At 73.0% G+C, this 111,875-nt stretch carries 105 protein-coding genes (1 of these 105 running past the window's edge); 60 read left to right on the top strand and 45 right to left on the bottom strand.

What is annotated here, in order from left to right:
* The 16 genes from AB0C76_RS16655 to AB0C76_RS16580 all read right to left on the bottom strand — a co-directional run.
* Positions 1-1,937 carry the 5' portion of an immune inhibitor A domain-containing protein gene (locus AB0C76_RS16655; protein WP_359965123.1) on the bottom strand. Its footprint begins 415 nt before the window's first position, so the window shows 1,937 of its 2,352 coding nt (coding positions 1-1,937); the start codon lies at positions 1,935-1,937; the stop codon falls past the left edge of the window.
* A 273-nt stretch (positions 1,938-2,210) separates the two neighbouring features.
* A complete protein-coding gene (locus AB0C76_RS16650) occupies positions 2,211-4,730 on the bottom strand; it encodes an ATP-dependent Clp protease ATP-binding subunit (RefSeq protein ID WP_097237352.1) in 2,520 nt (839 codons plus the stop codon).
* 664 nt (positions 4,731-5,394) lie between these two features.
* Positions 5,395-5,745: an Lsr2 family protein gene (locus AB0C76_RS16645; RefSeq protein WP_359965121.1), complete on the bottom strand. Its 351-nt coding sequence runs from the start codon at positions 5,743-5,745 to the stop codon at positions 5,395-5,397.
* 91 nt (positions 5,746-5,836) lie between these two features.
* Positions 5,837-6,373 (bottom strand): amino-acid N-acetyltransferase, encoded by a 537-nt coding sequence (locus AB0C76_RS16640; RefSeq protein WP_359965119.1) that lies wholly within the window; start codon positions 6,371-6,373, stop codon positions 5,837-5,839.
* Between the two features lie 9 nt (positions 6,374-6,382).
* Positions 6,383-6,820 carry a BlaI/MecI/CopY family transcriptional regulator gene (locus tag AB0C76_RS16635; protein ID WP_359965117.1) on the bottom strand — a complete coding sequence of 146 codons (438 nt, stop codon included), beginning with the start codon at positions 6,818-6,820 and terminating at the stop codon, positions 6,383-6,385.
* 275 nt (positions 6,821-7,095) lie between these two features.
* Complete coding sequence (gene lysX / locus AB0C76_RS16630; protein ID WP_359965116.1) at positions 7,096-8,652, bottom strand: bifunctional lysylphosphatidylglycerol synthetase/lysine--tRNA ligase LysX; 1,557 nt, start codon at positions 8,650-8,652, stop codon at positions 7,096-7,098.
* Between the two features lie 167 nt (positions 8,653-8,819).
* A complete protein-coding gene (locus tag AB0C76_RS16625; protein ID WP_359965114.1) occupies positions 8,820-10,508 on the bottom strand; it encodes a hypothetical protein in 1,689 nt (562 codons plus the stop codon).
* Between the two features lie 233 nt (positions 10,509-10,741).
* Positions 10,742-11,488, bottom strand: coding sequence for a hypothetical protein (locus tag AB0C76_RS16620; protein WP_359965112.1), 747 nt, complete (start codon positions 11,486-11,488; stop codon positions 10,742-10,744).
* Between the two features lie 82 nt (positions 11,489-11,570).
* Complete coding sequence (locus AB0C76_RS16615; RefSeq protein WP_359965110.1) at positions 11,571-12,356, bottom strand: type III pantothenate kinase; 786 nt, start codon at positions 12,354-12,356, stop codon at positions 11,571-11,573.
* 48 nt (positions 12,357-12,404) lie between these two features.
* A complete protein-coding gene (nadC, locus tag AB0C76_RS16610) occupies positions 12,405-13,373 on the bottom strand; it encodes a carboxylating nicotinate-nucleotide diphosphorylase (RefSeq protein WP_359965108.1) in 969 nt (322 codons plus the stop codon).
* A 5-nt stretch (positions 13,374-13,378) separates the two neighbouring features.
* Positions 13,379-15,052 (bottom strand): L-aspartate oxidase, encoded by a 1,674-nt coding sequence (locus tag AB0C76_RS16605; protein ID WP_359965106.1) that lies wholly within the window; start codon positions 15,050-15,052, stop codon positions 13,379-13,381.
* A 15-nt stretch (positions 15,053-15,067) separates the two neighbouring features.
* Positions 15,068-15,517 (bottom strand): aspartate 1-decarboxylase, encoded by a 450-nt coding sequence (gene panD, locus AB0C76_RS16600; RefSeq protein ID WP_359965104.1) that lies wholly within the window; start codon positions 15,515-15,517, stop codon positions 15,068-15,070.
* Between the two features lie 42 nt (positions 15,518-15,559).
* On the bottom strand, positions 15,560-16,465 hold the full coding sequence (panC, locus tag AB0C76_RS16595) for a pantoate--beta-alanine ligase (RefSeq protein ID WP_359965102.1): 906 nt from the start codon (positions 16,463-16,465) through the stop codon (positions 15,560-15,562).
* Positions 16,452-17,432, bottom strand: a complete 981-nt coding sequence (locus tag AB0C76_RS16590) for a DUF2520 domain-containing protein (RefSeq protein WP_359965100.1) — start codon at positions 17,430-17,432, stop codon at positions 16,452-16,454. The genes panC and AB0C76_RS16590 overlap by 14 nt, the downstream gene beginning before the upstream one ends.
* Positions 17,433-17,583: 151 nt before the next feature.
* On the bottom strand, positions 17,584-18,273 hold the full coding sequence (locus tag AB0C76_RS16585) for a response regulator transcription factor (RefSeq protein ID WP_359965098.1): 690 nt from the start codon (positions 18,271-18,273) through the stop codon (positions 17,584-17,586).
* Positions 18,274-18,305: 32 nt separating this feature from the next.
* Positions 18,306-19,535 carry a sensor histidine kinase gene (locus tag AB0C76_RS16580; RefSeq protein ID WP_359965097.1) on the bottom strand — a complete coding sequence of 410 codons (1,230 nt, stop codon included), beginning with the start codon at positions 19,533-19,535 and terminating at the stop codon, positions 18,306-18,308.
* Between the two features lie 129 nt (positions 19,536-19,664).
* Here AB0C76_RS16580 and AB0C76_RS16575 point away from each other — a divergent pair, with 129 nt between their 5' ends.
* Positions 19,665-20,648: an SAM-dependent methyltransferase gene (locus tag AB0C76_RS16575; RefSeq protein WP_359965096.1), complete on the top strand. Its 984-nt coding sequence runs from the start codon at positions 19,665-19,667 to the stop codon at positions 20,646-20,648.
* A 46-nt stretch (positions 20,649-20,694) separates the two neighbouring features.
* The gene (locus AB0C76_RS16570) at positions 20,695-21,864 is read left to right on the top strand and encodes an NADH-quinone oxidoreductase subunit D (RefSeq protein ID WP_359965095.1); all 1,170 of its coding nucleotides are present in this window, start codon (positions 20,695-20,697) and stop codon (positions 21,862-21,864) included.
* A 54-nt stretch (positions 21,865-21,918) separates the two neighbouring features.
* Here the strand turns inward: AB0C76_RS16570 and AB0C76_RS16565 are convergent, their stop codons facing one another.
* Positions 21,919-22,728, bottom strand: coding sequence for a hypothetical protein (locus AB0C76_RS16565; RefSeq protein ID WP_359965187.1), 810 nt, complete (start codon positions 22,726-22,728; stop codon positions 21,919-21,921).
* A gap of 214 nt (positions 22,729-22,942) precedes the next feature.
* On the opposite strand from AB0C76_RS16565, the gene AB0C76_RS16560 reads away from it, so the two are divergent.
* The 6 genes from AB0C76_RS16560 (at position 22,943) to AB0C76_RS16535 (ending at position 29,706) form a co-directional block, all read left to right on the top strand.
* Positions 22,943-23,797, top strand: a complete 855-nt coding sequence (locus tag AB0C76_RS16560) for a glycerophosphodiester phosphodiesterase (RefSeq protein ID WP_359965093.1) — start codon at positions 22,943-22,945, stop codon at positions 23,795-23,797.
* Between the two features lie 146 nt (positions 23,798-23,943).
* Positions 23,944-24,906 carry a Ppx/GppA phosphatase family protein gene (locus AB0C76_RS16555; RefSeq protein ID WP_359965091.1) on the top strand — a complete coding sequence of 321 codons (963 nt, stop codon included), beginning with the start codon at positions 23,944-23,946 and terminating at the stop codon, positions 24,904-24,906.
* Between the two features lie 549 nt (positions 24,907-25,455).
* Positions 25,456-26,259, top strand: coding sequence for a sugar phosphate isomerase/epimerase (locus AB0C76_RS16550; protein WP_359965185.1), 804 nt, complete (start codon positions 25,456-25,458; stop codon positions 26,257-26,259).
* A gap of 46 nt (positions 26,260-26,305) precedes the next feature.
* Complete coding sequence (locus AB0C76_RS16545; RefSeq protein ID WP_359965089.1) at positions 26,306-27,076, top strand: methyltransferase domain-containing protein; 771 nt, start codon at positions 26,306-26,308, stop codon at positions 27,074-27,076.
* A 168-nt stretch (positions 27,077-27,244) separates the two neighbouring features.
* Complete coding sequence (gene ilvD / locus AB0C76_RS16540) at positions 27,245-29,089, top strand: dihydroxy-acid dehydratase (RefSeq protein ID WP_359965087.1); 1,845 nt, start codon at positions 27,245-27,247, stop codon at positions 29,087-29,089.
* 89 nt (positions 29,090-29,178) lie between these two features.
* The gene (locus tag AB0C76_RS16535; RefSeq protein WP_359965085.1) at positions 29,179-29,706 is read left to right on the top strand and encodes a hypothetical protein; all 528 of its coding nucleotides are present in this window, start codon (positions 29,179-29,181) and stop codon (positions 29,704-29,706) included.
* 3 nt (positions 29,707-29,709) lie between these two features.
* Here the strand turns inward: AB0C76_RS16535 and AB0C76_RS16530 are convergent, their stop codons facing one another.
* Together AB0C76_RS16530 and AB0C76_RS16525 are read right to left on the bottom strand one after the other, a co-directional pair.
* Positions 29,710-31,083, bottom strand: coding sequence for a hypothetical protein (locus tag AB0C76_RS16530; protein WP_359965083.1), 1,374 nt, complete (start codon positions 31,081-31,083; stop codon positions 29,710-29,712).
* 123 nt (positions 31,084-31,206) lie between these two features.
* Complete coding sequence (locus AB0C76_RS16525) at positions 31,207-31,656, bottom strand: hypothetical protein (protein ID WP_359965081.1); 450 nt, start codon at positions 31,654-31,656, stop codon at positions 31,207-31,209.
* Between the two features lie 142 nt (positions 31,657-31,798).
* Between AB0C76_RS16525 and proC the strand changes: the two genes are divergently transcribed.
* From proC to AB0C76_RS16485, 8 genes are all read left to right on the top strand, one after another.
* Positions 31,799-32,626, top strand: coding sequence for a pyrroline-5-carboxylate reductase (gene proC / locus AB0C76_RS16520; RefSeq protein WP_359965079.1), 828 nt, complete (start codon positions 31,799-31,801; stop codon positions 32,624-32,626).
* Between the two features lie 35 nt (positions 32,627-32,661).
* Positions 32,662-33,315: an HAD family hydrolase gene (locus AB0C76_RS16515; RefSeq protein WP_359965077.1), complete on the top strand. Its 654-nt coding sequence runs from the start codon at positions 32,662-32,664 to the stop codon at positions 33,313-33,315.
* 94 nt (positions 33,316-33,409) lie between these two features.
* A complete protein-coding gene (locus AB0C76_RS16510) occupies positions 33,410-34,618 on the top strand; it encodes an MFS transporter (RefSeq protein WP_359965075.1) in 1,209 nt (402 codons plus the stop codon).
* 264 nt (positions 34,619-34,882) lie between these two features.
* Complete coding sequence (locus AB0C76_RS16505; RefSeq protein ID WP_359965074.1) at positions 34,883-36,079, top strand: acetoin utilization protein AcuC; 1,197 nt, start codon at positions 34,883-34,885, stop codon at positions 36,077-36,079.
* 227 nt (positions 36,080-36,306) lie between these two features.
* Positions 36,307-36,516 carry a helix-turn-helix domain-containing protein gene (locus AB0C76_RS16500; protein WP_148644250.1) on the top strand — a complete coding sequence of 70 codons (210 nt, stop codon included), beginning with the start codon at positions 36,307-36,309 and terminating at the stop codon, positions 36,514-36,516.
* Between the two features lie 192 nt (positions 36,517-36,708).
* Positions 36,709-36,807 carry an AURKAIP1/COX24 domain-containing protein gene (locus AB0C76_RS16495; RefSeq protein ID WP_003948845.1) on the top strand — a complete coding sequence of 33 codons (99 nt, stop codon included), beginning with the start codon at positions 36,709-36,711 and terminating at the stop codon, positions 36,805-36,807.
* A 150-nt stretch (positions 36,808-36,957) separates the two neighbouring features.
* Positions 36,958-38,091, top strand: a complete 1,134-nt coding sequence (locus tag AB0C76_RS16490) for an NAD-dependent epimerase/dehydratase family protein (protein ID WP_359965072.1) — start codon at positions 36,958-36,960, stop codon at positions 38,089-38,091.
* A gap of 7 nt (positions 38,092-38,098) precedes the next feature.
* The gene (locus tag AB0C76_RS16485) at positions 38,099-39,106 is read left to right on the top strand and encodes a lysophospholipid acyltransferase family protein (RefSeq protein ID WP_359965070.1); all 1,008 of its coding nucleotides are present in this window, start codon (positions 38,099-38,101) and stop codon (positions 39,104-39,106) included.
* Positions 39,107-39,239: 133 nt separating this feature from the next.
* On the opposite strand, the gene AB0C76_RS16480 is transcribed toward AB0C76_RS16485, so the two are convergent.
* The 3 genes from AB0C76_RS16480 to AB0C76_RS16470 form a co-directional block, all read right to left on the bottom strand.
* The gene (locus AB0C76_RS16480) at positions 39,240-40,559 is read right to left on the bottom strand and encodes a DUF5667 domain-containing protein (RefSeq protein WP_359965068.1); all 1,320 of its coding nucleotides are present in this window, start codon (positions 40,557-40,559) and stop codon (positions 39,240-39,242) included.
* Positions 40,560-40,860: 301 nt separating this feature from the next.
* The gene (locus AB0C76_RS16475; RefSeq protein ID WP_359965183.1) at positions 40,861-41,634 is read right to left on the bottom strand and encodes an ECF subfamily RNA polymerase sigma factor, BldN family; all 774 of its coding nucleotides are present in this window, start codon (positions 41,632-41,634) and stop codon (positions 40,861-40,863) included.
* A gap of 631 nt (positions 41,635-42,265) precedes the next feature.
* Complete coding sequence (locus AB0C76_RS16470; protein WP_359965066.1) at positions 42,266-43,279, bottom strand: HAD-IB family hydrolase; 1,014 nt, start codon at positions 43,277-43,279, stop codon at positions 42,266-42,268.
* A gap of 118 nt (positions 43,280-43,397) precedes the next feature.
* On the opposite strand from AB0C76_RS16470, the gene AB0C76_RS16465 reads away from it, so the two are divergent.
* The 7 genes from AB0C76_RS16465 to hemB all read left to right on the top strand — a co-directional run bounded on the left by AB0C76_RS16465 (position 43,398) and on the right by hemB (position 50,726).
* Positions 43,398-43,682, top strand: a complete 285-nt coding sequence (locus tag AB0C76_RS16465) for a glutaredoxin family protein (protein WP_359965064.1) — start codon at positions 43,398-43,400, stop codon at positions 43,680-43,682.
* Positions 43,683-43,856: 174 nt separating this feature from the next.
* Entirely contained in the window at positions 43,857-44,618 is a 762-nt protein-coding gene (locus tag AB0C76_RS16460; protein ID WP_359965062.1) for a 3'-5' exonuclease, read from the top strand.
* Between the two features lie 101 nt (positions 44,619-44,719).
* Positions 44,720-45,613 carry a redox-sensing transcriptional repressor Rex gene (locus AB0C76_RS16455; RefSeq protein WP_359965060.1) on the top strand — a complete coding sequence of 298 codons (894 nt, stop codon included), beginning with the start codon at positions 44,720-44,722 and terminating at the stop codon, positions 45,611-45,613.
* Positions 45,614-45,638: 25 nt separating this feature from the next.
* A complete protein-coding gene (locus tag AB0C76_RS16450; RefSeq protein WP_359965059.1) occupies positions 45,639-46,979 on the top strand; it encodes a glutamyl-tRNA reductase in 1,341 nt (446 codons plus the stop codon).
* Between the two features lie 41 nt (positions 46,980-47,020).
* Positions 47,021-48,028, top strand: a complete 1,008-nt coding sequence (gene hemC, locus AB0C76_RS16445) for a hydroxymethylbilane synthase (protein ID WP_359965057.1) — start codon at positions 47,021-47,023, stop codon at positions 48,026-48,028.
* The gene (locus AB0C76_RS16440; RefSeq protein WP_359965055.1) at positions 48,025-49,674 is read left to right on the top strand and encodes a uroporphyrinogen-III synthase; all 1,650 of its coding nucleotides are present in this window, start codon (positions 48,025-48,027) and stop codon (positions 49,672-49,674) included. The genes hemC and AB0C76_RS16440 overlap by 4 nt, the downstream gene beginning before the upstream one ends.
* 71 nt (positions 49,675-49,745) lie before the next feature.
* Positions 49,746-50,726, top strand: a complete 981-nt coding sequence (hemB, locus tag AB0C76_RS16435; RefSeq protein ID WP_359965053.1) for a porphobilinogen synthase — start codon at positions 49,746-49,748, stop codon at positions 50,724-50,726.
* Positions 50,727-50,817: 91 nt separating this feature from the next.
* On the opposite strand, the gene AB0C76_RS16430 is transcribed toward hemB, so the two are convergent.
* The 3 genes from AB0C76_RS16430 to AB0C76_RS16420 form a co-directional block, all read right to left on the bottom strand.
* The gene (locus AB0C76_RS16430) at positions 50,818-51,084 is read right to left on the bottom strand and encodes a hypothetical protein (protein WP_359965052.1); all 267 of its coding nucleotides are present in this window, start codon (positions 51,082-51,084) and stop codon (positions 50,818-50,820) included.
* A gap of 209 nt (positions 51,085-51,293) precedes the next feature.
* Positions 51,294-51,638, bottom strand: coding sequence for a rodlet layer protein (locus tag AB0C76_RS16425; RefSeq protein WP_188309838.1), 345 nt, complete (start codon positions 51,636-51,638; stop codon positions 51,294-51,296).
* 98 nt (positions 51,639-51,736) lie between these two features.
* Entirely contained in the window at positions 51,737-52,081 is a 345-nt protein-coding gene (locus AB0C76_RS16420; protein WP_359965050.1) for a rodlet layer protein, read from the bottom strand.
* Between the two features lie 315 nt (positions 52,082-52,396).
* Here AB0C76_RS16420 and AB0C76_RS16415 point away from each other — a divergent pair, with 315 nt between their 5' ends.
* On the top strand, positions 52,397-53,059 hold the full coding sequence (locus tag AB0C76_RS16415; protein WP_359965048.1) for a hypothetical protein: 663 nt from the start codon (positions 52,397-52,399) through the stop codon (positions 53,057-53,059).
* A gap of 71 nt (positions 53,060-53,130) precedes the next feature.
* On the opposite strand, the gene AB0C76_RS16410 is transcribed toward AB0C76_RS16415, so the two are convergent.
* The 4 genes from AB0C76_RS16410 to AB0C76_RS16395 form a co-directional block, all read right to left on the bottom strand.
* Positions 53,131-53,511: a hypothetical protein gene (locus AB0C76_RS16410; protein ID WP_359965046.1), complete on the bottom strand. Its 381-nt coding sequence runs from the start codon at positions 53,509-53,511 to the stop codon at positions 53,131-53,133.
* Between the two features lie 137 nt (positions 53,512-53,648).
* Positions 53,649-53,921, bottom strand: a complete 273-nt coding sequence (locus AB0C76_RS16405) for a chaplin (protein ID WP_329929033.1) — start codon at positions 53,919-53,921, stop codon at positions 53,649-53,651.
* Between the two features lie 108 nt (positions 53,922-54,029).
* Positions 54,030-54,272 carry a chaplin gene (locus AB0C76_RS16400; RefSeq protein ID WP_329929032.1) on the bottom strand — a complete coding sequence of 81 codons (243 nt, stop codon included), beginning with the start codon at positions 54,270-54,272 and terminating at the stop codon, positions 54,030-54,032.
* 235 nt (positions 54,273-54,507) lie between these two features.
* Positions 54,508-54,759 (bottom strand): chaplin, encoded by a 252-nt coding sequence (locus AB0C76_RS16395; protein ID WP_329929031.1) that lies wholly within the window; start codon positions 54,757-54,759, stop codon positions 54,508-54,510.
* A gap of 228 nt (positions 54,760-54,987) precedes the next feature.
* Here AB0C76_RS16395 and AB0C76_RS16390 point away from each other — a divergent pair, with 228 nt between their 5' ends.
* The 5 genes from AB0C76_RS16390 to AB0C76_RS16370 all read left to right on the top strand — a co-directional run bounded on the left by AB0C76_RS16390 (position 54,988) and on the right by AB0C76_RS16370 (position 60,727).
* On the top strand, positions 54,988-55,227 hold the full coding sequence (locus tag AB0C76_RS16390) for a chaplin (RefSeq protein WP_359965043.1): 240 nt from the start codon (positions 54,988-54,990) through the stop codon (positions 55,225-55,227).
* A gap of 258 nt (positions 55,228-55,485) precedes the next feature.
* Positions 55,486-57,162 (top strand): RICIN domain-containing protein, encoded by a 1,677-nt coding sequence (locus tag AB0C76_RS16385; RefSeq protein WP_359965042.1) that lies wholly within the window; start codon positions 55,486-55,488, stop codon positions 57,160-57,162.
* A gap of 191 nt (positions 57,163-57,353) precedes the next feature.
* Positions 57,354-58,637: a hypothetical protein gene (locus AB0C76_RS16380; protein ID WP_359965040.1), complete on the top strand. Its 1,284-nt coding sequence runs from the start codon at positions 57,354-57,356 to the stop codon at positions 58,635-58,637.
* A 97-nt stretch (positions 58,638-58,734) separates the two neighbouring features.
* Positions 58,735-59,223, top strand: coding sequence for a MarR family transcriptional regulator (locus tag AB0C76_RS16375; protein WP_359965038.1), 489 nt, complete (start codon positions 58,735-58,737; stop codon positions 59,221-59,223).
* Positions 59,224-59,317: 94 nt separating this feature from the next.
* Entirely contained in the window at positions 59,318-60,727 is a 1,410-nt protein-coding gene (locus AB0C76_RS16370; RefSeq protein WP_359965036.1) for a DHA2 family efflux MFS transporter permease subunit, read from the top strand.
* 85 nt (positions 60,728-60,812) lie between these two features.
* On the opposite strand, the gene AB0C76_RS16365 is transcribed toward AB0C76_RS16370, so the two are convergent.
* Positions 60,813-61,301, bottom strand: coding sequence for a hypothetical protein (locus AB0C76_RS16365; RefSeq protein WP_063348869.1), 489 nt, complete (start codon positions 61,299-61,301; stop codon positions 60,813-60,815).
* A gap of 450 nt (positions 61,302-61,751) precedes the next feature.
* Between AB0C76_RS16365 and hemL the strand changes: the two genes are divergently transcribed.
* The 7 genes from hemL to AB0C76_RS16330 all read left to right on the top strand — a co-directional run bounded on the left by hemL (position 61,752) and on the right by AB0C76_RS16330 (position 68,854).
* Positions 61,752-63,080 (top strand): glutamate-1-semialdehyde 2,1-aminomutase, encoded by a 1,329-nt coding sequence (gene hemL, locus AB0C76_RS16360; RefSeq protein WP_359965034.1) that lies wholly within the window; start codon positions 61,752-61,754, stop codon positions 63,078-63,080.
* Positions 63,081-63,109: 29 nt separating this feature from the next.
* On the top strand, positions 63,110-63,793 hold the full coding sequence (locus AB0C76_RS16355) for a histidine phosphatase family protein (RefSeq protein WP_359965032.1): 684 nt from the start codon (positions 63,110-63,112) through the stop codon (positions 63,791-63,793).
* 198 nt (positions 63,794-63,991) lie between these two features.
* The gene (locus tag AB0C76_RS16350; RefSeq protein WP_359965030.1) at positions 63,992-64,609 is read left to right on the top strand and encodes a TlpA disulfide reductase family protein; all 618 of its coding nucleotides are present in this window, start codon (positions 63,992-63,994) and stop codon (positions 64,607-64,609) included.
* A gap of 71 nt (positions 64,610-64,680) precedes the next feature.
* Complete coding sequence (locus AB0C76_RS16345) at positions 64,681-65,394, top strand: cytochrome c biogenesis protein CcdA (protein ID WP_359965181.1); 714 nt, start codon at positions 64,681-64,683, stop codon at positions 65,392-65,394.
* A 2-nt stretch (positions 65,395-65,396) separates the two neighbouring features.
* Positions 65,397-67,124, top strand: coding sequence for a cytochrome c biogenesis protein ResB (locus AB0C76_RS16340; RefSeq protein ID WP_359965028.1), 1,728 nt, complete (start codon positions 65,397-65,399; stop codon positions 67,122-67,124).
* Positions 67,125-67,127: 3 nt separating this feature from the next.
* A complete protein-coding gene (gene ccsB, locus AB0C76_RS16335; RefSeq protein ID WP_359965026.1) occupies positions 67,128-68,324 on the top strand; it encodes a c-type cytochrome biogenesis protein CcsB in 1,197 nt (398 codons plus the stop codon).
* Positions 68,325-68,449: 125 nt separating this feature from the next.
* A complete protein-coding gene (locus AB0C76_RS16330; protein ID WP_329929021.1) occupies positions 68,450-68,854 on the top strand; it encodes a hypothetical protein in 405 nt (134 codons plus the stop codon).
* A gap of 10 nt (positions 68,855-68,864) precedes the next feature.
* Here the strand turns inward: AB0C76_RS16330 and AB0C76_RS16325 are convergent, their stop codons facing one another.
* Complete coding sequence (locus tag AB0C76_RS16325) at positions 68,865-69,938, bottom strand: ScbA/BarX family gamma-butyrolactone biosynthesis protein (protein WP_359965024.1); 1,074 nt, start codon at positions 69,936-69,938, stop codon at positions 68,865-68,867.
* A gap of 354 nt (positions 69,939-70,292) precedes the next feature.
* Here AB0C76_RS16325 and AB0C76_RS16320 point away from each other — a divergent pair, with 354 nt between their 5' ends.
* Positions 70,293-70,919: a ScbR family autoregulator-binding transcription factor gene (locus tag AB0C76_RS16320; RefSeq protein ID WP_359965022.1), complete on the top strand. Its 627-nt coding sequence runs from the start codon at positions 70,293-70,295 to the stop codon at positions 70,917-70,919.
* 39 nt (positions 70,920-70,958) lie between these two features.
* On the opposite strand, the gene AB0C76_RS16315 is transcribed toward AB0C76_RS16320, so the two are convergent.
* The 4 genes from AB0C76_RS16315 to AB0C76_RS16300 all read right to left on the bottom strand — a co-directional run bounded on the left by AB0C76_RS16315 (position 70,959) and on the right by AB0C76_RS16300 (position 74,579).
* Positions 70,959-71,585: a ScbR family autoregulator-binding transcription factor gene (locus AB0C76_RS16315; RefSeq protein ID WP_359965020.1), complete on the bottom strand. Its 627-nt coding sequence runs from the start codon at positions 71,583-71,585 to the stop codon at positions 70,959-70,961.
* Between the two features lie 219 nt (positions 71,586-71,804).
* Positions 71,805-72,014 carry an acyl-CoA carboxylase subunit epsilon gene (locus tag AB0C76_RS16310; protein ID WP_359965018.1) on the bottom strand — a complete coding sequence of 70 codons (210 nt, stop codon included), beginning with the start codon at positions 72,012-72,014 and terminating at the stop codon, positions 71,805-71,807.
* Positions 72,015-72,122: 108 nt separating this feature from the next.
* The gene (locus AB0C76_RS16305; protein ID WP_359965016.1) at positions 72,123-73,724 is read right to left on the bottom strand and encodes an acyl-CoA carboxylase subunit beta; all 1,602 of its coding nucleotides are present in this window, start codon (positions 73,722-73,724) and stop codon (positions 72,123-72,125) included.
* 450 nt (positions 73,725-74,174) lie between these two features.
* Positions 74,175-74,579: a PLD nuclease N-terminal domain-containing protein gene (locus AB0C76_RS16300; RefSeq protein WP_359965014.1), complete on the bottom strand. Its 405-nt coding sequence runs from the start codon at positions 74,577-74,579 to the stop codon at positions 74,175-74,177.
* A gap of 106 nt (positions 74,580-74,685) precedes the next feature.
* Between AB0C76_RS16300 and AB0C76_RS16295 the strand changes: the two genes are divergently transcribed.
* The gene (locus tag AB0C76_RS16295; protein ID WP_359965012.1) at positions 74,686-76,137 is read left to right on the top strand and encodes a menaquinone biosynthesis decarboxylase; all 1,452 of its coding nucleotides are present in this window, start codon (positions 74,686-74,688) and stop codon (positions 76,135-76,137) included.
* Complete coding sequence (gene mqnP, locus AB0C76_RS16290; protein WP_359965011.1) at positions 76,134-77,063, top strand: menaquinone biosynthesis prenyltransferase MqnP; 930 nt, start codon at positions 76,134-76,136, stop codon at positions 77,061-77,063. The genes AB0C76_RS16295 and mqnP overlap by 4 nt, the downstream gene beginning before the upstream one ends.
* A gap of 22 nt (positions 77,064-77,085) precedes the next feature.
* Here the strand turns inward: mqnP and AB0C76_RS16285 are convergent, their stop codons facing one another.
* Positions 77,086-77,952, bottom strand: a complete 867-nt coding sequence (locus AB0C76_RS16285; protein WP_359965009.1) for an NAD(P)H-binding protein — start codon at positions 77,950-77,952, stop codon at positions 77,086-77,088.
* A 383-nt stretch (positions 77,953-78,335) separates the two neighbouring features.
* Here AB0C76_RS16285 and AB0C76_RS16280 point away from each other — a divergent pair, with 383 nt between their 5' ends.
* Positions 78,336-78,704 carry a VOC family protein gene (locus tag AB0C76_RS16280; RefSeq protein WP_359965007.1) on the top strand — a complete coding sequence of 123 codons (369 nt, stop codon included), beginning with the start codon at positions 78,336-78,338 and terminating at the stop codon, positions 78,702-78,704.
* A gap of 43 nt (positions 78,705-78,747) precedes the next feature.
* On the opposite strand, the gene AB0C76_RS16275 is transcribed toward AB0C76_RS16280, so the two are convergent.
* Together AB0C76_RS16275 and AB0C76_RS16270 are read right to left on the bottom strand one after the other, a co-directional pair.
* Complete coding sequence (locus AB0C76_RS16275) at positions 78,748-79,464, bottom strand: MOSC N-terminal beta barrel domain-containing protein (RefSeq protein ID WP_359965005.1); 717 nt, start codon at positions 79,462-79,464, stop codon at positions 78,748-78,750.
* Between the two features lie 129 nt (positions 79,465-79,593).
* Positions 79,594-80,337 (bottom strand): cyclase family protein, encoded by a 744-nt coding sequence (locus AB0C76_RS16270; RefSeq protein WP_359965004.1) that lies wholly within the window; start codon positions 80,335-80,337, stop codon positions 79,594-79,596.
* A gap of 66 nt (positions 80,338-80,403) precedes the next feature.
* On the opposite strand from AB0C76_RS16270, the gene AB0C76_RS16265 reads away from it, so the two are divergent.
* The 6 genes from AB0C76_RS16265 to AB0C76_RS16240 all read left to right on the top strand — a co-directional run bounded on the left by AB0C76_RS16265 (position 80,404) and on the right by AB0C76_RS16240 (position 86,323).
* Positions 80,404-81,078: a UbiX family flavin prenyltransferase gene (locus AB0C76_RS16265; protein WP_359965002.1), complete on the top strand. Its 675-nt coding sequence runs from the start codon at positions 80,404-80,406 to the stop codon at positions 81,076-81,078.
* Positions 81,079-81,197: 119 nt separating this feature from the next.
* Positions 81,198-81,656, top strand: a complete 459-nt coding sequence (locus tag AB0C76_RS16260; protein ID WP_329930404.1) for an Lrp/AsnC family transcriptional regulator — start codon at positions 81,198-81,200, stop codon at positions 81,654-81,656.
* 4 nt (positions 81,657-81,660) lie between these two features.
* The gene (locus tag AB0C76_RS16255) at positions 81,661-82,623 is read left to right on the top strand and encodes a threonine/serine dehydratase (RefSeq protein ID WP_359965000.1); all 963 of its coding nucleotides are present in this window, start codon (positions 81,661-81,663) and stop codon (positions 82,621-82,623) included.
* Between the two features lie 51 nt (positions 82,624-82,674).
* Entirely contained in the window at positions 82,675-83,838 is a 1,164-nt protein-coding gene (mqnE, locus tag AB0C76_RS16250) for an aminofutalosine synthase MqnE (protein WP_359964998.1), read from the top strand.
* Positions 83,839-83,975: 137 nt separating this feature from the next.
* Positions 83,976-85,235, top strand: a complete 1,260-nt coding sequence (locus tag AB0C76_RS16245; RefSeq protein ID WP_359964996.1) for a L,D-transpeptidase family protein — start codon at positions 83,976-83,978, stop codon at positions 85,233-85,235.
* Between the two features lie 143 nt (positions 85,236-85,378).
* The gene (locus AB0C76_RS16240; RefSeq protein ID WP_359964994.1) at positions 85,379-86,323 is read left to right on the top strand and encodes a beta-ketoacyl-ACP synthase III; all 945 of its coding nucleotides are present in this window, start codon (positions 85,379-85,381) and stop codon (positions 86,321-86,323) included.
* Between the two features lie 207 nt (positions 86,324-86,530).
* Here the strand turns inward: AB0C76_RS16240 and AB0C76_RS16235 are convergent, their stop codons facing one another.
* Complete coding sequence (locus AB0C76_RS16235; RefSeq protein WP_359964992.1) at positions 86,531-87,178, bottom strand: TetR family transcriptional regulator; 648 nt, start codon at positions 87,176-87,178, stop codon at positions 86,531-86,533.
* Between the two features lie 425 nt (positions 87,179-87,603).
* Between AB0C76_RS16235 and AB0C76_RS16230 the strand changes: the two genes are divergently transcribed.
* Positions 87,604-90,039 carry a PQQ-binding-like beta-propeller repeat protein gene (locus AB0C76_RS16230; RefSeq protein ID WP_359964990.1) on the top strand — a complete coding sequence of 812 codons (2,436 nt, stop codon included), beginning with the start codon at positions 87,604-87,606 and terminating at the stop codon, positions 90,037-90,039.
* Here AB0C76_RS16230 and galE read toward each other — a convergent pair.
* Complete coding sequence (galE, locus tag AB0C76_RS16225) at positions 90,036-91,055, bottom strand: UDP-glucose 4-epimerase GalE (RefSeq protein WP_359964988.1); 1,020 nt, start codon at positions 91,053-91,055, stop codon at positions 90,036-90,038. The two genes, AB0C76_RS16230 and galE, sit on opposite strands and share 4 nt — an antisense overlap.
* A gap of 210 nt (positions 91,056-91,265) precedes the next feature.
* Between galE and AB0C76_RS16220 the strand changes: the two genes are divergently transcribed.
* Positions 91,266-92,384: a trypsin-like peptidase domain-containing protein gene (locus AB0C76_RS16220; protein WP_359965179.1), complete on the top strand. Its 1,119-nt coding sequence runs from the start codon at positions 91,266-91,268 to the stop codon at positions 92,382-92,384.
* A 150-nt stretch (positions 92,385-92,534) separates the two neighbouring features.
* Here the strand turns inward: AB0C76_RS16220 and AB0C76_RS16215 are convergent, their stop codons facing one another.
* Complete coding sequence (locus tag AB0C76_RS16215) at positions 92,535-93,674, bottom strand: sensor domain-containing protein (protein ID WP_359965177.1); 1,140 nt, start codon at positions 93,672-93,674, stop codon at positions 92,535-92,537.
* Between the two features lie 420 nt (positions 93,675-94,094).
* Here AB0C76_RS16215 and AB0C76_RS16210 point away from each other — a divergent pair, with 420 nt between their 5' ends.
* From AB0C76_RS16210 to htpX, 11 genes are all read left to right on the top strand, one after another.
* The gene (locus AB0C76_RS16210; protein ID WP_359964986.1) at positions 94,095-94,511 is read left to right on the top strand and encodes an NADH-quinone oxidoreductase subunit A; all 417 of its coding nucleotides are present in this window, start codon (positions 94,095-94,097) and stop codon (positions 94,509-94,511) included.
* The gene (locus AB0C76_RS16205) at positions 94,502-95,155 is read left to right on the top strand and encodes an NADH-quinone oxidoreductase subunit B family protein (RefSeq protein ID WP_359964984.1); all 654 of its coding nucleotides are present in this window, start codon (positions 94,502-94,504) and stop codon (positions 95,153-95,155) included. The genes AB0C76_RS16210 and AB0C76_RS16205 overlap by 10 nt, the downstream gene beginning before the upstream one ends.
* Complete coding sequence (locus tag AB0C76_RS16200; protein WP_359964982.1) at positions 95,152-96,120, top strand: NADH-quinone oxidoreductase subunit C; 969 nt, start codon at positions 95,152-95,154, stop codon at positions 96,118-96,120. The genes AB0C76_RS16205 and AB0C76_RS16200 overlap by 4 nt, the downstream gene beginning before the upstream one ends.
* 2 nt (positions 96,121-96,122) lie before the next feature.
* Complete coding sequence (gene nuoH / locus AB0C76_RS16195; protein WP_359965176.1) at positions 96,123-97,076, top strand: NADH-quinone oxidoreductase subunit NuoH; 954 nt, start codon at positions 96,123-96,125, stop codon at positions 97,074-97,076.
* Positions 97,077-97,149: 73 nt separating this feature from the next.
* On the top strand, positions 97,150-97,713 hold the full coding sequence (locus AB0C76_RS16190) for an NADH-quinone oxidoreductase subunit I (protein WP_359964980.1): 564 nt from the start codon (positions 97,150-97,152) through the stop codon (positions 97,711-97,713).
* On the top strand, positions 97,710-98,402 hold the full coding sequence (locus AB0C76_RS16185; protein WP_359964978.1) for an NADH-quinone oxidoreductase subunit J: 693 nt from the start codon (positions 97,710-97,712) through the stop codon (positions 98,400-98,402). The genes AB0C76_RS16190 and AB0C76_RS16185 overlap by 4 nt, the downstream gene beginning before the upstream one ends.
* Positions 98,402-98,773: an NADH-quinone oxidoreductase subunit NuoK gene (nuoK, locus tag AB0C76_RS16180; RefSeq protein ID WP_329930390.1), complete on the top strand. Its 372-nt coding sequence runs from the start codon at positions 98,402-98,404 to the stop codon at positions 98,771-98,773. The genes AB0C76_RS16185 and nuoK overlap by 1 nt, the downstream gene beginning before the upstream one ends.
* Complete coding sequence (locus tag AB0C76_RS16175) at positions 98,770-100,836, top strand: NADH-quinone oxidoreductase subunit L (protein WP_359964976.1); 2,067 nt, start codon at positions 98,770-98,772, stop codon at positions 100,834-100,836. Before nuoK ends, AB0C76_RS16175 begins: the two co-directional genes overlap by 4 nt.
* 56 nt (positions 100,837-100,892) lie before the next feature.
* Positions 100,893-102,497, top strand: coding sequence for an NADH-quinone oxidoreductase subunit M (locus AB0C76_RS16170; RefSeq protein WP_359964974.1), 1,605 nt, complete (start codon positions 100,893-100,895; stop codon positions 102,495-102,497).
* A gap of 1 nt (position 102,498) precedes the next feature.
* Positions 102,499-104,124 carry an NADH-quinone oxidoreductase subunit N gene (locus AB0C76_RS16165; protein WP_359964972.1) on the top strand — a complete coding sequence of 542 codons (1,626 nt, stop codon included), beginning with the start codon at positions 102,499-102,501 and terminating at the stop codon, positions 104,122-104,124.
* A gap of 149 nt (positions 104,125-104,273) precedes the next feature.
* Positions 104,274-105,137 (top strand): zinc metalloprotease HtpX, encoded by an 864-nt coding sequence (gene htpX / locus AB0C76_RS16160; protein WP_359964970.1) that lies wholly within the window; start codon positions 104,274-104,276, stop codon positions 105,135-105,137.
* A 475-nt stretch (positions 105,138-105,612) separates the two neighbouring features.
* On the opposite strand, the gene AB0C76_RS16155 is transcribed toward htpX, so the two are convergent.
* From AB0C76_RS16155 to AB0C76_RS16140, 4 genes are read right to left on the bottom strand one after another with little or no spacing between them, the layout of a single operon-like run.
* Positions 105,613-106,728 carry a MerR family transcriptional regulator gene (locus AB0C76_RS16155; protein WP_359964968.1) on the bottom strand — a complete coding sequence of 372 codons (1,116 nt, stop codon included), beginning with the start codon at positions 106,726-106,728 and terminating at the stop codon, positions 105,613-105,615.
* Positions 106,729-106,762: 34 nt separating this feature from the next.
* Positions 106,763-107,647: an RNA polymerase sigma-70 factor gene (locus AB0C76_RS16150; protein ID WP_359964966.1), complete on the bottom strand. Its 885-nt coding sequence runs from the start codon at positions 107,645-107,647 to the stop codon at positions 106,763-106,765.
* Positions 107,648-107,667: 20 nt separating this feature from the next.
* Positions 107,668-107,853: a hypothetical protein gene (locus AB0C76_RS16145; RefSeq protein ID WP_359964964.1), complete on the bottom strand. Its 186-nt coding sequence runs from the start codon at positions 107,851-107,853 to the stop codon at positions 107,668-107,670.
* Entirely contained in the window at positions 107,850-110,987 is a 3,138-nt protein-coding gene (locus AB0C76_RS16140; protein ID WP_359964962.1) for an SNF2-related protein, read from the bottom strand. Before AB0C76_RS16140 ends, AB0C76_RS16145 begins: the two co-directional genes overlap by 4 nt.
* Before the next feature lie 173 nt (positions 110,988-111,160).
* Between AB0C76_RS16140 and AB0C76_RS16135 the strand changes: the two genes are divergently transcribed.
* Positions 111,161-111,775 (top strand): YceI family protein, encoded by a 615-nt coding sequence (locus AB0C76_RS16135; RefSeq protein WP_359964960.1) that lies wholly within the window; start codon positions 111,161-111,163, stop codon positions 111,773-111,775.
* Positions 111,776-111,875: the final 100 nt, after the last annotated feature.

Genomic DNA, 111,875 nt, shown 5'->3' with positions numbered 1-111,875 from the left:
CCCGGCTTGTCGGCGAAGCCGAAGTTGTACGGGCCGGTCTTCAGCGTCTGGTCGAACGACACGTACTGCTTGTTCTCCGCGATGTAGTACTGCGCGTAGTCCTTGGTGTACGAGCCGCCGAAGCGGGTGAAGCCGGCGGCGGTCCAGCCGTTGTCGCCGTTCTCCGCGTCGTCGCTGAACACGGTGGCGCCGTCGGCGGTCACCGAGATGTTGTCCACCGCGAAGCCCCGGTAGTGCAGGCCGCCGTCGGTGGTGTTGTGGTAGCGGAACTGGATCTTCTTCCCGGCGTAGGCGTCCAGGTTGAAGGACAGGTCGCCCCAGGTGGCGGCGAGGCCGCTGAGGGCCGGACGGCCGTTCTCCTTCGGGAGCGCGGCGCCGTTCCAGGTGCCGTCCACGACGGTCCAGGTCTTGCCGCCGTCGGCGGAGACCTCGCCGAAGGCGTAGTCGAAGTCCTGCTCCAGCTCGTACCAGGCCTTGGCGTTGATGCCGGCCTTGGCCTTGCCGGTCAGGTCGATGTCACGGGTGAGCGTGACGTTCAGGTTGTCGGCGCTGCCGCTCCACCACTCGGACTGGCCGCCGAACGGCTTGTTGATCTCCGTGGTGATCGACTTCTTCGGCAGGTCGACGATGAGCGCCTGCGGCAGGTTGGTGTTGTACTCCACCGGGCCGATGTGGTGCGTCGACTCGGTGCCCGCCTTGGCGCGGTCGGCCTTCAGCCAGCCGAGCTGGTACTTGCTCCAGGCGTCGAGGTCGTTCGGCATGTCGCCGATGCTGTCCTTGCCCTCGCCGAGCCAGGAGCCGGAGGACATCAGGGACCAGAAGCCGACCGAGTTGTCGATGCCCTTGCCCGCGGTGTCGTAGAGGTCCGGCAGACCGAGGTCGTGGCCGTACTCGTGGGCGAAGACGCCGAGGCCGCCGTTCTCCGGCTGCATCGTGTAGTCGCCGATCCAGAGGCCGGTGTTGCCGACCTGGACGCCGCCGAGCTTGTTGCCGTCGGGGCCGGCCTGGCCCGTCAGGTTGCCGTAGACGTAGGAGCGGTGGGCCCACAGGGCCTTGCTGCCCTGCTTGCCGCCGCCGGCCGACTTGTCCTCACCGGCGTGCACGATCTGGAAGTGGTCGATGTACCCGTCGGGCTGGTTGAAGTTGCCGTCGTGGTGCGAGCCGTAACGGTCCCACTGGTCGTACTGGGCCAGGGTCGCCTTGATCTGCTCGGGGGTCTGACCCTTCGCCACCTGGTCCTTGTACCAGATGTCGACGGCGTCCCGGATCAGGTCCTGGGCGCTGGCGCAGACGTTGGAGCCGCAGTAGTCCGAGCCGTAGCGGGCCTCGTTCCACGGCACCCGCACCCAGTCCGAGACCACGCCGTCGACCGAGTAGCGGCCCGAGGACTGCTTCTCGTAGAAGGTCTTCAGCGAGGGCTTGTCCTTGGAGAAGTACAGGTCCTGGTAGTGCTGCTGGTTGTAGTCGGCCTGCCAGGCGGTCGAGTTGTTGGTGGCGCGGTCCGGCGCGGCTATCTCGTTGTGCTTGGGACCGGGCTCGCCACCGTACTTGACCTTGCCGTCGGCGGTCTTGGTGGTGTTGTCGACCTGGTCGCCGAAGTCGACGAGGATCGTGAAGATCTTGTCCGTGCGCTCACGGGCGAGCTCGACGTACTTGTCCCTGCCGAGCTTCACGCTGGTGCTGCCGTTGTGCTGCTCGACCTGCGCGGTGCCGTTGAGCAGCTGCTCGGTGGCGGCCTTGCGCTCGGCGTCGACCTTCTCGGTCAGCGGGCCCGGAATGTTGTGCTCGGTGTTCACGGACTGGACGGCGTCGGCCGGGTCCTTCGGCGTGGGAGCCGAACCGGCCGCGACGGCGCTGCTCGGGAACAGACCCGCGCCGAGCGTGACGATGACCGCCGCAGCCGTGGTGGCCGCAGCGGTTCTCCTGGTGGTCTTCAACGTTGTGACGTCCTCCCCGGCCGAGCCGACTCTTGGCCAAGGCTCGGTAAACCAATATGAAAGACAGGTGGACGTACTTTGACCGAAGCGGGGACGGAAAAGATAGACCTTGACCCTGACATGGCGACAGCGCTATGCTCGCCGACTTTCCGTCAGCTGATGGATCGTGGGAAAAGCCCAGGTCAGCGCGGTGCGAGGGGCATGCGAAGCGGGCTGAGCCCCCGGCGCGAACGCCGGGGGCTCAGCCCGCTTGCTGTTATCTGTTAAATGTTGCTACTTCGTCAGGTCCGGACCCGAGGAAGCAACGGCGGCCGGGGTGTCCGCGACGGCGGACTTCTCCTCGCCGCGGAAGGTGAACTTGGCGTCCTTGCCCTCGCCCTCGACGTCGACGACGACGATGTGGCCGGCCCGCAGCTCGCCGAAGAGGATCTTCTCGGAGAGGTGGTCCTCGATCTCGCGCTGGATGGTGCGGCGCAGCGGACGGGCACCCAGGATCGGGTCGTAACCGCGCTTGGCCAGCAGCTTCTTGGCCTCGACGCTGAGCTCCAGGCCCATGTCCTTGTCCTTGAGCCGCTCGTCCACCTTGGCGATCATGAGGTCGACGATCTGGATGATGTCGTCCTCGGACAGCTGGTGGAACACCACGATGTCGTCGACGCGGTTCAGGAACTCGGGGCGGAAGTGCTGCTTGAGCTCCTCGCCGACCTTCGCCTTCATCCGCTCGTACCCGGTCTGGGTGTCGCCCGTGGCCGCGAAGCCGAGGTTGAAGCCCTTGGAGATGTCCCGGGTGCCGAGGTTGGTCGTCATGATGATGACGGTGTTCTTGAAGTCGACCACCCGGCCCTGGGAGTCGGTCAGGCGACCGTCCTCCAGGATCTGCAGCAGCGAGTTGAAGATGTCCGGGTGGGCCTTCTCGACCTCGTCGAAGAGGACGACCGAGAACGGCTTGCGGCGGACCTTCTCGGTCAGCTGGCCGCCCTCCTCGTAGCCCACGTACCCGGGCGGGGAGCCGAAGAGCCGGGAGACGGTGTGCTTCTCCGAGAACTCGGACATGTCGAGCGCGATCAGCGCGTCCTCGTCGCCGAAGAGGAACTCCGCCAGCGTCTTGGACAGCTCGGTCTTACCGACGCCGGACGGGCCGGCGAAGATGAACGAGCCGCCGGGACGCTTCGGGTCCTTGAGGCCGGCACGGGTGCGCCGGATGGCCTGGGAGAGCGCCTTGATGGCGTCCTTCTGGCCGATGACGCGCTTGTGCAGCTCGTCCTCCATGCGCAGGAGGCGCGAGGTCTCCTCCTCGGTCAGCTTGAAGACCGGGATGCCGGTGGCGGTGGCCAGGACCTCGGCGATGAGCTCCTCGTTGACCTCCGCGACGACGTCCATGTCGCCGGCCTTCCACTCCTTCTCGCGCTTGGCCTTGGCCTGCAGGAGCTGCTTCTCGTCGTCGCGCAGGGACGCGGCCTTCTCGAAGTCCTGCGCGTCGATCGCGCTCTCCTTCTCGCGGCGCACGTCGGCGATCTTCTCGTCGAACTCGCGCAGGTCCGGCGGCGCGGTCATCCGGCGGATGCGCATCCGGGAGCCGGCCTCGTCGATCAGGTCGATCGCCTTGTCCGGCAGGAAGCGGTCCGAGATGTACCGGTCGGCCAGGGTGGCGGCGGCGACCAGGGCGGCGTCCGTGATGGAGACCCGGTGGTGGGCCTCGTAGCGGTCGCGCAGGCCCTTGAGGATCTCGATGGTGTGCGGCAGCGACGGCTCGGCGACCTGGATCGGCTGGAAGCGGCGCTCCAGCGCGGCGTCCTTCTCCAGGTGCTTGCGGTACTCGTCCAGGGTGGTGGCACCGATGGTCTGCAGCTCGCCGCGGGCCAGCATCGGCTTGAGGATGCTGGCGGCGTCGATGGCGCCCTCGGCGGCGCCCGCGCCGACCAGGGTGTGCAGCTCGTCGATGAACAGGATGATGTCGCCGCGGGTGCGGATCTCCTTGAGGACCTTCTTCAGGCGCTCCTCGAAGTCACCGCGGTAGCGCGAGCCGGCCACCAGGGCGCCCAGGTCCAGCGTGTAGAGCTGCTTGTCCTTGAGCGTCTCCGGGACCTCGCCCTTGACGATCGCCTGGGCCAGACCCTCGACCACGGCGGTCTTGCCGACGCCGGGCTCACCGATCAGGACCGGGTTGTTCTTGGTGCGGCGGGACAGCACCTGCATGACCCGCTCGATCTCCTTCTCGCGCCCGATGACCGGGTCGAGCTTGGCCTCGCGGGCGGCCTGGGTGAGGTTGCGGCCGAACTGGTCCAGGACCAGCGAGGTCGACGGGGTGCCCTCGGCGGGCCCGCCGGCCGTGGCCGACTCCTTGCCGCCACCGGTCTGGTAGCCGGACAGCAGCTGGATGACCTGCTGGCGCACCCGGTTCAGGTCGGCACCCAGCTTGACCAGGACCTGGGCGGCGACGCCCTCGCCCTCGCGGATCAGGCCGAGCAGGATGTGCTCGGTGCCGATGTAGTTGTGGCCGAGCTGCAGGGCCTCCCGGAGCGACAGCTCCAGGACCTTCTTCGCCCGGGGGGTGAAGGGGATGTGGCCGGACGGGGCCTGCTGCCCCTGGCCGATGATCTCCTCGACCTGCTGGCGTACGGCCTCAAGAGAAATCCCGAGGCTCTCCAGGGCCTTAGCGGCGACGCCCTCGCCCTCGTGGATCAGACCCAGGAGGATGTGCTCGGTGCCGATGTAGTTGTGGTTGAGCATCCGGGCTTCTTCCTGAGCCAGGACGACAACCCGCCGCGCGCGGTCGGTGAACCTCTCGAACATCGTTTATCGCTCCTCAGAGCGGTCGGGCAGTTCGGGGTCGGTCCCCGCCCTGTCCTTCCGCATGCTAGTCCCGCTCAGCGGCGCGGCCCACGGATTCACTCCCCGGTACGGGAGCGAGATGCTGCGCGACCAGCCGACACCAATCCCAACCTGATGCTGGGAATCGGTGTTCCCACAGGCGGGCCGGATGCACCGGAAACCGCTACGCCATCGGCGAACAAGAACCGCCGGGGTGCAGCCGGATCCGTCTGCGGCCGGTCACGCATACTGCCCCTGGACGGGTCGAAGAACCCGTCCACCTGCATTCATACCCGGTATCGGGGCGGTTCTCGCGCAGTTTCCGCGGTGGCGGTGTTCGCCTGGCGAGAAGTCGGGCCGGGACGGGGCCGCGGTGACGGTGGCTCAGCGGGGGCCACCGTGGCCGGTACGCCATCCCGGTGGTGTCCGCGTTACCGCTTCGCCCCTACAGCGTTGCACAGCTCGTGATTGTTCCGCCGCCCGAGCCCGGCCCGCGGCCGTCCCGTCCGGCCCCCGGCGGCGGTGCGGCCGGTCCGGCGCGCGCCGCGGGGCGCGGAGGAGCTTCCTCCGCGCCCCGCGCGTGTGCCGTCGACGCCGTCCGCGGCCGCCGGGGCCCCGCACCCGCTCCGGTGGTCCGGGGGCGGGGTCAGGCCACGTTGGCCTTGTCGTAGGCGTCGCGGACCACGCTGGGAACGCGGCCGCGGTCGTTGACCTCCAGGCCCTGCTCCTTGGCCCACGCGCGGATCTTGGCGGTGTCCGGAGCGCTGCCGGACGGGCGGGAGGCGGTGCCGCGGCCCGGCCGGCGCGGACCGGCGAGCCGGCCGCTCTGCTTGCGGCCCTTCTCCACGTACGGCGCCAGCAGACCGCGCAGCTTGTCCGCGTTCGCGCTCTTCAGATCGATCTCGTAGGCAACGCCGTCGAGCGCGAACGTCACCGTCTCGTCCGCCGAACCGCCGTCGAGATCGTCTTCAAGAATGACCTGCACCCTCTGTGCCACGGGCTTCCCTTTCCGCTAAACGACCCATTGCCTAAGGAAAGGAAAGCGCCTTTCACCGGAAAACACAAACCCCTGACCGGTGCGGAGCCGCTCAGAGGTGCAGCAGCATGCGCGAGTTGCCCAGTGTGTTGGGCTTCACCCGCTCCAGGTCGAGGAACTCCGCGACACCTTCATCGTACGAGCGGAGAAGTTCTTCATAGACATCCGTAGCGATCGCCGCCGGGTCTGTCGTACCATCATCGGTTTCCTGGAGCTCGCCGATCTCGACGAAACCGTGTTTCGCGAAGAAGGGCACCTCGAACGTCAAGCAGAAAATCCGACGGACGCCGAGCCAGCGGGCCGTCTGCAGCAGCTTCTCCAGCAGCAGATGCCCGACCCCGTACCCCCGGCAGGCCGGATCCACCGCGAGCGTGCGGACCTCGGCGAGATCCTCCCACATCACGTGCAGCGCGCCGCAGGCCACCACGGTGGCGTCGTCGTCGCGTTCCGCGACCCAGAACTCCTGCACGGATTCGAACAGGGTGACGGTGGGCTTGTCGAGCAGAATGCCGTCCCGCGAGTAGGCGTCGATGAGCCTGCGTACTGCCCGCACGTCCGTGGTCCGTGCGCGGCGGATGGTGACCTCCATGGCGGGACGTTATCGCGCCGCCCCGGGTGAGGTCCCCCCGGTATCCGTCCCGCCGTCCGGGGATTCCGGCCCGGCCGGATCGGACGGGAACAGAGCGGCCACCCGCAAGGCGTCCCGCAGCGCCTCCCGTTGCTCGGGCGACATGAGGCCGAAGAAGTGCACCAGGGCCGCCGCGGGATTGTCACTCGTGGCCCACGCGTCGTTCATGAGTGCCGCGGTGTACGCCTCGCGGGACGAGACCGGTTCATATCGATAGGCCCGGCCGGCGCGCTCGCGGCGCAGCCAGCCCTTTCTGTGCAGCTTGTCCAGGACCGTCATCACCGTGGTGTAGGCGATTTCGCGTTCCGACTGCAGATCCTGGAGAACCTCGCGAACCGTCACCGGTCGGTTCCACCGCCACACCCTGGTCATGATGGCGTTCTCAAGTTCGCCGAGTTGCCGGACCATAGTGCGGCCAGGATAGGGAGTGAATGGGGCAAATCTTGTGAAGTGCACCAAACCGGCGCGCCGCCACCCCCGGAAACGGGAATGGCGGCGCGGGGCGTGCGGGCGGTGGCCGGCCGCGGACGCGGGTGCGCCCGGGACCGGCCGCCGAGGATCAGTCGAGGTCTTCCTTGGCCTTCTGGGCCCCGCCCTGGCTGCGGACGATGGCCCGTACCAGGAAGCCGAAGCCGATCGCCATGACCAGCGGCGGGACGATCGCGCTGACGTAGTCCATCAGGTCACTCCTCCTCGGTCTTCTCCGCCGCGGCGGCGGAGGCCTTCGGCTCCGGCTTCACCAGCGGGAAGAGCACGGTCTCCCGGATGTTCTTGCCGGTCAGCAGCATGATCAGGCGGTCCACGCCGAGGCCGAGGCCGCCGGTGGGCGGCATCGCGTACTCCAGGGCCCGCAGGAAGTCCTCGTCGACCTGCATGGCCTCGACGTCGCCGCCGGCCGCGAGCAGGGACTGCGCGGTCAGGCGGGCGCGCTGCTCGACCGGGTCGACGAGCTCGGAGTAGGCGGTGCCGATCTCGGTGCCGAAGATGACCAGGTCCCACTTCTCGGCCACGCCCGCGATCGAGCGGTGCTGGCGGGTGAGCGGGGAGACCTCGGTCGGGTAGTCCTTGATGAAGGTCGGCCGGACGGCGTTCTCCTCCAGCAGGCGCTCGACCATCTCCAGCACGATCTGGCCGTGGCCCCAGCTCTTCTCGAACGGGATGTCGTGGTCGAAGGCCAGCTTGCGCAGCTCCTCGACGCTGGTCTCCGGGGTGACCTCGACGCCGAGGTGGGCGGAGATGCCCGGGTAGACGCTGACCTCCTCCCACGGCTCGGCCAGGTCGATCTCGTGCTCGACGCCGTGCGGGTCCACGCCCTTGATCACGGTGGTGCCGAGCGCGTCCCGGGCCGCGTTGACGATCGTCTCGCGGATCAGCTCGGCCTGGGTGTCGTAGTCGCCGTACGCCTCGTACGACTCCAGCGAGGTGAACTCCGGGTTGTGGGTGGAGTCCGCGCCCTCGTTGCGGAAGTTGCGGTTGATCTCGAAGACCTTCTCGGCGCCGCCGACCACGAGCCGCTTGAGGTACAGCTCGGGCGCGATGCGCATGTAGAGGTCGATGTCGTACGCGTTGATGTGGGTCTTGAACGGACGCGCGTTGGCGCCGCCGTGGACCGGCTGCAGCATCGGGGTCTCGACCTCGATGTAGCCGCGGTCCTCGTAGGTGCGGCGGATCGAGCGGACGACCTTGCTGCGCAGGTGCAGGATCTCGCGCGCCTCGGGGTTCACGATCAGGTCGACGTAGCGCTGGCGGACCCGGGCCTCCGGGTCGGTCAGGCCCTTGTGCTTGTCCGGCAGCGGGCGCAGGCACTTGGCGGTGAGCTCCCAGCGGTCCACCATGACGGACAGTTCGCCGCGCTTGGAGGTGATCACCTCGCCCTCGACGCCGACCTGGTCGCCGAGGTCGATGTCCGCCTTCCAGGCCGCCAGCCGCTCCGGGCCGAGCTTGTCCAGGGAGAACATCACCTGGAGGTCGCCGCTGCCGTCGCGCAGGGTGGCGAAGCAGAGCTTGCCGCCGGTGCGGGAGAGGATCACCCGGCCGGTGACGCCGGCGCGCTCGCCCGTCGCGGTGTCGGGCTCCAGGTCCGGGTGCTTGGCACGCAGGTCCGCGATGGTGGTGGTGCGGGGGAAGCCGACCGGGTACGGGTCGACACCGGCGGCCCGGAGCCGGTCGAGCTTCTCGCGCCGGACGCGCATCTGCTCGGGAAGGTCGTCGGTCGCGGGAATAAGACTCTGATCGCTCACCCCACAAGGGTAGCCAGCCGCACACCGTGCTCCGCCACGGGATATCCGCACTGGGCCGGTCTCCGGACGTGCGTCGTTCGCCCGAGCGGCGCGCGGCAGACGGGAGCCCGATGACGGGCCCCAGGGGGAGGGCACAACGGGCGCCCTCCCCCTGGGGTGCGGGCGGCTCAGCCGTTCCGGCGGGCCCGGAGCCGGCGCGAGCCGATCAGAGCGGCGGTGCCGAGGGCGACGGCGGCCGCGCTCGCGCCGGCCAGCGGCAGGGTGGCGGAGCTGCCGGTGTCGGCCAGGGCGCCTCCGGCAGCCGCGTTCGCGGCGGCGGACGGCGTGGCGGTGGCGCCCGTGGCGGGCTCCGGAGCGGCCGCCGTCGTGCGGTCGGACACCGGCGTGCCGGTGCCGCCGCCGGCGGGCGCCGCGGGCCGCAGGGTGACCTTCAGGAGGTCGTTGGCCGGGTTGCGGTCCCACGGCATGACGGCGCTCGGGTGGCCGTCCTCGTACGAGCTCTGCTCGTTCTGCAGCGAGACCGTCGCCACCAGTTCCCCGGTGCCCGCCGGGAGCCGCAGGCCCAGTTTGTGGGTGATGCTCGCGCCGGCGGGCATGAAGGAGGTGCCCACGCCGTCGCACGCGAACTTGTTCAGCGGCTTGTCCGACTTCTTGCCGCGGACGTAGTCGTTCGCCACGCAGGTGGGGGGAAGGGACGTGACGGTGACGCCCTCGGGAAGCTGCACGACGACGTTCGGGGCCCCCTCGCCGCCGCTGCGGTCGTAGATCGAGGCCGGGCCGTTGTCGCTCATCCCGGTGGTGAGGGTGCCCGCCGCGCCGGAGGCGTCGGGGGCCCAGCCGCCGGCCACCTGGAAGTCCGCGGAGTTGTCCGCCAGGACCTCCTGCTCGGTGCTGTAGCCGTTCGTGTCGTTGCCGGCCGGTATCCCGTCGCCCGCGCTCTTGGCCAGGGTGGCGGGCGCGCCCGTCCCGGGCTTGAAGGTGAGCCGCTTGCGCAGGTCGTCCAGCCAGCCGGTGCCGTAGGCGTCGGCGGTGGCGAAGACGCCGTAGTCGACCGTGGTGTAGTAGGCGTCCGGGCCGACGGTGATGTCGAGGCCGTTCAGCTTGACGGCCTGGCCGGGGGCGATCTCGCCGTCGATGGTGCAGATGCCGTGCACGGTGGGCATCGGCGCGTCCTTGCCCCACGACTGGCCCTTGTCGACCGCGTACTCGCAGTTGGAGGGCCAGGTGTCCACCGTCAGGCCGGCCGACAGGTCGGCGTGGACGATCGCCCGCTTGGCGGGCAGCTCCCCGTGGTTGGCGAACTCCAGGTCGGAGGGGAGCTTGCTGCCGACCTTGGCGTCGCCCTTGCTCGTGGGCTTGTGGGTGCGGAACGTGGCCGTGCCGACGTCCACCCGGAAGTCCGCCGTGCCGGTCTCGGCACCGGGGGCGCTGAGGGTCGCCCGGACCGTGCCGCTGGAGCCCGGCTTCGCACCGGGGACGGCGCTCAGCCACAGGTTGGTGGTGATGTTGATGTTGTCCTGGTCCAGCCGGCCGACGGTGCAGGTGATGACCTTGCCGGCGGTGGTGCAGCCCGGGGCTTCGAGCGTGGCCAGACCGTCGAGGCCGGAGACGTCGAGGGCGAGCTTGACGTCCGAGACGGCGCCCGTGCCGGTGCGGCCGATGCGCAGGAAGACGTTCTCGCCGGAGCGCGGCGGCGCGACCGGCTGGCTCGGGATCTGCAACGAGCCGGACGCCGGGAAGACCTTGAGCTGGTGGTCGGCGGCGTGGGCCGGTACGGCCGCGGTGCCGACGGACAGGGCGGCGACGAGCGTGGCCGCGCCCGCGCCGAGCGTCCGGCGCGTGCGAGTCGGGTTCACGTGATTCCCCCGGATCGAGTGAGTATGACTCCGCGACTTTTGGGTACGGCCCCCCGGCCGTCAACCGGGCCGATGTCGCATCAATGCACGCAGGACCGGACCGAATGCCCCGCCGTGCGGCGTGAAGGTTATGAAGATGTGACCGCATTTCAGTGGAGAAATTGCCGGAAAGTCGACACATGGACAAGGGAGGCCGCCCGGTGCGACCTCCCTTTCGCCCCGTCCGGCCCGGATCAGCCGGTGCCGGTGGCGAGTTCGACGTCCTCCGGGCCGGGCGCCGGCGTCGCGGGCGGGGCCGGGCGGGCGGGCGGCTTGGGGCGGCGGCCGAAGAGCTCGGCCGGCGTGGGCATCCGGTGCGGGCGGGGCGGGTCCTGCGGGGCTGCGGGCCGCTCGGCGGGGGAGTCGGTGCTGCTCATCGTGATCCGTCCTCCAACAGGGGTGGGGAGACTGCTCGGTGGTGCGGCGGGGTTCGGTACGGCCACGAGGTGGCGCGGCTGGCCGACGGTGCGGGCGAGCCGCTCGCGGACGGCGGCCTCGGCGAGCGCGTGACAGCGCCCGGCCAGTCGGGAGCGGCGGGAGCGCTCCAGGTGGCCGCAGGGCTGCCGGGTGAGCCCGCGCAGCGCGGTGAGGTCCTCGGGGCCGGGCAGGTAGCCGTCGGTCACGGCCTCCTCCAGGCGTTCCAGGTAGCCGCTGGCGCTGCCGGGCAGCGCGGCCCGGTAGCGCCCGAGGTCGGCGAGCAGGAAGGCGCGCAGTCGGCCGCCCTCCTGGACGGCCTCGTCGATCGCCTCGGTCAGACGCAGCGCGTCCTGGACGTCCTCGGCCCACAGCTCGGCCCCCGGGTCGGCGCAGGCCGTCCGTTCGAGGGCCGGGAAGTGGACGGGGACGGCGGGGTGCAGGGCTTGGGCGAGGGCGCGGCGCAGCACGCGGACTTCGTCGGCGCTGAAGGCCATGCCGCCGCGCGATCCGTGTGGCGTAGGCATGGGCTGACACTACGTGAGGAATATCCGATTTGTCGGTAACGTCGCGCCGATGCCCCACGTTCGGCCCGACGGAACGGCCCGGTCAGCTCGGGCGGTTGCGCTCCCAGACGAGCCGCAGGCCGATCAGGGTGAGCCAGGGCTCGTGGACGTCGATGCTTCCGGCCTCGCCGAGGACGAGCGGGGCGAGGCCGCCGGTGGCGATCACCTGGACGTCGTCCGGGTCCTTGGCGAGCTCCTTGGCCATCCGGTCGACCAGGCCGTCGACCTGGCCCGCGAAGCCGTAGAGGATGCCGGACTGCATGCCCTCGACGGTGTTCTTGCCGATCACGTTGCGCGGCCGGGCCAGCTCGATCTTGCGCAGCTGGGCGCCGCGGACGCCGAGCGCCTCGACCGAGATCTCGATGCCCGGGGCGATCGCGCCGCCCACGTAGTCGCCGCGGGCGTTGACCGCGTCGAAGGTGGTGGCGGTGCCGAAGTCGACCACGATGCACGGCCCGCCGTACAGGTGGTTGGCGGCCAGCGCGTTGACGATCCGGTCGGCGCCGACCTCCTTCGGATTGTCCATCAGGACGTGCACACCGGTCTTCACGCCCGGCTCCACGATCACCGCGGGGACGTCGCCGTAGTAACGGCGCGTCACCTCGCGGAGCTCGTGGAGCACGGCGGGAACGGACGAGCAGATCGCCAGGCCCTCCACCGCGGCCTCGCGGGCCGCGGTGTGGCTGCCCATCAAGCCCTGCAGCAGCACCGCCAGTTCGTCGGCCGTGCGGCGCGGATCGGTGGAGATCCGCCAGTGTTCCACCACGTCCTCGCCGTCGAACAGGCCGAGCGTGGTCTGGGTGTTGCCGACGTCGATGGTGAGGAGCATGGGGCGCTTTCTGCGAGTCGGGACGGGCCTGGCGTCTTCTCCTGACGGTCAGGCGCGCAGGTCCAGGCCGATGTCCAGGATCGGCGAGGAGTGCGTGAGCGCGCCCACGGCCAGGTAGTCGACACCAGTCTGGGCGACCTCGCGCGCGGTGGCCAGGGTGAGACCGCCGGAGGCCTCCAGCCGGGCCCGGCCGGCCACCAGCGCGACGGCCTCCTTGAGCTGCCCGACGGTGAAGTTGTCCAGCAGGATCAGGTCCGCCCCGGCCTCCAGCACCGGCGGGATCTGCTCCAGGGTGTCCACCTCGACCTCGACCGGCAGCTCGGGGTAGGCGGCCCGGACGGCCCGGAAGGCCTCGGCCACGCCGCCGGCCGCGACGACGTGGTTGTCCTTGACCAGCGCGGCGTCGGACAGCGCCATCCGGTGGTTGGCGCCGCCGCCGCAGCGGACCGCGAACTTCTCCATCGCGCGCAGGCCGGGGGTGGTCTTGCGGGTGTCCCGCACGACGGCGCCGGTGCCCTCCAGGGCGTCGGCCCAGGCGCGGGTCGCGGTGGCGATGCCGGACAGGTGGCAGAGCAGGTTGAGCGCGCTGCGCTCGGCCGTCAGCAGGTCCCGGGTGCGGGAGCGGATCGACAGCAGCACCTGGCCGGCCTCGACCCGGTCGCCGTCCTCGACGTGCCGCTCGACCTCGAACTCCTCCTCGCAGACCAGCGAGACGACGGCCTCGGCGATCCGCAGGCCCGCGACCACGCCGGCCGAGCGGGCGGTGAAGTCGGCGGTGGCGACGGCGTCGGCGGGCACGGTGGCCACGGAGGTGACGTCCTCGCCGCCGGCCAGGTCCTCGGCCAGCGCCAGGGTGGCGACGTCCTCGACCTCGATCGGGTCCAGCCCGGCCTGCTCCAGCAGCTCGGCCAGCTGCGGGTCCAGCCCGGTCTCGTAGCCCTCGCCGTCCCCGCAGGCGCAGCCGTCGCCGCAGCCGCCCTGGTCGGCCAGGGGGAGTTCCTCGTGCGAGTGGGACATGGTTCTCAACGCTCCTCGGGGGTGCTGACGGGGTCGCCGGAGGCGGTCAGGTGGGTGATCAGGTGGCGCCGCCAGTGGGCGTCGTCCCGCTCGGGGAAGTCCTCGCGCCAGTGGCAGCCGCGGGTCTCCTCCCGCTGCGCGGCGGCGGCGACCAGGGCGGTGGCGACCAGCAACAGGTTGGCCGCCTCCCAGGTCTCCACCCGCGGGTCGGCGGGCTTCTCCTCGGCGACGTGCGCGTAGGCCTGCTCGGCGAGCAGGGCCAGGCCGGCCGCGGTGCCGGCCATCGACGCGGCCGAACGCAGCACGCCCGCGCCGCGCGACATCAGCCGCTGGACCTCGGCGCGCGCCTCGGACGGCGGCAGCGGCACCGGCTGCGCCGCGCGCGCGGCGGCGACGTCCACCGAGCGCTCGGGCAGGTCGTCGGCGCGGTGCCGGCCGGCCAGGTCGGCGGCGATCCGCTCGGCGAAGACCAGGCCCTCCAGCAGCGAGTTGGACGCCAGCCGGTTGGCGCCGTGCACCCCGGTGCAGGCGACCTCGCCGCAGGCGTACAGGCCGGGGACGGTGGTGCGGCCGTGCCGGTCGGTGCGGATGCCGCCGGAGGCGTAGTGCGCGGCCGGGGCGACCGGGATCGGTTCGGTGACCGGGTCGATGCCGTGCGCGCGGCACGAGGCGAGGATGGTCGGGAAGCGCTGCTCCCACATCGCGGCGCCGAAGTGCCGCCCGTCCAGGTACATGTGCTCGGCGCCCTGCTCCTGCATGCGCCGGGTGATCGCCTTGGCGACGATGTCGCGCGGGGCCAGTTCGGCCAGCTCGTGCTGCCCGACCATGAACCGGACACCGTCCGCGTCGACCAGGTGGGCGCCCTCGCCGCGGACCGCCTCGGAGACCAGCGGCTGCTGGCCCTCGGCCTCGGGGCCGAGCCAGAGCACGGTCGGGTGGAACTGGACGAACTCCAGGTCGGTGACGGCGGCGCCGGCCCGCAGCGCGAGCGCCACGCCGTCGCCGGTGGAGACCGCCGGGTTGGTGGTCGCCGAGAAGACCTGGCCCATGCCGCCGGTGGCGAGCACCACGGCGCGGGCCCGGATGGCGCCGACGCCGTCGCGCTGGCCCTCGCCCATGACGTGCAGGGTCAGGCCGGCGGCGTGCCCGTTCGCGTCGGTGAGCAGGTCGAGGACGAGCGCGTGCTCGATCAGCTCGATGCCGGGGTCGCTGCGGACGGCGGAGACCAGCGCGCGCGATATCTCGGCGCCGGTGGCGTCCCCGCCGGCGTGCGCGATCCGGCGGCGGTGGTGGCCGCCCTCGCGGGTGAGGAGGATCTCGCCGTCCTCGCTGCGGTCGAAGGCGGCACCGGTGGCGATCAGCCGGCGGACGGCGTCCGGGCCCTCGGTGACGAGGGTGCGCACGGCCTCCTCGTCGCAGAGCCCGGCGCCGGCCACCAGGGTGTCGTCGAGGTGCTGCCCGGGGGTGTCCCCCTCGCCCAGGGCTGCGGCGATGCCGCCCTGGGCCCAGCGGGTGGAGCCGTCGTCCAGCATCGCCTTGGTGACCACCATGGCCCGCAGGCCGGCCTTGCGGACGTTGAGGGCGACGGTGAGACCGGCCACCCCCGAGCCGACCACGACCACGTCGGTGGTGGTCGTCCAGCCGGGGGCGGGGGCGGTGAGGCGGTGCTTAACGGGCATGGCTCAGTTGCTCCTTCAGCGCGTGGCCGTCGTGGCCGCGCCGTCGGCGCCACGGTACGCCGTGTCGCCGCGCAGCAGACCGCTGCCCTCCGGGGCGTCCGCGGGGTCGCCGCCGAGGCCGGAGATCCGGTTGTGCTCGTCCACGAAGACGATCTTCGGCTCGTAGCCCTTGGCCTCGGCCGTGTCCATCTGCCCGTAGGCGATGAGTATGACGAGGTCGCCCGGGTGGACCAGGCGGGCGGCGGCGCCGTTGATGCCGATCACGCCGGTGCCGCGCGGGCCGGCGATGGTGTACGTCTCCAGCCGGGCGCCGTTGTTGATGTCGACGATGTGGACCAGCTCGCCGGGGAGCAGGTCGGCGGCGTCGAGCAGGTCCTCGTCCACCGTGACCGAGCCGACGTAGTGCAGGTCGGCCTGGGTCACGGTGGCTCGGTGGATCTTGGACTTGAGCATGGTGCGGAGCATGTGGTCACGCCTCCTGTGAGTGCATGCCTGAGGGAAGAGCTCTTATCGGACGATGATGCGGACGTTGTCGATCAGGCGGGTGGAGCCCACCTTCGCGGCGACGGCCAGCACCGCCTCGCCCTGGAAGTCGTCCGCCGCCTCGGTGAAGTCGTGCGGGTCGATCAGGGCGAGGTAGTCAAGGGTGACACCTTCCGCGGTGTCCAGGACGGCCGCGGCGGCCTCGCGCACGGCCTTCGGGCCCTGGGCGGCGACGTCCCGGCCCGCGAACAGGGCCTTCGAGAGGACGAGGGCGCGCTCGCGCTCCTCCTCGGAGAGGTAGCGGTTGCGCGAGGACAGCGCCAGGCCGTCCTCCTCGCGGACGGTCGGCACGCCGACGACCTCGACGTCGAAGTCCAGGTCGGCGACCATGCGCTGGATGACCGCCAGCTGCTGGGCGTCCTTCTCACCGAAGAAGGCGAAGTCCGGGTCGGTGATGTGCAGCAGCTTGGCGACCACGGTGAGCACGCCGTCGAAGTGGCCGGGGCGGGTGGTGCCCTCGAAGCGCTCGCCCATCGGGCCGGCCGCCAGGCGCACCTGCGGCTCGCCGTTCGGGTAGACCTCGTCGACGGAGGGCGCGAAGACGACGTCGGCGCCGTTCTCCTCGGCCAGCCGCACGTCGTCGTCGAGGGTGCGCGGGTAGCGCTCCAGGTCCTCGCCGGCGCCGAACTGGAGCGGGTTGACGAAGACCGTCACCGCGACCCGGCCCCCCGGGCCGACCTGCTTGCGGGCGGCCCGGATCAGCGCGGCGTGGCCCTGGTGCAGGGCGCCCATGGTCATCACGACGGCGTTGTCGACCGGCCGCTCGTCCGGCCAGAACGCGGCCTCGAAGTCGTCCACGGTGCGGGTGACGACGGCCCGGTGGACCTTCGGCGTCCGCTGGGGCTTGTTCGGCTGCTTACCGCGTGCCATCTGCCTTCTCCTCGTTCAGTACGTCCAGCAGCGCCGCCGCCGACGGTTCGTCGATCGTCCCGTTGGCGAGTGCCCGCTGCGCCGTGGCGCGGGCCATCGCCCGGTAGGCCACCGGGATGTCCGGGGACACCGTACTGAGCTGCGCCAGGTGGCGCCGAACGGTGCCCGCGTCGCCCCGGGCGACGGGGCCGGTGAGGGCCGCGTCGCCGGAGCGCAGGCTGTTGTCCAGGGCCGCGCCCAGCAGCGGGCCGAGCAGCCGGCCGGGCTCGGCGACGCCCGCCGTGCGCAGCAGGTCCATCGCCTGCGCGACCAGTGTGACCAGGTGGTTCGCGCCGTGGGCGAGGGCCGTGTGGTAGAGCGGGCGGACCTCCTCGGGCACCCACTCGGGCTCGCCGCCCATCTCCACCACGAGCGCCTCGGCGACGGGCCGCAGCTCCGCGGGCGCCGTCACGCCGAAGGGGCAGCCGGCCAGCCGGTCCAGGTCGACGGAGGTGCCGGTGAAGGTCATCGCCGGGTGCAGCGCGAGCGGCAGCGCCCCGGCCCGGGTGGCGGGCTCCAGGATGCCGACGCCGTGCGCGCCGGAGGTGTGCACGACGAGCTGACCGGGGCGGATCGCGCCGGTCGAGGCGAGGCCCGCGACCAGGTCGGCCAGGGCGTCGTCGGGGACGGTCAGCAGGACGAGGTCGGCGGCGGCGAGCACCTGGGGCGGGGTGACGATCCGCACGCCCGGCAGCAGCGATTCGGCGCGGCGGCGCGAGGTGGCGGAGACGCCGGAGGCGGCGACCACGGTGTGCCCGGCGAGTTGCAGGGCGGCGCCGAGGGCGGGGCCGACCCGGCCGGTGCCGACCACGCCGACGGCCAGCCGGGCCGGGCGGTTGCCGGGGTCGCGGGGGTCGCCGAAACCGTCGTCGAGCGGGGCGAACTCGCCGTGCTCACCGAAGCCGAAGCCGCTTTCGTGGGTGCTCATGCGCCCACCTCGCTCCGCTCGGCAGGGGCATTCGCCATTGCGCACCTTCCGATGGTGAGCTCGCTGCGCTCGCTCACAGGCCCACCTTGTCCCTGATCTCCGTTCCGGTCCACCTCGGGTACCGGACGTACCGCCCCAGTGTACGGGCGCGTCAGTCCCCGGCCCCGGCCCGGATGAGCCCGGCCTCGTACGCGAGGACCACGGCCTGGACCCGGTCGCGCAGGCCGAGCTTGGCCAGGATCCGGCCGACGTGGGTCTTCACGGTGGCCTCGGAGAGCACCAGCCGGGCGGCGATCTCGCCGTTCGACAGGCCCTGGGCGACCAGCAGGAACACCTCCCGCTCGCGGTCGGTGAGCGGGCCGAGGGCGTCCGAGCCGGGCGCGCTCCGCGGGGTGGGGAGCACCTCGGCGAAGCGGTCGATCATGCGGCGGGTGGTGGTCGGCGCGACCACGGCGTCGCCGCCGTGCACGGCGCGGATCGCGGCCACCAGCTCGGTCGGCGGCACGTCCTTGAGCAGGAAGCCGCTGGCACCGGCCTTGAGCGCGGCGAAGGCGTACTCGTCGAGGTCGAAGGTGGTGAGGATGAGGACGTGCGGGGCGTCCGGCAGCGGGCTGCCGTCCTCGGCGAGGCAGATCCGGCGGGTGGTCTGCACCCCGTCCAGGCGGGGCATCCGGACGTCCATGAGGATCACGTCGACCGGCGTGTGCTTCAGCTTCTCCAGGGCCTGGGCGCCGTCGCCGGCCTCGGCGGCGATCTCGATGTCGCCCTGGGACTGCAGGATCATCCGGAAGCCGGTGCGCAGCAGCTCCTGGTCGTCGACGAGCATCACGCGGATGGTCAAAGGGGGCTCCTAGGGGGTGAGCGGCGGGCGGGCTAGTGGGCCGTCTTCAGGGGGAGGACGGCCCGGATCCGGAAGCCGCCGCCGGGGCGGGGGCCCACGTCGAGGCTGCCGCTGACCATTCCGACCCGCTCGCGCATGCCGATCAGGCCGTGGCCGAGGCCGTCCGTGCCGCCGGAGGCGAGCTGCTCGTCGGTGGTGCCGCGGCCGTCGTCCTCGACCAGGACGGCGAGCTCGCGCTCCCCGAAGTCGACCGCGACCCGGGCGTGCACGTCGGGGCCGCCGTGCTTGCGCACGTTGGTGAGCGCCTCCTGGACGATCCGGTAGACCGTGAGCTCGACGCCGCGCGGCAGTTCGCGCGGGTGGCCCGAGGTCGCGTAGTCGACCCGCAGGCCGGCCGTGCGGACCTGCTCCAGCAGCTCGGGCAGCTCCTCGACGCCCGGCTGCGGCACGTACTCCTCGGCGGTGTCGGCGGTGCGCAGCACGCCGAGCAGCCGGCGCATCTCGACCAGTGCCTGGCGGCCGGTGGACGCGATCGTGCCGAGCGCCTCCTTCGCCTGCTGGGGCGAGTTGTCGAGGACGTAGGCGGCGCCGTCGGCCTGGACGATCATGACGGAGACGTTGTGCGCGACGACGTCGTGCAGCTCGCGGGCGATCCGCGCCCGCTCTGCGGCGACGGCGACCTTGGACTGGGCGTCGCGCTCGCGCTCCAGCCGGGCGGCGCGGTCCTCCAGCTCGGTCAGGTAGGCGCGGCGGACCCGGGTCAGCCGGCCCCAGGCCCAGCAGAGGATGAACGGGGTGCTCATCAGCAGCATGATGAGCAGCGCCTCGCCGACGCTGTACGGCGTGCGGACGGCGGTGACGCCGTCCTCCGCGAAGTGCGTCTTGGCGGGGTTCATCCGCCAGTAGGCGAGCGGCCCGGCGGCCAGCCCGGCGGCCAGGGCCAGCCGGGAGGTCCAGGTGCGGCCGAAGGCGGCGCCGGTGTAGGCGAACACGAGGTAGGCGATGGAGGAGGCGGCCGGGTCGATGTCGAGGGCGACCTGGCCGAGGGCGATCGCGGTGGCCGCGGCCACCGTGACGTCGGGCAGGCGGCGGCGGAAGACCATGAGTGCGGGCAGCGCCACCGCGGTGGCGATCTGCGCGTCGAACCGCCAGCCACCGGAGACGGTGTCGTTCGGCAGGAGGCCGAGGAGGAGCACGATCGCCGCCCAGGCGGCGTCGACCACCATGGGGTGACGGCGGAGCCAGGCGTTGAGTCGATGCACGTCTCAAGCGTAGGCAGTCGCACGACCCGTCCAGGTCCGCCGGTAGGGCGATCCGCCCTACTCCGTAGGTCGGAGAAGCCCCGGCTCCGGTTGGGGAGCGGCCCGGGGCGGCCGGTAGCGTCGCGCCCCATGACGTGGATGCGGTGGGCGCCCGCCATGGAACGGGCCCTGTACGACCAGGAGGCGGGTTTCTACCGCAGGCCGGAGGGCCCGGCGGGGCACTTCCGCACCTCGGTGCACGCCTCGGCGGAGTTCGCCCGTGCGGTGGCCCGGCTGCTGCTGGAGGTTGACGCGGCCCTCGGCCGTCCGGAGGAGCTGGCCTTCGTCGACGTCGGGGCCGGGCGGGGGGAGCTGCTGACCGGGGTGCTCGGCGCCGTCCCGGAGGACGTGCGCGCGCGGCTGCGCCCGTACGGCGTGGAGATCGCGGACCGGCCGGCCGGACTTCCGTCCACAGCCCTGTGGACGGGCGAGGTGCCGCGGGGCGTCACCGGGCTGCTGTTCGCCAACGAGTGGCTCGACAACGTGCCGCTGGACGCCGGCGAGGTGGACGAGGACGGGGTGCTCCGGTACGTCGAGGTGGAGACGGAGTCCGGCCGGGAGCGGCTCGGCGAGCCCGTCTCGGAGGCCGACGCCGCCTGGGCCGCCCGCTGGTGGCCGGTCGGACACCCCGGGGACTTCGTGGAGTTCGGCGGCCCCCGGGACGCCGCCTGGGCGCACGCCGTGGCCGGGCTGGAGCGCGGTCTGGCCGTCGCCGTCGACTACGGGCACACCGCAGCCCGCCGTCCGCTCTTCGGCACCCGCGCCGGGTTCCGGGACGGTCGCGAGGTGGCCCCCGTGCCGGACGGCTCGTGCGACGTCACCGCGCACGTCGCGCTCGACTCGATCGCCGTCCCCGGCGTCCACAGCCTGTGGACGACGCAGCGCGAGGCCCTGCGCGCCCTCGGCGTCAGCGGCGGGCGCCCGCCGCTCGCCCTCGCCTCCAGCGACCCGGCGGCCTACCTGCGGGCGCTCGGCGGTGCCGGGGAGGCGGCCGAACTCACCGACCCGGCCGGGCTGGGCGCCTTCGGCTGGGTCTTGGAGAGCGTCCGCATGCCGCCCCTTGAGATTTGGTAGGGGCAGGGACCAGGGAACCCCTGGTGGGATGGCAGACTCTGAACCCATGAGGGAGACCACGGTCGGCATCGGGGCGGGAGCCGAGAACGTCACGGGCGAGGCGGGCACCACCGACATGGTGCTCAACATCGGCCCGCAGCACCCCGCGACGCACGGTGTACTGCGGCTGCGGCTGGTGCTCGACGGCGAGCGCATCGTCACCGCGGAGCCGGTCATCGGCTACATGCACCGGGGCGCGGAGAAGCTGTTCGAGGCCCGCGACTACCGGCAGATCATCATGCTGGCGAACCGGCACGACTGGCTCTCCGCCTTCTCCAACGAACTCGGCGTCGTGCTCGGCGTCGAGCGGATGCTCGGCATGGAGGTGCCCGAGCGGGCGGTGTGGATCCGCACCCTGCTCGCCGAGCTCAACCGGGTGCTCAACCACCTGATGTTCCTCGGCTCCTACCCGCTGGAGCTCGGCGGGATCACCCCGATCTTCCACTCCTTCCACGGCCGTGAGGACCTCCAGCACGTGCTGGAGGAGGCCTCCGGCGGCCGGATGCACTACATGTTCAACCGGGTCGGCGGCCTCAAGGAGGACCTCCCGGCCGGCTGGCTCGGCCGCGTCCGCACCGCCGTCGCCACCGTCCGCTCGCAGATGCCGGTCTTCGAGGACCTCGTCCTCGGCAACGAGATCTTCCGCGCCCGAACCGCCGGCGTCGGCGTCCTCACCCGGGCGCAGGCCGAGGCGTACGGCGTCAGCGGTCCGATCGCGCGGGCCAGCGGCCTCGACTTCGACCTGCGCCGCGACGAGCCCTACCTCGCGTACGGCTCCGAGGAACTGCGGCAGGTGCTCACCGTCGTCACCCGCGAGGAGGGGGACTGCCTGGCCCGCTTCGAGTGCCTGCTGGAGCAGACGCTCAACGCGCTGGACCTGGCCGACGCCTGCCTCGACAAGCTCGCCGCCCTGCCGGCCGGCCCGGTCAACCTGCGGCTGCCCAAGGTGCTCAAGGCCCCCGAGGGCAGCACCTACGCGTGGACCGAGAACCCGCTCGGGATCAACGGCTACTACCTGGTCTCGCGCGGCGACAAGACGCCGTGGCGGCTCAAGCTGCGCTCGGCGTCCTTCAACAACATCCAGGCGCTGACCGAGCTGCTGCCCGGGACCCTGGTCGCCGACATGGTCGCGATCCTCGGGTCGATGTTCTTCGTCGTCGGCGACATCGACAAGTAGGGCGACGAGCGGAGAACGAACGGGCCCGGGGGCGGACGGTCCCCGGCCCGGACCTCAGTCCTTCTTCTTCGCCTTGCCGACCGGATCCGCCGGGTGCGGTGCCACCTTGCGGTCGCCCTTCGTGGCGATCCGCTCCTCGCACAGCCCGGCCAGCACGTCGTAGCCCGCCCTGCCCATCAGTTCGGTGAGCTCGGGGCGGTAGCTGACGTACACCGGGTCCGGGCCGCCGTGCGCCTCCGGGCTGCCGGTGCACCACCAGTGCAGGTCGTGGCCGCCCGGGCCCCAGCCGCGGCGGTCGTACTCGCCGATCGTCACCTGGAGGTAGCGGGTGTCGTCCGGCCGGTCGATCCAGTCGTAGGTGCGGCGGATCGGCAGCTGCCAGCAGACGTCCGGCTTGGTCTCCAGCGGCTCGCGGCCCTCCTTGAGCGCCAGCGCGTGCAGCGCGCACCCCGCCCCGCCCGCGAAGCCGGGGCTGTTCACGAAGATGCACGCGCCGCCCACTCGGCGGGTCTGACGGTCACCGTCCTCGTCGAGCATGGTGATGCCGCCGTCGGCCTTGATCCGGCCCTTGCCGTCGGTGCCGTGCGCGAAGTTCTCCCAGATGTCCGGCGTCAGCCGGGCGGCGTGGCCGGCGACGCGCTTCTCGTCGTCCTCGTCCGAGTAGTGCGCGCCCAGCGTGCAGCAGCCGTCCGAGGCGCCGCGGCCCTCGCGGATGCCGTGGCAGCCGCGGCCGAACACGCACGACCACCGGGAGGTCAGCCAGGTGAGGTCGCAGCGGAACACCTGCTCCTCGTCGGCGGGGTCGGCGAACTCGACCCACGCGCGGGGGAAGTCGAGCGGGACCTCGGCGCGCAGGGTCGGCATGGCCAGGTCGACCGGGGCCGGAGCGGCCGGGACCTTCGCCTTGGACTTCTTCTTGGACGTTTCTGCTGGTGCCACCCGGCAAGGGTAGAGCCTCCGCGGGAACCACCGGCCGTGTCGGGCAGTCCGTTCGGTTTGATGATTCCGAGCCGTTGCGTGTTGGATGCCCCGTGCGTCCGTGCCCGCGGCGCCCGACGCCCGACTGGAGCCCCGAGCCGTGACCGCCTCGCCCCGCGCCGTCCGGACCGCCGTCCTCGCCTCGCTCGCCGTCCTGGCCTCCGGCTGCGCCTCCGGACCCGCGCTGCGGGCCCGGGCGGAGAGCGCGCCGCCGCCGTGCACCGGACCCGTGGTGATCGGCCACCGCGGCGCGCCGCAGAACGCCCCCGAGAACACCATGGCCTCCTTCGACACGGCGCTGCGCCAGGGCGCCGACTGGGTGGAGACCGACGTCCAGACCACCCGCGACGGTGTCCCGGTGCTGATGCACGACCCGAGCGTGGACCGCACCACCGACGGCAAGGGCGCGATCGGCGACCTGACCGCCGCTCAGATAGCCGCCCTGCGGGTGACCGTCGGACCGGGCCCGGCCGAGCCCGTCCCCACCCTGGAACAGCTGCTCGAACGGATGGCCGGCACCAACGCCACCCTGCTCATGGAGATCAAGTGGCAGCGCCGGACCGAGGACGTCGTCCGGATCGCCAGGCTCGCGGCGGCCAGCGGCGCCCGGGTCATCATGTACTCGTTCTCGGCCGACCACCTGCGGGTGGCCCACGCGACCGCGCCCGAACTGCCCATCGTCCTCATCCAGGGCGCCTCCATCGCCGAGAACCCCGGCAACCTGCCGCTGAGCGGCATCGCCCTGGACACCACCCTGGCCAGCGCCTCCCGGATCGCCGCCGAGCGCCGGGCCGGGCGCGAGGTGTACGTGTGGACCGTCGACGACGAGGAGTCCTGGCAGCTGATGACCGGGCGCGACGCCGACGGCCTGATCACCGACACCCCCGGGCCGGCCCGCCGCTGGCTGGACGCCAACTGCCCCACCGGCCGCCCGGCGGGACCGCGCAGGAACTGAGGGAGCCGGCCACCCGGGCCCGGCCCCGCCCGTCGGCGTCCGCCGACCCCCTCGCACCTGTGACCAGCACCAGTGCCGCGGCGGCGCCGGGGCAGTACCGCCGCGACCGGTCACCCGCGCGGCCGGATCGCGTAGCGTGGAGAGTTATGCGACTCGGTGTGCTCGACGTAGGTTCCAACACGGTCCACTTCCTCGTGGTGGACGCCCATCCGGGCGCCGCCCCCGTGCCCGCGTACTCGCACAAGGCCGAACTGCGCCTCGCCGAGCTGCTCGACGAGCGCGGCGCGATAAGCGAGGCCGGTGTCGAGCGGCTGGTCGGCCACATCGCCTCCTCGCTGCGCGTCGCCGAGGACAAGGGGGTCGTCGACATCCTGCCCTTCGCCACCTCCGCCGTCCGCGAGGCCGCCAACGGGGAGGACGTGCTGCGCCGCGTCGCCGCCGAGACCGGCGTCGAACTACGGGTCCTGTCCGGCCAGGACGAGGCCCGGCTCACCTTCCTCGCCGTGCGCCGCTGGTTCGGCTGGTCCTCCGGCCGGCTGCTCAACCTGGACATCGGCGGCGGCTCGCTGGAGATCGCCTGCGGCCTGGACGAACAGCCCGACGTCGCCTGCTCGCTGCCGCTCGGCGCCGGCCGGCTGACCGCCCGCTGGCTGCCCGGCGACATCGCCGACCCGGACGGGCTGCGCGAGCTCAGACGCCACGTCCGCGCCGAGATGGCCACCGTCGTCGGCGAGATCTCCCGGCTCGGCGCCCCGCAGCACGCCGTCGCCACCTCCAAGACCTTCAAGCAGCTCGCCCGGATGACCGGCGCCGCCCCCGCCGACGCCGGCCCGTACGCCGACCGCCGGCTCACCCGCACCGGCCTGTCCGCCTGGCTGCCCCGGCTGTCCACCATGACCGTCGCCGAGCGGGCGCAGATCCCCGGCGTCTCCGAGGGCCGGGCCAAGCAGCTGCTGGCCGGCGCGCTGGTCGCGGACGCCGCGATGGACCTCTTCGGTCTCCAGGAGCTCGACGTCTGTCCGTGGGCCCTGCGCGAGGGCATCATCCTGCGCCGCCTGGACGCCATGGACAGCCCCGCCGACCGCCGCCGGCCCGTGCTGACCACCTGAGCCGCAGGCCGCGCCGAAGAGGGCGGCCGTCACCGGGGTCCTCACCGGGGTCCTCACCGGGTCGGTGGTCGGGGACGTCTGAGAGCCGTGTCTCGTTCGCCCGGAGTTCGGTGCCGTTCGCGAGCCGGTCCGCTTACGCTGTCTCCCGTGGTGCAACCAGCGGGCGACGACGGGACGCGGGAGGGCCGCGCCCCCGGCGACGGGCAGCCGCGGCCGGACGGCCCGCGCCGCAAGCTGGGCAGGACCGTCAAGGGCGCCACCGCCGCACAGGCCGCCAAGGCCGTGAAGGCGGCGCAGCGCACCGCGCAGGGCGCCAAGAAGGCCACGGCCAAGAAGACGACGGCCAAGAAGGCCGCGGCGGGGGCGGGGAAGGCCGCCCCGAAGGCCACCGCGGCCCCGGCGCGCAAGGAGACCCGCACCGCCCGCGCCACCGGCGCCGCCAAGGCCGCCGTCCAGTCCGTGAAGTCGGTCAAGGCCGCCAAGCGCGAGGCCACCCGGGCGCCCCTCCTGCGCACCACCGACCGGCTCGTGCTGCCCCCGCACCCGGCCCTGCACATCCCGGACACCAAGGTCGCCCTCTCCACCGCCTCGGTGTACCCGGCGAGCACCGCCGTCGCCTTCGAACTCGCCGCCAAGCTCGGCTACGACGGCGTCGAGGTGATGGTCTGGAACGACCCGGTCAGCCAGGACATCGAGGCGCTGCGCCGCCTCTCCGACCACCACCGGCTGCCGATCCTCGCCGTGCACGCGCCCTGCCTGCTGATCACCCAGCGGGTCTGGACCACCGACCCGTGGACCAAGCTGGTCCGCGCCCGGGCGGCGGCCGAGAAGCTCGGCGCGAGCACCGTCGTCGTCCACCCGCCGTTCCGCTGGCAGCGCCAGTACGCCCGGGAGTTCGTCGAGGGCATCAACCGCATGGCGGGCGAGACCGACGTCCGGTTCGCGGTCGAGAACATGTACCCGTGGCGCTACCGCGACCGCGAGATGCTCGCCTACGCCCCCGGCTGGGACGTCACCGAGGAGGCGTACCGGCACTACACCATCGACCTCTCGCACGTCTCCACCTCCCGGATCGACGCGTTCGAGATGGTCGAGCGGATGGGCGACCGGCTCGCCCACATCCACCTCGCCGACGGCAGCGGCTCCGGCAAGGACGAGCACCTCATCCCCGGCCGCGGCAACCAGCCCTGCGCCGAACTGCTGGAACACCTCGCCCGCACCGGCTTCGACGGCCACGTGGTGCTGGAGGTCAACACGCGGCGCTCCGCGTCCCCCGCCGAACGCGAGGCCGACCTCGCCGAGGCGCTCGCCTTCACCCGCTTGCACCTGGCCACCCCCTCGCGCGTACGCTGAACCCACGTGCCCCACCGGGCACCAACTGCCGCACGTAGGGGGAGACATGACGGAGGCGAAGAACTTCCGGGAGCTCGCTCAGAGTTTCGGCGGGGTCGCCGCCGAGTACGACCGCGGCCGCCCGACCTACCCCGACGGACTCTTCGACGCCCTGGAACGGCTCTCCGGCCGCGCCCTCAAGGGCGCCCGCGTCCTGGACGTCGGCGCCGGCACCGGCATCGCCACCCGGCTGCTCGCCGCCCGTGGCGCCGACGTCGTCGCGGTCGAACCCAACGGCGGCATGGCCGCCCAGTTCCTCACCTCCTCGCCCGGCCTGCCGCTGGTCCGGGCCTCCGGGGACGACCTGCCCTTCCACGACCGCTCCGCCGACCTGATCACCTACGCCCAGGCCTTCCACTGGACCCGCCCCGAGCTGGCCGTCCCCGAGGCGATCCGGGTGCTGCGCCCCGGCGGCGCGCTCGCCACCTGGTGGAACGTCCACGACGAGACCGTCCCGTGGGTCCGGGCCCGGGCCGAGCGGATGGCCGCCGCGCTGCCCGAGCGCTACCACGGCTACGGCGGGATCAGCGAGCACACCAGCCACTTCGCCCCGGCCGGCCTCGCGGTCGAGCGCACGGTGCTGCGCTGGGAGCGCCGGGTCACCGTCGATCACGTGATCACCGACCTCACCTCCCGCTCGTACCTGGCCTCGCTCGACCCGGACGAGCGCGCTCCGGTCCTCGCCGCCGAGCGCGAGGCCACGCTCGCGGAGTTCCCCGGGGGCTGGGTGGTCGAGCCGTTCACCCTGGAGCTGGTGGTCGCGGTCACGCCGTCGTGACCCCCGTGCACCCGTGCACCCGTACGGTCCGTGCGCCCGCCACCGCCTGACCGCATCGCGGACGGACCGTCCGCCGCCCGGACGGCGGGCGTAGGCTCGGTAGCCACAGCGGTCCCCGCACCCTCCCACCCGCGGGGCCGCGCGCGAGCCCCGAAGGAGTGGAGCACAGTGCCCGAGCTGAGGTCCCGTACGGTCACCCACGGTCGCAACATGGCAGGCGCCCGGGCGCTTCTCCGGGCCGCCGGCGTAGCCCGCGAGGACTTCGGCAAGCCGATCATCGCGGTCGCCAACTCCTTCACCGAGTTCGTCCCCGGCCACACCCACCTCCAGCCGGTGGGCCGGATCGTCTCCGAGGCGATCAAGCAGGCCGGCGGCATCCCGCGCGAGTTCAACACCATCGCCGTCGACGACGGCATCGCGATGGGCCACGGCGGCATGCTCTACTCGCTGCCCTCGCGCGACCTGATCGCCGACTCGGTCGAGTACATGGTGAACGCGCACTGCGCCGACGCCCTGATCTGCATCTCCAACTGCGACAAGATCACCCCGGGCATGCTGATGGCCGCGCTGCGGCTCAACATCCCGACCGTCTTCGTCTCCGGCGGCCCGATGGAGGCCGGCAAGGCGACCCTCGTCGACGGCACCGTGCGCAAGCTCGACCTCGTCGACGCGATCTCCCAGGCCGTCAACGAGAACGTCTCCGACGAGGACATCGCGATCATCGAGGAGAACGCCTGTCCGACCTGCGGCTCGTGCTCCGGCATGTTCACCGCCAACTCGATGAACTGCCTCACCGAGGCGATCGGCCTCTCGCTGCCCGGCAACGGCTCCGTCCTCGCCACCCACACCGCCCGCCGCGCCCTGTACGAGAACGCCGGCCGGACGGTCGTCGAGATCGCGAACCGCCACTACGGCCAGGACGACGCCTCCGTCCTGCCCCGCGCGATCGCCACCCGCGCCGCGTTCGAGAACGCGATGGCCCTCGACATCGCCATGGGCGGCTCGACCAACACCATCCTGCACCTGCTCGCCGCCGCCCAGGAGGCCGAGCTGGACTTCGGCCAGCGGGACATCGACGCGATCTCCCGCAAGGTGCCCTGCCTGTCCAAGGTCGCGCCCAACGGCTCGTACTACATGGAGGACGTCCACCGGGCCGGCGGCATCCCCGCCATCCTCGGCGAGCTGTACCGCGCCGGGCTGCTCAACGAGGACGTCCACACCGTGCACGCCGACTCGCTCGCCGAGTGGCTCAAGACCTGGGACGTGCGCGGCGGTTCGCCCTCCGCCGAGGCCGTCGAGCTGTGGCACGCCGCCCCCGGCTGCGTCCGCTCCGCCGAGGCCTTCTCGCAGTCCGAGCGCTGGGAGTCGCTGGACACCGACGCCGCCAGGGGCTGCATCCGCAGCGTCGAGCACGCCTACTCCGTCGAGGGCGGCCTCGCCGTGCTGTACGGCAACCTCGCCGAGGACGGCTGCATCGTGAAGACCGCCGGCGTCGACGAGTCGATCTGGACCTTCAGCGGCCCGGCCGTCGTCGTCGAGTCCCAGGAGGACGCGGTCGAGGCGATCCTCGCCAAGCGCGTCAAGGAGGGCGACGTCGTCGTCATCCGCTACGAGGGCCCCAAGGGCGGCCCCGGCATGCAGGAGATGCTCTACCCGACCTCCTTCCTCAAGGGCCGCGGCCTCGGCAAGGCCTGCGCGCTCGTCACCGACGGCCGCTTCTCCGGCGGCACCTCGGGCCTGTCCATCGGCCACGCCTCCCCGGAGGCCGCCTCCGGGGGCACCATCGCCCTCGTCGAGGACGGCGACACCATCGCCATCGACATCCCCGGCCGCACGATCTCCCTGGAGGTCCCGGACGAGGTGCTCGCCGAGCGCCGCCGGGCACTGGAGGCCGCGGGCGGCTACCGCCCGAAGAACCGCGAGCGCCAGGTCAGCCAGGCCCTGCGGGCCTACGCCGCGATGGCCACCTCCGCCGACAAGGGCGCCGTGCGCGACGTCACCAAGCTCGGCTGAGCCGCACCCACCGCACGCGCGAGGAGGAGCCGCCCCGGACCACGGGACGGCTCCTCCGCCGCGTCCGGGGCCGGGGGATAATCGGCGGCGTGAGCGAGCAGCCCCCCACCCCCGTCCCGGACCCCGCCGGCGCCCCGGACCCCGCCGCCCCGCAGCCGGAGCCGATCCGCTGGTTCGGCACCAGCTGGGTGCACCGCGACCACGGCTACTGGCCGCGCCGCGTCGCCGTGTCCGCCGGCTCGCTGGTCGTCGCCGCGGCGGCCGCGTTCGTGCTGCGCCTCGCCGTCGAGGGGGTCGCGCTCTCCGCCCAGGGCGGGTTCCTGAACACCCTGCTGGTGCTGGCCGTCGCGCTCTGCTCGCTGCTGGCCGCGCTGCGGACCTGGAAGGTGCTCGCCGAGGGCAGGGACCGGCTCACCGGCTGGATGACCGAGGACCGCTCGCTCGGCGCGGTCTGGATGATCGGCGGGGTCGGCTCCCTGCTGGCCTACTTCGTCCGCAGCCTCACCGAGGCCCCGGGCGAGGGCGTCCGGCGCGCGCGGTACGAGCGGGCCGTCGAGCAGTACGAGAAGCGCCGGACCGGCCGCAGCGGGCGGCCCGGCGGGAAGCGCAAGCGCTGACGGTCAGTTGCGGCTGACCGTGCCGCACTGGTCGCTCGGGACGAGGTCCTTGCTGCGGTCGTACGGGTCGGTCGCGGGGCCGGTCGGCCGGGAGCCAGGGGTGTCCTGCCGGATCGGTTCGAACTGGGCGAACTGCGGGTGGTAGAAGCCGTCGTAGACGTCGCAGGCCGAGTTGGCCGAGTCCGAGCCGCCACCGTCGCCGAACGCGATCTTCTTCGGGTTGACCTGGTAGCGGGCCGGGTCGTAGAAGCGGAAGTTCTCGACCCGCCGCACGACCGTCCGGGTGGTCCAGGTGTCCCCGGCCACGTCGGCCGCGGGCAGCACCAGGCCCACCGGCCTGGCCGCCGGGTCCTGGGTCTGGGGCGCGGCTGGCTTCGTCGGCTTCGGGCCGCCGCTCGCCGACGGTGCGGGCGACATGGCCCGCTTGGCGGCGTCCGGGCCCGGACGCACCGCGTACACGTAGCTGAAGTCGGCGTGCACCAGGACGCCCTTGTCACCGTCGCCCTCGAAGCCGATCCGGCCCTGGACCTTGACCACGCCGCCGACCTGAACGGCCTCGCGCGGGTCGAAGCGGCTGAACCAGTTGGTGGGGTCGTTCTCCTTGGACGGGGTCGCCAGGGCGGCGGCCGCCTGGTCGTGCTCGGCCCGGTCCAGCAGCGCGAGCGCGGCCTCGGGGCGACCGCCCGCGATGACCTGCGGGTCCAGGTTGGCGGCGGTCAGGTAGTCCTTGACCAGCTGGAGCTGGGCGGCGACCTGGTCGGCGGAGAAGACGCCGGTGGCCTTGGCCTCGGGGAGCACGAAGGCGTCCGCGCCGTTCGGCCAGCCCTCGGCGGGGGAGCCGGCCCACGGGTGGTCGACCGTCGGCTGGTCGGCGTCGATCGTCGGCGGCGCCGTCGTCGGCCTGGCCGTCTCCGGGGCGACGCTGGGCGCGGGGGCGTGGGACGCCGAGGAGCCGGCGGAACCGCCCCGGTACCAGTTCCGCAGCCCCTCGATGTTGAGCGCCGCCATCAGCACCACGACGGTCAGGACGACGAAGAGCGGCGTGCGCCACTCCAGGGTGCGGCGCTCGGGCGGGCGCGGGTTGCCCCAGGGGTCGACGACCTGGAGCTTCGGCTTGCGGCCGAACCGGCGCTTCGGTGCCGCCGGGCCGTCGTTGACCGAACGGCGGCCGCCCGGGTCGACCGGCGGGGTGTGCTTCCACCGGGCGGCCAGCATCCGGGTGCGGCCGGACTGCTCCTTGACGGCGGCACCCCTGACGAACTCCTCGTCGAGGACGAGGCCCGCGAACGGGTCCTTCCCTCCCGCTCCGGACGGGTCGGACCCGCCCGGCTCACCGCCCTCCGAGGGGCGCGGTTCTGGATCTTCGGCGATCGGCATCGCGCCAGTATGCCGACGGGGTGTGACGATCGGTCGATCGGGGGCACGCCTTGTGGCGAACTCGTGCGCAGAGTGCGGACGTTTGCCCCGTTTGCCCAGGTCGGAGGGGTGCCGGGGGGAGGATCAGCCCTTGCCGCGGGCCTGCTTCACCGACCCCACCACGCCGGCGATCGCCAGCAGGATCCCGGCCGGGATGAGCGACTCGAAGAACGCGGCGAACACGCCCGCGTCGCCGAGGAACAGCTGCGCCAGCGTGTTCAGGAGCAGCAGTCCGCCGGCCGCCGGGAGCGCCGCCTGCCACGGGTGCGCGTCGGCCCACCGTCGCAGCCGCCGGTCGCCGGTGTCGCGCCGCAACTGGCCGCCCAGCGTGCCGACGAGGAAGAAGAAGAACAGACCCCAGCCGGCCGGTCCGGCCAGGATGCTCAGCGACCAGTGCCCGGTGATCGCGTCGATCCCCAGGGCTGTCGCCCCCACCACCGCACCGACCCCCGCGGCCGTCCGCCACGGACCCATCGTCGCCGAGGCGACGGCGAGTTGCCGGTTCTCACGTCGGGACATCTCGTCGTGTGCCATACCCCCACGGTGCTCCTGCGGTCGCCCCGGGGCCATAGGGGAAACCCCCGAGTTTCTCCGTAAGGGACCACGGACCGGACGGTCCCGCCGGGGGCTGCCGCGCGGTGCGAGGATGGCAGCAGTACCGAGGTTAGGAGCGGCCATGGGCGGCAGCGCAGCGCACGGACAGAAGATCGCCTTCCTGGGCACCGGCAAGATCGGGGAGGCCCTGCTCTCCGGTCTGCTGCGGGCGGGGAAGAACCCGGCGGACGTCCTGGTGACCGCCCGCCGTCCCGAGCGCGCCGCCGAACTGGCCGACCGCTACGGCGTCGTGGCCGCCTCCAACACCGAGGCCGCCAAGCTCGCCGACACCCTGATCCTCGCCGTCAAGCCGCAGGACATGGGCACCCTGCTGGAGGAGCTCGCGCCGCACGTCAGTCCGGACCGGCTGGTCATCTCGGCCGCGGCCGGCGTGCCCACCGCGTGGTTCGAGGAGAGGCTGGCGGCCGGCACCCCGGTGGTCCGGGTGATGCCCAACACGCCCGTCCTGGTGGACGAGGGGATGAGCGTCATCTCCGGCGGCTCGCACGCCACCGAGGAGCACCTGGTGCGCGCCGAGGAGATCTTCAGCTCGGTCGGCAAGGCGCTGCGCCTGCCGGAGAGCCAGCAGGACGCGGCCACCGCGCTCTCCGGCTCCGGCCCGGCCTACTTCTACTTCCTCGTGGAGGCGATGACGGACGCCGGCATCCTGCTCGGCCTGCCCCGGCAGGTGGCGCACGACCTGATCGTCCAGTCCGCGATCGGCGCCTCGGTGATGCTGCGCGACTCCGGCGAGCACCCGGTGAAGCTGCGCGAGGCCGTCACGTCCCCGGCCGGCACCACCATCGCGGCCATCCGCGAGCTGGAGAACCACGGCGTGCGGGCCGCGCTGCTGGGCGCCCTGGAGGCGGCCCGGGACCGCTCGCGCGAGCTGGCCTCCGGGGGGAAGTAACCGCCTCGAACGTCCGTCCGGTTAGGCTCGGCGGCATGGCCTACGACCTGGTGATCTTCGACAACGACGGCGTCCTGGTGGACAGCGAACCGCTCTCCAACCGGGTGCTGGCCGAGTACCTGACCGAACTCGGCCACCCGACGACGATCGAGGAGTCCTACCGGGACTTCATGGGCTGTGCCGCCCACCGCATCCACGACGTGATCGCCGAGCGGTACGACGGCGCGACGCTGCCCGAGGGTTTCGACGACCTCTTCCACGGTCGGGTCTTCGACGCGTTCGGCGCCGAACTCACCGCCGTCCGGGGAGCGGAGGTGCTGCTGAAGCAGCTCCGGCAGCGCGCCGTCCCGTACTGCCTGGCCTCCTCCGCGCACCACACGTGGATCCGCACCGCGCTCGACGTCACCGGCCTGCGCGGGCACTTCGCCGAGGAGCGGATCTTCAGCGCGCAGGACGTCGGCATCGGCAAGCCCGCGCCCGACCTGTTCCTGCACGCCGCCCGCACCCTCGGCGTCGACCCCTCGCGCTGCCTGGTGCTGGAGGACAGTCCGAACGGCGTGCTGGCCGCCCGCGCCGCCGGCATGGACGTGTACGGCTACACCGCGCTCACCGATCCGGCCAGGCTGACGGCCGCCGGGGCCACCGGGCTGATCGCCGACCTCGCCGAGGTGCCCGCGCTGCTGGGCTGAGCGCGGAAAGCGCTGCGCACCCTCTCCCCAAAGTCCCCCCGGGCACCTACGCTCTCGCCAACATCGTCGTACCGGCCGGTAGCGAGGTTCCCGCATGAGTCCTGCGTTCCCGTCGAGTGCCGAGGTCCCGTCCCGCCTGCGGGCCGGCCGCGCCGCCCTGGCCCTGAGCTTCCTGCTCCAGGGCACGACGTTCGCGCTGCTGGTCACCTGCATCCCGGAGATCCAGCACCGGTACGGGCTGAGCGACGGGCTGCTGCCGGTGTTCCTGGCCGCCGTGCCGATCCTCGCGGGCGTCGGCTCGATCACCTCCGAGCAGCTGGTGAAGCGCACCGGCGCGCGGGCCGTCCTGCGGGTCGTCCAGCCGGGCGTCTGCCTCAGCCTCGCGGGCGTCGGACTCGGCGACGAGCTGTGGCAACTCGCCATCGCGCTGGGGGCGTTCGGACTGCTGGTGGGGGCGCTGGACGCCAGCATGAACATGCTCGGGGTGGGGCTCCAGCACCGCTACGGCCGCTCGATCATGATCGGCTTCCACGCCGCGTTCAGCCTCGGCGGCATCCTCGGTGCGGCCGTCGCCGGCCTCGGCTCGCACGACGACCTCGGTCTGCCCCTGCTGTTCGGCGGCGCGGCCGCGGTGATCGCCCCGCTCGCCCTGCTGGTCGGCACCCGCTTCGCCGGGCCCGCCGAGCTCGGCGACGCCGTCCGGGAGGCCGCCGAGGCCGCCGCCCGCTCGATCCCGTGGCGGCCGCTGCTGCCGCTGTGCCTGGCGATGGCCTTCGCGTACATCGCCGACGCCTCGGTCTCCAACTACAGCGTCAAGTACCTGACCGACGGGCTGGGCAGCCCCGAGGACGTCGCCAAGCTGTCCTACCTGGGCTACATGGTGGCGATGCTGCTCGGCCGCGCCCTCGGCGACCGCGCGGTGCAGCGCTGGGGCGCCGTCCCGGTGGTCCGCGGTGGCGCGGCGCTGGCGGCGCTCGGCTTCGCGGCCGCCGCCGCGGCGCCCGCGGCGTGGGCGGGCATCGCCGGGTTCACGCTGCTCGGCTTCGGCATCTGCGCGATCATCCCGCAGGTGTTCGCGGCCGGTGGGCGGCTGTTCCCGGCCGACTCGGACGCCGCGGTGGCCCGGCTCAACCTCTTCAACTACGTGGGCTTCCTGATCGGTTCGCCACTGGTCGGTGCCATCGCGGACGGCAGCTCGTACCGCTGGGCACTGCTCGCCCCGATGGTGCTGGTGCTCGCCGTCCTCCCGCTGGCCGACCGCTTCGCCCCGGCGCCCGCCGGCCTGACGCCCGTCGAGGCGTAGGGCCCCGTCCCGTGTCTCACTCGGCGCGGATCTGCGCGAGCGCGATCATCCGGTCCATCGCGTGGAGCGCCTGTTCGGGCGATGCCTGGGGCGCGGCTTGCCCTTCACCCGCGCCCGGGGCCACCACCGCCGCGGCCCCGGCCGGCGAGCGCTCCTGACGTTCTGCTTCAAGCCGCCTTTCCCGTAGGGGTTTGAACCCCGGGCTCCGGGACTCGCCCCGGCCCGGCAGCCGCCCGCGGACCGCCACCCACTACGGTGGAGGTCATGCCCGAAGCCGAGCGTGACCTCCCCTGCGGCCTGCACCTCTTCTGGGACGAGGCCGTCACCGCCTACGACTTCGGCCCCGGCCACCCGATGGACCCGACCCGGCTGGCCCTCACCATGCGCCTCGTCGAGGCCCTCGGGCTCGCCACCGCGCCCGGCGTGACCGTCAGGGCCGCGCCCCCGGCCGGGGACTCGACGCTCCAGCTGGTGCACACCCGCGAATACGTCGAGGCCGTCAAGCAGGCCGCCGCCGACCCCGACCGGCACGACGTCCGGCACGGGCTCGGCACCGACGACAACTGGGCCTTCCCGGCGATCCATTCGGCCTCCGCCCTGATCGCGGGCCAGTCCGTCGCCGCCGCCGAGGCCGTCTGGCGCGGCGACGCCCCGCACGCCGTCAACTTCGCCGGCGGACTGCATCACGCCATGCCCGCCAAGGCCTCCGGCTTCTGCATCTACAACGACCCGGCGCTCGCCATCGCCCGCCTGCTCGAACTCGGCGCCGAGCGCGTCGCGTACGTCGACGTCGACGTCCACCACGGCGACGGCGTCCAGCAGGCCTTCTGGAACGACCCCCGGGTGCTCACGATCTCCCTCCACGAGCACCCCGCCACGCTCTTCCCGCAGACCGGCTTCCCGAGCGAGACCGGCGGCCCCGACGCCCCCGGCGGCGCCGCCAACCTGCCGCTCCCGGCCGGCACCGGCGACGCCGGCTGGCTGCGCGCCTTCCACGCCCTGGTGCCCGAACTCCTCGCGGCCTTCCGCCCGGACGTCCTGGTCACCCAGCACGGCGCGGACACCCATCTGGAGGACCCGCTCGCCCACCTGGCCGTCACCGTCGACGCCCAGCGGCTGATCGCCGAGGACCTGCACGACCTCGCCCACCGCTACGCCGGCGGCCGCTGGGTCGCCACCGGCGGGGGCGGCTACGCCGTCGTGGACGTCGTCCCGCGGACCTGGACCCACCTCGTCGCCACCGCCGCCGGCCACCCCGTCGACCCGGCCACCGAGACCCCCGAACCGTGGCGCGCCGAGGTCTACCGCCGCACCCGCCTCCCCGCCCCGCTGCGCATGACCGACGGAGCCCGCCCGGTGTGGCGCGACTTCGACGCGGGATACGATCCGGCCGACCGCCTGGACCAGGCGATCCTCGCCAGCCGTCGCGCCGTCTTCCCCCACCACGGCCTGCTGGCCTGAAACCGGCGCCCCGGACGTCCCGCGCGGCGGCGGTGCGCACGCCCACTGCTACGAACCGCCGAGTGACTACGTACTGCAACAGGACTATCTCTCACCGTACGAGGACTGCGCTTCCCCCTCTTCCCACTGGTACCACCCATAACTACTCTGGGGATACACGTGTGCCGGTGGAGTCACCGGAGGGGAAGCCGGTGCCTTGCACACGGGTTAAGGGTCGGGTGATGGTCATGAGTTCCGGCGAACGCCCCCTGCAGGAAGTCGTCTTCCTGACCGTGGCGGAGGTTGCCGCGGTCATGCGGGTGTCCAAGATGACGGTGTACCGCCTGGTGCACAGCGGAGAGCTGCCGGCCATCCGGGTCGGACGGTCCTTCCGGGTGCCCCAGCAGGCGGTGCACGAGTACCTCAAGGAGTCCTACGTGCGGCTCGAAAGCGCGTAGGACGGGGCGCGCGGGTGCGGGGCTCACCACTGTGGGCTCCGCACCCGTTTGCCACGGATTTCCCGCGTGTTCCCCGGCCGACGGGGGCGCGATTTACAGCCCCGGGCAACCGGACGGTAGGCTAGGCCCTCACGTCAGTCGTATGGACTCCGTCTCTCACGGACGAGAGTCTCAGTGAGCGAGGGTTGTTCCGTGGGCTCTGTCATCAAGAAGCGTCGCAAGCGTATGGCCAAGAAGAAGCACCGCAAGCTTCTGAAGAGGACCCGCGTTCAGCGTCGCAACAAGAAGTAAGCGCCCCCGGACGCGCCCTGCGCGCCGCGCGCTTCCACCGCCCGCCCGGGCCCCTCGTGGGCTGGGCGGGCGGTGTCGTTTCACGGCCCGTCGCGGCGGCGCGGTACGGTGCACGCAGGCCGCTCGGGTCGAGGATTGGGGTGGAGCACTGTGGGCGTCGTCGTGCTCGTCACGGGTGTGGCCCGGCAGCTCGGGGCCCGCTTCGTCGCCGAGGTCCGCCGCCGGCCCGACGTCGACCTGGTGGTCGGCGTCGACGTGCAGCCGCCCGGGCGCCCGGTCGAGGATCCGGACGGTCCGGCCGCGCCGTACCGCTTCCACCAGCTCGACCTGCGCCGCCCGGCGGTCTCCCGGGTGATCGCCGAGCACGGGGTCGACACCGTCGTGCACCTCAGCGTCTCCGCCACCGGGCTGGGCTCCACCAACCGCTCCGCGGTGAAGGAGTCCAACGTGATCGGCACCATGCAGCTGCTGGGCGCCTGCCAGAAGGCACCGGGCGTGCGGCGACTGGTGGTGAAGTCGACCACCGGCGTCTACGGCTCCGCCCCGCGCGACCCGGCCGTGTTCACCGAGCGGATCCAGCCGAAGAACCCGCCCGGCGGGGGCTTCGCCAAGGACGCCGCCGAGGTCGAGGGCTACGTCCGCGGCTTCGCCCGCCGCCGGCCCGACGTCGCGGTGACGGTGCTGCGCTTCGCCAACATCGTCGGCCCCGCCGCCGACACCCCGCTGAGCGAGTACTTCGCGCTGCCGGTGCTGCCGACCGTCCTGGGCTACGACCCCCGGCTCCAGTTCGTGCACGAGGACGACGCCGTCGCCGTGCTCTGCCGGGCCGCCGGCGAGCCCGCGCCGGGCACCGTCAACACCGGTACCTTCAACGTGGCGGGGGAGGGCGTCCTGCTGCTCTCCCAGTGCGCCCGCCGGCTCGGCCGGCCCACGCTGCCGCTGCTGCTGCCCGCGGTCAGCTGGATGGCCGGCCTGGCCCGCCAGACCCGACTGGTGGACGTCTCGCCCGAGCAGCTGCGGCTGCTCACCCACGGGCGCGTCGTGGACACCACCCGGCTGCGGGAGACCTTCGGCTACCGTCCGGCCTTCACCACCCCGGAGGCCTTCGCCGACTTCGCCGCCGCCCAGGGCCCGGGCCTCCTGCCGCCCGGGCGGCTCGCCGCCGTCACCGACCGGCTGGCCGGGCTGCTCGGACCCGAACCGGCCCCCGCCGACCGCGACCGCACCGACCGCGACCGCACCGACCGCGACCGCACCGACCGCCCCACCCGACCGAGGAGCTGAACCCGCCATGAGTGCCGCAGCCGAGAACGCGCCGGGCGAGGCCAAGGTCATCCCGATCGAGTCCGCCCCCAGCTGGACCTCCCCGGACCGCCCGGCCCTCGCCGACCGGCTCGCCGGAGCCGTCGGGGGAGCGCTGTCCGGGCAGCTCGGCCCGGCCGCGACCCGGCTGTTCGGCAAGGGCTGGGAGGGCCGGGCCGCCGAGCGGCTGGCCTTCCTGCGCCGCCGCCTCACCGGCGACTACGAGGTGGACGAGTTCGGCTTCGACCAGGAGCTCACCGAGGAGGTCCTGCTCGGGCTGCTGCGCCCGCTGGCCGAGAAGTACTTCCGGATCGAGGTGCGCGGCGTCGAGCACATCCCGGCCGAGGGCGGCGCGCTGATCGTCGCCAACCACTCCGGGACGCTCCCGCTGGACGCCCTGATGACCCAGGTCGCCATCCACGACCACCACCCGAACCACCGCCACCTGCGGATGCTCGCCGCGGACCTGGTGTTCGTGCTGCCGGGCGTCAACGAGCTGGCCCGCAAGGCCGGCCACACGCTGGCCTGCAACGAGGACGCCCAGGCGTTGCTGGAGCGCGGCGAGGTCGTCGGGGTGTGGCCGGAGGGCTTCAAGGGCATCGGCAAGCCGTTCGCCGAGCGGTACAAGCTCCAGCGCTTCGGGCGCGGCGGGTTCGTCTCCTCGGCGCTGCGGGCGGGGGTGCCGATCGTGCCGTGCTCGATCGTCGGGGCGGAGGAGACGTACCCGATGATCGGCAACCTGAAGACGCTGGCCCGGCTGCTGGGCCTGCCGTACGTGCCGATCACGCCGACGTTCCCGTGGCTGGGCCCGCTCGGCGCGGTGCCGCTGCCGACGAAGTGGACGATCCAGTTCGGCGAGCCGATCGCGACCGACGGGTACCCGGCGGAGGCGGCGGACGATCCGATGCTGGTCTTCGACCTGGCGGACGAGGTGCGGGAGACCATCCAGCACACGCTCTACAAGCTGCTGGTGCAGCGGCGCTCGGTGTTCTTCTAGCTCTGGCCGTCCGGCTCTGGTCTTCCAGCTCCGTGGGTCTTCTGACGTCGTTCTTCCGGCGCCTGGCCGACGGCCGAGGGCCCGGCGGGTTCGCCCCGCCGGGCCCTCGGCCGTCGTGTGCCGGGCCGGTGCGTCAGCCGCCGAGGATCCGCAGCCCGGGCAGCAGCCCGGGGATGAGCGGGGGCACGTCGACGCCCTGCTGCTGGCCGCCGGTGGCGGCGCTGGGCGTGGCGGTCGGCTGCTGCTGCGACTGGCCGCCGGGCGTCGCGTCGGTGCTGGGCGAGGGCTGCTGCTTGCCGCCGGTGAGCCCGTTGGTGAGGTTGCCCACCAGCCCGTTGACGGCGTCGGGGGCGCTGCTGGGCAGGTTCCCGGTCAGGCCGTCGCCCTTGGTGCCGGTGCCGCCGGGCAGGAGCGCCCCGGCGCCGGCCGAGGGGCGCTCGGTGCCGCCGGGCCGGTTGCCGCCGGCCGTGCCGGTGCTGCCGCCCTGGGCGGGTGTGCCCGGTGCGGTGCCGGGGCCGCCGGACGGCGCCGGACCGGTGCCACCGGGGTTCGGGCCGGCGGTGTCGCCGCCCGCTCCCGCGTCGGCCGGTGCACCGCCGGGGGCGGTGGGCTGGGCCAGGCGCAGGGGCGCGACGTCCTCGCTTATGTCGTCGAAGAGCTGGTTCACCAGGTGGGCCTGCGGGGTGAGTTGGGAGGGCAGTCGCCCCTCCAGCTCGGTCCAGCGGCCGTCCTCGTCGTGGGCGAAGCCGGCCAGGGTGCGCATCGGGTCGAGCGAGCCGTTGCTCCGGTAGACCGAGCGCAGCAGGTCGCGGCCCTTGATGGCGTCGGCGTGCATGTCGTCCAGTGCGCGGCGGACCTGGTCGACGGTGCCCGGGCTGAGTGCGCCGGCCCCGTCGGTGCGGCCCACCAGGCTCTTGGCCTCCTTGAGTCGGGTCGCGGCGTTGTCGAGGAGCAGTTCGCCGCGCTCGGAGTCGGAGCCCGCCAGGTCGAGCCGGAGTCCTTCGAGGCCGCGCTTCATGCCGTACAGCGTGTCCCCCGGGAGGGCGCTGGTGCTGGCGGTGGCGGCGCCCGCGAGGCTGCCGACGGCGAGGCCGGCGACGAGGCCGCCGATCGCGAAGCGGCGGCTCCAGCGGCCACGCGGGGCCGTTCGGACCGCGCGGTGCCGGCGCTGGCGGGGTACCGCCGCGCCCGGTCCGCCGGCGAAGGCCTGCTCGAACGCGGCCATCAGCTGGGCGCGTTGGACGGTCCGTACCTCCGGGTCGAGTGCCGGGCCGGGCAGTGTGCCCAACGCGCCCGCCAGGCCGACCAGTTCGGCCACCGTAGCGGAACTCTGGCCAGTGGTAGCGGTGTTGGCCGATTCGGCGTCGGCCGTGCCGCGTTGCTCTGCCTGGTGGGCCTCCAGCGCCTCGGCGAAGGCCTTCGCCCGTCGGTGCTCCAGCACGTTTGCCGTCACGGGCCACACCTCCCTTCGTCGTTGTCGACACCCCGGCCTGCCGGACGGTTGCCCCGGCGGGCCAAAGCCACTCCATCGGGTGACGGGTCGCAATTCGGCTTGACCGTACGCCTGGTGGCGGCTTGCACGTTGGCCAACGAGCGGCGCGGGTGGTCGGTTACGCACGACTGATCATCGGACCGACCGTTCACCCGGACGTGTCGGTCCGCCACCGGTGGTGACGGACGGTCGGCTCGGGCCGGGCGGGGTATCTCCCCGTCGGCTCCGCACGCGGCCGCCGCTGCCCGCACGGCCGTGCGCCTCATCGCGCGTCGGGCGGGAGCAGGCGGGCCAGGGTGCGGACGGCCCGGTACTGCAGCGTCTTGATGGCGCCCTCGTTCTTGCCCATGATCCGCGCCGTCTCGGCCACCGAGAGCCCTTGCAGGAAGCGGAGCGTGACGCACTCCTGCTGCTGCGGGTTGAGCCGGCGCACCGCGTCGAGCAGGGCCGCGTTGGAGAGCGACTCCAGGACCGACTCCTCCGGGCTGCGCTCGCACTCGTTGGAGTCGAGCATCTCGCCGGTGGTGACCTCCAGCCGGAACCGGCTGGACTTGAAGTGGTCGGCGACCAGGTTGCGGGCGATCGTCACGAGCCAGGCGCCGAAGTCGCGGCCCTGCCAGGTGAAGGTGCCGATCCGGCGCAGGGCGCGCAGGAACGTCTCGCTGGTGAGGTCCTCGGCGGTGGCCCGGCTGCCGACCCGGTAGTAGATGTACCGGTAGACGGTGTCCGAGTAGTGGTCGTAGAGCCGCCCGAAGGCCTCGCTCTCGCCGGCCTGGGCCCGCTCGACCAGCTCCATGATCGGGTTGTGCTCGGTCTCGTAGCCCGGGGTGGGCGCGGTGCGCGTCCGGCTGCGGCCGACGCCGGTGGTGCCGGTGCGGCCGCGGGAGCCGGTGCCGGCCGAGCCGGCCGCGGTGGTGCGCAGCGCCAGTCCGGGGGCCGGCTGGGGCCCGAGCGGTGCCCCGGCCGGGACGAGCTGGGGTGAGACGGCGAGCTGGCTGAGGAGCAGGCTGCGCAGCAGGTCGAGGCCGGTGGAGATCTGCCGGGTGGTGACCGGGCGACCGCGGAGGCCGGTGCGGGGGCGCAGGGGCGCGGACGACGGGCGGGAGGGTGCAGGCGCGTCGTTCCGGACGGGTGGGTACACGGGACTCCCAGAGGCAGAACTGTGGACGGATCACCTCCGCCTGCGCGGAGAGCACGCCACCATGGCCCGTTCGGACGGGGCGGTCGGGTGACGCGCATCCAGGAGAGAATAACGCTTTGTGCAATGACAGCTACACCGTGTGGTCGAAGTGGTCGCTTGGGATCCATTTCGCGTGCATATTCGGCTGACACTGAACGATCGTGTCGCCGTTCATCCGGCCCAACGTGACCGAACAGGCGCTCAGGGTGACCAATTCGACGGTCCGGCGGGCGGTTTCCCTGCCTTGGGGCTCGGTAATCGCCGACTTTCCCGGTCTGGCGAACGATCAGAACCGGTCAGCGGGTATCAGGTTCTGGCAGCGAGGCCGGACGGCCCTGCGACGGACCGGAGTTCGCCCGTACGAGGGGCCAGGTCAGCGGCCCTGTTGACGTCTGGTCACCCGTGAAGGGGAGGGCCGTGCGGGGGAGTTCGGAGCGGCTCCGACGGCAACCCGCGCGCGTCGAAGAGCGGCGGAACGTGCGCGGGATCACGCGCAGCGGCGCCGCCGGTGCAGTGCGACCCCGGCGGCCGTCGCGCCCGCGAGCACGCCGAGCGCGGCCGCGGCCGGCAGCCCGATCCTGGCCGCCTTCCGCCCGGTGCGGAAGTCCCGCACCCGCCAGCCCTGGGCGCGCGCGTGCCGGCGCAGCGCGCCGTCCGGGTTCACCACGTACGGGTGGCCGACCAGGGAGAGCATCGGGATGTCGTTGGCCGAGTCGCTGTACGCGGCGCAACGGTCGAGGTCGAGCCGCTCGCGTCTGGCGAGGGCGGAGACCGCGGCGGCCTTGGCGGGGCCGTGCAGCAGCTCGCCGACCAGCCGGCCGGTGTAGAGCCCGTCACGGGCCTCGGCGACGGTGCCGAGCGCGCCGGTCATGCCGAGCCGCCGGGCGATCACCCGGGCCACCTCCTGGGGGGCGGCGGTGACCAGCCAGACCCGCTGGCCGGCGTCGAGGTGCATCTGGACCAGGGCGCGGGTGCCGGGCCAGATCTTGTCGGCGACGACGCCCTCGAAGACCTCCTCGCAGAGCGCCTCCAGCTCGGCGGTGGCCTTGCCGGCGACGAGGCCGAGCGCGGTGTGCTGGGCGTCCGAGATGTGGTCCGGGTCCTCGGCGCCGTGCAGCCGGAACCAGGCCTGCTGCCAGGCGAAGCGGGCGATGTCGCGGCGGGTGAGGAAGCCGTGGCGGTAGAGGCCGACGCCGAGGTAGAAGATCGCGGCGCCGCGCAGGATGGTGTTGTCGCAGTCGAAGAAGGCGGCGGCGTGCGCGTCCCCGGGCTCGGGGGTGTGGTTGCCGACGGGTGCCTTGGGGGCCTTCCCGGGCTTGCCGGAGGCCGCGTCGGGAGCCGTGGCGGGTGCGCCGGAGGCGTCGGCGTCCGCGAGGGCTCCGGCCGGCTCGGGCTCGGCGCGCAGGGCGGCCTCCGCCGCCTCGGCCGCGGCCTCGCCGGCGAGGGCGGTCCGCTCGGTGGTGGGGCGCCTTGCGTGGGTGAGCCTTCGGAGCACGGCCATGTCCTCGAGCATATCCAGCCGGGCGCGCAGCGGCCGTGACGGCGGCGTGCCCGTGCGGTGAACAGCGCGCTGCGCGGCCGGGCGCGGGGTCGCTGCCGGCGGGGCGGACAATGGCCGGGTGAGCCCACTGCTGCGACGTGACAAGAGCCCGAAGCCGTCCCCGGCGGACCGTACCGTGACCCTGGTCGGCAAGCCCGGGTGCCACCTGTGCGACGACGCCCGGGAGGTGATCGCCCGGGTGACGGGGGAGCTGGGCGCGGCCTTCGAGGAGAAGGACATCACCCAGGACGAGGAGCTGTACCGGCTGTACTGGGAGCAGATCCCCGTGACGCTGATCGACGGCCGCCAGCACGACTTCTGGCGGGTGGACGAGCGCCGTCTGCGCGCCGCTCTGGGAGGCTGACCCCCTCCGCCGCCTTCCGCGGGCTCCGGCCGTCCCCCCCCCGCCGACCGGCGGGGGCGAGTCGCCGAATCGTTGCCAAACCCACTCCGAACCGGCGGTGTCGGAGCGTGTTCGTCGGCTTACGATCGAACTCGTTTGCGCCCGTGGGGGGCTGAGCACACGAGGAGTGCCGCCATGCTTCCCGGTCCCACCCCCGCGCCGTCCGAAGCCCCGGACGGTGCCCGGGGCTTCGCCGTGGTGGACGTGGAGGCGACCGGCCGCAGCCCGTGGCGGCACCGGGTGGTCGAGATCGCGGTGGTCCTGCTGGACGGCGACCTGCGCCCGGAGGGCGAGTTCGCGACCCTGCTCGACCCGCTGGGTCCGGTCGGCCCGACCCACGTGCACCGCATAAGCCAGGCGGACGTCGAGGGCGCCCCGCGCTTCCGGGAGATCGCGCCGCGGCTGCTGGAGCTGCTGGCCGGCCGGGTGCTGGTGGGGCACCACGTGAGCTGCGACCATGCCTTCCTGGACCGCGAGTTCGCCCGCATCGGCGTGCCGCTGCCGCCCGTCCCGCTGCTGTGCACGATGCGGCTGGCCCGCGCGCTCCTGCCGGAGGCCCGCGGCCACGGCCTGGCGGCCTGCGTGGAGGCGGCCGGCCTCGGCTGGTACCCGGCGCACACCGCGCTCGGCGACGCCCGGGTGACCGCCGAGCTCCTGCGCCACTGCGTGGGCGTGCCGGGCGGCCCGCCGGACGACCTGGCGCCGGACGACCTGGCGGGGGCGCTGCGCGAGGCGGCTCTGGTGCCGTGGCCGCGGCTGGGCCGGGCCCGTTCCCGCCCGTCCGGGGCGGCCGTCCCGCTGCTGCGCCGGGAGGCGCCGTACGGCCCGTGGCTGCCCGGGGTACCGGCCCCGGCCGTGGTCCTGACGGACTGCGGTGCTATGGGTTCGACGGCGTGATGCGCATCACTGTGCGGGGACAAATCGGACACCATCTTTGTGCACACGTTCACAAACGCATAGCCTGGCTGCCAAAGCCCAGCTTCACCCACAGGAGCACCGTGGCAATCGGCCGATCACCACAGAGCAGTTCGCAGACGCCCGACCAGGGCGCCGCGCGCCGACCCTCGCGTGCCCGGGGCATCCCGGAGGCGACCGTCGCCCGCCTTCCCCTCTACCTGCGGGCCCTCACCGCGCTCTCCGAGCGCTCGGTGCCGACCGTCTCCTCCGAGGAGCTGGCCGCCGCGGCCGGGGTCAACTCCGCCAAGCTGCGCAAGGACTTCTCCTACCTCGGCTCCTACGGCACCCGCGGTGTCGGCTACGACGTCGAGTACCTCGTCTACCAGATCTCCCGCGAGCTCGGCCTGACCCAGGACTGGCCGGTCGTCATCGTCGGCATCGGGAACCTCGGCCACGCCCTCGCGAACTACGGCGGCTTCGCCTCCCGCGGTTTCCGGGTCGCCGCCCTGTTGGACGCGGACCCGAACGTCGTCGGTTCCACGGCGGCCGGGCTGCCGGTGCGCCACATGGACGAGCTGGAGTCGATCGTCGAGAGCCAGCACGTCTCGATCGGCGTCATCACCACCCCGCCCGGTGCCGCCCAGCAGGTCTGCGACCGCCTGGTCGAGGCCGGCGTCACCAGCATCCTCAACTTCGCCCCGACCGTGCTGACCGTCCCGGACGGCGTGGACGTGCGCAAGGTGGACCTCTCCATCGAGCTGCAGATCCTGGCCTTCCACGAGCAGCGCAAGGCCGGCGAGGAGCCCGACCGCACCGAGTCGGTGCTGGACCGAGCCCCGGGCCCGGTCCGCGCCGCGGCCGCCAAGCTGCGCCGCGCGGCCGGCGGCAGCGGCAAGGGCCGCGCGGAGACCACCGCCAAGGACCAGGCCGAGCAGGCCAAGGGCAAGCCGGCCAAGGGCGGCGAGGGCGACCTGTCCGCGGTGATGCCCGCATGAACACGAAGATCTGTGGGGGGCGGGCGTGAGTCTTCTCGTCGTAGGACTGAGCCACCGGACGGCCCCGGTCGGCGTGCTGGAGCGCGCCGCGCTGACCGGTGACGCGCCGACCCGACTGCTGCACGACGCCGCGGCCACCGCGACCGTCGCCGAGGCCGCGCTGCTCAACACCTGCAACCGGATCGAGCTGTACGCGGACGTCGACAAGTTCCACGCCGGCGTCGCCGAGCTGTCCCTGCTCCTGGCCCACCACAGCGGGGTGGACCTGGAGGAGCTGACCCCCCATCTCTACGTCCACTACGAGGACCGTGCCGTCCACCACCTCTTCTCGGTGGCCTGCGGCCTGGACTCGATGGTCGTCGGCGAGGGCCAGATCCTCGGCCAGCTGCGCGACGCGCTCGCCAAGGCCCAGGAGGAGCACACCGCCGGGCGGGACCTGAACGAGCTGTTCCAGCAGGCGCTGCGGGTCGGCAAGCGGGCGCACAGCGAGACCGGCATCGACAAGGCCGGCCAGTCGCTGGTGACCTTCGGCCTGGAGCAGGTCGCGGCCGGCGCGGGCGAGATCGCCGGCAAGCGGGCCCTGGTGGTCGGCGCCGGTTCGATGAGCTCGCTGGCCGCCGCGACCCTGGTCCGCGCCGGCGTCACCGACCTGCTGGTCGCCAACCGGACGCCCGCGCGCGCCGAGCGCCTGGTCGAGATCCTCGGCCCGGGCGTCGCCCGGACCCTCGACCTGGCCAAGGTGCCGCAGGCGCTGGCCGACGTCGACCTGGTGATCTCCTGCACCGGCGCGGCCGGCGTGGTGGTCCGCGCCGAGGACGTCGCCGCCGCGGTCGCCCTGCGCCGGGCCGAGCAGCCGCTCGCCCTGCTCGACCTCGCGATGCCGCGCGACGTCGACCACGCGGTGCACGAGCTGCCCGGCGCCCTGCTGGTCGACCTGGAGAGCCTCTCGCACGCGCACGCCGCCAGCCCCGGCGCGGGCGACGTGGACGCCGTCACCAGGATCGTCGCGGACGAGGTCACCGCGTTCGGCGCCGCCCAGCGGGCCGCCCGGATCGCGCCGACCGTCGTCGCGCTGCGGTCGATGGCCTCCGACGTCGTCGCCGCCGAGCTCGGCCGGCTGGACTCCCGGCTGCCCGACCTGGACGAGCGCTCGCGCGCCGAGATCACCCAGACCGTCCGGCGGGTCGTCGACAAGCTCCTGCACGCACCCACCGTGCGGGTCAAGCAGCTCGCCGCCGAGCCCGGCGGCGCCTCCTACGCGGACGCCCTGCGCGAACTGTTCGACCTCGACCCGGCGGCCGTGCACGCCGTGTCGGGCACGCCCGTCGGCGGCCGGCCCCAGCCCTCGGGCGGGATCGCCGGATGAACCGTCAGCCATCCCACGAGTACCACCGGGACGATCACCTCATGAATGGTCAACCGATCACGGAGCAGGCTCCGGCCGCCCCCGCCCTGCGGCTGGGCACCCGGCGCAGCGCGCTCGCCATGGCCCAGTCGGGCATGGTCGCCCGCGAGGTGACCAGGCTCACCGGGCGTGCCGTCGAGCTGGTCGAGATCACCACCTACGGCGACACCTCGCGCGAGGCGCTGGCCCAGATCGGCGGCACCGGCGTGTTCGTCTCCGCGCTGCGCGACGCGCTGCTGGAGGGCCGGATCGACTTCGCCGTGCACTCGCTGAAGGACCTGCCCACCGCCGCCCCCGAGGGCCTGGTGCTGGCCGCCGTCCCCGAGCGCGAGGACGTCCGTGACGCCCTGGTCGCCCACGAGGGCCTGGGCCTGGACGAGTTGGTGGAGAAGCTGGCCGGCGCCGGCCGCCCGGCCCGGATCGGCACCGGCTCCCCGCGCCGGATGGCCCAGCTGAACGCCTGGGCCGCCGCCCGCGGCGCCGCCCTGGAGACCGTCGCGATCCGGGGCAACGTGGACACCCGGATCGGCTACGTCGCCAAGGGCGAGCTGGACGCCGTGGTGCTCGCCACCGCGGGCCTGAACCGGCTCGGCCGCAGTGCCGAGATCTCCCAGCACCTCGACCCCGAGCTGATGATCCCGGCCCCCGGCCAGGGCGCGCTCGCCATCGAGTGCACCAGCGCCGACACCGACCTCGCCGCCGCGCTCGCCGCCCTCGACCACGCCCCCACGCGGGTCGAGGTGGCGGCCGAGCGGGCGCTGCTGGCCGCCCTGGAGGCCGGCTGCTCGGCGCCGGTGGCCGGGCTGGCCACCTGGGGCCGGCCGAACGAACTGCGGCTGGAGGGCGTGGTCGGCACCACCGACGGCGCCACCCTGCTGAAGATGTCCGCCAACGGTCCGATCGTCCTCGACGAGACCGCCGAGCAGCAGGCGACGGCCCTCGGCCGCGCGCTGGCCGCCCGGCTGCTCGACGCGGGCGCGGCCGCCCTGATGGGGGAGCGAGCCCGATGAGCCCCACCGCCGCCACCGACACCCCGTTCCCGGGTGGCCAGCCCGCCACCGGACGGTGCACCTTCCTGGGCGCGGGCCCCGGGGACCCGGGGCTGCTGACCCTGCGCGCGGTCGAGGTGCTGTCCTCGGCCGACGTCCTGGTCGCCGACCCGCTGACCGCCGCCGCCGTGCGCAGCCACTGCCCGGCCGGCGTGCAGGTGCACACCCCCGGCGCCGAGGGCGTCGAGCTCGACCTGGCCAAGCTGGTCGCCGAGGCCGTGCGGGCCGGCAAGCACGTGGTCCGCACCGTCGACGGCGACCCGGGCCTGGACGGCTGCGCCGCCGAGGAGATGCTCAGCTGCGCGGGCGACGGGATCGCCTTCGAGGTGATCCCGGGCGTCGCCCAGTCGGTCGGTGTGCCGGCCTACGCGGGCGTCCCGCTGCGCGGCTCCGCCGGTGCCGACGTCCGCTTCGTCGACGGCGCGGCGCTGCTGGCAGGCGGCCCGGTCGACCTGGGCGCGCCGGAGACCACCCTGGTGGTCCGCACGACGCTGGGCCAGCTGCCCGCGACCGCCGCCGCGCTGGTCTCCAACGGCCGCAAGCCGGAGGCGGCGCTGAGCGCGACGCTGTCCGGCACCACCACGCGCCAGCGCACCTTCACCTCGACCCTGTCCGGCATCGCGGCCGACCTGAAGGCCGCCCGGGTGCTGCCCTCGCCGGTCTCCGCCCCGGTCGACCCGGCCACCTCGGTGATAGCCGTGGTGGGCGAGCAGGTCGCCCACCGCGCCTCGCACTCGTGGTTCGAGACCAAGCCGCTGTTCGGCTGGAACGTCCTCGTGCCGCGCACCAAGGAGCAGGCCCACGGCCTGTCCGAGCAACTGCGCTCGTACGGCGCGGTGCCGCAGGAGGTGCCGACCATCGCGGTCGAGCCGCCGCGCACCCCGCAGCAGATGGAACGGGCCATCAAGGGCCTGGTGACCGGCCGCTACGAGTGGATCGCCTTCACCTCGGTGAACGCCGTCCGCGCGGTCCGGGAGAAGTTCGAGGAGTACGGCCTGGACGCCCGCGCGTTCGCCGGCATCAAGGTCGCGGCGGTCGGCGAGACCACCGCGCAGGCCCTGGTGGACTTCGGCGTGAAGCCGGACCTGGTGCCCTCCGGCGAGCAGTCCGCGGCCGGTCTGCTGGAGGACTGGCCGCCCTACGACCCGGTGTTCGACCCGATCGACCGGGTGCTGCTGCCGCGCGCCGACATCGCCACCGAGACCCTGGTGGCCGGCCTGGTCGAGCTCGGCTGGGAGGTCGACGACGTGACGGCGTACCGCACGGTGCGCGCCTCGCCGCCGCCGGCCGAGACCCGCGAGGCGATCAAGGGCGGCGGCTTCGACGCGGTGCTCTTCACCTCGTCCTCGACCGTGCGCAACCTGGTCGGCATCGCCGGCAAGCCGCACAACGTCACCGTCATCGCCTGCATCGGCCCGGCCACCGCGAAGACCGCGGAGGAGCACGGCCTGCGGGTCGACGTGATGGCCCCGGCCCCGTCGGCGGCCGCGCTGGCCCAGGCGCTGGCAGACTTCGGGGCCAAGCGCCGCGACACCGCGACCGCCGCCGGTGAGCCGGTCTACCGGCCCAGCGAGCGCCGCCCGGGCTCGCGCCGCAAGGCCCGCTGACCCCTGTCCGGGACCCGGGGGCGGCGATCCCGTCGCCCCCGGAGCTGCACCACCGTTCGGAGAGAGAAGCCGTGTCCGCTGAATTCCCGTTCGTTCGCCCCCGCCGGCTGCGCCAGAGCCCGGCGATGCGCCGTCTGGTCGCCGAGACCCGGCTGCACCCGGCGGAGCTGATCCTGCCGCTGTTCGTCCGCGAGGGCGTCAGCGAGCCCGTCCCGGTCGGTTCGATGCCGGGCGTCGTGCAGCACTCCCGGGACACCCTGCGCAAGGCCGTGGTCGAGGCCGCCGAGGCCGGTCTGGGCGGCGTCATGCTGTTCGGCGTGCCCGCGGTGCAGGACGCCGTCGGCAGCGAGGGCACCAACCCGGACGGCATCCTCCAGCAGGCGATCCGGGACGTCGTCTCGGAGGTCGGCGACGCCCTGGTGGTCATGTCCGACCTGTGCCTGGACGAGTACACCGACCACGGCCACTGCGGCGTGCTGGCCGCCGACGGCAGCGTGGACAACGACGCCACCCTGGAGCGGTACGCCGAGATGGCCCGGGTCCAGGCCGACGCCGGCGTCCACCTGGTGGGCCCGTCCGGGATGATGGACGGCCAGATCGCGGTGGTCCGCCGGGCGCTGGACGAGGCCGGGCACCAGGACACGGGCATCCTCGCCTACACCGCGAAGTACGCCTCGGCGTTCTACGGTCCCTTCCGCGAGGCCGTCGGTTCCTCGCTCAAGGGCGACCGCAAGAGCTACCAGCAGGACCCGGCCAACGCCCGCGAGTCGCTGCGCGAGCTCCAGCAGGACGTCGCCGAGGGCGCCGACCTGGTGATGGTCAAGCCCGCCATGGCCTACCTGGACGTCCTGCGCCAGGTCGCCGACGCCTCGCCGGTGCCGGTCGCCGCGTACCAGGTGTCCGGGGAGTACGCGATGGTCGAGGCCGCGGCGGCGAACGGCTGGATCGACCGGGAGCGGATGATCATGGAGACGCTCACCTCGATCCGCCGGGCCGGCGCCGAGCAGATCCTCACCTACTGGGCGGTCGAGGCCGCCGCGATGCTCACGTAGGAGCCGTCGTGCGCCCGCTCGCCTCGCGGGCGGGGACGGCGGAAGGCCGGGCCCCTCCCGCGAGGAGGGGCCCGGCCTTCCGCCGTACGGCCTACCGGAAGTCGTGGATGTGGGCGAAGCCCTCCACGCCGCCGGCCACGTCCTTGGCGGTGGCGGCGCCCCAGCCCTCGCCGCCGGTGACGATGTGCGAGGTGTGGGCGATGGCGGCCCACTGGTCGGCCGCGAACACCGGGTCGGCGGAGCCGACGAACTCGCCGCCCCCAGCCAGGCCGACGTGCGCGAACGCCGGGGTGGCGGCACCCGCGAGCGCGAGCGCGGCGGTGGCGGTCAGCGCGACCTTGGCCAGCTTGCTCTTCATGGTTCTGCCCTCTCTTCGGGAGCGCCTCGGCCGGCGCTCTGCCTGTGACACGTGATCACTACCGGCCGCCCGGCCCGCCGCCCCACGCGCCGGACCGGACGGTCGTTCACCCGGCCGGGCGCACGCCCGCCGGACACCTCGTCCGTACAGCCCGGAGGGCCCGGGGAGACCATCCTCCCCGGGCCCTCCGTCCGTGCCGTGCCCCGTGATCAGCCGATCAGGTGCGAGACACCCGCGTCGCCCGAGGACTGGGTGTTCTGGCCGACGTTGCAGATCTGCTTCGGGGTGCTGTTCAGGACCGGCACCTCGACCGGAACCGCGACGCCGACGACGGCGACGGCGATGTTGTGGACCTCCGGCAGGCAGATGTTGGCGTTGTCCAGGGTGTGGAAGTTCGGGCTGCCGTTGCCGTGGGTGCCGGTCTGGTTGGTGCCACCGTTGCCCTGGACCGAGGTGGCGGCGCCGTCCGAGTCGACGATGGCGGAGGCCGAGCCGGCGGACATCGCGATGGCGGCGGCGGCCAGGCCGGCGGCGGCGAGGGACTTCTTGATCATTTCCGGTTTTCCTCTCGAGGGGTGAATCGGGGAGCGATTCGAAGGATGGTTCAGGAGGCCTGCCCGGGAGCTGCAGGCGGTACGGCTCGGACGGTTCGTCAGCCGACCAGGTGGGAGACGCCGGCGTCGCCGTGGCTCTGGGTGCCCTGGCCCTGGGTGCAGTACTGCTTGCCACCGCTGTTGGCGATCGGGACCTCGACGGGGACGGCCACACCGAGAACGCCGACGGCGATGTTGTGGATCTCGGGGAGGCAGACGTTCGCGTTGTCCAGGAAGTGGAAGTTCGGGCTGTTGTTCCCGACGGTGCCGGTGAAGTTGGTGCCGCCGTTGCCCTCGATGGAGGCGGCGGCGCCGTCCGCGTCACCGATGGCGGCGGCCGGCGCGGCGGCGGCGGCCAGCGCGGCGACGGCCAGGCCGGCGGCGGCGAAGGACTTCTGGATCATGGGGAGATCCCTCTCTGAAAAGCTCTTTGGTTTCCGTGCGTACAACGCGTAGAACGCTCAGACCCGGTCTGCAGTCACTGACGTCCAGATCAAAGAATGACGGCACGGAAGGTTACGGGGATTTTTGAAAAGAGTCCGGGAGGCGCGTCCGGGAGTGGTTTCCGGTCGGATTATTAGGCCGAATCGGTTAACCGCCGCAATCGGTACTCCCGCTCACTCGTTGAGACAGATTGCTTTACGGCTGCGGTACTCGGGTAGCGCGGCCGTACCCCCCTCAGAAGATCTCCAGTACGGACAGGCAGAACGGTGAAAAGCATGAAGTTCTCCAAGCGGGCCGGCGCGATGCTGCTGGCGGTCGGTGCGGGCGTGCTCGCCTCCCAGGGGTCGGCCTCCGCCGCCCCGATGAGCCCCGACCAGGTCGGAGCGCTGGAGGACAAGCTGGCCACCCAGCAGGTCCCCGCGGACATCCCGCTCGCCCCGCTGGACAGCCACCTCACCGCGGGCATCCCCACCTCGCTGGTCATGCCGCCGGCGCCTGGGCGGACCACCAGCACCAGCACCGAGCTGCTCCCCGACCGCCTCGTCCCCGAGCTGCGCACCGGCAAGGTGGGCCCGAGCGCCAAGGCCGAGCTGCCCGTCCCGCTGGTGGACCGGAGCACCGACCTCGGCAAGGTGCTGCTGGACGCCCCCGCGGCGCCGCTGCGCGCCGACACCCCGGGCCTCGCCCTCGGCAAGCCGCTCTCGCTCGCCCAGGACGGCACCGGCCAGCTGGCCGGCGGCCATCTGAAGGTCGACGAGGTGGACCCGCGGCTGGTCACCGGCGCCGTCCAGGCCGTGCCGGGCGCCACGGCGACCCTCGGCGACGAGGACCACCGCCTCTCGGTCACCGACGAGGTGAACGACCTGGCCACGACCACCACGGCCACCACGACCGGCGTCGTGCAGGAGACCGGGCTGACGGACCTCGCGCAGCTCTGAGCCCTCCGCGCACGCGAGAGCCCGGCACCCGTACGAGGCGGGGGTGCCGGGCTCTCGCGTGCGCGCGGGCCTCAGCCCGGCAGGACGCCGGTCAGTCCGCCGACCAGCGGGAGGTCCTTGGCACCGCCCCCGGCGCTCAGCGGACCGGTCAGCGTGCCGGTGCCGACCGGGGCGAGGCCCTGGTCGGGCTGCACGGTCGCGCCGTTGTTGAGCAGGTCGGCCGAGGAGTTCGCCCACGGGTCCAGGCGCAGGCTCTTGATCGGCGCGATGCCGTAGCCGAGCCCGGAGGTCGTCCCGTTCAGTGCCTGGCCGACGTCCGTCTTCGTCAGCGTGGCCGGGCCGGCCTCCGGGGCCGGGTGGGGGGCGGTGGCGGCCTGCGCGGAGCCCGCGCCGAGCAGTACCGCGGCGCCGACGGCGGCGGCCAGCCCGGCCCCGCCCTTCTTCGAAACCATGCGGATCACCCTTCGGTGGATCGGGATCCGGTCGGCCGGCGGCCGACCGGGAGCAGAGGGCCGTCCGGAGACGCCGAACTGCCCCCCGGCCGGTCGGTCGGGGGGCAGTTCGGCCGGAACGCGTGCCGACCGGAGGATCAGCAGTCGTCCGCGTCGTGGTGCGGGTGCATGTCCACGTTGGCGCAGCTGTTGCCGAAGGCCGGGTTCAGCAGGCCGATGACGTTGATGGAGTTGCCGCACAGGTTGATCGGCACGTGCACCGGGACCTGGATCTGGTTGCCGGAACCGACGCCGGGGGAGCCGGCGGCCACGCCCTCGGCGCCGGAGCTGGCGGCGGCGGAGCCGGCCGCGCCGAGCACCAGGCCGGCGGCGGCGGCGGAGAGGACGGCGACCTTCTTCACGTTCTGCATGGGGGTTGATCTCCTCGATCACACACGGGTGGAGCGTGCCGCGCCCCGTCGCGCGGGGCGCGGCACGGACTCGGTGAATCAGCTGTCGCCGGGGCGGCGACCGCGGGTTCAGCCGACGTTGGCGCAGCTGTTGCCGAAGGCCGGGTTCAGCAGGCCGATGACGTTGACGGTGTTGCCGCAGACGTTCAGCGGGATGTGGATCGGCACCTGGATCTGGTTGCCGGAGAGCACGCCGGGGGAGCCGGCGGCCACGCCCTGGGCGCCGGAGCTGGCGAACGCGCCGCCGGCCGCACCGAGGACCAGGCCGGTGGTGGCCAGCGTCAGGACGGCGGCCTTCTTGAGGTTGCGCATGGTATTTCCTCCGTTTTCTGCCCGACGGATCGCGAATGTCGGGAGCCGGGCGTGCAGGAATGCTCGCCCGCTGGCTTCTGGGACTGCCGTGGTTTGTCACTCCGTCGGCGCACACCGGCGTGTTCCGCCCATGGCTCGGGCGTGGCCGCGGTGGCCGCTTCTCGGCGCCTCGCGGACGGTTTCCCGCACGGCCGGGAAAGGTCCGGGGCAAGGCGCGACCAGGAGGAATTCCCGGTCAGGCGTTGAGGCAGTGATTGCCGAACGCCGGGTTCAGGAGGCCCACCACGTCGACCGAGTTGCCGCACACGTCGAGCGGGATGTGCACGGGGACCTCCACCGAGTTGCCCGAGACCACGCCGGCGGAGCCGGCCGCGACACCCTCGGCGGTCGCGCCGTGCAGGTGGTGGGCGGACGCGACGCCGGCACCGGCGGCGAGCAGGGCGGCCGTGGCCGCGGTGCCGGCGACGCCGTGGGCAAGCTTGCGCATGGGCGGTACTCGATTCGTGTAGGGGCCTGAGTGGAGCGTGTTCCGCCAGGGAGAACGAGGCAGGGCGCGAGGGGAAACGGTCCGGTCCGGTGATCACCCGAATGCCGGGCACCTCCGCCGTTGCGCCACTCGGGTGACATGGCGCGTGCACTCGCAACCGCTCCCGACGGGCCTCGTTCTAGTTGTCGCACTCCCCGTGCATCTCTGTTGAACAGTCAGGAGGCTCGTATGAGCATCAAGAAGACGGCTGCCGTCGGTGCCGCCGTGGTGGGTATCGTCGCCGCGGGCGCGGGCTCCGCGATGGCCAGCTCGGGCGCCGAGGGCGTCGCCGCGGGTTCCCCCGGTGTCATCTCCGGCAACCAGATCCAGATCCCGGTGCACATCCCGGTCAACCTGTGCGGCAACTCGGTCGACGTCGTGGGTGCGCTGAACCCTGCGTTCGGCAACCACTGCGCCAACCTGGGCTGATCCGGCACCCGGTTCGGCCGGGTGTCGAGCCGCCGTCCCGCGCTTCCCTCCTGGGGTGCGGGCGGCGGCTCTTTCGCGTGTCCGGGGGCGTCGCGACGGCCTGCGGAGCGTCGACTTCCGCTGCTGTCAAAAGCCTTGTTGCGTTACTTGTCAGTACCTAGAATGTGAGACCTGCTCACCTTTTCTGCTCCGCTTTCTTGCTCCGCGCCGCTCGGCGCCTCCGGCCGGGCGGTCCCCACCCCCCGCAAGGAGTCGCGTGTGATCAGGTCACGACTGTCGGCGGCGCGCAGAACCCGGACGGTTGCGCGCCGCTCCCCGTACGGCGCACTTCTCGCCGTGAGCGCCCTCGTCGCCACCCTCGGCCTGGCCGGCGCACCCGCCGCCCTCGCCGACCAGACCCCCGCGGCCGACGGCGCCCGCCCGGCCGCGATCGTCGCCCTCGGCGACAGCGCCATCTCCGGGGAGGGCGCCGGCACCGACACCGGCGACGGTTACTTCCCGGACACCGACACCCCCACCAACTACTGCCACCGGCACCCGAAGTCGGAGATATTCGTCACCGACATCCCCGGCGTGACCCCGATCGACCTCGCCTGCTCCGGCGCCCAGACCGGTGACCTGGTCAGCGACCCGGAGCTGGCCAAGATCACCGGCGGCGGCAGCGGCGACTTCGGCGAGCCCAAACAGGACGTCAAACTCGCCGACGCGGCGAGCAAGTACGACGTCAAGATGGTCGTCGTCACGATCGGCGCCAACGACGACTTCGACTTCAGCGGGATCATGATGCACTGCCTCGCGCAGTACTTCCCGATCCCGAAGAGCCAGGGCTGCCGCGACACCATCGGCAGCGCCGACATCGCCCAGCAGGCCAAGCGCGTCCAGCCCAAGGTCGTCGCCGCGCTGCAGAACATCCGTCAGACCATGCGCCGGGCCGGCTACGCGGACTCCTCGTACCAGCTGGTCTACCAGTCGTACTTCAACCCGATCACGCCGGACATCCGGCGCAACGACTACCTCGGAAAGATCGCCGACGGCTGCCCGGCCTTCCCCGAGGACCTGGCCTGGGGTCACAACTGGGTGGTGCCGACGTTCAGCGACGCGCTCCGCTCGGCGGCCGAACAGGTGCCCGGCGTGCGGTACCTGGACCAGCGGCGGGTCGCCTTCGGGCACGAGGTCTGCGCCGAGTGGACCAGCTCCCCGTACGAGTACAGCAACGGGGACGTCATCAACCTCTCCGAGTGGGCGCGCAACGGCTGCGACTCTCAGATCGGCATCCCCGGCCTGTGCATGAACATGGTCCGCCAGTCGTACCACCTGCGGGTCGCCGGCTACCGCGGCGAGGGCGTCTGCCTCGGCCAGTTCTTCGCCCGGCCCGACCAGACGGAGGCCTACTGCACGCTCAACCAGCAGAACACCACGGCCATCCAGCCGCTCACCCCCGGGCAGCCCTTCGGTGACGGCCCCGAGGACGGTGCCTGGTACCAGCTGACCAACGCGGCCACCGGCAACGCGCTCGACCTCACCGGCGGCGGCACCTACGGCGACGCGACCAACGGCCGCGCCGCGATCAGCTACCCGGCCACGGGCGGGCTCAACCAGTCGTTCGTCCTGGAGGCGAAGGCGGGCGGCAGCTACGAGCTCGACTTCAGCGGCAACCGGGGCATGTGCCTGGACGCCAACGCCGCGTCCGTCGCCGTCGGCACCCGGATCCAGCAGTGGGGCTGCAACGGCGGCGGCAACCAGCACTGGGTGTTCAAACCGGCCGGCGGCGGCCGGTACACGGTCGCCGACTCCCAGGACCAGGGCAAGGTGCTCACCGCGGGCGGCGGCCACGACGCGCAGGGCAACCCTCTCGTCGTGCTCGCGGCCGACACCGGCGCCGCCGACCAGCTCTGGCAGCTCACCAAGCTCGGCATCGTCTACCTCCACGGCTGACACCGCCGCGCCCCCGGGCCCGCCGCCGTCCGTCCTCGTGACGGGCGGCGGCGGACCCGCCGTTGCGGTGGTGCCCGCGCGGTTGCGCCCCCGCCGCCCCGGGCCGGGCGGGGCCGGTGTCGTAGGCTCACTCGACGTCGCCGCGTTCGCCGGCGCGCCGACCACGAGCCGGGCGGGGAGAGCCACAGCAGATGAGCACGGCATCGAGCACCGAGTCGTCCAGCGCCGAACCCGGCGCCCCGACGCCTTTGGTGACGACGGACGAACGGCCGGAGCGGGAGCGCACCGCCCCGGGCCGCTTCGGCGCCCTGATGGACCGCTTCGCACCCGCGCTCGGCGCGTACGCCGTGGTCAAGGCCACCGGCCTGACCGTCTTCATGATGCTGCTGGCCCACACCGGGGACTACCTCAAGAAGGACCCGGGCCGCGGCGGCGGCGCCCAGCCCTGGGACGTGCTCGGCACCTGGGACGGCATCTGGTACCAGCGGATCGCCGAGAACGGCTACGACCCGCAACTGCTCCCGCTGCACGGCTTCCCGCTGGCGAGCTACTACGAGAACTCGGCGGCCTTCTTCCCGCTCTACCCGTGGCTGATGCGGCTGGTCGGCGCGGTCACCGGACTCGGTCCGTACGGCTCCGGCATCGTCGTGTCGGTGCTCGCCTCGTTCGTCGCGGCGGCCGGCATCTTCGCGGTCGCCGAGCGGCTCGGCGGCTGGCGGGCGGGCGTGATCGCCGCGGTGCTCTGGGGCCTGTTCCCGGGCTCCGGCGTCGAGTGGGCGGTCTACTCGGACTCGCTGTTCGTCGCCCTGTCCGCCTGGGCCTGCTACTGCGTGATGACCCGCCGCTGGGTCGCAGCCGGGCTGCTGACCCTGGCCGCCGGCCTCAACCGCCCGACCGCCGCCGCCCTGATCGCCGCCGTCTCGGTCGCCGCCCTGGTCGCGCTCGTCCGGCGCACCGACGGCGTCCGCCGCCCGCTCTTCGCGATGCTGATCACGCCGTGGGGCCTGATCTGGTACGTCGCCTGGGTCGGCTACCGGATGGGGGACTGGGGCGGCTACTTCAAGCTCCAGCGCGGCGCCTGGAACCGCTACTTCGACTGGGGCGCCTCCACCTTCCGCACGGTCCTGGACGTGGTCACCGGGCACTGGAACTTCTGGCAGTCCAACCCGGCCCCCGACCTGATCGCGATCGCGCTGCTGATCGCCCTGCCCGGCCTGCTGGTGCTGCTGCTGCGGCTGCGCCCGCCGCTGGTCCTGGTGATCTACACGCTGCTGACCATCTTCACCGCGCTGAGCAGCAACCAGATCTTCGACAACATCTCGCGCTACCTGCTGCCGGCCTTCCCGCTCTGCATCGGCCTCGCGGTCGCGCTGCGCCGGGTGCGGACGCCCTCGCTGATCGGGCTGTTCGCGATGCCCGCGGTCGCGGCGGGCTGGTACGCCGGGTACGCGTTGTTCGAGCTCGGCATCCCGTAGACCGTCCCGCGCCGGGCCGGTTCGTGTGCGACGGCACGCCGGTTGGTTGGCTACGGGATCATCTGCCGACGGACGGCACGTTGCTAACCTCGGACGCATGACGACGACCCCGCCCGTGCGGCAGATCCGCGACATCTCCGGCCTGCTGGACCACGCGAGCCACGTCCTGGCGACCCGGATGGCGTCGGCCTTCACCGAGCTCGGGATCACCCCCCGCGCGTACTGCGTGCTGTTCCACGCGCAGGAGGCGGAGCGCACCCAGATCCAGCTCGCCGAGCTGGCCGACCTGGACAAGACGACCATGGTGGTCACCGTCGACGAGCTGGAGAAGGCGGGCCTGGCCGAGCGCCGCCCGTCCGCCACCGACCGCCGGGCCCGGATCATCTCGGTCACCGAGGCGGGCGAGCGCGCCGTCGAGCAGGGCACGGAGATCGCCGACCGGGTGCACCGCGAGGTCCTGGACGCGCTGCCGGAGCCCGAGCGCGGGGTCTTCGTGTCGGCGCTGACGCGCCTGGTGGACGGCCACTTGGCGGAGCCCGTGGAGAGCGAGCGGACGGTCCGCCGTGCCCGCCGCGCCCGGAGCTGAGAGGCCCGCCGAGAGCTGCTCCCGAGATAGATAGTCCCGAACAAAACAATCTGCTAGCGTCTTACCCGGCACTCGACGAACCGGGAGACCCGCCATGTCCACGCACGCCCCGACCGCGCCCGCTCCGGCGCCCGCGGCCCCCGTCCGTTCCCGCGCACTCGCCCTCGCGGTGCTCTGCGCGGGGATGCTGATGATCGTCCTGGACGGCTCGATCGTCACCGTGGCGCTGCCCGCCATCCGGGACGACCTGCACTTCTCGCCCGCCGGCCTGACCTGGACGGTCAACGCCTACCTGATCGCCTTCGGCGGCCTGCTCCTGCTCGCCGGCCGCCTGGGCGACCTCGTCGGCCGCAAGCGCGTCTTCGTCGCCGGGCTCACCGTCTTCACCGCCGCGTCGCTGCTCTGCGCCCTCGCCCCCGGCCAGGGCGCGCTGGTCGCCGCCCGCTTCCTCCAGGGCGTCGGCGGCGCGATGGCCTCGGCCGTCAGCCTCGGCATGATCGTCACGCTCTTCCCCGAGCCCCGCGAACGCGGCCGGGCCATCGGCGCGTTCAGCTTCGTCGGCGCGGCCGGCGCCTCCATCGGCCAGGTGCTCGGCGGCGTGCTCACCCAGGCGCTCAGCTGGCACTGGATCTTCCTGATCAACCTGCCGCTCGGCCTGGCCGCCGCCCTGCTCGCCGTCCGCGTGCTGGCGGCCGACGGCGGCCCCGGCCTGCGGGCCGGCGCCGACGGGCTCGGCGCCGCGCTGATCACCGCCGCCCTGATGCTCGGCATCTACGCCATCGTCGGCACCGGTGAGCACGGCTGGGCCTCCGCCCGCACCCTCGGCCTCGGCGCGCTCTCGCTCGCCCTGCTGGCCGGCTTCCTGCTCCGCCAGTCCCGTGCCGCCCAACCCCTGCTGCCGCTGCGGACGTTCCGTTCGCGGAACGTCTCCGGCGCCAACGCCGTCCAACTGCTCATGGTCTCCGGACTGTTCGGCTTCCAGATCCTGATCGCGCTCTACCTGCAGAACGTCCGCGGCTACGGCGCCGCCGCCACCGGCCTCGCGATGCTCCCCGCCGCACTCGCCATCGGCACCGTCTCGCTGGCGCTCTCCGCCCGTCTCAACGCCCGCTACGGCGAACGCCCGGTGCTGCTGACCGGTCTCGTCCTGCTGCTCGCCGCCCTCGCGCTGCTCACCCGGCTGCCCGCCGACGCGGACTACGTCCTCGACCTGCTCCCGACGATGCTGCTCGCGGCCGGCTTCGGCCTCGCGATCTCGGCCCTCACCGTGCTGGGGATGTCCGGCGCCGGGCCGGCCGACGCGGGCACCGCCTCCGGGCTCTTCAACACCACCCAGCAGGTCGGCGGCGCACTCGGCGTCGCCGTCCTCACCACCCTCGCCGGGCGCCCCTCGGACTCACCCGTCGGGGGCTTCCACGTCGCCTTCGCGGTGGCCGCCGGCCTGCTGGCGCTCGCCACGCTGCTCGCCGCACTGGTGTTCCGCCCCGCCGGGGCGGAGCGGTGACGATCCGTCAAACACCTTCGCCCCGAGGCCGGTTCGGCCGTCGGGGCGTTCGGTCCGGCGGATCTGCCGGTCCGTCCGGTCGTGGTTACGGCCAGACCAGGCAGTACAGCTGGTGGCCGGCCTCGTGCAGGCGGTTGGCGAAGTCCTGCCACTCGTGCAGCATGCTGTAGATCACGAAGGCGTCGCGCGGGCCCCGGCGGTCGGGCACGGTGGACCAGATGAAGGCCGCCGCGCCGAGCTCGGTCTCGTCGGCCTTGCGCAGCGGTTCGACGACGTTCTGCGGGAGCTGGACGACGGCGTAGTCGGGGTGCAGCACGACGAGTTCCAGCGGCGGGACCTGGTGCAGCGGGACGCCCTGGATGCCGGTGAGGACCATGGCGCTCATGGTCTCCGGCTTGATCTTGGTGGAGAGGTGCCCGTTGGGGGATCCGCTGGTCTCCATCAGGTCGCCGAGGCGCCCCAGCGAGCCCAGCTCGCCCGCGTCCAGGCCGAGTCCGCCCGGGCCGAGCGCGGTGGGGACTCTGGCGGCGGTCGCGCGGTCGGGTGCGCCGAAGTACTTGTACGTCACCCCCACGCGTCCCTCACCCCGCCTCTCGCCGCCGCGGCGACCGCGTCCCGTCCCCGCTCCCGTACCCCCGCGTGCGGCCTCGGCGGGCCTGCGGGAACCCCCCGCGGCCTCGTCGTAGCCGTCCTGCGCCTCGGACACTCGGACCATCCTCACCGGAATTCGCCGGAATCGACAGACCCCCGCACGCCCGGCGTCCCTCCGGACGTGCTCCTTACCCGTCATGCGCCGCCGTACCCACTCGCGGGCCCTACCCACTCGCGGAAGGCGGCAGTCCTCTCCACACCCCTGCACACAACCGGAGCGCCTGCGCACTCTGAGTGCACAGTCTGACTGGTCCGCACCGCGGAGCAGTCAGCGGCCCCGTCTCTACGGACAACCGTACAGACAACGGTGCCCGGATCATCGTTCCAGATGATCGGGTCCGACATGCAGAGGTCAAGGACACGATTTGAGACCATGTCTCCCGTGAGCTACCCCTACGAAGCCCCCCAGTCCCAGTCGCTGTTCGACCGCGCGTCGGTCGTCACGCCCGGCGGCGTCAACTCCCCGGTGCGCGCCTTCCGCGCGGTCGGCGGCACGCCGCGCTTCATGGTGTCCGGAACCGGCCCCTACCTCACCGACGCCGACGGCCGCGAGTACGTCGACCTGGTGTGCTCGTGGGGCCCGATGATCCTCGGCCACGCGCACCCCGCGGTGATCGACGCCGTGCAGGCGGCGGTCACCCGCGGCACGTCCTTCGGCACGCCCGGCCAGGGCGAGGTCGAGCTCGCCGAGGAGATCGTCGCGCGGATCGCCCCGGTCGAGCAGGTCCGGCTGGTCTCCTCGGGCACCGAGGCCACCATGTCCGCGATCCGGCTGGCCCGAGGCTTCACCGGCCGGGCGAAGGTCGTGAAGTTCGCGGGCTGCTACCACGGTCACGTGGACGCGCTGCTGGCCGCCGCCGGTTCCGGCGTCGCCACCTTCGGTCTGCCGGACACGCCGGGCGTCACCGGCGCCCAGGCCGGCGACACCATCGTGCTGCCCTACAACGACCTCGCCGCGGTCGAGCAGGCCTTCGCCGCGCACCCGGGCGAGATCGCCTGCGTGATCACCGAGGCCTCGCCCGGCAACATGGGCGTCGTCCCGCCGCTGCCCGGCTTCAACGCCGGCCTGGCCCGCCTCTGCCGCGACAACGGCGCGCTGTTCATCTCCGACGAGGTGATGACCGGCTTCCGCGTCTCCAAGGCCGGCTGGTACGGCCTGGAGGCCGCGCACGAGGGCTGGGCGCCGGACCTGCTCACCTTCGGCAAGGTCATGGGCGGCGGCTTCCCGGCCGCGGCCTTCGGAGGCCGCGCCGACGTGATGGCGCACCTGGCCCCGGCCGGCCCGGTCTACCAGGCCGGCACCCTCTCCGGTAACCCGGTCGCCACCGCCGCCGGCCTCGCCCAGCTGCGCGGCTGCACCGACGAGGTCTACGCGACGGTGGACCGGGTCGCCGCCGAGGTCTCCGGCCTGGTCACCGAGGCGCTCGCCAAGGAGGGCGTGGCGCACCGGCTGCAGACCGCCGGGAACATGTTCTCGGTGTTCTTCACCGAGGCGGCGGTCACCAACTACGACGAGGCCAGGACCCAGGAGGCGTACCGTTTCACCGCTTTCTTCCACGCGATGCTCGCCGAGGGCGTCTACCTGCCGCCGTCCGCCTTCGAGTCCTGGTTCGTCTCGGCGTCCCACGACGAGCGGGCGATCGAGCGGATCGCCGCCGCCCTGCCGGCCGCCGCGCGCGCGGCCGCCGCGGCCACGGCCTAGTCCATCCCGAGCCCCAGGAGTCTTGAGAAGTGAGTGCCGAAGAGATCACCGTCGTCCACCTGATGCGGCACGGTGAGGTGCACAACCCGGAGGGCGTCCTGTACGGCCGCCTGCCGGACTACCACCTGTCCGAGCTGGGCCGGCGGATGGCCGACCGGGTCGCCGAGGACCTGGCCGGACGGGACATCACCCACGTGGTGGCGTCCCCGCTGGAGCGGGCGCAGGAGACCGCCGAGCCGATCGCCAAGGCGCACGGCCTGGAGGTCGCGGCGGACGCGCGGCTGATCGAGGCGGAGAACATCTTCGAGGGCAAGACCTTCGGCGTCGGTGACGGCTCGCTGCGCAACCCGGGCTACTGGAAGTACCTCACCAACCCGTTCAAGCCCTCCTGGGGCGAGCCGTACCTCGACCAGGTCGTGCGGATGATGGGCGCGCTCGGCGCCGCCCGGGACGCCGCCCGCGGGCACGAGGCGGTCTGCGTCAGCCACCAGCTGCCGATCTGGATCGTCCGCTCCTTCGTCGAGCGCCGCCGGCTCTGGCACGACCCGCGCAACCGGCAGTGCTCGCTGGCCTCGCTGACCAGCTTCACCTTCGAGGGCGACAAGATCGTCTCGGTCGGCTACCGCGAGCCGGCTCGCGACCTGCTGCCCGCGCACCTGGTGGGCAAGGGACGCAAGGGCGACAAGCCGGTGGGCAAGAGCTTCGGCGCCTGAGGCCCCGGGGCCCCGAGGACGACGCGCCCGAGGGCCCGTTCGAGACTCGCCCGAACGTCCTGTAAGCGGGGAGTAAGTAGGGGGCCCGGCCGCCCCAAGATCACTGGGCGACCGGGCCTCGCCGCAGGTCAGAGGGGGTGCGACGCGCAAGGCAGGACCCCCCCGAACCTGCCCGGGACTCCATGCGAAACTTTTCACATGTCTGCCATGGCGCGCCCCCGTCCCCGTGTCGCCGCAGCCGCCGCCGCTACCGCCGCCGCCGCTGCGCTCGTCCTCACCGGCTGCTCCTCGTCGGGTTCGTCGAGCAGCGGTGACGGGCAGCTCGGGTTCGTGACCGTCAAGGGCACCAACATCTCCAAGGCGGAGGCCGGCCACCGCGAGGACGCGCCGGACATCGCGGGGGAGACCCTGGAGGGCAACCAGGTCAAGCTCTCGGACTACCGCGGCAAGGTCGTCGTGCTGAACGTCTGGGGCTCCTGGTGCGGGCCGTGCCGGGGCGAGGCGGACGACCTGGAGCGGGTCTGGCAGAAGTACAAGGACCAGGGGGTCCAGTTCCTCGGCGTCAACACGCGCGACACCGAGAAGGCCAACGCCGTCCGCTTCGAGCAGGAGAAGGGCGTCACCTACCCGAGCATCTTCGACCCGGCCGGCACCCAGCTGCTCAAGTTCCCCAAGGGCAGCCTCAACCCGCAGTCGATCCCGACCACGCTGATCATCGACCGGGACGGCAGGCTCGCCGCCCGCGCCGTCGGCGGCACGGTCGACGACGCCCTCGAGTCGATGCTCCAGCCGGTGGTCGCGGAGCCGAAGCAGTGAGCGCGGAGGCCGCTGGCACCGTCCTGCGGCTCGCCGACAACACAGGGACGCTCCAGAGCGGGGCGCTCCTGATGGCCGCGCCGATCGCGCTGGTGGCGGGGCTGGTCTCGTTCTTCTCGCCGTGCGTGCTGCCGCTCGTCCCCGGCTACCTCTCGTACGTCACCGGCTTCTCGGCCGCCGACCTCGCGGACGCCCGCGGCGCACGGCGCGGCCGGATGCTGCTGGGCGCGACGCTGTTCATCCTCGGTTTCACCGCGGTCTTCGTCTCCGGAGGCGCGCTGTTCGGCCAGTTCGGCGACACCCTGCAGAACCACAAGCGGGTCATCTCGATCGTGCTCGGGGTGCTGACGATCGTGATGGGCCTCGCCTTCATGGGCCTCGTCCCCGGCCTGAGCATGCGCGAGGTGCGTTCGCACCGCCGCCCGGCGGTCGGCCTGCTGGGTGCCCCGATGCTGGGCGTGGTTTTCGGCGTCGGCTGGACGCCCTGCCTCGGCCCGACCCTGGCGACCGTCCAGAACCTGGCCCTGAACCAGGCCGACGCGGCGCGTGGCGCCCTGCTGATGACGTTCTACTGCCTGGGCCTCGGCGTACCGTTCGTCGTGGCCGCAGTGGCCTTCCGACGGGCACTGGGCGCCTTCGGCTGGGTCAAGCGGCACTATCCACTGGTCATGCGGATCGGCGGCGGCATGCTCGTCGCGGTCGGTCTGCTGCTCGTCACCGGGGTCTGGGACTCGTGGGTGACCGAACTGCAGTACCGCACCGCCGACTTCTCGATCGGAATCTGACCGTGAGCAACACCACGACCGACACCGAGCAGCCGCCCCCGGCGCCGGCCGACGCGGAGGCCGAGCGGCTCAGCACCGCCCCGGTCGAGTCCGACGGCCCGGCCGGCATAGGGGTGCTCGGCTGGCTGCGCTGGATGTGGCGCCAGCTGACCTCGATGCGGGTCGCCCTGATCCTGCTCTTCCTGCTGTCGCTGGCCGCCATCCCGGGCTCGCTGATCCCGCAGAACGGCCAGAACCAGTTCAAGGTCGAGACGTGGAAGACGCACCACACCACGGTCGCCCCGATCTACGAGAAGCTCCAGCTGTTCGACGTCTACAGCTCGGTCTGGTTCTCGGCGATCTACATTCTGCTGTTCGTCTCGCTGGCCGGCTGCATCGTGCCGCGCACCTGGCAGTTCGTCGGCGTGCTGCGGGCCCAGCCGCCGGCGGCGCCGCGCAACCTGACCCGGATGCCGGTGTACGCGGCCTGGCGCACCGGGGCGGACGCCGACGTCGTCAGCGCCGCCGCGCACCGCCTGCTGCGCCGGCGCCGGTTCCGGGCGCACCTCGCCGGCGGCGCGGTGGCCGCCGAGAAGGGCTACCTCCGCGAGGTCGGCAACCTGCTGTTCCACCTGTCGCTGTTCGCGCTGCTCGGCGGCTTCGCCTGGGCGAGCCTGGCCAGTGGCACCGGCGGCAAGCTGATGGTCGAGGGCGACGGTTACTCCAACACCATCACCCAGCTCGACGACTTCACCGGCTCGGCCTTCTACACCAGTGACGACCTGGACCCCTTCTTCCTCAAGCTGAAGGGCTTCACGGCCAAGTTCCAGGACCAGGGCGACCAGATCGGCGCGGCACGGCAGTTCACCGCGAACGTCGAGTACTACGCGGGCGACGACGCCACGAAGCTCAAGCAGGGCACGATCGAGGTCAACCACCCGCTGGAGATCGGCGGTTCGAAGGTCTACCTGATCGGCCACGGCTACGCCCCGGTCATCACCGTGCGCAACGCCAAGGGCGAGGTCGTCTACACGGGCGCGACGGCGTTCCTGCCGCAGGACGCCAACATGACGTCGACCGGCGTCGTGAAGGTCTCCGACTACGGCGCGGGCCCCGACGGCCGGAAGACCCAGCTGGGCTTCTCCGGCTTCTTCCTGCCGACCGCCCCGCTGAGCTTCGAGGGCACCGGCCCGATCTCGCTCTTCCCCGGTGACGCCGCGCCGGAGCTGGTCCTGAACGCCTTCCGCGGCGACCTGGGCACCGACTCGGGCCTGCCCCAGAACGTGTACGAGCTGAACACCAAGAACATGAAGCAGCTGATGCTCGACGACCAGCCGGCCAAGGCGCTGCTGAAGCCCGGCCAGGGCTGGACCCTCCCGGACGGCTACGGCAGCGTCACGTTCGAGGGCTACAAGCAGTGGGCCAGCTTCAACGTCTCGCACCGCCCGGGCAACTCGATCGCCCTGACCGGCGCGGTCCTGGCGATCCTCGGCCTGATCGGCTCGCTGTTCGTGCAGCGCCGCCGGATCTGGGTGCGGGCGGTCGCCCTGCCGGAGGGCGGCACCCTGGTCGAGCTGGCCGGCCTGGCCCGCAGCGAGTCGGCGAAGATCGCCGAGGAGCTGGCCGAACTCGCGGTGGACCTCCAGGACGACGCCCCGGCGTCCGAGGAGGACGAGGACGACGAACCCGACCGGGAACCGGAAGCACCCGCGGACCCCACAGCCCCTGCCGACCAGAACTCCAAGGAGTAGACGGTGCATCTCGCCTCGGGGGTCGACCCACAGCTGGCCGACCTCTCCAACAAGCTGATCTATTCGGCGATGGCGGTCTACACGATCGCCATGTTCGCCCACATGTTCGAGTGGACGTTCGGCAGCAAGGGTGCCGTCGCCGTCCGCTCGAAGGAGCAGTCGGGCAGCCTGGCCGAGACCGTCGCCGCGGCGGGGAACCAGACGGCCAAGGCCGCGAAGAAGGTCACCGTCACCGTGGCCGGCGCGGGCGGCGGCACCACCACGCTCACCCGCACCGCCCTGGCGGGCGAGGGCGCCACGGTGGTCACCAGCGGCCGCGGCGACGACGAGGTGGACGGCCCCGGCGCGGCCGGCAGCAGCGAGAAGGCCGACATGGCCGGCCGCATCGCGGTCTCGCTGACCGTCCTGGCGGCGCTGCTGCACGTGGGCGGCGTGGTCACCCGCGGCCTGTCGGTGTCCCGCTGGCCGTGGGGCAACATGTACGAGTTCTCCTGCGCGTTCGCGCTGGCCATGACGGCCGCGTACCTGGTCCTGCTGGCGGCGAAGAGGAACGTGCGCTGGCTCGGCCTGCCGGTCACCGTCGCGGTGCTGCTGACGCTCGGCATCGCCACCACCGTGCTCTACACGGACTCCGAGCAGCTCGTCCCCGCGCTGCACTCGTACTGGCTGGCGATCCACGTCTCCACCGCGATCTTCTGCGGCGGTGCCTTCTACGCGGCCTTCATCGCCACGCTGCTGTACCTGTTCCAGGACTCCTACCACCGCCGGGTCGAGGCCGGGCTGTACGAGTACCTGAAGCCGGGCGCCGCCCGCACGGCCGGCAAGCAGCAGAGCGACGTCCGCACCGGCCTGGCCCGCGTCCGGGTCTCGGTCTGCAACCGCCTGCCCGCCGCGTCGACGCTCGACAAGCTGTCGTACCGGATCAACGCCCTGGTCTTCCCGCTGTGGACCTTCACCATCATCGCGGGCGCGATCTGGGCCGAGGCGGCCTGGGGCAAGTACTGGGAGTGGGACCCGAAGGAGACCTGGTCGTTCATCACGTGGGTGGCCTACGCCTGCTACCTGCACGCCCGTGCGACGGCCGGCTGGAAGGGCCGCAAGGCGGCCTACCTGGCGCTGGCGGCCTTCGCCTGCTGGCTCTTCAACTACTACGGCGTGAACATCTTCGTCACCGGCAAGCACTCGTACGCGGGTATCTGACCGGAGCGGAACACACCCACCGGCCCGGCGCTCCACGGTTGGAAGCCGGGCCGAGGTGCGACAGGGGTAGTTCGTGCCGGCCGCCCAGTGCCGGTACGGGGAGGAACTGAGGAGGAAATCGCGCAATGGAGTGCGACGAGGTCATGCTGACCGTCCGAATCACCGCCGCAGAGCGCACACTGCTCCGTCGGCTCGCCCAGGGACACCGCAGCGACGTGTCCGAAGTGGTCGCCGACGGGCTGCTGGACATCATCCCCACGATCAGCTCGCCGTCCGACGCCTACCGGCTGCTGGGCGCCCTCACGGCGCCCGCGCCGTGCGCGCTGACGGTCTGGCTGCCGACCGCGCTGGCCGACCTGCTGGTGCCGGGCGCGGCGAGACTGGCCCAGGTGACGGGCATCCGGGTCGAGTCGGCCAGTGCCATGCTGGGCGCCGCACTGCGGCTCTGGCTGGCCCAGGACCCGGTCCGGCTGGCCGCCAACCTGAGCGTGATGCACGCCGGCCGCCCGTCCGCGCTCGTCGCGGCGTAGGGCGGCGGGCTCAGCAGGCCAGCGGCAGCCCGGTGCCGCCGAGGTCCGGCGCGGTGGGGCGGCCGTCGAAGCCGTCCCGCCGGGCCGAGGGGACGCACGGGCCGTCCGCCGGGCCGCTCAGCGGGCCGTCCAGCGGCTCGGTGAGCAGCCGGCAGTCCGCCGCCGTCCGGCCGTCCTGGATCAGCAGGACCCGGACGGGCACCCGGCGGCCGTCCGGCGCCCCCTCGCGGACGGCGCGGACGAGGCAGGGCCGGTCCAGCTCGATGTAGCGGTCGAACGAGGACACCAGCTCGACCGGGGCGACCGGTTCGGGGTGCCGGAGCCGCTGGGCGGCCTGCCGGGCGGCCTCCAGCACCAGCATCCCGGGCACGTGGTCGAGCGTGTGGTCGAACAGCACCGGGTGCGCGGCGTCCGTCCGCAGCACCCAGCTGTCGGGCAGCAGGGTCGGGCTGAGCACGACGTCGGAGGGGTGCGAGCGGCCGACCAGTTCGGGAGTGGTGGGCGGGCCGGGGCGGACGGGCGCGACGCCGCGCCGCGCCGGGCCGCGCAGCCGCGCGTAGGAGGCGGGGGAGATCACCCGCAGCTGCCCCGAGCCGCGCCCGACCGTCCGGCCGCCCCGGGTGATCTCGGCGTGCATCCGCAGGGAGGCGAGCCGGCCGCCGCGCATCCGGACGTCCTCGCAGACGGCGTCGAGCATCAGCGAGGCGGGTTCGGCGGTGACGGCGAGGCCGGCCAGCCCGGCCGCGCCGAGCGAGTAGTCGAGGTCGTCCATCGCGAAGTGGTGGCCCTTGGGCACGCCGAAGCCCACGTGCCCGATCAGCAGCCCGGCCTGCCGGACGGTCTCGGCCATCAGCACCGGGTCGTGGTGGCGGTCGCCGAGCAGCCGGTAGAAGCCGTGCATCCGGGGCCACTGGGCGCCGATCCGGAACTCGTACGGGCCGGCCGCCTGCCAGCCGGTGAGGAACACCTCGGACACCGAGGTGCGGTGGACGAGGTGGCGGGAGACGGTCCGTTCGTGGAAGTCGTAGCCGGTGGCGGGGTGGGCGTAGGGGTCGCGGGCATCCGGCTCTACGATCAGTGGCATGACGGTCCCCACTCCAGGGTGTCGGTCGAGCGGCCGGTGCGGACGCTTGGCAAGCAAAACATACAGACCACCCGGTTTGTGAGTCGCGTTCGGGGTCGCCCCCGTCGGGCGGCCCGACGGGGCCACGCTACCGGGCCTCTGGACTGCGGTAATGCCTGGCGTCCGGCACCCAGGACCTTGGGCGGGGGTGCCTCCCCGCTGGACGGCGGGGTTGGCCGAGGCGGTAGATTAGATACCAACCATGCGGTTTAGGTCACGTCCGTCCGCATGCGAGGCGTCGCACCCCACCTCGGCGGCGCCCTGACACCAGCCGGGCGGCGGGGGCCGCGGCCGGTCTAGTCCGGAGGGGCCTCAGTGGTCAAGCAGGAACGCGCGGGGCGGACCAGGCAGGCCGTGCTGCTCGCCGCGGCGAGCACGTTCGCGGACGTGGGCTTCGAGTCGGCGAGCCTGGTCGACATCAGCCGCCGGGCCGGCGTCAGCAAGGGCGCCCTGTACTTCCACTTCGTCTCCAAGCAGGCCCTCGCCGACGGCGTGCGCGCCGCGGCGGGCCGGGAGATCGGCTCGGCCGCGCTGCGCGCCCTGCGCGCCGGCGGGCCCGCCGTCCAGGACCTCGTCGACCTCTCGCACGAACTCGCCCGGTTGCTGCGCGAGGACGTGGTGGTCCGGGCCGGCGTCCAGCTCGGCCGGGCCGGTCACGGTCCGCGCCGGGAGCACGGCGACCCGTCCGGCTCGGGCGCGGCCTGGCGCAGCTTCACCGCCGTCGTCCACCGCCTGCTCGGCCGCGCCGCCGAGGCCGGCGAACTGCGCCCCGGCATCGACCGCTGGGCCGCCGCCGAACTGCTCACGACGCTCGCGGCCGGCCTGGTCCTGCTCGCCGCCGAGGACACCGCCCGGCTCGGCCCGGAGGCCGTCCGCGGGACCTGGGCGGCCGCGCTGCCCGCCCTGGTGGACGCCGGCCGCTGCGCCGCCTACCGGCTCTGACACCGGCCGGCCTCGGGGCCCGGCGGGCCTCCGGACGCGTCAGGAAACGGCCGGGACGCGCTCGACGACGCTCAGCCTGGCCAGCGCGTGCGGCTGGACGAGACCGGGCAGCAGCAGCGTCCAGAGGTCGGCGATCCGTTCGATGAGGTCCTGCCGGTCGGTCAGCACCTGGGAGCTCAGCTGGATGCCGGTGACGGCCCCCTGCATCACCAGGGCCGCGCCGCGCAGGTCGATCCCCGGGTGCAGCTCCCCGGCCTCCTGCGCGCGCTCCAGCAACTCCCGCGTCGCGTCCGACCAGCCCTGGTAGGCCGCGACCTGGGGCTGGGTGAAGCTGCCGTGCTCGATCGTCAGACGGATGCTGCCGCGCACCAGGACGTCGTCCTGGAGGGCGCGGGCGAACGCGTACGACAGGTCGATCACGGTCTGCATCGGGCTGTCGGAGGACGGCTCCCAGGTGGCCAGCCACGCACTCTGGCCCTCCAGGATGACGGCGAGCGCCAGCTCCTCCTTGGAGCGGAAGTGGAAGTACAGCGCGCCCTTGGTGACGCCGGCCCGCTCCAGGATGTCCGACATCGTGGCGGCGGCGTAGCCGCGCTCGTCGAACACCTCGGCCGCCGCGAGGAGTACCGCCTGGCGGGTCGCCAGTGCGCGGGCCTGCCTGGCCATCGCAGCCTCCCTGGATAGTTCTGGTACCTCGGCAGCGGCCGATCCTATGGGGGCCGACGGGCGGGCGGGCCGCATACCGTCCAGTAGGTATCCTACCGAGCCGCTCGCGGCCCGGTCCGGGGCTGCCTCGGGGCCGCCCGGTCGGGCGGGTGCGAACGGCGGAACCGCGACGGCCGGCCACCCGGTGGGGTGGCCGGCCGTCGGAGGATTCCCGGGCCGTCAGGCGGCCTGCTGCCAGCTGACCGGCGAGTAGTAGGCCGGGCGGCGCTCCAGGCGCTGCCAGTTGGCGATCGGCTCGACCGGCGCGGCGGCGGCGGCCTGCTGAGCGGCGGCGGCGCGCGCCATCAGGACGGCCGTGAGGGCGGCCAGCTCCTCGTCGGAGAGGGAGCCGCGGACGATGCGGACGAGGGGTTCGGCGGAAGCGGTCATGGTGTGTGGTTTCTCCCCCGGGCTGTGGTGTGTGGTCTCGCTCGGTGCCGTGTGCCGCGGGGGCGCACGGTCTTCCGGGTGCTGCTGCGACGCGGTGGCCCGCGACCGCTACATCGGCGGGTTGCCGTGCTTGCGGCTGGGCAGGTCGGCGTGCTTGGTGCGGAGCATGGCGAGCGCCGAGGCGAGCACCTCACGGGTCTCGGCGGGGTCGATGACGTCGTCCACGAGGCCGCGCTCGGCCGCGTAGTACGGGTGCATCAGCTCGTTCTTGTATTCCTTGATCTTCTGGGCGCGCATGGCGTCCGGGTCCTCGGCGCCGTTGATGTCGCGGCGGAAGATCACGTTGGCGGCGCCCTCGGCGCCCATGACGGCGATCTCGTTGGTCGGCCAGGCGTAGGTGAGGTCGGCGCCGATGGACTGGGAGTCCATCACGATGTAGGCGCCGCCGTACGCCTTGCGCAGGATCAGCGAGATCCGCGGGACGGTGGCGTTGCAGTAGGCGTACAGCAGCTTGGCGCCGTGGCGGATGATGCCGCCGTGCTCCTGGTCGACGCCGGGCAGGAAGCCCGGGACGTCCAGCAGGGTGACCAGAGGGATGTTGAACGCGTCGCACATCTGGACGAAGCGCGCGGCCTTCTCGCTGGCGTTGATGTCGAGGACGCCGGCCAGCGACTGCGGCTGGTTGGCGATGATGCCGACCACGTGGCCGTCGACCCGGGCCAGGACGCACAGGACGTTGGTCGCCCAGCGCTCGTGGACCTCCAGGTACTCGCCGTGGTCGACGATCTCCTCGATGACCTTGCGCATGTCGTACGGGCGGTTGCCGTCCGCCGGCACCAGGTCGAGCAGGCTGTCGTTGCGGCGCGCGACCGGGTCCTCGCTGAGGACGGACGGCGGCATCTCGCGGTTGTTCTGCGGCAGCAGCGACAGGAGGTAGCGGACCTCCTCGATGCACGACTGCTCGTCGTCGTAGATGAAGTGCGCCACGCCGGACACGCCCGCGTGGACGTCGGCGCCGCCGAGGCCGTTCTGGCTGATCTTCTCGCCGGTCACGGCCTGGACGACGTCCGGGCCGGTGATGAACATCTGCGAGGTCTCGCGGACCATGAAGACGAAGTCGGTCAGTGCGGGCGAGTACGCGGCGCCGCCGGCGCACGGGCCGAGCATGACGGAGATCTGCGGGATGACGCCCGAGGCCTTGGTGTTGCGCTGGAAGATGCCGCCGTAGCCGGCGAGGGCGGTGACGCCCTCCTGGATGCGGGCGCCGGCGCCGTCGTTCAGGGAGACCAGGGGCGCGCCGGCCGCGATGGCCATGTCCATGATCTTGTGGATCTTCTGCGCGTGGGCCTCGCCCAGGGCGCCGCCGAAGATCCGGAAGTCGTGCGCGTAGGTGAAGACCGTCCGGCCGTGGACGGTGCCCCAGCCGACCACGACGCCGTCGGTGTGCGGCTTCTTGGCCTCCAGGCCGAAGCCGGAGGCGCGGTGCCGGCGCAGCGGCTCCACCTCGTGGAAGGAGCCCTCGTCCAGGAGCAGGTCGATGCGCTCGCGGGCGGTCAGCTTGCCCTTCGCGTGCTGGGCCTCGGTGGCCTTCTCGCTCGGGCCGCGCCGGACCTTCTCGCGCAGTTCGTGCAGCTCGGCGACCCGACCTCGGGCGTCGGCCGGAATCTCCGGGGTCTCGCCGCCGACCGGCGCCTCATGCACAACCGTCATCTCGAACCACTCCAAGGGTGAGGGAACTGTCCGACAGCCAACGTCTGCTGTGCCCCCGGCTGCGAATCACTTTCTTCACTTATGACTGTACGAGGGGCCGTGCGCTGGTTTCGGCGTCGATTCCGTACAAGGTCGGGAGCGTTTGGCTGTCAGGCCTGCACAGAAGCGACCTGGCCTCACCCGCTGCGCTCGGTGTCCGTTCGAATACCAGGGGTTGTCGGACAGGTGATGGTCCGATGATCTGAGCATGAAGGAAAGCGCAGGTCAGGGCCGTCACCCAGGAGCGTAGGCGAGCCGACTGGGGCCCCGCTCAAGCGCCGCTAAAGTCTGGTGGGGCGACCGGGGGAAGTCATGGTAGGGGGGCCGAAGTCGTAGGGAAGCGCCAAAAACGCCACAGCCCACCCGACGCGTGCCGGGTGGGCTGTCCGAGCGATCCCGGAACGGGCCGGGTCAGCCCTTGGAACCGTCCTCCGGTTCGTCCTTTCCGCGCAGCTCCCGCTCGCGGCGGCGCAGGTCCGCCTCCCACTGCCTGAGCATGTCCTCGTGCCCCCTGTCGTCCTTCTTCAAGGATGCGAGGAACTCCGGGTCGTCGTCCGGCGCGAGCGGACGGCCGCCGCGCGGGCCCGCGTGCTCCGGACGGCCGGAGGCCGGCCAGCCGCCGGCGATCCGCGCGCCGCCGCGCTGCTTGCCCGCCACGAGCCAGGCGATCGAGCCGACCAGCGGGAACAGCAGCACGATGATCACCCACACCACCTTCGGCAGGTGCTTCACCTCGTCCTCGGGCGTGGTCAGGCAGTCGATGAAGGCCCACACCCACAGTGCGAGCGGAACGACGAAGGTCAGGATCCTGAGCACGGCGGTGATCTCCCCCGGCGACGGCGACTGTGGCGGGCTGCGTCCTGGTGCCCTCCCCGGGGGCCCTTGACGAAGCCAGGCTATCGGGTGGCGGATACTGACTGGCATGGCATACGACGATCTCCGCTCGTTTCTCCGGGCCCTCGACCGCGAGGGCGACCTCAAGCGCATCAAGGCGGAGGTGGACCCGCACCTGGAGATCGGCGAGATCGTCGACCGTGTGCAGAAGGCCAAGGGCCCGGCGCTGCTGTTCGAGAACGTCAAGGGCTCGTCGATGCCGCTCGCGATGAACGTCTTCGGCACCGAGCGGCGCCTGGCCAAGGCGCTCGGCCTCAAGGGTCCGGACGACATCTCCGAGAAGATCGCCGGCCTGCTCAAGCCCGAACTGCCGCAGGGCTTCACCGGCTTCCGGGACGCCTTCGGCAAGCTCGCCTCGATGGCGCACGTCCCGCCGCGGCACGTGAAGGACGCCCCGGTGCAGGAGGTCGTGCTCACCGGCGACGACGTCAACCTGGACGAGCTGCCCGCGCTCTTCACCTGGCCGATGGACGGCGGTTCCTTCTTCAACCTGGGCCTCACCCACACCAAGGACCCGGACACCGGCATCCGCAACCTCGGCCTCTACCGGCTCCAGCGGCACGACCGCCGGACGATCGGCATGCACTGGCAGATCCACAAGGACAGCCGCAACCACTACGCGGTGGCCGCCAAGCGCGGCGAGCGGCTGCCGGTCGCGATCGCCTTCGGCTGTCCGCCGGCCGTCACCTACGCGGCCACCGCGCCGCTGCCGGGGGACATCGACGAGTACCTGTTCGCCGGGTTCGTCGCCGGTGAGCGCGTGCGGATGGTCGACTGCAAGACCGTCCCGCTCCAGGTGCCGGCCGACGCCGAGGTCGTGCTGGAGGGCTGGCTGGAGCCCGGCGAGATGCTCCCCGAGGGGCCGTTCGGCGACCACACCGGCTTCTACACGCCGCAGGAGCCGTTCCCGGCGCTGACGATCGACTGCGTGACGATGCGCCGCCGACCGGTCCTGCAGTCCATCGTGGTCGGCCGCCCGCCGACCGAGGACGGCCCGCTGGGCAAGTTCACCGAGCGGTTCTTCCTGCCGCTGCTGAAGATCATCATCCCGGACATCGTCGACTACGACCTGCCCGAGGCCGGCGGCTTCCACAACTGCGTGATCGTCTCGATCGACAAGAAGTACCCCAAGCACGCCCAGAAGACGATGCACGCGATCTGGGGCGCGCACATGATGTCGCTGACCAAGCTGATCATCGTGGTGGACGCGGACTGCGACGTGCACGACTACCAGGAGGTCGCCTGGCGGGCCTTCGGGAACGTCGACTACAGCCGCGACCTGACGGTCGTCGAGGGCCCGGTCGACCACCTCGACCACGCCTCCTACCAGCAGTTCTGGGGCGGCAAGGCGGGCATCGACGCGACCCGCAAGCTCCCCGAGGAGGGCTACACCCGCGACGGCGGCTGGCCGGAGATGGTCTCCTCGGACCCGGCCACGGCCGCCCTGGTGTCGCGTCGGTGGAAGGAGTACGGGCTGTGAGCACGGGAGTCGGTGCGCTCGGCAACGGAGGGCAGGGCGAATCCCCCCGCACCCGCGGGGGCGTGTCGGCCTTCCTGCGTCTCGTGATGATCGAGCACTCGGTCTTCGCTCTCCCCTTCGCCTACATCGCCGCGCTGACGGCCATGTTCCTCGCCGACAAGCGGGTGCACTGGGGCCAGCTGTTCGTCGTCACGGTCTGCATGGTCGGCCTGCGGACCTTCGCGATGGCCGCCAACCGGATCATCGACCGCGAGATCGACGCCCGGAACCCGCGCACCGCGGGGCGCGAACTCGTCACCGGTGCCGTCTCCTTGAAGACGGCGTACACCGGCTCGGCGGTCGCCCTGGTGGTGTTCCTGGGCGCGGCGGCCATGCTGAACCCCCTGTGCCTGGCGCTCGCGCCGGTGGCCGTCGTGCCGATGGTCGTCTACCCGTACGGCAAGCGGTTCACCGACTTCCCGCAGGCGATCCTCGGACTGGCGCAGGCGATGGGCCCGGTGGGCGCCTGGCTCGCGGTGACCGGCAGCTGGTCCTGGGAGGCCGTCGTGCTCGGCACGGCGGTCGGGATCTGGATCGGCGGGTTCGACCTCATCTACGCCTGCCAGGACGTGCAGTCCGACCGGCACGGCGGCGTGCGCTCGGTGCCGGCCCGCTTCGGCATCCCCGCGGCCATCCGGGGCGCCCGCGCCTGCCACCTCGTCACCACGGCCCTGCTGGCCTGGTTCGGCGTCCTCACCGGCGCCGGCGTCGCGTTCTGGATCGGCCTGCTCGTCGTGGCCGGCGCGTTCGTCTACGAGCACACCATCGTGCGGCCGAACGACCTGTCCAAGCTCAACCGAGCGTTCTTCCAGACCAACGGCTTCGTCGGCATCTCGCTGTTCTTCTTCGCCCTGATGGACCTGATCCTCCGGGGCCTCGGGGTCTGATGCCGCGGCCCCGCCGGGCCGCTCAGCGGAACAGGGCCGCGTGGTCGGCGGCCCAGCTGCGCAGGCTGCGCGGCGGGCGGCCGGTGATGTCCTCGACCGTGCTGGTGACCGGCTCGGGGTCGCCGACGCGGGCGTGGATGAAGTCGAGGGCGCGGTCGACGACGGTCGGGGGCCAGCCGGCGGTGAGCATCCGCAGGCGGGCGGTGTCGCGGGGGAGCTCCTCCCAGCGGGCCGGGAGGCCGACCGCCTCGCCGATGATCCGGACCTGCTCCTCCTGGCTGGGGGATTCCGGGCCGGTGAGCACGTACCTGGCGCCCTCGTGGCCGTCCTCGGTGAGGGCCCGCACCGCGACGGCCGCGATGTCCCGTTCGTCGACCAGGTTGAGCCCGGCCCCGCCGCCGAAGCCGCGGACGGCGGCGTCGGTGCGGATCTCCTCGGCCCAGCGCAGGGTGTTGGCGGTGAAGCCGTGCGGGCGCAGGAAGGTGTACCGGACGCCGCTGCCGGCGATCAGCGCCTCGATCGCGGCGTCCGGACGGCCCGGCGACTCGGGCCCTCGGCCGGGCACGTCCCGGACGGCGGCGGAGGAGAGGAAGACCATCCGGCGGACGTGCCGCGCCATCGCCGAGACGGCGGCCGCGGCGCCGTCGGCCGTCGGGTGGGGCCAGATCAGGAAGGCGGCGCCGGCGCCGGTGGCGGCGGCTTCGAGACTGTCCGGGTCGAGCAGGTCGCCCTGGACGTACCTGGGCTGCCGGGCCAGGTCCGGGTGGCGGGTGAGTGCGCGGACACGCACTCCGGAGGCGAGCAGCTGCAGGGTGACGTGCCGGCCGACGGTTCCGGTGGCGCCCACGACGAGTATTTCCGGCGCTCCGTCGATTCGCTCCTGTGTCATGCCCCGACGGTATGCGGCGAAGATGGGGCGCCCCATGCGCGCGGATCTCCGGTTCATGCGCGATCGTCTACCGCCGTGCGCCCTTCGGACCGGCGCCCCGGGCACGGCCGCGGCCGTGCCCGCGCCTCTCGCGTATGGACGCGTGGTGACGCACGGCGTCCGGCGCGCGCCTCCCGTGCGACTTCGAGCCCCTCGGCGCCGCCTCCGTCGGCCGGCCGGTCAGGCCGGCGCCCGGCCCGCGGCCCGACCTGGAGGCCCTCGCGGCGATCCGCCGGAGCAGCTCGCGGACACCGTGCGGGCGGTCGCGCCGCCCCGAGCTCCGAACCGCCCGTCCGGCGGCGAGGATCGGCCCCGGACGCAAGGACCGGAGGACGGAGAAGGGCGTGATCGGCAAACTGCAGTGCCTGGTGCTCGACCGCCCGGAGCCGGCCGCGCTGGCCCGCTTCTACACGGGCCTGCTGGGCGGCGAGGTCGACCGGCCGGATCCGCGCTGGGCGCTCGGCGACGACTGGTCCACGCTGCACCTGGACGGCGGTGCGGTGCTCTGCTTCCAGCGCGCCGCCGACCACCGCCCGCCTCGCCGGCCGGATCCGGAGCACCCCCAGCAGGCGCACCTGGACGTCGACGTCGAGGACCTGGACGCCGCCGAGCGCGCGGTGCTCGTACTCGGTGCCGTCCGTCTGCGCGACGCCGGCGGCTGGCGGATCTTCGCGGACCCGGCAGGACATCCGGTGTGCCTGGTCCGCAGTTGATGCACCGTCAAGGGCTCTGACCTGTGAGGTCCTTTGCGATGGATCAGGCGAGCGTCAGCCGGTCGCCCACGCGCAGCCGGCCCGGCGCGGCGACCTCCGCGAGGGCGTCGAGCCGGCCGTCGTGGGCGGCCACGACGGCCTTGAGCAGCTCCGGCGCGTGCGGGAGCCCCGGCTGGGCGGCGGAGGTCATGGCGCAGCGCTCGCTGGAGCGGACGAAGGCGAGCCGGGCGCCGTCCGGGGCTTCGGTGCGGCCTTCGCGGCCGAACCAGGTGTCCTCGACGAACGGCGGGGTGCCCGGCGGGGTGCGCAGCACGACGTTGGGCCGGAACCGGCGTTCGTCGACGACGGTGAGCGGGGCGGCCTCGCGGGCCCAGTCGAGGGTGGCGGTGGTGACCACGCTCACCGGCAGCTGGTCGAAGTGCGAAACGCCGTCCTCCCGGGCGAGTTCGACGTCCTCGCGCTGGAGGTAGGCGCGCAGGAAGGCGGTCGGGTCGGCGACCGGGCGGCCGAGCGGGTCGAACAGCTCGGGGCCGTCGAGCCGGTGGCCGAGTCTGGCGGAGAGCCGGAGCAGGCCGTCCATCCGCCGGAAACGGCGGGTGTTCTTGCCCGAGCCGAACCGGCCGGCCGCGTCGCGGACGGCGTAGAGGCGGTCGCCGGCCAGGCCGCGCCGCTCCACCCCGACGGAGTCGAGCCGCTCGCCGCCGGTGGACTTCACGGGGTAGCGCCAGAGTCGCTCGATCACTCCGATGATCTCTGCCATGGGCGGACAGCGTACCGGCGGGCCCGGGGGATGGTCTAGACCAAGTGTGGCGGGGCGGTCGGCCGGAACCGGACGCTCCCGGATCGGCCCGGAGAACGGGCGGGCACGACCGTTCCCGCCCCGCCGGGATCACCCGAGCCGAGCCACCGCCCGGACCGGGGCGCCGTCCGCCGCGACCAGCCGCAGCGGGAACAGCGAGACCTCCACCGGCAGTCCGGCCTCCTGGGCGTCCAGGAGGGCCCGCAGGTCGGTCAGGTTCTCCGCGATCACCCCACCCCCGGGCGCCCCCAGCAGCACCCGGTGCGCGGCCAGGGTCGGCTCGTCGGCGGCCGGGTGGTCGTGCTCGTCGGTGAGGTCGGCGAGCAGCGCGGCGACCGCCGGGTCGCCCGGCCCGGGGTCGGGGGTGGGGTCGACGCTCAGCGCGTCCACGCCGACCGTGCGGACCCCGGCCGCGACGATCGCCCCGGCCGCGTCGGGGGTCAGGCTCGGGTGCGCGAAGTACGCGTCGGTGGCCCAGTGCCGCGCCCAGCCGGTGGCCAGCAGCAGGACGGTCCCCTCGCCCGCCCGCTCCAGCGCGGGCGCGAGCAGCTCGGGCGTGACGGGCGTCCGGGGCTCCAGCCCGCGCAGGTCGGCGACCACCGCGGGGCCCGTGAAGCGCTCCAACGGGAGCCCGTCGAGCGTCGGCCAGGTCACGTCCACGTGGTACGGGGCGTCCACGTGCGTACCGGACTGCGAGCCGAGGTGCAGGGCCAGCACGTTCACCCCGGCGGTCGCGGTGGTGAGCGCGGGCTCCAGGACGACGGCCGGATCGCCGGGGTAGACCGGCATCGCGGTGGTCACCTGGTGGGTGAGGTCGACGAGGGTCGCTGCCATGGCCTCATCCTCGCAGGGGGACGCGCGGATGCGGCCACGTCGGGTGGGGCCGGATAGAAATGGCCCATGGGAACAGTGAAGCGTCAACCGTGGGTGGTCGGGGTCTCGGGTGCCTCCGGGACGCCGTACGCCGCGTCCGTGATCCGTGCGCTGCTCGCGGCCGGGGAGTCCGTCGACCTGATCGTCAGCCGGGCCGCCCGGCTCACCATCCTGGACGAGACCGGCATCTCCTTCCGGGACGCCCACTGGCGCACCGACCTCGCCGAGTGGCTGGGCGGGGACGAGGGCCTGGACGACGTCCGCTTCTGGTCCGCGGGGGACTTCGCGGCCGGGCCGTCCAGCGGCTCGTACCCGGCCAAGGGCATGCTGGTCGTCCCCGCGACCACCGGCGCGGTGGCCGGGATCGCGCTCGGCCTGAGCAAGGACCTGCTCCAGCGGGTGGCGAGCGTCACCCTCAAGGAGCGCCGCCCGCTGGTCGTGTGCGTACGCGAGACGCCACTCAACGGGGTGACGTTGAAGCACCTGGTGGAACTGGACGCGCAGGGTGCGGTCGTGCTCCCCGCGTCGCCCGGTTTCTACGCGGGCGGCTCCACCGTGCGCGAACTCGTCGATTTCGTCGCCGGCCGGGTGCTGGACGCCGTCGGCGTGCCGCATTCCCTGTACCTGCGCTGGGAAGGGGAGTTGGGCGCGGCGGCGCGTCAGAGCGGCGGCGGCGCACCGGCGGTGGCTGAGGGGGAGTGAGGAAGCCGGAGCCGGGAGAGTATGTTCTCTGCGATATCCGGGTTGGTCCCTGCACGGCGCCTTTGAATCCGGATAATGATCTGTGGGTCTGGTGAGGTTCGGAAGGACGCGGACGGTATATGGACACGGTGGACAGACAGCTCATCCAGGCGCTCCGGGAGAACGGCCGTGCGTCCTACGCCGAGCTGGGCCGGCTGGTCGGACTCTCCGGCCCGAGCGTCACGGACCGCATCAACCGCCTGGAGCAGGCCGGTGTCATCACCGGCTACCGCGCGACGGTCAACCCGGCCTCGCTCGGCTTCGGCGTCACGGCCCTGATCGGTCTCCAGCTGACCGACGCGGCCGACCACGAGGACGTCGCGTTCCGGCTGAAGGACCTCAACGAGGTCGAGGACTGCTGGTTCATCGCGGGTGACGACTCCTACATGCTCAAGGTCCGGGTGGCCGACGTGGCCGGCCTGGAGTCGGTGGTGAAGCGGATCTCGGGCACGAAGGGCGTGGCCCGCACCCGCACCACCGTCGTACTCTCCACCAAGTGGGAGAACCGGGTGAGCGATCTCCCTCCCGAAGGAGAGTGACGTCATGGCACTGGTCGGTCTGGAGGAGCTGCGCGCGGCCCGGGAGCGGATCGCGGGGGTCGCGGTGCGCACCCCGCTGGTCCCCGCCCCGTGGGCGGCCGAGGGCGAGCGCCGCCTCTGGCTGAAGCCGGAGAACCTCCAGCCGACCGGTGCCTTCAAGACCCGCGGCGCCTACAACCGGCTGGCCGCGCTCACCGGCGACGAGCGGGCCCGCGGGGTGGTCGCGCAGTCGAGCGGCAACCACGCGCAGGCGGTCGCGTACGCGGCCGGTCTGCTGGGGATCAAGGCCGTCATCGTCATGCCGGACACCTCGCCCGCCGTCAAGGTGGAGGCAACCCGGGGGTACGGCGCCGAGGTGATCCTCGTGTCGCCGGGGGAGCGGGACACCCTGCCCGGCGAACTGGCCGAGCGGCACGGCTACGTGTGGGTGCCGCCGTACGACGACCCGTACATCATCGCGGGCCAGGGCACGGTCGGCCTGGAGATCGCCGAGGACGCCCCGGCCGGGCTGGACACGGTCCTGGTGCCGGTCAGCGGCGGCGGCCTGATCGGCGGGACGGCGGCCGCGCTCAAGCTCACCCGTCCGGAGATCCGGGTGATCGGTGTCGAGCCGGAGCTCGCGGCGGACGCGCGGGAGAGCCTGCGCTCCGGCCGCCGGGTCGAGTGGCCGGTCGCCGACACCTACCGCACCGTCGCGGACGGCCTGCGCACCCCGTCCGTCGGGGTGCTCCCGTACGAGCACCTGACCGCCTACGTGGACGACATCGTGACCGTCACGGAGGACGAGATCCGGGCCACCGTCGCGCTGCTCGCCCGCCGCGGCCGCCTCGTCGCCGAGCCCTCCGGCGCGGTCGCCCCGGCCGCGTACTTCCACCGCGCCGGGCAGACCGGCGGCCGGTCGGTCGCAGCCGTCGTGAGCGGCGGGAACATCGAACCGGCACTGCTCGCGGAGCTGCTCTCGGCATAGGCGTACGCTCGTTCCGGCAAGGAATCGAAGTCGGAGGAGGCGGGTCACCGCATGGACGCAGGGCTCAAGCGCGAGCTGGAGGCGAAGGTCTACGCGGGTGAGCGGCTGACCCGCGAGGACGGGATCGCGCTCTACGAGAGCGACGACCTGGCCTGGCTGGGCGGCCTGGCGCACCACGTGCGGACGCGGAAGAACGGCGACGTGGTCCACTTCAACGTCAACCGCCACCTCAACATGACCAACGTGTGCAGCGCGTCCTGCGCCTACTGCTCGTTCCAGCGCAAGCCGGGCGAGAAGGACGCGTACACGATGCGCATCGAGGAGGCCGTCCGCCTCGCCAAGGCGATGGAGGTCGAGTCCCTCACCGAGCTGCACATCGTCAACGGCCTGCACCCGACCCTGCCCTGGCGCTACTACCCGCGCTCGCTGCGGGAGCTGAAGGCGGCCCTGCCGAACGTCTCGCTGAAGGCCTTCACCGCCACCGAGATCCACTGGTTCGAGAAGATCAGCGGCCTGTCCGCGGACGAGATCCTCGACGAGCTGATCGACGCCGGCCTGGAGTCGCTGACCGGCGGCGGCGCGGAGATCTTCGACTGGGAGGTCCGCCAGCACATCGTCGACCACGACACCCACTGGGAGGACTGGTCGCGGATCCACCGGCTGGCGCACGCCAAGGGCCTCAAGACGCCCTGCACCATGCTGTACGGCCACATCGAGGAGCCCCGCCACCGCGTCGACCACGTGCTGCGGCTGCGCGAGCTGCAGGACGAGACCGGCGGGTTCCAGGTCTTCATCCCGCTGCGCTACCAGCACGACTTCCACGACTCCAAGGACGGCGTCGTGCGCAACCGCCTGATGGCGCGCACCGAGATGGCCACCGGCGCCGAGGCGCTGAAGACCTTCGCCGTGTCCCGGCTGCTCTTCGACAACGTCCCGCACGTCAAGGTCTTCTGGGTCATGCACGGCGTCACCACCGCCCAGCTGGCGCTCAGCCACGGCGCGGACGACATGGACGGCTCGGTGGTCGAGTACAAGATCACCCACGACGCGGACAACTTCGGCACGCCGAACAAGCTCGGCCGCGACGACCTGCTCGGCCTGATCCGCGACGCCGGCTTCCGCCCGGTCGAGCGCAACACCCGCTACGAGGTCATCCGCGAGTACGAGGGCCCCGATCTGACGCGCCGAGAGACCCCGCAGGCGATGCGCCTCTGAGCCGCGTCCGCCGCGGTCCCACCTGCACGTTCCCGTCCCCCGGGCCGCACCGCCGGCCCGGGGGACGGGCGTCTTCACGGCTCCCGTACAACGCCCCGGGTTTACCAACGGGTACGCCGTTTGGCAGGATCGGCCCCATGTCCGGTTCACATCGCGTCACCGCGTACCCGTCGTACGAGCCGATGCAGGAGCCGGCGCACGGCGTGCCGCAGCAGCCGCACGAGCCGTCGTACGGCTCCTACGAGCCGTACCGGGAGCCGGTCCACGAGGCCCCCTACGGCCAGTACCAGCCGTACGCGCAGCCCGCTGACGGGTACTCCGCCGCGTACGGCGAATCGTTCCAGCCGTACGCGCAGGCACCGGAGGCCTTCGGGGCTCCCGAGCCGCTGTACGAGCCCGAGCCGTTGTACGAGCCCGAGCCGTTGTACGAGCCGGAGCCGTTGTACGAGCCGGAGTCGCTGTACGAGCCCGAGCCGGTCTACCTGTCCGAGCACGCGCCGCAGGCCGCCGCCACCCCCGCCGTGGGCGCCAGGACGGCCGCCCGGGGCCGCCGCCGCAAGGCGAAGAAGAAGCGCCACGGCAAGGCCGTGATGGCCGGCACCGCGCTGCTGGTCGCGGCCGCCGCGGGCTGGTACACCGTCGGCCAGGACACCGCCAAGCCCGGCGTCACCACCGCCGACGGCCCCGGCCCGGAGGGCGTCAGCACGCCCGACCGGCCCGTTCCGGCCGCCGCCGCCCAGGCCGCCGCGGACCGGCAGAACCAGGCCGCCGTCGCCGGCCGGAGCGAGACCCGCGACGACGGCTCGGTGGCCGCGATACCCGGCCTCGGCGCGTCCTTCACGGCCCGGATACCCGCGCAGACCAACCAGGTCGTGGTGGCCACCGGCCAGGGCAAGGACACCGACAGGAACAGCGTCACGCTGTGGACCCGGACCCCGGAGGGCCGCTGGCTGCCCGGCGAGACCTGGCAGGGCCACAACGGCAAGAACGGCTGGACCACCAACCACAACGAGGGCGACCTGCGCAGCCCGATCGGTGTCTTCTCCCTGACCGACGCCGGTGGCCGCAACGCCGACCCCGGCAGCAAGCTCCCGTACGACAAGGACCCGAGCTTCGTGGTCTCCGGGACGGGTTTCTTCGGCGACCAGCTGGCCGGCTCCTTCGACTACGTCGTGGCGATCAACTACAACCGGGTCCCCGGCTCCTCCCCGCTCGACCCGCGCCGTCCCGACGGCAAGTCCAAGGGCGGCGGCATCTGGCTCCACGTCGACCACGACGGCCCCACCCACGGCTGCGTCTCCATCCCCGAGGACAAGATGGCGCAGCTCATCCGCACCCTGGATCCGGCCGCCCATCCGGTCATCGTGATGGGCGACGCGACCTCGCTGGCGGCCTGACCCCGGACCGGGCGGTCCGGCCGCGGGCCAAGCGGAACCCCAAGCGCCGCAACGCCCCTTGTCGGCTACCTACAGTTCACGGGGGCGGATCCTGTAGCCGATGGTGCCCGGCTGACCAGCGGGTAACCCGGTTGCATGGCAGCATGAGCGGTTCGCGCATCGTGGCACTCGGTCACTACCAGCCCCCCAAGGTCCTCTCCAACGACGACCTGGCGACGCTCGTCGACACGACCGACGAGTGGATCCGTGCCCGGGTGGGGATCAGGACCCGGCACATCGCCGAGGGCGAGACCCTCGTCGACATGGCCACCGAGGCGGCCCAGAAGGCGCTGGCCCGCAGCGGCCGCACCGCCGACGAGATCGACCTCGTCGTGGTCGCCACCTGCACCGCCGTCGAGCGCAGCCCCAACACGGCCGCCGCCGTGGCCGCCCGGATCGGCGTCCGGGCGCCCGCCGCCTACGACATCAACACGGTCTGCTCCGGCTTCTCGTACGCGCTGGCCACCGCCGACCACGCGATCCGGGCCGGTGCGGCCCGCCGGGCGCTGGTGATCGGCGCCGAGCGGATGTCCGACACCCTCGACTGGACCGACCGCTCGACCTGCGTGATCTTCGGCGACGGCGCCGGCGCCGCGGTCGTCGAGGCCCAGGAGGACGGCGCCGAGCCGGGCATCGGCCCGGTCGTCTGGGGCTCCGAGCCGGAGAAGGGCGACGCCGTGGTGATCACCGGCTGGGACCCGGTGATCAGTCAGCAGGGCCAGTCGGTCTTCCGCTGGGCCACCACCCAGCTCGCCCCGCTCGCCCGGCAGGCCTGCGAGCGGGCCGGGATCGACCCGTCCGAGCTGAAGGGCTTCGTGCCGCACCAGGCGAACCTGCGGATCATCGACGCGATCGCCAACAAACTGGGCGTCGCCGACGCGGTGGTGGCCAGGGACGTCGTGGAGTCCGGCAACACCTCGGCCGCGTCCATCCCGCTGGCCTTCTCCAAGCTGGTCGAGCGCGGCGAACTGTCGCCCGGCGACCCGGTCCTGCTGTTCGGCTTCGGCGGTGGCCTGGCCTACGCCGGCCAGGTGGTCCGCTGTCCCTGAGGCGGCTCCGACACCGTCCCGACACCTGACGCGGAACATGCCGGTGGGCGGGCACCCTGTGTGAGGGGTGCCCGCCCACCGGCATGTCTGGCCCTGGCGCGCTGCGGTACGTCGGCGGACCTCCCCCGAGGACACGGCCGCCGTCCGTCGTTCCCCGGACAGGAGGCCGGGGCTGCGCGCGGGCGGATGGTCGGATGAGCGGATGGTCTACTTGGGCGCCTTCTTGCCGGTGACGCCCAGGTACACCAGGGGAGCGAGGTTGGGCTTGAGGTCCTTGACCTTGACGCCCCAGGAGGTGAAGGCCTTCTGGTGCTCGGCCGCCGAGGCGAGCAGCGAGACCAGGGCCCCGGAGACGGCGTTCGGATCGAGTGACTTGTCGGCCTGTCCCTTCGCCTGGAGTTCCCTGACGGCATCCGCGAGCGGCTTGGCGACCGCGTTGAGGACGGTCATGCGGATCTTGAAGAACCGCTTGTCCCCTTCGGCGGCACCGAGCGTGACCACTCGGAGAATGGCGTCGTTCTTGCGCCAGAAGGCGAGGAATCCGTCGACCAGTTCTTCCGAAGTGGTCGGTCCGGACTTCCCTGCCCAGGACTTTCCGGCCACCAGCTCTTTGAGGGTGTCGGCGTCCTTGGCCATTTCCTCGGCGATTTCGAGGACAGCGCCCTCGACATCCGGGAAGTACTGGTAGAAGGTCGCGGGGGAGGTACCCGCCATACGGGCGACGTCGATGACCTTGACGTCCCGATAGGGCGACGTGCTGAGCATCTCGCGGAGGCAGTCGAGCAGCTTCTGCCGCGTCTCCTGTCCGCGTCGCCCGGCGACGCGACCGTCGACGGTGCGAACTTGTCCTGTCATGCCGTCAGCTTACCGTGGCACGATCTTGGCGCGATTCGGTGATGCGACTATTACTCCGCCCGGGGGTTCCTATAGGGGCATGAACCACTTCGGACGGATATTCACCGCGTCTCGATGTAGCCCCCCCGTGTGCTTTCGATCTCACAGCGTGACGGCGAGTCCGCTGAGGGGTGGTCGGGTGACAGAGCGTGACGGAAATCCGGCGTGGACGACATGTGGTCGATGAGCGCGTCGGACGGCCCGGGCGCAAGCCTCCGCCGGAGCGGGCGTCAGAATTCGGCCGTTCCGCGACCACTGACCTGGCGGTGCCGTCCGCGCGACCCCTGGCGCTCCTGGGCGGGGGAGGTTGGAGATGGGCCGGGCGGCCATGGAGAATCGGGTCCGGCACCACGCGGCGGGTGCCTGGACGGGGAGGTGGCAGCGGAGTGGACCAGCTGACGGCGCACGATCCGAGGCGGATCGGGCCCTTCGAGGTGCTGGGGCGGCTCGGCGCGGGCGGGATGGGCCTGGTCTACCTGGCACGCTCCGCCTCCGGCCGGCGCGTGGCCATCAAGACCGTCCGGGGGGAGCTGGCCGAGGACGAGCTGTTCCGGGTCCGCTTCGCGCGGGAGATCGCCGCGGCCAAGACGGTCGGCGGCTTCTACACGGCGGCCGTCGTGGACGCCGACGCCGACGCGCGCGTGCCCTGGCTGGCGACCGCCTACATCCCGGCGCCCTCCCTGGAGGACCTGGTCGAGGAGTGCGGCCCGTTGCCGGTGGACGCCACCCGGTGGCTGGTCGCCGGCATCGCCGAGGCGCTGCAGTCCATCCACGCGGCCGGGCTGATCCACCGCGACCTGAAGCCCTCGAACGTCCTGGTGGTCGAGGACGGCCCGAAGGTGATCGACTTCGGCATCGCCGCCGGGGTCTCCAGCACCCGGCTCACCATGACCAACGTCGCGGTCGGCACCCCCGCCTACATGTCGCCCGAGCAGGCCCGCGACAGCCGGACCGTCCGGGGCGCCAGCGACGTCTTCTCGCTCGGCTCGCTGATGGTCTTCTGCGCCACCGGGCACCCGCCCTTCCGCGGCTCGAACCCGGTCGAGACGGTGTTCCAGCTCCTGCGCGAACAGCCCGACTACTCGGGGATGCCGGTCGAGCTGATGGACCTGGTCCGCGCCTGCATGCGGACCTCGCCCGAGCACCGGCCCACCCCGGCGCAGATCCAGGCCGAACTGGCGCCGCACCTGTTCTCCCGGGACGACGCCTCCGGCGAGGCCGGGGACTGGCTCCCGGCCAACGCGCTGGAGCTGATCGAGCGCAAGCGCGGCCGGCGCCAGCCCGCCGCGCCGCCCGCACCTCCCGCGCCGCCGGTGGCCCCGCCGGTGGCCCCGCAGGGCGCCGGGCCGCTGCACCCGGTCGAGCCGCCGGCGCCCGTCCCGCACCAGAGCGTGCCGACGCAGCGTCCCGGGGTCGAGGACCCGCGCACCCAGCACCCGGGCGGCCACGCCCCGCCGCCGCTCGGTCCGGTGCACGTCCGGCCGGGCCAGGCGTCGGAGGCCGAGATCGCCACCGAGAAGATCCGCTCGCCCAACAAGCACCGGGCGCCCACCGACGGCGGCGGCGCCGAGGTGCGGCTGCCCGGCGCGTCGGTGCGGATAGGCCCCGGTCCGCGGGCCGAGCACGAGCAGACCGGCCCCGGCGCCACGCCGGCCGAGACCGAGTGGGTGCGCCGGGCGACCCCGCCGCCGGCCCGGACGCCCCTCCCGGCGCCCGTCCAGCCCCCGGCGCCGCGCTGGCGGCCCTGGCGGTTCCGGATGTCCAACGACGTCTGGGGCACCCCGGTGGTCGCCGACGGCACCCTGTTCGTCTCCAGCTTCGAGGTGCACGCGCTGGACATCGCCTCCGGCCAGCGCCGTTACAAGACCCGGGACGTGGCCTGGGCGCTCGCCGTGGACGCCGGACGGGTGCACGCGGCCGACGGCCCGCACCTGTACACCGTGGACGTCGCGGACGGCACCGAGCGCTGGCGCACCTCGCTGGACGGCTGGGTCTACTCGCTGTCCGCCGCCGACGGCGTGCTGTGCTGCGGCGTGCGCGGCGGCGGCGTCCAGCTGCGCTCGGCCGCCACCGGCGCCGAGCTGTGGCGCGCCGACGACGCCCAGCAGGACTACGAGAACCCGCAGTCCGGTCCCGTCCTGGTGGCCGGCGCCGCGTACTACTACGGCGCCGGGCGGCTGCGCTGCGTCGACCCGCGCGGCGCGGGCCTGCGCTGGTCCTTCCCGGTCGGTGAGGACGTCCCGTCGCACCCCGTCGAGCGCGGCGGCGTGCTGTACGTGACGGCCGGCACCCGGGTGTACGCCCTGGACGCGGCGAGCGGCGTCGAGCGGTGGCGCTTCGAGGCGCCGGTGGTGCTCTTCACCCCGCCCGCGCTGGACGCGGACGCCGTCTACGTCGCCGACTACCTGGGCACCGTGTACGCGCTCGACGCGGCCACCGGCCGGGACCGCTGGCGCGGTGCCACGGGCGGCCGCCAGGGCGCCGAGCCGGTCGTGGTCGGCGAGGGCATGGTGCTGGTCGGCAGCGGCGAGGTGCTGTACGCGTTCGAGGCGGCCACCGGCCGGGAGCGCTGGCGCTACGCCGCACGCGGCGAGATCGTCGGCTCCCCGGCGGTCGCGGACGGCCTGGTCCACCTCGGCAGCCGGGACCACTCGCTGCACACGGTGGACCTGGCGAGCGGTCAGCTGCGCTGGGAGCTCGGCACCAAGGGCGAGCTGACCGGCTCACCGGTGGCGGTCGGCGGCCGGGTGTTCGTCGGCTCCAAGGACCGCTGCGTGTACGCGCTGGACGCCTTCTACGGCACGGCGGTGCCCGCCCGCTAGTGCCGTGGGCCCATCCGGTCACGGCGCCGGCGCTTGTCGCGGGCCTCCGGGTGGTGGTGGCACCAGCCCTCCCACGCGGAGGCGACCATCTCGGTGACGTCGTACCGGGCGTGCCAGCCCAGTTCGCGGCCGATCAGGTCGGCGGAGGCCACCACCCGGGCCGGGTCACCGGGGCGGCGCGGGGTCACCTCCGGGGTGGTGTCGTGGCCGGTGACCTCGCCGATCAGGGCGAGCATCTCGCGGACGCTGACGCCCTCGCCGCGGCCGATGTTGAGCACCAGTGCGGTGTCGCCCGGCGGGTCGGCGGCGAGCCGGCGGGCGGCCGCGACGTGGGCCGACGCGACGTCGGCCACGTGGATGTAGTCGCGCACGCAGGTGCCGTCCGGGGTGGGGTAGTCCGCGCCGAAGACGCGCGGCGCCCGGCCGGTGGTGAGGCGCTCGAAGACCATCGGGACGAGGTTGAAGACCCCGGTGTCGGCCAGCTCCGGCGCGCCGGAACCGGCCACGTTGAAGTACCGCAGCGAGATCGTCGACATGCCGTGCGCCCGTCCGGCTGCGGCGACCAGCCACTCGCCGGCCAGCTTGGTCTCGCCGTACGGGTTCATCGGCGCGCAGGGGGTGGCCTCGGTGACCAGGTCGACGTCCGGCATGCCGTAGACGGCGGCCGAGGAGGAGAACAGGAAGCGCCGCACGCCCTCGTCGGCGGCGGCCTCCAGGACGGTCTGCAGACCGAGCATGTTCTCGCGGTAGTAGAGGAACGGGCGCTCGACCGACTCGCCCACCTGCTTCTTCGCGGCGAAGTGCAGGATCCCCGTCACCGCGTGCTCGCGGATGGCCGCGGACACGACGGCGCGGTCCAGCGTGGAGCCCTTGACGAGCGCGACGTCGGCCGGCAGCCGGCCCGGGTCGCCGGTGCTGAGGTCGTCCAGGACGGCCACGCTCTCGCCCGCGTCGAGCAGCTGACGGACCACGTGCCCGCCGATGTATCCGGCACCGCCAGTGATCAACCAGGTCATGCCTCCGATCCTAGGCCGTCCCGTTTTGGCCGGTGTGGCCGGGCGAGTCCAGCCAGCGATTCGGACAAATCGGTGAAATGCTGACAAAGATTTCTGTGCTCTCGGCCTGGTGACGAATCGGAGGCAGCCAAGGTGAGCCGAAAGAAGGAACACAACCGCCCCCTCCCGGCCGGTCCGCGGCCGACCGGCCCCAAGGCGTTCCGCGGGTGGCTGCGCGCCCCCGGCGCGGTCGCCGTCCTGACAGCCGCCGCGCTGGCGCTGACCGGGTGCAGCAGCGGTTCGTCGTCGTCGGCCAGTTCCTCCTCCTCGGCCAAGTCCCCGTCCTCGGCCCCGGCCTCCTCCTCCGCGGCCTCGTCACCGGCCGCGTCGGGGCCCTCGGCCCTGCCCACGAGCGGTAACCAGCTCCAGGACGCCTACCAGAAGGTCATCGTCGACGTCCTGCCGTCCGTGGTGCAGATCACCACCGGCGACAGCCTCGGCTCGGGGATCGTCTACGACGACAAGGGCGACATCGTCACCAACGCCCACGTGGTCGGGACCGCCACCACCTTCACCGTCACCCTGGCCAACAGCACCAAGTCCCTGGACGCCGGCCTAGTCGGCAGCTACCCCGACTCCGACCTCGCGGTGATCAAGCTGAGCAGCCCGCCGAGCGGCCTCAGGCCCGCCACCTTCGGGGACTCGGGCAAGGTCCAGCTGGGCCAGATCACACTCGCCATGGGCAGTCCGCTGGGGCTCGCCAGCAGCGTCACCCAGGGCATCGTCTCGGCCACCGGGCGGACCGTCTCCGAGCCCAGCGGCGGCGGATCGCCGGGCGCCACGATCGCCAACATGGTGCAGACCTCGGCCGCGATCAATCCGGGCAACAGCGGCGGCGCGCTGGCCAACCTGAACAGCCAGGTGATCGGCATCAACACGCTCGCGGCCACCGAACCGCAGAGCAACGGCGCCGCCGCCCCCGGCATCGGCTTCGCGATCCCGGCGTCCACCATCACCAGCATCGCCGACCAGCTGATCAAGCAGGGCAAGGTCACCAACTCCGGCCGGGCCGCGCTCGGCATCACCGCCCGGACCAGCTTCGACCAGCAGTTCCAGCCGGCCGGCGCGGCCATCGTCTCGGTCACCCCGGGCGGGCCGGCCGCTGCGGCCGGGCTCCAGCCGGGCGACGTCATCACCAAGATCGGCGACACCCCGGTCGACTCGCTGAACGCCCTCACCACGGCCCTCGCCTCGCTCACGCCGGGCACCAAGGTCACCGTGACGTACACCCGGGACGGCACGTCGCAGACCGCCGACGTCACGCTCGGCACGCTGGGGGCGACCTCCTAGGGCCGTACGGCCTCCCGGACCCCGGTACGGCCATCGGCCGGGCCGCACGACCGCGCAAGGGTTCCGCGGTCCGGCCGCGCCGCACCGGAGCGGCGCCGGCGCCCCGTCACTGCCTCGGCGGGGCGCCGGCGCCTTCGTGTGCCCGGGCGCTCAGTGGCGGGCGGCCCGGGTCCGCCAGGGCAGCTCGACGGTGACGGTGGTCGGGCCGCCCTCCGGGCTCTCCACCAGGAACACCCCGTCCACGGCCTGGACCCGCTCGGCCAGCCCGGCCAGGCCGCCACCCGGGTAGGCGGCCGCGCCGCCCCGGCCGTCGTCCTGGACCAGCAGCATCAGCTGGTCGTCCGAGCGCCAGACCTCCACCGAGGCGCTCCGCGCGCCGGAGTGCTTGGAGACGTTCGTCAGCAGCTCGCTGACCGTGAAGTAGGCGATGCCCTCGACCGCCGAGTCCGGGCGCTCGGCCACGCCGTCGGGGCCGCGCAGCTCGACGTTCACCCGGACCCCGCCGGGAACGGTGCAGCGGGCGGCCACCGAGGACAGCGCCGCGTCCAGGCCGCGGTCGGTGAGCACCGCCGGGTGGATGCCGCGGGCCAGGTCGCGCAGCTCCTTCAGGGCCAGCTTCACCTCGCCGTGCGCGTTGTCGACCATCGACGCCGCGGCGGCCATGTCCGCCGGGGTCTCCACCTCGCGCAGTCGTTCCTTGGCCATGCCGAGGTCCATCGCCAGCGCGACCAGGCGGGCCTGGGCGCCGTCGTGCAGGTCGCGCTCGATCCGGCGCAGGTCGGCGGCGGCGGTGTCGACCACCGTGCCGCGGTCCTCCTCCAGCTCGCGCACCCGCTCGGACAGGGCGCCGGGGAACAGCAGCGCCTCGACCAGGATCCGGTCCACCGCCGCCTCGGCGCGGATCACCCAGGGCAGCACCGGCCACAGCACGACGATGCTGACCAGGGTGACGGCGAAGCTCAGCACGCCCCACGGCAGCAGCAGCACGTTGTACAGCGCCGAGCGCCAGTTGAGCAGGTCGGTCAGGTTGGCGATGGCGAAGCCGGTGACGCCCGGGCGGCGCCGGACCACCGGCTCCGGCTCGCTGATCGCCGAACCGTGCGCCGACCGCGCCCGGCGCCGGGCCAGCGCGCCCAGACCGCGGCAGCCGGCCAGCCCGGCGGCCAGCAGCGGCAGTCCGATCACCGTCACGGACAGCCCGAGGCCGACCGACAGCATCACCGCGGTGAAGACGAACCCGCCGATGCCCAGCGGCAGGTTCAGCATCAACTGCCCGGCCTGTCGCCACATCCGGGCGCCGTACAGCGGGCCGCGCTCCGTCCGCGCGTCCTGCTCCTTGACGGCCGCCACGGCGTGCCGGGTCAGGGGCTTCATCAGGATCCACCCTCCCTCTCGCTCTAGAGGTCCAAGCTTCCCGAACGCGGGGCGGGTGGTGCCATGGGGGTGATGCATCTCCTGGGCCGGGGGTTATCCCCACCTCCACCCGCCCCTCCCCGCCCCTCTTTGCCCCTCCCCGGAGGACTCCGGACGCCTCCGGGCGGTACGGGGGTGTCCACCGGTTGTCCACATGATGTCTTGCGGAGCGGGCTGGGTTCGGGTGGAGCGGAGCCGTCCCCTTAGACTCACGCATTGGCCATGGTTATGACCGTGTAAAGAAGCGACGTAGAACTGCCTTGAGGGGCGGTTCACGGCCGAGTGGAGGGCGAAGGCATGGAGTGGCAGCAAGCGGCTGCCGTCGCGGCCGACCCGGCGGTCGGCAGCGGCTACTTCGACGCGTACGCCGCGATGGGACTGCTCGCCGTCATCGGCGTGCTGTTCGTGACCGTCGCGTTCACCGCCAACCGGCTGCTGCGTCCGGTGGTGTACTCGCCGGAGAAGCTCCTGGCCTACGAGTGCGGCGTGGACCCGGTGGGCGAGGACTGGGCGCACACCCAGATCCGCTACTACGTGTACGCCTTCCTGTACGTGATCTTCGCGGTCGACGCGATCTACCTGTTCCCGTGGGCGACCGTGTTCGCCACCGCCGGGTACGGGGCCGGGACGCTGATCGAGATGTTCCTCTTCATCGGCTTCCTCGCGGTCGGGCTGCTCTACGCCTGGAAGAAGGGCGTTCTGGAATGGACGTGACGCACAACCACTCGCACGCCGCGTCGGGCGGACCGGTCCCGCTCGGCCTCCCGGACCCGTCGCGCCCCGGCGCCGTCGAGCGCCGGAGCATCGGCCCGCTGGCCCGGCTCGCGCCGGACCCGGTCAAGGTCGTGCTCAACTGGGGCCGCCGCTACAGCCTCTGGTGCTTCAACTTCGGGCTGGCCTGCTGCGCGATCGAGTTCATCGCGGCGTCCATGGCCAAGCACGACTTCATCCGGATGGGTGTCATCCCGTTCGCGCCCGGCCCCCGGCAGGCCGATCTGATGATCGTCTCGGGGACGGTGACGGACAAGATGGCGCCCGCCGTCAAGCGCCTCTACGAGCAGATGCCCGAGCCGAAGTACGTCATCTCCTTCGGCGCCTGCTCCAACTCCGGCGGTCCGTACTGGGACTCGTACTCGGTGACCAAGGGCGTCGACCAGATCATCCCGGTCGACGTCTACGTGCCCGGCTGCCCGCCGCGGCCCGAGGCGCTGCTCCAGGGCATCCTCAAGCTGCAGGAGAAGATCGCCGCCGAGTCGCTGCCCGGCCGCTACGCCGCGCCCGCGTCGGCTCTGCGGCGTCCGCTGGTGGCGGGGCCCGCGCGGTCTTCGGGCTCTTCGGCCGATGGAGGGGTTTCGTGACCACGGCAGAGCAGTACGCGGCGTCGGTCGGGCAGTGGGCGACCGGCGCCGAGGCGTACGGGCTGATCACCGTCGACGTGCCCGCCGAGCACTGGATCGAGGCGCTCACCGCCGCCCGCGACGGGCTCGGCCTGGGCTTCTTCGACTGGCTGAGCGCCGTCGACGAGCTCGCCGACGGCTTCTCCGTGGTCGCCCACCTGGCCTCCGCCGAGGGACACGCGGTGCGCCACCTCGCGCTGCGCACCCGGGTGCCGCGGGACAGGCCCGCCCTGCCGACGGCCGTGTCGGTGTACGCCGGTGCCGCGTGGCACGAGCGCGAGACCCACGAGATGTTCGGCATCGACTTCCCCGGGCACCCGCACCTCGTCACCCTGCTGCTGCCGGACGGCTTCGAGGGGCACCCGCTGCGCAAGGAGTTCGTGCTCGCGGCCCGCGTCGCCAAGGCCTGGCCGGGCGCCAAGGAGCCGGGCGAGTCCGACCACGGCGACGGGCCGGCGCGGCGCAAGATGCAGCCGGTCGGCGTACCGGACCCGAACGAGTGGGGCCCGCTCAAGGGCACCCTGCCGCCGGTCGCCGAGCGGCCCGCGCGGGGTGCGCGGGCGGCGGGCGCGGCGGCGCGCACACCGCGGGCCGCCGCCGCTGCCGGTGCCGCCGGTGAGGCTCCGGCGGTGCGGGCGGACCGGCCGCGGCGGACCCGGTCGGTGTCGGACGGGTCGGTCAGCCAGCCCGTCGAAGAGCCCGGGGCCGGTGCGCCGAAGGCCGCCGACGAGCCCAGGGCCGAGCGACCCGTCCCCGCGCGGACGCAGTCGTCGGACGCGCCCTGGCACAACCCGGTGCCCGCCCACGACGCGAAGCCTGCCGAGGAGCCTGCCGAGGAGCCGGCGGCGGAACCCGCCGAGGCCCCGGCGGAGAAGAAGGACGACCCGTCGGCCCGCCCGGCCGGCCAGGACGGAGACGGCGCGTGAACCTGCTCGACACGGTGCTGCGCTGCGTCGCCACACTCGTCGTCTTCCTCACCGTCCCGCTGATCATCGGCCAGACGGAGCACAAGGTCATGGCGCACATGCAGGGCCGGCTCGGCCCGATGTACGCCGGCGGTTTCCACGGCTGGGCGCAGCTCGTCGCCGACGGCGTGAAGTTCGCGCAGAAGGAGGACATCGTCCCCGCCGGGGCGGACCGCCGGATCTTCCAGCTGGCGCCCGCCGTCTCGCTGCTGCCGTACCTCTTCGTGCTGCTGGCGATCCCGGTCGGCCCGGACGGCTTCGTCGGCCAGGCGGTCGACGCCGGGCTGTTCTTCGTGCTGGCCGTGGTGGGCGTCGGCGTGATCGGCAAGCTGATGGCCGGCTGGGCCTCGGCGAACAAGTTCTCGCTGCTCGGCGGCCTGCGCACGGCCGCCCAGCTGATGTCCTACGAGCTGCCGATGGTGCTGGCGGCGGCCTCGGTGGCGATGGCCGCCGGCACGCTGTCGCTGCCCGGGATCGTGGACTCCTGGCAGTGGTACTGGCTCCCGTGGCAGCTCATCGGCGCGTTCGTGTTCTTCACGGCCGGTCTGGCCGAGCTCCAGCGTCCGCCGTTCGACATGCCGGTGGCCGACTCGGAGATCATCTTCGGCGCGTACACCGAGTACACCGGCCTGCGCTTCGCGCTGTTCCTGCTCTCCGAGTACGTGGGCATCCTCGTGGTGTCCGGGCTGACCGCCGTGCTGTTCCTCGGCGGCTGGCACGGCCCGATGCCGGACCAGCTCGGCTGGCTCTGGACCCTGCTGAAGACCTTCGCGCTGGCCTTCGTGGTGATCTGGCTGCGGGTGACGTACCCGCGCCTGCGCGAGGACCAGCTGATGCGCTTCGCGTGGACCGTGCTGATCCCGCTCGCCCTCGTCCAGCTCGCCCTCACCGGCATCATCAAGGTGGCGATCTCATGAGTGAACGAAGTGAGCGAATCATCAACAGGTGTGTACGGGCGAACGCCCCTGGCGAGCGAAGCGAGGCGGGCGCATGAGTTTCCCGGGCGCCGGCCTCGCCAAGGGCCTGGCCGTGACCCTGCGGACGATGACGAAGAAGACCGTCACGGCGCAGTACCCCGACGTGCAGCCGGTGCTGCCGCCGCGCTCGCGCGGCGTCATCGCCCTGCTGGAGGAGAACTGCACGGTGTGCATGCTCTGTGCGCGCGAGTGCCCGGACTGGTGCATCTACATCGACTCCCACAAGGAGACGCTGCCGGCCGCCGACCCGAACGCGCGCGCCCGCACCCGCAACGTGCTGGACCGCTTCGCGATCGACTTCTCGCTCTGCATGTACTGCGGGATCTGCATCGAGGTGTGCCCGTTCGACGCGCTGTTCTGGTCGCCGGAGTTCGAGTACGCCGAGACGGACATCCTGGAGCTGACCCACGAACGGGACCGGCTCCGCGAGTGGATGTGGACCGTCCCGGCGCCGCCCGCGCTCGACCCGGCGGCTGAGGAGCCGAAGGAGATCGCCACCGCGCGCAAGGCGGCGGACAAGCTGGCCGCGGCCGCCGCGGCGGCCGTCGCCTCCGAGGAGAAGGGTGAGACCGAGTGACTGCTCTTGCCCTGCTCGCGGCGGCCGGCCCGCTGGAGCCGGCCTCCCGTTCGTTCCTGTCGCCGACCGGCGTGGAGATCGTCTTCCTCCTGGTCGGCATCACCGTGCTCGGCTCGGCCGTCGTCGCCGTGAGCACCAAGCAGCTGGTGCACGCCGCGCTGTGGCTGGTGGTCTCGCTGGGCGGGCTCGCGATCGAGTTCCTGCTGCTCACCGCCGAGTTCATCGCCTGGGTGCAGGTGCTGATCTACCTCGGCTCGGTGGTCGTCCTGGTGCTGTTCGGGCTGATGCTCACGAAGGCGCCGATCGGGCGCTCGCCGGACGCCGACTCGAAGAACCGCTGGGTCGCCCTGGCGGTCGCGCTGGCCTCCGCCGGGACGCTCGTGACGCTGGTCGTCGACGCCTTCCGCACCTCCTGGATCGACCTCGGAGGGGGCGGCGGTTCGGCCGCCGTCACCGGGGCGAGCCTGTTCCGCACGTGGGTGCTGCCCTTCGAGGCGCTGTCCGTGCTGCTGCTGGCGGCGCTCGTCGGCGCGATCGTGCTGTCGCGCGGTGCGAAGCGCCGGGTGCCGCCGCCGCGGGCCGGCCGGCTGCGCACCGGGCGGCCGGTCGGGTCCAACGGGACCGTCGCCGCGACCGCTCCGCGCACCGCTCCGGAGGCCGCCGCCCCGCTCGTGACGGAGGAGAGCTGATGCACCTCGCCTACCCCGTCGTCCTCGCCGCGCTGCTGTTCAGCGTCGGCGTGTACGGCGTGCTCGCCCGGCGCAACGCCGTCCTCGTCCTGATCTCCGTCGAGCTGATGCTCAACGCCGTCAACCTGAACCTCGTCGCCTTCGACGCCTGGCTGCGCGACTCCCTGCACGCCGGCCAGGCGCTGACGCTGTTCACCATCACGATCGCCGCCGCCGAGATCGGCCTCGGGCTCGCCATCGTCCTGCTGCTGTTCCGGGCCAGGGGCACCGCGGACATCGACCGGGCCACCGCGCTCGGCGACCCGGCCGAGACGCTCGCCGAGGAGGCGCCGGCCGGCGCCGGGGCGCTGAAGGGCCAGGCCACCGCATGAACCTCGCCCTGCCCGTCCTCGTCCCCGCGCTGCCCGCGCTCGGTGCCGCCGCCACCCTGGCCGCCGGGAAGAAGGCGCCCGGCCTGGCCCGGCCGCTCGCCATCGTGCCGGTCGCCGCCTCGGCCGTGCTCGCCCTCGTGGTCGCGCTCCAGCTCGGCACCGGCCAGGCGCTCGACGCCGCCACCCGGCTCACCCCGACCGGCGGCCCGGACATCGCGCTCGCCGTCCACCTGGACGGCTACAGCTCGCTGATCTCCGTGCTGGTCGGTCTGGTCGCCACGTGCGTCCAGGTCTACTCGACCGCGTACCTGAAGGAGGACCCGCGCTACCCCTCGTACGCGGCGCTGGTCTCGCTCTTCACCGCGGCGATGTTCCTCGTCGTGTACTCGGGAGACCTGATCGTGCTGCTGGTCGGCTGGGAGGTCATGGGCATCTGCTCGTACTTCCTGATCGGCCACCACTGGGAGACCGCGGACGCCCGCTCGGCCTCGCTGAAGGCCTTCCTGGTCACCAAGCTCGGCGACGTGCCGTTCCTGTTCGGGATCTTCATGCTCGGCGCCGACGCCCACAGCTTCCGGATCCAGGACGTGCTGGCCGCCGCCACCGACGGGAAGCTCGGGCACCCGACGCTGATCGCGCTGCTGCTGCTCGCCGGCGTCGCCGGCAAGAGCGCGCAGTTCCCGCTGCACACCTGGCTCCCGGACGCGATGGCCGGCCCGACGCCGGTCTCCGCGCTGATCCACGCCGCCACCATGGTCGCGGCCGGCATCTACCTCGTCGCCCGGCTGCTGCCGGTGTTCCTGCTCTCGGGCGCGGCGCTCGTCGTGCTCGCCGTCATGGCCGCCGTGACGATGATCGGCTCGGCGCTGTGCGCACTGGCGCAGGACGACCTCAAGCGGGTGCTCGCCTACTCGACCGTCGGCCAGCTCGGCTACATGGCCGGGGCGCTGGCCAGCGGCGACCGCGAGGCCTCGGTGTTCCACCTGGTCAGCCACGGCGCCTTCAAGGCGCTGCTGTTCCTGGCCGCAGGCGTGGTGATCCACGCCGCGCACACCAACTCGATCTCCGCGATGTCCCGGATCCCCGGGCTGCGCAAGCGGGTGCCGGACGCCTACTGGACGATGGGCATCGGCCTGGTCGCGCTGATCGGGCTGCCGCCGTTCTCCGGCTTCTTCAGCAAGGACGCGGTCCTCAGCGCCGCCGAGCACGCCGCCAACGGCGAGGCGATGACCAACGGCCTCGGCCCCGCCTCGGCCGTGCCGCAGGCCGCCGGGTGGATCGTGCTGGTCTCGGCGGCGCTGACCGCGCTGCTCACCGCCGCCTACGCCACCCGGCTCTTCCTGCTCGCGTTCCACAGCCCGGCGGGTGCCGCCGCGGTGGCACCCGAGGTGGTGGCCCCCGCCGCCGCCGACCGGGCCACCGTCGTGGCCGACCACGAGGCCGGCGCGCCGTACTCGCCCGAGCTCGACGAGGCCGACCCGGCCACAGCCGAGCCGCACGCGATGCGCTGGCCGCTGTGGGTGCTGGCCGTCCCGACCATGACCTTCGGCATCGCCGGGGTGCGCTCCGACTGGCTGCCCGCCCTGCTCGACGGCGGCTCGCTGCGCCCCTCCGGCGTCACCGCCGTCACCAGCACCGGGCTCGCCGTGGCCGGCGCGCTGCTGGCGTACGGCGCCTGGCGTTCGGCCACCGCCCGGCTCGGTGCGGGCCGTCCCGCCCCGGCCCCGGTCGGCCGGGTGCCCGAACAGGCCGGGGCCCCGGCCGTCGAGGTGATCGTCGCCGACCCCGGGCGCACCCTGCTCGGCCCGCTGTTCGGCCCGGCCCGGCACGGCTTCGGCGTCGACCGGCTCTACACCGCACTGTTCGTCCGCCCGGTGATTGCCGCGGCCCGGCTGGTCCGCTTCCTCGACCGCGAGGTCGTCGAGGGCTACGTGCAGGGCAGCGGGATCGGTGCCAACCTGCTCGGCCGGGCCGTCCGGCTCGCGCAGACCGGCAACGTGCAGACCTACCTCAGCGCGCTGCTCGCCGGCGTCGTCCTGCTGACCGTCCTGGTGGCGGTGTAGCGGATGCCGTTCCCCGTCCTGTCCCTCCCCCCGACCGTCGCACGTAGGAGTCCCCGATGAACGCGGTCCTCATCGCCCTCCTGGTGCTGCCGCTGCTCGGTGCAGCCCTCACCCTGGCGCCGGTGTTCGGTCCGGACGCGGGCGTCGCCGACCGGCGCGCGCTGCGGCTGAACTCGGTGCTCACCGGCGCGGTGCTGCTGCTCAGCCTCGTCCTGGCGGCCGGGTTCGACCGCGGCGAGCCCGCCCGGATGCAGGCCACCACGGACGTGTCCTGGATCCCCGCGATCCACGTGCGCTTCCACCTCGGTGTGGACGGCATCTCGCTGCCGCTGATCGTGCTCACCGCGCTGCTCACCTTCCTCTGCGCGCTGTACTCGGAGAAGCGGCTGCCGGGCGGGGACAACGTGCCGTCGGCGCGGGCGTTCGTCGGGCTGTTCCTCCTCCTCGAAGTCGGCATGCTCGCCACCTTCGCGGTGCTGGACCTCGTCCTCTTCTTCATGGCCTTCGAGATCGTGCTGATCCCGATGTACTTCCTGATCGCCCGCTGGGGGAGCGGCGCGAAGGTGCCGGCGGCCAACAGGTTCATCCTGTACACGGTGCTCGGCTCGGCCGTGATGCTGCTCGGCTTCCTGCTGATCGGCAGCAAGGCGGGCACCTTCGACATGCAGGCCCTCGCCGCCGGGCACGGCCGCGGCCTGAGCCACACGACCCAGGTGACCGCCGCACTGGCGATCATGATCGGGCTCGCGGTCAAGGCCCCGGCCTGGCCGCTGCACAGCTGGCTCCCCGACGCGCACACCGCCGCCCCGACGGTCGGCTCGGTGCTGCTCGCCGGCGTGCTGCTGAAGATGGGCACCTACGGTCTCGTCCGCGTCCTCCTCCCGGTCGTGCCCGACGGCACCACGACGCTCGCCCCCTACCTGGGCGCGTTCGCCGCCGTCGGCATCGTCTACGGCTCGCTGGCCTGCCTCGCGCTCGCCCTCCCGTCGCCCGCCACCACCCTTCTGCCGAAGAGCTTCGCGCCCTCCGGTTCGGGCTCCAAGGGCGACCTCAAGCGCCTCGTCGCGTACTCCTCCGTCGGCCACATGGGCTTCGTCCTGCTGGGCATCGCCTCCCTCACCCAGGCCGGCGTGAACGGCGCGCTGTTCGCCAACATCGCGCACGGTCTGATCACCGGCCTGCTGTTCTTCCTCGTCGGAGCGCTCAAGGACCGCTACGGCACAGCGGACCTCGACACCCTGTCCGGCGCCACCGGCGCCGCCCTCTACGGCCGCGCGCCGCGGATCGGGGCCCTGCTCGCCTTCGCCGCCGTCGCCAGCCTCGGCCTTCCCGGGCTGGCCGGCTTCTGGGGCGAGCTGCTCGCCATGTTCGGCGCGTTCGACCCGGCGGCGGGCCTGTCCCGCCCGGCCTTCGTCACCTACATGGTCCTGGCCGGCCTCGGCACCCTCCTCACCGCCGCGTACCTGCTGATCGTCGTCAAGCGCGTCTGCATGGGCGACCCCGAGCAGCCCGCACCGGTGGCCGAGCTCGCCGACCTGCGCCCGTACGAGGCCGTCAGCTGGACGCCGCTGGCCGCCCTCACCCTGCTCGCCGGCCTCTGGCCCGCGCTCCTGCTCGGCCTCTCCGACCCAGCCGTCAAGCACCTCCTCGGAGGTGGCTGACATGCTCGGAGCCCGGCTCGCCGAACTCGGACCTCACTCCACGGGGCAGCACACTGTGACCTCCCTCGCCGTACCCAACGCGGGCAGCCTGATCCAGTCCGTGGACTGGGTCGCGATCGCGCCGCCGCTGATCGCCGCCGTGGCCGCCCTCGTGGTGCTGGTCGCCGACCTCTTCCTGCCCGAGCGCCACAAGAAGTGGCTCGGCCGCCTCACCGCGGCCGGACTCGCCCTCGCGCTCATCTCGCTCCTCCCCCTCGCCGGGGGATCACCCCGGGCGACGTTCTGTGCGCAGAACGTAGCAGGGGCGACTGACAACGCGGGCTGCTCGTACGTCGCGGACCACTTCGCCCTGGTGTTCCAGCTGCTCGCCCTCGGCGGCGCGCTGATCGCCGCGCTGCTGTCCGCCCACACCGTGGAGAGCGAGAAGCTGCCCGGCGGCGAGTACTGGTTCCTGCTGCTCTCCAGCGCCACCGGCGCCGCCCTGCTGCCCGCCTCCCGCGACCTCGCCACCATGGTGATCGCCCTGGAGGTCGCCTCGCTGCCCGCCTTCGCGCTGGTCGCGCTGCGCCGGGACGGCCGGGGCGCCGAGGCCGCGCTGAAGTTCTTCGTCTCCTCCGTCACGGCGACGGCCGTGATGCTGCTCGGCGTCTCCTTCGTCTACGCGGCCAGCGGCAGCCTGCACCTCGGGGCCATCGCCGAGGGTCTGGAGCACGCCCCCGCTCAGCTCAAGCCGCTGGCCGAGGCGGGCGCCGTCCTGACCCTCGTCGGCTTCGCCTTCAAGGTGGCCGCCGTCCCGTTCCACTTCTGGGTGCCCGACACCTACACCGGCGCGCCGCTCCCCGTCGCCGGCTACCTGTCGGTCGTCGGCAAGGCGGCCGGCCTCTCCGGTCTGGCGCTCGCCACCACGGTGGCGTTCCGCCCGTACGCCCACACGTGGGGCCTGGTGCTCGCGGTGCTCGCCGCCGTCACCATGACCGTCGGCAACGTCGGCGCGCTGCGCCAGCGCTTCGACACCCGCTACAGCGCGGTCCGGCTGCTCGCCTGGTCCTCCGTCGGCCAGGCCGGGTACCTGCTGGTGCCGCTCGCCGCCGCCGGCTACGCGCCCACGGCCGCCGACCCGCTGGGCGCCACCGCCGCGTACGCGCTGATCTACGGCGTCGTGAACCTCGGTGCGTTCGGCGTGGTCGCGGCGGTCGGCCGACGGGCCGGCACCAGTGTGGACGACTTCCGCGGGCTGTTCGCGCGGAGCCGCTGGACGGCGCTCGCCCTGGCCTTCTTCCTGCTCTGCCTGGCCGGGCTGCCGCCGGGCGTGATCGGGCTCTTCGGCAAGGTCGTGGTGTTCCGGGCGGCCGTCGACGCCGGGCTGGGCTGGCTGGCCGTCGTCATGGCCGTCAACGTCGTCGTCGCGCTGTACTACTACCTGCTCTGGACGGCCCGGTTGTTCGCTCCGGTGGCGGCGGGCGAGGGCGGCACCGAGGGCGGCACCGAGGCCGGCAGCGAGGCCGGCGTCGAGCGTCGGCTCCCGCTGAGTCTGACGGCGACGCTGGGGCTCACCGCTTCGGTCGCCGTGGTGTTGTCGGTCGCTCCGCAGCTCGTCCTCCAGGTGGCGGGTGGCAGCCTGTTCTGACCCGCCGGTGGGCGGGCACTCGGGGGTGAGGGTGGTGCCACCTCTGTCGGCTGTGTCACAAGGGAACAAGGTCCCGGGCCCCGCCCGTTGACCGGGCAAGAGGGACGAGGCAGAAAGGGCTTCCCCACCGCGCCATTGGAGGGCCTGACGTGCACCGCCGGCACAACGGACTGAGGACCGCCGTCCTGCTCGGCGGCCTCTCGGCGCTGATCCTGGTGATCGGCAGCTTCTTCGGCCGGAGCGGCCTCGTGATCGCCCTGCTGGTCGCCGTCGGGACCAACGCCTACGCGTACTGGAACAGCGACAAGCTCGCGCTGCGGGCCATGCGGGCCCGGCCGGTCAGCGAGATCGAGGCGCCGCGGCTCTACCGGATCGTCCGGGAGCTCTCCACCTCCGCCCGCCAGCCGATGCCCCGGCTCTACATCTCGCCCACCCCCGCCCCCAACGCCTTCGCCACCGGCCGCAACCCGCGCAACGCGGCGGTCTGCTGCACGGACGGCATCCTGCAGCTGCTCGACGAGCGCGAGCTCCGGGGGGTGCTCGGCCACGAGCTCAGCCACGTCTACAACCGGGACATCCTGATCTCGTCGGTCGCCGGGGCGCTCGCCTCGGTGGTGATGTTCCTGGTGAACTTCGCCTGGCTGGTCCCCTTCGGACGCAGCGAGGACGACGACGGGCCGGGCCTGTTCGGGATGCTCGCGATCATGATCCTCGGACCGCTGGCGGCCGGGCTGATCCAGCTCGCGGTCAGCCGCTCCCGCGAGTACCAGGCCGACGCGGACGGTGCTCGCATCACGGGGGACCCGCTGGCGCTGGCGAGTGCGCTGCGGAAGCTGGACGCCGGTACGCGTCGGCTGCCCCTGCCGCCGGAGCCTCAGCTGCAGACGGCGAGCCACATGATGATCGCCAGTCCGTTCCGGCCGGGTGAGGCCGGGGCGCGGTTGTTCTCGACGCATCCGCCGATGGGGGAGCGGATCGCTCGGCTCGAGCGGATGGCGGGGTATCGGGGCTGAAGGTTCCGCTGCGCGGGGCTTGGGGTGCGGGGCTTGGGGTGGGGGGGGTGGGCTTTCGGGTGGGTGGGTGACGCCGGGGGCGGCTCCGGGGGTGGCCGCTCCGGGGGCTGGATGATTTTCCGACTGCCGACTCTGTGGGTGGGGTGTTCTCGCCGTTGGCAGTCTGAAAATCACCCGTCACGCCCCTCTCCGCGGCCACCCCCTCCGCCACCCCCTCCCGCAGCGCACCCTCTCGCTGGGGTGGGTTCGGGGGAGGAGGGTGGTTGAGGTGGCTGGGAGGGGAGGGGGGAGGGGGGTGGGGGTGGGGGATGGTCTGGGTGGGGGTGGGGGGCGTACCTGCGGTTGTGGCGCTCCGTGAGGATCGTGCCGGCCTCGTCGGTGGGCGCCGCTTCCGCCGGCAGGCTGCCGTGGCAGGCGAGGTGGGCGACCTGTGGGGTCCCATGGTGGCGAGGCCGGGCGGCGTCGGATCGTTTGATCACTCGGTGGATCGCACGAGTTCGGGCACCCGGATCGGCATCAGCATGGAGAAGGTGCCGTCGCGGCCGGGGGTGCGGATCGCCAGCGGAGCGATGGGGCCGCCGAGTTCGAGGACCAGTTGGTCGGGGCGGCCGGCGTCCAGGGCCTCCAGGAGGAAGTTCCGGTTGACCGCCACTCGGACTTCGCCGGGGGTGGGGGCGGCGTCGGCCGGGGGCACTGCGAGTCGGCCGTCCGGGGTGACGGCGAGGACGGTGACTGCGCAGTCCGCGCCGTTCGGCCCGGACGGAAGGGTGCGGGTGACGCCGGACTCGACGGCTCCGCGCAGGTCGGCGGCGGGCACGTCGACGCGGTGGAGCGGGTCCAGGCGGGTCAGTGCGCGGTAGTCGGGGTAGTCGAGGTCGGGGACCGCGCCCTCGATCCGGTGACCGCCCGTCTCGGCGCGCACGAGGCCGCTGCCGAGGGTGAGTTCGGCCTCGGCAGCGCCGGTGAGCAGGGCGCGCAGGGCGTCCGCCAGGGCCGTCGGGACGATCGTGCCGGCCTGCGGCACGGTGTCGGGGGCCGCCGGCAGGGGCACCTCGGCGAGCGCCATCCGGTAGCGGTCGGTGGCCACCAGGCGCAGCGCGGCGCCGTCCACCTCGAACAGGACCCCGGCGAGGACCGGGAGTTCGGGGTCGGCGCAGACGGCGAAGCGGACCGCGTCCAGGGCGGCGGCCAGCGCGGGGGCCGGGACGGTGAGCCGGAGCTCGGCGGGGGCGGCGGTCATCGGGTTCTCCCTCTGGTCGATCAGCGTGCGGATCAGGGAGAGTTCGCGGCGGGCGTCGGCGAGGCCGTCCTCCAGGCGGCGCAGGTGCGCGTCGACGACGCGGTGGGCCGCGCCGGAGCCGGGGGCCGCGCCGAGCACGGCGCGGATCCCCGCCAGCGGCAGGCCGACGCGGCGCAGCCGGGCGAGCAGGCGGGCGTCGGCGAGTTGCCGGGGCCCGTACCAGCGGTAGCCGGTCTGCGGGTCGACGTGAGCGGGGGCGAGCACGTCGGCGCCGTCGTAGTAGCGCAGGGTGCCGACGCCCAGGCCGGTGGCGCGGGCCAGTTCGCCGATGCTGTGCAGGTCGCTCTCCATGCCGGTCACTGTGGTTCCTCGACCAGGTGGAGGGTCAAGGATTGAGACGGGCGAGCTTGTGGGGGTTGCGGACGGTCCGCATGGCGGCGATGAGGGGTGCGCCGTCGGGGCCCTCGGCGAACTCGAAGACCGTGACGGAGTCGACGCGGTCGCCCACCGTGAGCAGCAGGCCGGGCTGGCCGTTGACGAGGGCGGGGCGGGCGGTGGCTTCGCCGAGCTGCTTGAGGACGCCGAGGACGAAGCGGGCGACGTTGTCGGCGCCGGTGACGGGGCGCAGTGCGGCGCGCACGACGCCGCCGCCGTCGGTCCACGAGGTGACGTCGGGGGCGAGCAGTTGCAGCATCCGGTTGAGGTCGCCGCCCACGCAGGCCGCGAGGAACTCGTCGGTGGCCCGGCGGCGAAGGTCCGCGGGGGCGTCGTAGCGGGGCCGGCCGGCCTGGACGTGCGCCCTGGCCCGGCTGCCGACCTGGCGGCAGGCCGTCTCGCTGCGGTCGAGGGCCTCGCCGATCTCCTTGTAGGAGAAGCCGAAGACCTCCTTGAGTACGAAGACGGCCCGTTCCAGCGGGGAGAGGCTCTCCAGCAGCACCATCACCGCGAGCGAGACGGTCTCGGCGCGTTCGACGCCCTCGGTCGCGGCCGGCTCGCCGACGAGCGGTTCGGGCAGCCACGGGCCGACGTAGGACTCGCGGCGGACGGCGGCCGAGTCGAGCCGGTTGAGCGCGAGGTTGGTGACCGTCCGGGCGAGGTAGCCGGCCGGGTTGGCGACCGGGCCGGTGACCTGGCTCCAGCGCAGCCAGGTGTCCTGGACCAGGTCCTCGGCGTCGGCGACGCTGCCGAGCATCCGGTAGGCGATGCCGAAGATCATCCGCCGGTGGGCTTCGAAGTCGGCGAGGCCGGGGTGTTCGAGGGTGTCGGTCACCTTCGCAGGGTAGCCGCCGGTCAGGCGCGGAACGCGTCGTAGGCCGGGGCCAGCACGGCGGCGAGGTCGCGTCCGCGCACGGTGATGCCGGACGGGCCGAGGCGGCGGAGGGACGGTTCGCCCTCGTCCGGCTGTTCCTCCGCGCGCAGGGTGAAGTCGCCGCGCCAGTAGGCGGCGACGTTCACGACGGTGTCGTGTTCGGTCATGCGTCCTCCTCTGCCACCGCGTCGTCGCGAGTGAGCTCGACCAGTTCGCGCAGCGCGTCGGCGGGCAGGTCGGTGAGCCAGTGCTCGCCCTCCCCCACCACCGTGTCGGCCAGCGCGCGCTTGGCGGTGAGGAGTTCGTCGATCCGCTCCTCGACCGTGCCGACGCACACCAGCCGGCGCACCTGGACGTCGCGGCGCTGGCCGATCCGGAACGCGCGGTCGGTGGCCTGCTCCTCGACCGCCGGGTTCCACCAGCGGTCGAGGTGGATCACCTGGTTGGCGGCGGTCAGGTTGAGCCCGGTGCCGCCGGCCCGCAGGGAGAGGATGAACACCCTCGGCCCGTCCTGGGATTGGAAGCGTTCGACGAGTTCCTCGCGGCGGGCCCGGGAGAGTCCGCCGTGCAGGTAGAGCACCTCCTCGCCGAGCCGCCGGGCCAGGTACGGGCGGAGCATCGCACCGAACTCGGCGTACTGGGTGAAGACCAGGGTGCGGTCCCCCTCGGCGAGGGCCTCTTCGAGGAGCTCGGCCAGCCGGGCGACCTTGCCCGAGCGCTCGCCCAACGCCGAACCGTCGTGCAGAAGTTGGGCCGGGTGGTTGCACACCTGTTTGAGCTTGCCGATCGCGGCGAGCACCGTGCCGCGGCGCTCCACGCCCCGGATGCCCTCGACCCGGTGCAGCAGGTCGGCCACCACCGCCTGGTAGAGGCCGGCCTGCTCGGCGGTGAGGTTGCACCAGACGGTCATCTCCTGCTTGGCGGGCAGGTCGGCCGCCACCGCCGGGTCGGTCTTGAGCCGGCGCAGGACGAACGGGCTCGTGCGGCGCCGGAGTTCGGCGGTGCGGTCGGGGCTGCGGTGCAGTTCCACGGGGATCGCGTAGCGCTCCTTGAAGCGCTCGGCCGAGCCGAGCAGCCCGGGGTTGGCGAAGTCCAGGACGGTGTGCAGCTCGGACAGCCGGTTCTCCACCGGGGTGCCGGTCAGGGCGATCCGGTGCACGGCGACGGGCAGGGCGCGGATCGCGCGGGCCTGGGCGGTGCCGGCGTTCTTGACGTGCTGGGCCTCGTCGGCCACGACCCGGCGCCAGCGGACCTTCCGCAGGGCGGCGAGGTCGCGCTGGACCAGTCCGTAGGTGGTGATGACGAGGTCCACTGCAGCGACGGCGGCGACGAGTTCGTCCGCGCCGAGGCGGCCGGAGCCGTGGTGGACGTGGGTGCGCAGGCCGGGGGCGAAACGCTCGGTCTCGCGCTGCCAGTTCCCGACGAGGGACATCGGGCAGACCAGCAGGGTGGGGGCCGTCGCACCGTCCGCCTGCTCGGAGGCCAGCAGGGCGAGGGTCTGGACGGTCTTGCCGAGGCCCATGTCGTCGGCGAGGACGGCGCCCAGGCCGAGCCCGGCCATGGCCCGCAGCCAGGCCAACCCCCGCTCCTGGTAGGGGCGGAGGGTCGCGCGGAAGTCCGGCGGGAGCGTGGGGACCGGGGCGGCGACGGTGCGCCCGGCGAGCAGGTCACCCAATGGGCCGTCGGCCCGGACGGCGGTGACCGGCAGGCCGGCGACCGTGGCCTCGGGGTCGAGCGCCATCCGCAGCACCTGCCCCGTGGCGACGGCGGGGTCCCGCCGGTGGTCGAGGAAGGCGAGCGCGGCGGCGATCTGCGCCGGGTCGGCCTCCAGCCAGGTGCCCCGCACCCGGACCAGCCCCTGCTTGGCGGCGGCCAGTTCGGCGAGCTCCCGCTCGCTGAGCGGATCGCCGTCCAGGCCGAGCGCCGCCTGCCACTGGAACGCGACGACGGCGTCCCGGTCCACCTGGCTCGTGACGGCGAGCGAGCCGGGCGCGGGCGGGGTGGTGACCCGCAGGGCGAGGCCCAGCCGGGGTTTGCGGCGCCACCAGGCCGGGAGCAGCACGCCGAACCCGCTCTCGGCGAGGGCGGGCGCCGCGGTGCGCAGGAAGTCCAGGGCCCCGTCGCGGTCGAGCGGGAGGGCCGACGGGCGGGAGCGGTGGCGCAGCCCGTCCAGCTCCGGCCAACGATGGGCGGCGCGGGCGAGTTCGGCGGCCAGGACGCCGGCCGGGTCGTCGGTCTTGCGGGTGAGCGCGGCGCGGGCGGCGCCGCCCTCGTGCAGGTCGGCGGCGCGGACCAGCAGGGACGGCTCGTCGACGGCCTGGAGCAGGAACTCCACCTGCCAGGCGTCGTCGGACGGACGGCCCTCGGGGTCGCCGTCGTCCGGGCCGAGCGGCTCCAGCAGGCGGAAGCAGAGCCGCAGGGCGGGGTCGGTGGGTTCGGCGGCGGCGTACCAGGCGGAGAGCCGGCCGTGCAGGTCGGCCAGGTCGTCCGGGTCCGCGGTGAAGGCGGCGTCCGGGGCGGCGAGGGCCGTCAGCCACTGCTCGGCCGCGCCCGTCGGAGCGTCGCCGCCGCGCAGGAGCGGGGGTGCGACGGCGAGGGCGGACCTCACCTCGGCATCGACGAGGGCGCTCAGCGCGGCGTCGACCAGCTCTTCCCCCGTGACGCCGGCGGGCGGCCACTCCCCCAGGGCCACCGGCGGGCAGCCGGCGGCGAGGGCGGCGGCCTCACGGCGGCCGTCGGGGGTGAGGTCCGCACGCCAGCGGGCCTGCGGGGCGCCGCCCGCCAGGAGCTGCGGCAGCACCCGGCCGCCGCCGACCGTCCGCCAGGCGAGGTCGTGCACGCCGGAGAGCCAGCGCAGCGACGGCCCGTAGACGACGTCGGCGCGCCCGACGCCGGACAGCTCGGTGCCGGTCACGGCCCACCGCGGGTCGAAGACCTCGCCCAGCAGCTGGGCCGCCGCCCCGGCGTCGAACAGCAGCGCGGGCACCCGCCACGGCGCGAGCACCGCCGCGCCGCGCACGGGGGTGGCCGGCAGGTCGGGGGACGGCGCGGGCAGGGAGGCGACGGTCGGCAGCAGCAGCGTGGCCCAGCGCTCGGGCGCCTGGCCGGCGAGCCAGCCGAGGCCCGGGCCGATCCCGCCGAGCACGGCGGCCACCTCGGCGGCGGGGCTGGCGTAGGGGTGGGCGCGCGGGGCCGTCCGCGCCGGCGCCTCCACGGCCTTCGCCGCCGGGTGGCGGCGGGCGTCCTCGGCCCAGAGCGCCAGCCTGCCATCCGCGCGCCAGAGCGCGTGCAGGACGAACATGGGCGGGCCTCTCTGGGGTGGCGGAGCTGCTCGTGGATCGACCGGGTCGCCCTGGAAGCCTAATCGCGGCCACCGACACGGCGAAGTGGTTGAAGTTTGAACGAGATGGGTCTATGGTGGTCCCAGAAAGAAGTTGAAGCCTAAACAAATGGCTTCGAACCCGAGGAGGAGCCATGGGCCTGTTCAACCGCACCAAGACCGCCGCCACGACCGCCACCGCCGTCGCCGAGGCCCCGACCGGGCCGGACCTCGCCCACCTGACCGGCGACTGGACGGTCGACACCACGCACAGCGAGGTCGGCTTCTCGGTGCGCCACGCGATGGTGACCAACGTCAAGGGCCGCTTCACCGACTACGACGGCAAGCTGCACCTCGACGGCACCGTGCCCGGCAACTCCAGCGCCGAACTGGTGATCAAGGTCGCCAGCATCGACACCAACCAGGCCCAGCGCGACGAGCACCTGCGCACCGGCGACTTCTTCGCCGTCGACGCCCACCCCGAGATCCGCTTCCGCAGCACCTCCGCCGAGCGCCTGCGCGGCGACTCCTACCGGATGACCGGCGACCTCACGATCAAGGGCACCACCCGCCCGATCGTCCTCGACCTCGACTACACCGGCAGCGCCACCGACGCCTACGGCGCCGAGCGGGTCGGCTTCGAGGGCACCGCCGTCGTCGACCGCACCGAGTTCGGCCTGACCTACAACGCGGCGCTGGAGACCGGCGGCGTGCTGATCGGTGAGAAGGTCAAGCTCAGCTTCGACATCTCCGCCGTGAAGGCCGCCTGACCCGGTCGCGCGGCCGCCTACCGCGCGGCCGCCGACCGGCCCACCTCGGTGCTGGTGCTCGGGGCGGCCCGGGACTTCTACTCCAACGGCATCCACCTCA

The organism is Kitasatospora sp. NPDC048722, from assembly GCF_040650235.1.
Classification (GTDB): Bacteria; Actinomycetota; Actinomycetes; order Streptomycetales; family Streptomycetaceae; genus Kitasatospora.
Note: the sequence above shows the minus strand (reverse complement) of the source record. Positions and strands in the feature narration are given on the sequence as shown.

What these genes read in the sequence shown, in the direction of transcription:
- AB0C76_RS16155 (WP_359964968.1), bottom strand. Translation starts at nt 106,728, where the DNA reads ATGGAGAGCGACCTGCACAGCATCGGCGAACTGGCCCGCGCCACCGGC.
- AB0C76_RS16605 (WP_359965106.1), bottom strand. Translation starts at nt 15,052, where the DNA reads ATGCCCGTTAAGCACCGCCTCACCGCCCCCGCCCCCGGCTGGACGACC.
- AB0C76_RS16255 (WP_359965000.1), top strand. Translation starts at nt 81,661, where the DNA reads ATGGCACTGGTCGGTCTGGAGGAGCTGCGCGCGGCCCGGGAGCGGATC.
- AB0C76_RS16485 (WP_359965070.1), top strand. Translation starts at nt 38,099, where the DNA reads ATGAGTGCCGCAGCCGAGAACGCGCCGGGCGAGGCCAAGGTCATCCCG.
- AB0C76_RS16460 (WP_359965062.1), top strand. Translation starts at nt 43,857, where the DNA reads ATGCTTCCCGGTCCCACCCCCGCGCCGTCCGAAGCCCCGGACGGTGCC.
- AB0C76_RS16265 (WP_359965002.1), top strand. Translation starts at nt 80,404, where the DNA reads ATGGGAACAGTGAAGCGTCAACCGTGGGTGGTCGGGGTCTCGGGTGCC.
- AB0C76_RS16205 (WP_359964984.1), top strand. Translation starts at nt 94,502, where the DNA reads ATGGACGTGACGCACAACCACTCGCACGCCGCGTCGGGCGGACCGGTC.
- AB0C76_RS16315 (WP_359965020.1), bottom strand. Translation starts at nt 71,585, where the DNA reads ATGGCCAGGCAGGCCCGCGCACTGGCGACCCGCCAGGCGGTACTCCTC.
- AB0C76_RS16375 (WP_359965038.1), top strand. Translation starts at nt 58,735, where the DNA reads ATGACGACGACCCCGCCCGTGCGGCAGATCCGCGACATCTCCGGCCTG.
- AB0C76_RS16240 (WP_359964994.1), top strand. Translation starts at nt 85,379, where the DNA reads ATGAGCGGTTCGCGCATCGTGGCACTCGGTCACTACCAGCCCCCCAAG.
- AB0C76_RS16395 (WP_329929031.1), bottom strand. Translation starts at nt 54,759, where the DNA reads ATGCGCAAGCTTGCCCACGGCGTCGCCGGCACCGCGGCCACGGCCGCC.
- AB0C76_RS16235 (WP_359964992.1), bottom strand. Translation starts at nt 87,178, where the DNA reads ATGACAGGACAAGTTCGCACCGTCGACGGTCGCGTCGCCGGGCGACGC.
- AB0C76_RS16640 (WP_359965119.1), bottom strand. Translation starts at nt 6,373, where the DNA reads ATGGAGGTCACCATCCGCCGCGCACGGACCACGGACGTGCGGGCAGTA.
- AB0C76_RS16330 (WP_329929021.1), top strand. Translation starts at nt 68,450, where the DNA reads ATGGAGTGCGACGAGGTCATGCTGACCGTCCGAATCACCGCCGCAGAG.
- AB0C76_RS16620 (WP_359965112.1), bottom strand. Translation starts at nt 11,488, where the DNA reads ATGCCTACGCCACACGGATCGCGCGGCGGCATGGCCTTCAGCGCCGAC.
- AB0C76_RS16415 (WP_359965048.1), top strand. Translation starts at nt 52,397, where the DNA reads ATGAAGTTCTCCAAGCGGGCCGGCGCGATGCTGCTGGCGGTCGGTGCG.
- AB0C76_RS16140 (WP_359964962.1), bottom strand. Translation starts at nt 110,987, where the DNA reads ATGTTCGTCCTGCACGCGCTCTGGCGCGCGGATGGCAGGCTGGCGCTC.
- AB0C76_RS16405 (WP_329929033.1), bottom strand. Translation starts at nt 53,921, where the DNA reads ATGCAGAACGTGAAGAAGGTCGCCGTCCTCTCCGCCGCCGCCGCCGGC.
- AB0C76_RS16350 (WP_359965030.1), top strand. Translation starts at nt 63,992, where the DNA reads ATGTCTGCCATGGCGCGCCCCCGTCCCCGTGTCGCCGCAGCCGCCGCC.
- AB0C76_RS16510 (WP_359965075.1), top strand. Translation starts at nt 33,410, where the DNA reads ATGAGTCCTGCGTTCCCGTCGAGTGCCGAGGTCCCGTCCCGCCTGCGG.
- AB0C76_RS16575 (WP_359965096.1), top strand. Translation starts at nt 19,665, where the DNA reads ATGACGTGGATGCGGTGGGCGCCCGCCATGGAACGGGCCCTGTACGAC.
- proC (WP_359965079.1), top strand. Translation starts at nt 31,799, where the DNA reads ATGGGCGGCAGCGCAGCGCACGGACAGAAGATCGCCTTCCTGGGCACC.
- AB0C76_RS16190 (WP_359964980.1), top strand. Translation starts at nt 97,150, where the DNA reads ATGAGTTTCCCGGGCGCCGGCCTCGCCAAGGGCCTGGCCGTGACCCTG.
- AB0C76_RS16270 (WP_359965004.1), bottom strand. Translation starts at nt 80,337, where the DNA reads ATGGCAGCGACCCTCGTCGACCTCACCCACCAGGTGACCACCGCGATG.
- AB0C76_RS16295 (WP_359965012.1), top strand. Translation starts at nt 74,686, where the DNA reads ATGGCATACGACGATCTCCGCTCGTTTCTCCGGGCCCTCGACCGCGAG.
- AB0C76_RS16345 (WP_359965181.1), top strand. Translation starts at nt 64,681, where the DNA reads ATGGCCGCGCCGATCGCGCTGGTGGCGGGGCTGGTCTCGTTCTTCTCG.
- panD (WP_359965104.1), bottom strand. Translation starts at nt 15,517, where the DNA reads ATGCTCCGCACCATGCTCAAGTCCAAGATCCACCGAGCCACCGTGACC.
- AB0C76_RS16590 (WP_359965100.1), bottom strand. Translation starts at nt 17,432, where the DNA reads ATGAGCACCCACGAAAGCGGCTTCGGCTTCGGTGAGCACGGCGAGTTC.
- AB0C76_RS16260 (WP_329930404.1), top strand. Translation starts at nt 81,198, where the DNA reads ATGGACACGGTGGACAGACAGCTCATCCAGGCGCTCCGGGAGAACGGC.
- AB0C76_RS16545 (WP_359965089.1), top strand. Translation starts at nt 26,306, where the DNA reads ATGACGGAGGCGAAGAACTTCCGGGAGCTCGCTCAGAGTTTCGGCGGG.
- panC (WP_359965102.1), bottom strand. Translation starts at nt 16,465, where the DNA reads ATGGCACGCGGTAAGCAGCCGAACAAGCCCCAGCGGACGCCGAAGGTC.
- AB0C76_RS16615 (WP_359965110.1), bottom strand. Translation starts at nt 12,356, where the DNA reads ATGCTCCTCACCATCGACGTCGGCAACACCCAGACCACGCTCGGCCTG.
- AB0C76_RS16420 (WP_359965050.1), bottom strand. Translation starts at nt 52,081, where the DNA reads ATGATCCAGAAGTCCTTCGCCGCCGCCGGCCTGGCCGTCGCCGCGCTG.
- hemC (WP_359965057.1), top strand. Translation starts at nt 47,021, where the DNA reads ATGAATGGTCAACCGATCACGGAGCAGGCTCCGGCCGCCCCCGCCCTG.
- AB0C76_RS16165 (WP_359964972.1), top strand. Translation starts at nt 102,499, where the DNA reads ATGCTCGGAGCCCGGCTCGCCGAACTCGGACCTCACTCCACGGGGCAG.
- AB0C76_RS16635 (WP_359965117.1), bottom strand. Translation starts at nt 6,820, where the DNA reads ATGGTCCGGCAACTCGGCGAACTTGAGAACGCCATCATGACCAGGGTG.
- AB0C76_RS16650 (WP_097237352.1), bottom strand. Translation starts at nt 4,730, where the DNA reads ATGTTCGAGAGGTTCACCGACCGCGCGCGGCGGGTTGTCGTCCTGGCT.
- AB0C76_RS16275 (WP_359965005.1), bottom strand. Translation starts at nt 79,464, where the DNA reads ATGGCAGAGATCATCGGAGTGATCGAGCGACTCTGGCGCTACCCCGTG.
- AB0C76_RS16440 (WP_359965055.1), top strand. Translation starts at nt 48,025, where the DNA reads ATGAGCCCCACCGCCGCCACCGACACCCCGTTCCCGGGTGGCCAGCCC.
- AB0C76_RS16430 (WP_359965052.1), bottom strand. Translation starts at nt 51,084, where the DNA reads ATGAAGAGCAAGCTGGCCAAGGTCGCGCTGACCGCCACCGCCGCGCTC.
- AB0C76_RS16425 (WP_188309838.1), bottom strand. Translation starts at nt 51,638, where the DNA reads ATGATCAAGAAGTCCCTCGCCGCCGCCGGCCTGGCCGCCGCCGCCATC.
- AB0C76_RS16410 (WP_359965046.1), bottom strand. Translation starts at nt 53,511, where the DNA reads ATGGTTTCGAAGAAGGGCGGGGCCGGGCTGGCCGCCGCCGTCGGCGCC.
- AB0C76_RS16380 (WP_359965040.1), top strand. Translation starts at nt 57,354, where the DNA reads ATGAGCACGGCATCGAGCACCGAGTCGTCCAGCGCCGAACCCGGCGCC.
- AB0C76_RS16245 (WP_359964996.1), top strand. Translation starts at nt 83,976, where the DNA reads ATGTCCGGTTCACATCGCGTCACCGCGTACCCGTCGTACGAGCCGATG.
- AB0C76_RS16170 (WP_359964974.1), top strand. Translation starts at nt 100,893, where the DNA reads ATGAACGCGGTCCTCATCGCCCTCCTGGTGCTGCCGCTGCTCGGTGCA.
- AB0C76_RS16525 (WP_359965081.1), bottom strand. Translation starts at nt 31,656, where the DNA reads ATGGCACACGACGAGATGTCCCGACGTGAGAACCGGCAACTCGCCGTC.
- AB0C76_RS16135 (WP_359964960.1), top strand. Translation starts at nt 111,161, where the DNA reads ATGGGCCTGTTCAACCGCACCAAGACCGCCGCCACGACCGCCACCGCC.
- hemL (WP_359965034.1), top strand. Translation starts at nt 61,752, where the DNA reads ATGTCTCCCGTGAGCTACCCCTACGAAGCCCCCCAGTCCCAGTCGCTG.
- AB0C76_RS16370 (WP_359965036.1), top strand. Translation starts at nt 59,318, where the DNA reads ATGTCCACGCACGCCCCGACCGCGCCCGCTCCGGCGCCCGCGGCCCCC.
- AB0C76_RS16305 (WP_359965016.1), bottom strand. Translation starts at nt 73,724, where the DNA reads ATGACGGTTGTGCATGAGGCGCCGGTCGGCGGCGAGACCCCGGAGATT.
- mqnE (WP_359964998.1), top strand. Translation starts at nt 82,675, where the DNA reads ATGGACGCAGGGCTCAAGCGCGAGCTGGAGGCGAAGGTCTACGCGGGT.
- AB0C76_RS16310 (WP_359965018.1), bottom strand. Translation starts at nt 72,014, where the DNA reads ATGACCGCTTCCGCCGAACCCCTCGTCCGCATCGTCCGCGGCTCCCTC.
- AB0C76_RS16390 (WP_359965043.1), top strand. Translation starts at nt 54,988, where the DNA reads ATGAGCATCAAGAAGACGGCTGCCGTCGGTGCCGCCGTGGTGGGTATC.
- AB0C76_RS16325 (WP_359965024.1), bottom strand. Translation starts at nt 69,938, where the DNA reads ATGCCACTGATCGTAGAGCCGGATGCCCGCGACCCCTACGCCCACCCC.
- AB0C76_RS16400 (WP_329929032.1), bottom strand. Translation starts at nt 54,272, where the DNA reads ATGCGCAACCTCAAGAAGGCCGCCGTCCTGACGCTGGCCACCACCGGC.
- AB0C76_RS16210 (WP_359964986.1), top strand. Translation starts at nt 94,095, where the DNA reads ATGGAGTGGCAGCAAGCGGCTGCCGTCGCGGCCGACCCGGCGGTCGGC.
- AB0C76_RS16470 (WP_359965066.1), bottom strand. Translation starts at nt 43,279, where the DNA reads ATGGCCGTGCTCCGAAGGCTCACCCACGCAAGGCGCCCCACCACCGAG.
- AB0C76_RS16515 (WP_359965077.1), top strand. Translation starts at nt 32,662, where the DNA reads ATGGCCTACGACCTGGTGATCTTCGACAACGACGGCGTCCTGGTGGAC.
- AB0C76_RS16285 (WP_359965009.1), bottom strand. Translation starts at nt 77,952, where the DNA reads ATGACACAGGAGCGAATCGACGGAGCGCCGGAAATACTCGTCGTGGGC.
- AB0C76_RS16505 (WP_359965074.1), top strand. Translation starts at nt 34,883, where the DNA reads ATGCCCGAAGCCGAGCGTGACCTCCCCTGCGGCCTGCACCTCTTCTGG.
- AB0C76_RS16175 (WP_359964976.1), top strand. Translation starts at nt 98,770, where the DNA reads ATGAACCTCGCCCTGCCCGTCCTCGTCCCCGCGCTGCCCGCGCTCGGT.
- AB0C76_RS16215 (WP_359965177.1), bottom strand. Translation starts at nt 93,674, where the DNA reads ATGTGGCGACAGGCCGGGCAGTTGATGCTGAACCTGCCGCTGGGCATC.
- nuoK (WP_329930390.1), top strand. Translation starts at nt 98,402, where the DNA reads ATGCACCTCGCCTACCCCGTCGTCCTCGCCGCGCTGCTGTTCAGCGTC.
- AB0C76_RS16500 (WP_148644250.1), top strand. Translation starts at nt 36,307, where the DNA reads ATGAGTTCCGGCGAACGCCCCCTGCAGGAAGTCGTCTTCCTGACCGTG.
- AB0C76_RS16530 (WP_359965083.1), bottom strand. Translation starts at nt 31,083, where the DNA reads ATGCCGATCGCCGAAGATCCAGAACCGCGCCCCTCGGAGGGCGGTGAG.
- AB0C76_RS16565 (WP_359965187.1), bottom strand. Translation starts at nt 22,728, where the DNA reads ATGCCGACCCTGCGCGCCGAGGTCCCGCTCGACTTCCCCCGCGCGTGG.
- AB0C76_RS16570 (WP_359965095.1), top strand. Translation starts at nt 20,695, where the DNA reads ATGAGGGAGACCACGGTCGGCATCGGGGCGGGAGCCGAGAACGTCACG.
- nadC (WP_359965108.1), bottom strand. Translation starts at nt 13,373, where the DNA reads ATGTCCCACTCGCACGAGGAACTCCCCCTGGCCGACCAGGGCGGCTGC.
- galE (WP_359964988.1), bottom strand. Translation starts at nt 91,055, where the DNA reads ATGACCTGGTTGATCACTGGCGGTGCCGGATACATCGGCGGGCACGTG.
- AB0C76_RS16145 (WP_359964964.1), bottom strand. Translation starts at nt 107,853, where the DNA reads ATGACCGAACACGACACCGTCGTGAACGTCGCCGCCTACTGGCGCGGC.
- AB0C76_RS16555 (WP_359965091.1), top strand. Translation starts at nt 23,944, where the DNA reads ATGCGACTCGGTGTGCTCGACGTAGGTTCCAACACGGTCCACTTCCTC.